The organism is Arthrobacter sp. R1-13 (assembly GCF_054161475.1).
In genome coordinates, this window is sequence record NZ_CP096420.1 from 451,690 (window position 1) to 562,469 (window position 110,780).

111 protein-coding genes (2 of these 111 only partly in view) are annotated in these 110,780 nt (G+C 62.2%); 60 read left to right on the forward strand and 51 right to left on the reverse strand.

Features of this window, described 5'->3' with window-relative positions:
• A protein-coding gene (locus M1D88_RS02205) for an MFS transporter (RefSeq protein WP_458114608.1) crosses the window boundary here: on the reverse strand, nt 1-563 show its 5' portion. Its footprint begins 1,018 nt before the window's first position; 563 of the gene's 1,581 nt are visible here — the first part of the coding sequence; the start codon lies at nt 561-563; the stop codon falls past the left edge of the window.
• Between the two features lie 598 nt (nt 564-1,161).
• On the opposite strand from M1D88_RS02205, the gene M1D88_RS02210 reads away from it, so the two are divergent.
• Complete coding sequence (locus M1D88_RS02210; protein ID WP_458112990.1) at nt 1,162-1,356, forward strand: hypothetical protein; 195 nt, start codon at nt 1,162-1,164, stop codon at nt 1,354-1,356.
• A 96-nt stretch (nt 1,357-1,452) separates the two neighbouring features.
• Entirely contained in the window at nt 1,453-1,713 is a 261-nt protein-coding gene (locus M1D88_RS02215; protein WP_458112991.1) for a hypothetical protein, read from the forward strand.
• A 140-nt stretch (nt 1,714-1,853) separates the two neighbouring features.
• Here the strand turns inward: M1D88_RS02215 and M1D88_RS02220 are convergent, their stop codons facing one another.
• Entirely contained in the window at nt 1,854-4,442 is a 2,589-nt protein-coding gene (locus tag M1D88_RS02220; protein WP_458112992.1) for an ATP-dependent DNA ligase, read from the reverse strand.
• A gap of 40 nt (nt 4,443-4,482) precedes the next feature.
• Between M1D88_RS02220 and ku the strand changes: the two genes are divergently transcribed.
• Nucleotides 4,483-5,538, forward strand: a complete 1,056-nt coding sequence (gene ku / locus M1D88_RS02225; protein WP_458112993.1) for a non-homologous end joining protein Ku — start codon at nt 4,483-4,485, stop codon at nt 5,536-5,538.
• A gap of 50 nt (nt 5,539-5,588) precedes the next feature.
• On the opposite strand, the gene M1D88_RS02230 is transcribed toward ku, so the two are convergent.
• From M1D88_RS02230 to M1D88_RS02260, 7 genes are all read right to left on the reverse strand, one after another.
• Nucleotides 5,589-5,855: a DUF7218 family protein gene (locus tag M1D88_RS02230; RefSeq protein WP_458112994.1), complete on the reverse strand. Its 267-nt coding sequence runs from the start codon at nt 5,853-5,855 to the stop codon at nt 5,589-5,591.
• 2 nt (nt 5,856-5,857) lie between these two features.
• Nucleotides 5,858-6,457, reverse strand: coding sequence for an SRPBCC family protein (locus tag M1D88_RS02235; protein ID WP_458112995.1), 600 nt, complete (start codon nt 6,455-6,457; stop codon nt 5,858-5,860).
• A 203-nt stretch (nt 6,458-6,660) separates the two neighbouring features.
• Nucleotides 6,661-6,939 carry an HPr family phosphocarrier protein gene (locus tag M1D88_RS02240; RefSeq protein ID WP_458112996.1) on the reverse strand — a complete coding sequence of 93 codons (279 nt, stop codon included), beginning with the start codon at nt 6,937-6,939 and terminating at the stop codon, nt 6,661-6,663.
• A 56-nt stretch (nt 6,940-6,995) separates the two neighbouring features.
• A complete protein-coding gene (locus M1D88_RS02245; RefSeq protein ID WP_458112997.1) occupies nt 6,996-9,071 on the reverse strand; it encodes a PTS fructose transporter subunit IIABC in 2,076 nt (691 codons plus the stop codon).
• Between the two features lies 1 nt (nt 9,072).
• On the reverse strand, nt 9,073-10,071 hold the full coding sequence (locus tag M1D88_RS02250) for a 1-phosphofructokinase family hexose kinase (RefSeq protein ID WP_458112998.1): 999 nt from the start codon (nt 10,069-10,071) through the stop codon (nt 9,073-9,075).
• On the reverse strand, nt 10,068-10,877 hold the full coding sequence (locus M1D88_RS02255) for a DeoR/GlpR family DNA-binding transcription regulator (protein WP_458112999.1): 810 nt from the start codon (nt 10,875-10,877) through the stop codon (nt 10,068-10,070). The genes M1D88_RS02250 and M1D88_RS02255 overlap by 4 nt, the downstream gene beginning before the upstream one ends.
• Before the next feature lie 259 nt (nt 10,878-11,136).
• On the reverse strand, nt 11,137-11,844 hold the full coding sequence (locus M1D88_RS02260) for a DUF4386 domain-containing protein (protein WP_458113000.1): 708 nt from the start codon (nt 11,842-11,844) through the stop codon (nt 11,137-11,139).
• A gap of 115 nt (nt 11,845-11,959) precedes the next feature.
• On the opposite strand from M1D88_RS02260, the gene M1D88_RS02265 reads away from it, so the two are divergent.
• Both M1D88_RS02265 and M1D88_RS02270 read left to right on the forward strand, forming a co-directional pair.
• Nucleotides 11,960-12,667, forward strand: a complete 708-nt coding sequence (locus M1D88_RS02265) for a TetR/AcrR family transcriptional regulator C-terminal domain-containing protein (protein WP_458113001.1) — start codon at nt 11,960-11,962, stop codon at nt 12,665-12,667.
• Between the two features lie 126 nt (nt 12,668-12,793).
• Nucleotides 12,794-13,723: a hypothetical protein gene (locus M1D88_RS02270; protein WP_458113002.1), complete on the forward strand. Its 930-nt coding sequence runs from the start codon at nt 12,794-12,796 to the stop codon at nt 13,721-13,723.
• A 78-nt stretch (nt 13,724-13,801) separates the two neighbouring features.
• On the opposite strand, the gene M1D88_RS02275 is transcribed toward M1D88_RS02270, so the two are convergent.
• Nucleotides 13,802-14,845, reverse strand: coding sequence for a LacI family DNA-binding transcriptional regulator (locus M1D88_RS02275; RefSeq protein WP_458113003.1), 1,044 nt, complete (start codon nt 14,843-14,845; stop codon nt 13,802-13,804).
• Between the two features lie 186 nt (nt 14,846-15,031).
• Here M1D88_RS02275 and M1D88_RS02280 point away from each other — a divergent pair, with 186 nt between their 5' ends.
• From M1D88_RS02280 to M1D88_RS02295, 4 genes are all read left to right on the forward strand, one after another.
• A complete protein-coding gene (locus M1D88_RS02280; protein WP_458113004.1) occupies nt 15,032-15,967 on the forward strand; it encodes a dihydrodipicolinate synthase family protein in 936 nt (311 codons plus the stop codon).
• Nucleotides 15,968-16,121: 154 nt separating this feature from the next.
• Nucleotides 16,122-17,417, forward strand: a complete 1,296-nt coding sequence (locus M1D88_RS02285; protein ID WP_458113005.1) for an Nramp family divalent metal transporter — start codon at nt 16,122-16,124, stop codon at nt 17,415-17,417.
• Between the two features lie 166 nt (nt 17,418-17,583).
• Entirely contained in the window at nt 17,584-18,090 is a 507-nt protein-coding gene (locus M1D88_RS02290; RefSeq protein ID WP_458113006.1) for a hypothetical protein, read from the forward strand.
• Between the two features lie 93 nt (nt 18,091-18,183).
• A complete protein-coding gene (locus tag M1D88_RS02295) occupies nt 18,184-19,416 on the forward strand; it encodes a pyridoxal phosphate-dependent aminotransferase (RefSeq protein WP_458113007.1) in 1,233 nt (410 codons plus the stop codon).
• 92 nt (nt 19,417-19,508) lie between these two features.
• Here M1D88_RS02295 and M1D88_RS02300 read toward each other — a convergent pair whose 3' ends face one another.
• On the reverse strand, nt 19,509-19,766 hold the full coding sequence (locus M1D88_RS02300; protein WP_458113008.1) for a DUF6458 family protein: 258 nt from the start codon (nt 19,764-19,766) through the stop codon (nt 19,509-19,511).
• A gap of 171 nt (nt 19,767-19,937) precedes the next feature.
• Between M1D88_RS02300 and M1D88_RS02305 the strand changes: the two genes are divergently transcribed.
• A complete protein-coding gene (locus M1D88_RS02305; RefSeq protein ID WP_458113009.1) occupies nt 19,938-20,555 on the forward strand; it encodes an alpha/beta hydrolase in 618 nt (205 codons plus the stop codon).
• A 22-nt stretch (nt 20,556-20,577) separates the two neighbouring features.
• Here the strand turns inward: M1D88_RS02305 and M1D88_RS02310 are convergent, their stop codons facing one another.
• Complete coding sequence (locus tag M1D88_RS02310; RefSeq protein ID WP_458113010.1) at nt 20,578-20,955, reverse strand: DUF7793 family protein; 378 nt, start codon at nt 20,953-20,955, stop codon at nt 20,578-20,580.
• A gap of 273 nt (nt 20,956-21,228) precedes the next feature.
• Here M1D88_RS02310 and M1D88_RS02315 point away from each other — a divergent pair, with 273 nt between their 5' ends.
• Both M1D88_RS02315 and M1D88_RS02320 read left to right on the forward strand, forming a co-directional pair.
• Nucleotides 21,229-21,975: an HAD family hydrolase gene (locus M1D88_RS02315; RefSeq protein WP_458113011.1), complete on the forward strand. Its 747-nt coding sequence runs from the start codon at nt 21,229-21,231 to the stop codon at nt 21,973-21,975.
• Between the two features lie 57 nt (nt 21,976-22,032).
• Nucleotides 22,033-24,390, forward strand: a complete 2,358-nt coding sequence (locus M1D88_RS02320; protein ID WP_458113012.1) for a glycoside hydrolase family 65 protein — start codon at nt 22,033-22,035, stop codon at nt 24,388-24,390.
• A 41-nt stretch (nt 24,391-24,431) separates the two neighbouring features.
• Here M1D88_RS02320 and M1D88_RS02325 read toward each other — a convergent pair whose 3' ends face one another.
• A complete protein-coding gene (locus tag M1D88_RS02325) occupies nt 24,432-25,748 on the reverse strand; it encodes an MFS transporter (RefSeq protein ID WP_458113013.1) in 1,317 nt (438 codons plus the stop codon).
• A 156-nt stretch (nt 25,749-25,904) separates the two neighbouring features.
• Here M1D88_RS02325 and M1D88_RS02330 point away from each other — a divergent pair, with 156 nt between their 5' ends.
• The 3 genes from M1D88_RS02330 (at nt 25,905) to M1D88_RS02340 (ending at nt 28,184) form a co-directional block, all read left to right on the forward strand.
• Nucleotides 25,905-26,459, forward strand: a complete 555-nt coding sequence (locus M1D88_RS02330; protein WP_458113014.1) for a hypothetical protein — start codon at nt 25,905-25,907, stop codon at nt 26,457-26,459.
• Between the two features lie 128 nt (nt 26,460-26,587).
• Complete coding sequence (locus M1D88_RS02335) at nt 26,588-27,445, forward strand: hypothetical protein (protein ID WP_458114609.1); 858 nt, start codon at nt 26,588-26,590, stop codon at nt 27,443-27,445.
• Nucleotides 27,435-28,184 (forward strand): LamB/YcsF family protein, encoded by a 750-nt coding sequence (locus M1D88_RS02340; protein WP_458113015.1) that lies wholly within the window; start codon nt 27,435-27,437, stop codon nt 28,182-28,184. The genes M1D88_RS02335 and M1D88_RS02340 overlap by 11 nt, the downstream gene beginning before the upstream one ends.
• Here M1D88_RS02340 and M1D88_RS02345 read toward each other — a convergent pair.
• Nucleotides 28,151-29,176 carry an SDR family oxidoreductase gene (locus tag M1D88_RS02345; RefSeq protein ID WP_458113016.1) on the reverse strand — a complete coding sequence of 342 codons (1,026 nt, stop codon included), beginning with the start codon at nt 29,174-29,176 and terminating at the stop codon, nt 28,151-28,153. The genes M1D88_RS02340 and M1D88_RS02345 overlap by 34 nt on opposite strands.
• 64 nt (nt 29,177-29,240) lie before the next feature.
• On the opposite strand from M1D88_RS02345, the gene M1D88_RS02350 reads away from it, so the two are divergent.
• A complete protein-coding gene (locus M1D88_RS02350) occupies nt 29,241-29,462 on the forward strand; it encodes a hypothetical protein (RefSeq protein WP_458113017.1) in 222 nt (73 codons plus the stop codon).
• A 20-nt stretch (nt 29,463-29,482) separates the two neighbouring features.
• Here the strand turns inward: M1D88_RS02350 and M1D88_RS02355 are convergent, their stop codons facing one another.
• Nucleotides 29,483-30,799, reverse strand: coding sequence for a DUF445 domain-containing protein (locus M1D88_RS02355; RefSeq protein ID WP_458113018.1), 1,317 nt, complete (start codon nt 30,797-30,799; stop codon nt 29,483-29,485).
• A 50-nt stretch (nt 30,800-30,849) separates the two neighbouring features.
• Here M1D88_RS02355 and M1D88_RS02360 point away from each other — a divergent pair, with 50 nt between their 5' ends.
• The 3 genes from M1D88_RS02360 to M1D88_RS02370 are packed head-to-tail and all read left to right on the forward strand — an operon-like array spanning nt 30,850 to nt 32,843.
• Nucleotides 30,850-31,725: a glycerophosphodiester phosphodiesterase gene (locus M1D88_RS02360; RefSeq protein ID WP_458113019.1), complete on the forward strand. Its 876-nt coding sequence runs from the start codon at nt 30,850-30,852 to the stop codon at nt 31,723-31,725.
• Nucleotides 31,726-31,743: 18 nt separating this feature from the next.
• On the forward strand, nt 31,744-32,535 hold the full coding sequence (locus tag M1D88_RS02365; RefSeq protein ID WP_458113020.1) for an AzlC family ABC transporter permease: 792 nt from the start codon (nt 31,744-31,746) through the stop codon (nt 32,533-32,535).
• The gene (locus M1D88_RS02370; RefSeq protein WP_458113021.1) at nt 32,532-32,843 is read left to right on the forward strand and encodes an AzlD domain-containing protein; all 312 of its coding nucleotides are present in this window, start codon (nt 32,532-32,534) and stop codon (nt 32,841-32,843) included. Before M1D88_RS02365 ends, M1D88_RS02370 begins: the two co-directional genes overlap by 4 nt.
• A 419-nt stretch (nt 32,844-33,262) precedes the next feature.
• Here M1D88_RS02370 and M1D88_RS02375 read toward each other — a convergent pair whose 3' ends face one another.
• A complete protein-coding gene (locus tag M1D88_RS02375) occupies nt 33,263-33,487 on the reverse strand; it encodes a hypothetical protein (RefSeq protein WP_458113022.1) in 225 nt (74 codons plus the stop codon).
• Nucleotides 33,488-33,733: 246 nt separating this feature from the next.
• Between M1D88_RS02375 and M1D88_RS02380 the strand changes: the two genes are divergently transcribed.
• The 3 genes from M1D88_RS02380 to M1D88_RS02390 all read left to right on the forward strand — a co-directional run bounded on the left by M1D88_RS02380 (nt 33,734) and on the right by M1D88_RS02390 (nt 35,662).
• Nucleotides 33,734-34,465, forward strand: a complete 732-nt coding sequence (locus tag M1D88_RS02380) for a GAF and ANTAR domain-containing protein (RefSeq protein WP_458113023.1) — start codon at nt 33,734-33,736, stop codon at nt 34,463-34,465.
• A 98-nt stretch (nt 34,466-34,563) separates the two neighbouring features.
• Nucleotides 34,564-35,322: a GAF and ANTAR domain-containing protein gene (locus M1D88_RS02385; RefSeq protein WP_458114610.1), complete on the forward strand. Its 759-nt coding sequence runs from the start codon at nt 34,564-34,566 to the stop codon at nt 35,320-35,322.
• Nucleotides 35,323-35,338: 16 nt separating this feature from the next.
• Complete coding sequence (locus M1D88_RS02390) at nt 35,339-35,662, forward strand: hypothetical protein (RefSeq protein WP_458113024.1); 324 nt, start codon at nt 35,339-35,341, stop codon at nt 35,660-35,662.
• Between the two features lie 69 nt (nt 35,663-35,731).
• Here the strand turns inward: M1D88_RS02390 and M1D88_RS02395 are convergent, their stop codons facing one another.
• Nucleotides 35,732-36,352: a TetR/AcrR family transcriptional regulator gene (locus M1D88_RS02395; protein WP_458113025.1), complete on the reverse strand. Its 621-nt coding sequence runs from the start codon at nt 36,350-36,352 to the stop codon at nt 35,732-35,734.
• Between the two features lie 69 nt (nt 36,353-36,421).
• Between M1D88_RS02395 and M1D88_RS02400 the strand changes: the two genes are divergently transcribed.
• Both M1D88_RS02400 and M1D88_RS02405 read left to right on the forward strand, forming a co-directional pair.
• Entirely contained in the window at nt 36,422-36,772 is a 351-nt protein-coding gene (locus tag M1D88_RS02400; RefSeq protein WP_458113026.1) for a thiamine-binding protein, read from the forward strand.
• Nucleotides 36,773-36,829: 57 nt separating this feature from the next.
• Entirely contained in the window at nt 36,830-37,507 is a 678-nt protein-coding gene (locus M1D88_RS02405; RefSeq protein WP_458113027.1) for an O-methyltransferase, read from the forward strand.
• 20 nt (nt 37,508-37,527) lie between these two features.
• On the opposite strand, the gene M1D88_RS02410 is transcribed toward M1D88_RS02405, so the two are convergent.
• The 5 genes from M1D88_RS02410 to M1D88_RS02430 all read right to left on the reverse strand — a co-directional run bounded on the left by M1D88_RS02410 (nt 37,528) and on the right by M1D88_RS02430 (nt 41,706).
• Complete coding sequence (locus M1D88_RS02410) at nt 37,528-38,379, reverse strand: universal stress protein (protein WP_458113028.1); 852 nt, start codon at nt 38,377-38,379, stop codon at nt 37,528-37,530.
• Between the two features lie 115 nt (nt 38,380-38,494).
• A complete protein-coding gene (locus M1D88_RS02415) occupies nt 38,495-39,646 on the reverse strand; it encodes a YihY/virulence factor BrkB family protein (protein WP_458113029.1) in 1,152 nt (383 codons plus the stop codon).
• Nucleotides 39,647-39,772: 126 nt separating this feature from the next.
• On the reverse strand, nt 39,773-40,369 hold the full coding sequence (locus tag M1D88_RS02420) for a DUF3618 domain-containing protein (RefSeq protein WP_458113030.1): 597 nt from the start codon (nt 40,367-40,369) through the stop codon (nt 39,773-39,775).
• An 18-nt stretch (nt 40,370-40,387) separates the two neighbouring features.
• Complete coding sequence (locus M1D88_RS02425) at nt 40,388-40,810, reverse strand: phage holin family protein (protein WP_458113031.1); 423 nt, start codon at nt 40,808-40,810, stop codon at nt 40,388-40,390.
• Complete coding sequence (locus M1D88_RS02430; RefSeq protein ID WP_458113032.1) at nt 40,807-41,706, reverse strand: hypothetical protein; 900 nt, start codon at nt 41,704-41,706, stop codon at nt 40,807-40,809. The genes M1D88_RS02425 and M1D88_RS02430 overlap by 4 nt, the downstream gene beginning before the upstream one ends.
• A 168-nt stretch (nt 41,707-41,874) precedes the next feature.
• Here M1D88_RS02430 and M1D88_RS02435 point away from each other — a divergent pair, with 168 nt between their 5' ends.
• Nucleotides 41,875-42,393 (forward strand): hypothetical protein, encoded by a 519-nt coding sequence (locus M1D88_RS02435; protein ID WP_458113033.1) that lies wholly within the window; start codon nt 41,875-41,877, stop codon nt 42,391-42,393.
• A gap of 72 nt (nt 42,394-42,465) precedes the next feature.
• On the opposite strand, the gene M1D88_RS02440 is transcribed toward M1D88_RS02435, so the two are convergent.
• The gene (locus M1D88_RS02440; protein ID WP_458113034.1) at nt 42,466-43,617 is read right to left on the reverse strand and encodes an NAD-dependent epimerase/dehydratase family protein; all 1,152 of its coding nucleotides are present in this window, start codon (nt 43,615-43,617) and stop codon (nt 42,466-42,468) included.
• Nucleotides 43,618-43,801: 184 nt separating this feature from the next.
• Between M1D88_RS02440 and M1D88_RS02445 the strand changes: the two genes are divergently transcribed.
• Entirely contained in the window at nt 43,802-44,719 is a 918-nt protein-coding gene (locus M1D88_RS02445) for a sigma-70 family RNA polymerase sigma factor (protein WP_458113035.1), read from the forward strand.
• Here the strand turns inward: M1D88_RS02445 and M1D88_RS02450 are convergent.
• Nucleotides 44,677-45,639, reverse strand: a complete 963-nt coding sequence (locus tag M1D88_RS02450; RefSeq protein WP_458113036.1) for a glycosyltransferase family 9 protein — start codon at nt 45,637-45,639, stop codon at nt 44,677-44,679. The genes M1D88_RS02445 and M1D88_RS02450 overlap by 43 nt on opposite strands.
• Before the next feature lie 73 nt (nt 45,640-45,712).
• Here M1D88_RS02450 and M1D88_RS02455 point away from each other — a divergent pair, with 73 nt between their 5' ends.
• Genes M1D88_RS02455 through M1D88_RS02485 form a run of 7 tightly spaced genes read left to right on the forward strand, consistent with a single transcriptional unit; the run spans nt 45,713 to nt 52,441 of the window.
• Nucleotides 45,713-46,255, forward strand: coding sequence for a D-glycero-alpha-D-manno-heptose-1,7-bisphosphate 7-phosphatase (locus tag M1D88_RS02455; RefSeq protein WP_458113037.1), 543 nt, complete (start codon nt 45,713-45,715; stop codon nt 46,253-46,255).
• On the forward strand, nt 46,252-47,328 hold the full coding sequence (locus M1D88_RS02460; protein WP_458113038.1) for a glycosyltransferase family 9 protein: 1,077 nt from the start codon (nt 46,252-46,254) through the stop codon (nt 47,326-47,328). Before M1D88_RS02455 ends, M1D88_RS02460 begins: the two co-directional genes overlap by 4 nt.
• Nucleotides 47,325-48,341, forward strand: a complete 1,017-nt coding sequence (locus M1D88_RS02465; protein WP_458113039.1) for a glycosyltransferase — start codon at nt 47,325-47,327, stop codon at nt 48,339-48,341. Before M1D88_RS02460 ends, M1D88_RS02465 begins: the two co-directional genes overlap by 4 nt.
• Nucleotides 48,338-49,597: a glycosyltransferase gene (locus M1D88_RS02470; RefSeq protein WP_458113040.1), complete on the forward strand. Its 1,260-nt coding sequence runs from the start codon at nt 48,338-48,340 to the stop codon at nt 49,595-49,597. The genes M1D88_RS02465 and M1D88_RS02470 overlap by 4 nt, the downstream gene beginning before the upstream one ends.
• A 56-nt stretch (nt 49,598-49,653) precedes the next feature.
• Nucleotides 49,654-50,316, forward strand: a complete 663-nt coding sequence (locus tag M1D88_RS02475; protein WP_458114611.1) for a D-sedoheptulose-7-phosphate isomerase — start codon at nt 49,654-49,656, stop codon at nt 50,314-50,316.
• Nucleotides 50,313-51,707, forward strand: coding sequence for a PfkB family carbohydrate kinase (locus M1D88_RS02480; protein WP_458113041.1), 1,395 nt, complete (start codon nt 50,313-50,315; stop codon nt 51,705-51,707). The genes M1D88_RS02475 and M1D88_RS02480 overlap by 4 nt, the downstream gene beginning before the upstream one ends.
• Before the next feature lie 32 nt (nt 51,708-51,739).
• Nucleotides 51,740-52,441 carry an SDR family oxidoreductase gene (locus tag M1D88_RS02485; RefSeq protein ID WP_458113042.1) on the forward strand — a complete coding sequence of 234 codons (702 nt, stop codon included), beginning with the start codon at nt 51,740-51,742 and terminating at the stop codon, nt 52,439-52,441.
• On the opposite strand, the gene M1D88_RS02490 is transcribed toward M1D88_RS02485, so the two are convergent.
• Nucleotides 52,407-53,552, reverse strand: a complete 1,146-nt coding sequence (locus M1D88_RS02490; protein WP_458113043.1) for a glycosyltransferase family 9 protein — start codon at nt 53,550-53,552, stop codon at nt 52,407-52,409. The genes M1D88_RS02485 and M1D88_RS02490 overlap by 35 nt on opposite strands.
• Nucleotides 53,553-53,804: 252 nt before the next feature.
• Here M1D88_RS02490 and M1D88_RS02495 point away from each other — a divergent pair, with 252 nt between their 5' ends.
• The 3 genes from M1D88_RS02495 to M1D88_RS02505 all read left to right on the forward strand — a co-directional run bounded on the left by M1D88_RS02495 (nt 53,805) and on the right by M1D88_RS02505 (nt 57,864).
• Nucleotides 53,805-55,331 (forward strand): aldehyde dehydrogenase family protein, encoded by a 1,527-nt coding sequence (locus M1D88_RS02495; RefSeq protein WP_458113044.1) that lies wholly within the window; start codon nt 53,805-53,807, stop codon nt 55,329-55,331.
• Nucleotides 55,328-56,872 carry a D-glycero-beta-D-manno-heptose 1-phosphate adenylyltransferase gene (gene rfaE2, locus M1D88_RS02500; protein ID WP_458113045.1) on the forward strand — a complete coding sequence of 515 codons (1,545 nt, stop codon included), beginning with the start codon at nt 55,328-55,330 and terminating at the stop codon, nt 56,870-56,872. Before M1D88_RS02495 ends, rfaE2 begins: the two co-directional genes overlap by 4 nt.
• A gap of 95 nt (nt 56,873-56,967) precedes the next feature.
• Nucleotides 56,968-57,864 carry a spermidine synthase gene (locus M1D88_RS02505; protein WP_458113046.1) on the forward strand — a complete coding sequence of 299 codons (897 nt, stop codon included), beginning with the start codon at nt 56,968-56,970 and terminating at the stop codon, nt 57,862-57,864.
• Here M1D88_RS02505 and M1D88_RS02510 read toward each other — a convergent pair.
• Nucleotides 57,861-58,769, reverse strand: coding sequence for a LysR family transcriptional regulator (locus M1D88_RS02510; RefSeq protein ID WP_458113047.1), 909 nt, complete (start codon nt 58,767-58,769; stop codon nt 57,861-57,863). The genes M1D88_RS02505 and M1D88_RS02510 overlap by 4 nt on opposite strands.
• A gap of 138 nt (nt 58,770-58,907) precedes the next feature.
• Between M1D88_RS02510 and M1D88_RS02515 the strand changes: the two genes are divergently transcribed.
• Nucleotides 58,908-59,648, forward strand: a complete 741-nt coding sequence (locus M1D88_RS02515; protein WP_458113048.1) for a 3-hydroxybutyrate dehydrogenase — start codon at nt 58,908-58,910, stop codon at nt 59,646-59,648.
• 54 nt (nt 59,649-59,702) lie between these two features.
• Here the strand turns inward: M1D88_RS02515 and M1D88_RS02520 are convergent, their stop codons facing one another.
• The 13 genes from M1D88_RS02520 to M1D88_RS02580 all read right to left on the reverse strand — a co-directional run bounded on the left by M1D88_RS02520 (nt 59,703) and on the right by M1D88_RS02580 (nt 73,219).
• A complete protein-coding gene (locus tag M1D88_RS02520; RefSeq protein WP_458113049.1) occupies nt 59,703-60,338 on the reverse strand; it encodes a LysE family translocator in 636 nt (211 codons plus the stop codon).
• A 771-nt stretch (nt 60,339-61,109) separates the two neighbouring features.
• Nucleotides 61,110-61,811 carry a GntR family transcriptional regulator gene (locus tag M1D88_RS02525; protein ID WP_458113050.1) on the reverse strand — a complete coding sequence of 234 codons (702 nt, stop codon included), beginning with the start codon at nt 61,809-61,811 and terminating at the stop codon, nt 61,110-61,112.
• Between the two features lie 117 nt (nt 61,812-61,928).
• Nucleotides 61,929-63,062 (reverse strand): FAD-dependent oxidoreductase, encoded by a 1,134-nt coding sequence (locus tag M1D88_RS02530; protein ID WP_458113051.1) that lies wholly within the window; start codon nt 63,060-63,062, stop codon nt 61,929-61,931.
• A gap of 16 nt (nt 63,063-63,078) precedes the next feature.
• Nucleotides 63,079-63,846 (reverse strand): amino acid ABC transporter ATP-binding protein, encoded by a 768-nt coding sequence (locus M1D88_RS02535; protein ID WP_458113052.1) that lies wholly within the window; start codon nt 63,844-63,846, stop codon nt 63,079-63,081.
• Complete coding sequence (locus M1D88_RS02540; RefSeq protein ID WP_458113053.1) at nt 63,843-64,775, reverse strand: amino acid ABC transporter permease; 933 nt, start codon at nt 64,773-64,775, stop codon at nt 63,843-63,845. The genes M1D88_RS02535 and M1D88_RS02540 overlap by 4 nt, the downstream gene beginning before the upstream one ends.
• 10 nt (nt 64,776-64,785) lie before the next feature.
• The gene (locus M1D88_RS02545; RefSeq protein WP_458113054.1) at nt 64,786-65,712 is read right to left on the reverse strand and encodes an ABC transporter substrate-binding protein; all 927 of its coding nucleotides are present in this window, start codon (nt 65,710-65,712) and stop codon (nt 64,786-64,788) included.
• Between the two features lie 181 nt (nt 65,713-65,893).
• On the reverse strand, nt 65,894-66,586 hold the full coding sequence (locus M1D88_RS02550) for a GntR family transcriptional regulator (protein ID WP_458113055.1): 693 nt from the start codon (nt 66,584-66,586) through the stop codon (nt 65,894-65,896).
• 43 nt (nt 66,587-66,629) lie between these two features.
• Entirely contained in the window at nt 66,630-68,084 is a 1,455-nt protein-coding gene (locus M1D88_RS02555; RefSeq protein WP_458113056.1) for an NAD-dependent succinate-semialdehyde dehydrogenase, read from the reverse strand.
• Nucleotides 68,085-68,113: 29 nt separating this feature from the next.
• Nucleotides 68,114-69,367 carry an aspartate aminotransferase family protein gene (locus M1D88_RS02560; protein WP_458113057.1) on the reverse strand — a complete coding sequence of 418 codons (1,254 nt, stop codon included), beginning with the start codon at nt 69,365-69,367 and terminating at the stop codon, nt 68,114-68,116.
• Nucleotides 69,368-69,423: 56 nt separating this feature from the next.
• Complete coding sequence (solA, locus tag M1D88_RS02565) at nt 69,424-70,578, reverse strand: N-methyl-L-tryptophan oxidase (protein ID WP_458113058.1); 1,155 nt, start codon at nt 70,576-70,578, stop codon at nt 69,424-69,426.
• A 2-nt stretch (nt 70,579-70,580) separates the two neighbouring features.
• Entirely contained in the window at nt 70,581-71,348 is a 768-nt protein-coding gene (locus M1D88_RS02570; RefSeq protein ID WP_309105699.1) for an amino acid ABC transporter ATP-binding protein, read from the reverse strand.
• Nucleotides 71,345-72,241, reverse strand: coding sequence for an amino acid ABC transporter permease (locus M1D88_RS02575; RefSeq protein WP_458113059.1), 897 nt, complete (start codon nt 72,239-72,241; stop codon nt 71,345-71,347). Before M1D88_RS02575 ends, M1D88_RS02570 begins: the two co-directional genes overlap by 4 nt.
• 48 nt (nt 72,242-72,289) lie before the next feature.
• A complete protein-coding gene (locus tag M1D88_RS02580; protein ID WP_458113060.1) occupies nt 72,290-73,219 on the reverse strand; it encodes an ABC transporter substrate-binding protein in 930 nt (309 codons plus the stop codon).
• A 414-nt stretch (nt 73,220-73,633) separates the two neighbouring features.
• Here M1D88_RS02580 and M1D88_RS02585 point away from each other — a divergent pair, with 414 nt between their 5' ends.
• From M1D88_RS02585 to M1D88_RS02605, 5 genes are read left to right on the forward strand one after another with little or no spacing between them, the layout of a single operon-like run.
• Nucleotides 73,634-74,308 carry a haloacid dehalogenase type II gene (locus tag M1D88_RS02585; protein ID WP_458113061.1) on the forward strand — a complete coding sequence of 225 codons (675 nt, stop codon included), beginning with the start codon at nt 73,634-73,636 and terminating at the stop codon, nt 74,306-74,308.
• 27 nt (nt 74,309-74,335) lie between these two features.
• The gene (locus M1D88_RS02590; protein WP_458113062.1) at nt 74,336-75,613 is read left to right on the forward strand and encodes an NAD(P)/FAD-dependent oxidoreductase; all 1,278 of its coding nucleotides are present in this window, start codon (nt 74,336-74,338) and stop codon (nt 75,611-75,613) included.
• A 34-nt stretch (nt 75,614-75,647) separates the two neighbouring features.
• Complete coding sequence (locus tag M1D88_RS02595) at nt 75,648-77,195, forward strand: aldehyde dehydrogenase family protein (protein WP_458113063.1); 1,548 nt, start codon at nt 75,648-75,650, stop codon at nt 77,193-77,195.
• On the forward strand, nt 77,192-78,274 hold the full coding sequence (locus tag M1D88_RS02600) for a tartrate dehydrogenase (protein WP_458113064.1): 1,083 nt from the start codon (nt 77,192-77,194) through the stop codon (nt 78,272-78,274). The genes M1D88_RS02595 and M1D88_RS02600 overlap by 4 nt, the downstream gene beginning before the upstream one ends.
• Nucleotides 78,271-79,281: a D-2-hydroxyacid dehydrogenase gene (locus M1D88_RS02605; RefSeq protein WP_458113065.1), complete on the forward strand. Its 1,011-nt coding sequence runs from the start codon at nt 78,271-78,273 to the stop codon at nt 79,279-79,281. The genes M1D88_RS02600 and M1D88_RS02605 overlap by 4 nt, the downstream gene beginning before the upstream one ends.
• A gap of 20 nt (nt 79,282-79,301) precedes the next feature.
• Here M1D88_RS02605 and M1D88_RS02610 read toward each other — a convergent pair whose 3' ends face one another.
• Nucleotides 79,302-81,458, reverse strand: coding sequence for an amylo-alpha-1,6-glucosidase (locus M1D88_RS02610; protein WP_458113066.1), 2,157 nt, complete (start codon nt 81,456-81,458; stop codon nt 79,302-79,304).
• A 439-nt stretch (nt 81,459-81,897) separates the two neighbouring features.
• On the opposite strand from M1D88_RS02610, the gene M1D88_RS02615 reads away from it, so the two are divergent.
• From M1D88_RS02615 to M1D88_RS02660, 10 genes are all read left to right on the forward strand, one after another.
• Nucleotides 81,898-82,242 (forward strand): hypothetical protein, encoded by a 345-nt coding sequence (locus tag M1D88_RS02615; RefSeq protein ID WP_458113067.1) that lies wholly within the window; start codon nt 81,898-81,900, stop codon nt 82,240-82,242.
• Nucleotides 82,242-82,487, forward strand: a complete 246-nt coding sequence (locus tag M1D88_RS02620) for a hypothetical protein (protein WP_458114612.1) — start codon at nt 82,242-82,244, stop codon at nt 82,485-82,487. The genes M1D88_RS02615 and M1D88_RS02620 overlap by 1 nt, the downstream gene beginning before the upstream one ends.
• 216 nt (nt 82,488-82,703) lie before the next feature.
• Complete coding sequence (locus M1D88_RS02625; RefSeq protein ID WP_458113068.1) at nt 82,704-82,916, forward strand: hypothetical protein; 213 nt, start codon at nt 82,704-82,706, stop codon at nt 82,914-82,916.
• A gap of 41 nt (nt 82,917-82,957) precedes the next feature.
• Entirely contained in the window at nt 82,958-83,326 is a 369-nt protein-coding gene (locus M1D88_RS02630) for a hypothetical protein (RefSeq protein WP_458113069.1), read from the forward strand.
• Nucleotides 83,327-83,375: 49 nt separating this feature from the next.
• Complete coding sequence (locus M1D88_RS02635) at nt 83,376-84,524, forward strand: zinc-dependent alcohol dehydrogenase (protein ID WP_458114613.1); 1,149 nt, start codon at nt 83,376-83,378, stop codon at nt 84,522-84,524.
• Between the two features lie 61 nt (nt 84,525-84,585).
• A complete protein-coding gene (locus M1D88_RS02640; RefSeq protein WP_458113070.1) occupies nt 84,586-85,161 on the forward strand; it encodes a hypothetical protein in 576 nt (191 codons plus the stop codon).
• Nucleotides 85,162-85,250: 89 nt separating this feature from the next.
• On the forward strand, nt 85,251-86,084 hold the full coding sequence (locus M1D88_RS02645) for an IclR family transcriptional regulator (RefSeq protein ID WP_458113071.1): 834 nt from the start codon (nt 85,251-85,253) through the stop codon (nt 86,082-86,084).
• A gap of 201 nt (nt 86,085-86,285) precedes the next feature.
• Nucleotides 86,286-88,004, forward strand: a complete 1,719-nt coding sequence (gene hutU / locus M1D88_RS02650; protein WP_458113072.1) for a urocanate hydratase — start codon at nt 86,286-86,288, stop codon at nt 88,002-88,004.
• Nucleotides 88,005-88,014: 10 nt separating this feature from the next.
• The gene (gene hutH, locus M1D88_RS02655; RefSeq protein ID WP_458113073.1) at nt 88,015-89,607 is read left to right on the forward strand and encodes a histidine ammonia-lyase; all 1,593 of its coding nucleotides are present in this window, start codon (nt 88,015-88,017) and stop codon (nt 89,605-89,607) included.
• 162 nt (nt 89,608-89,769) lie between these two features.
• Nucleotides 89,770-90,006, forward strand: coding sequence for a hypothetical protein (locus M1D88_RS02660; protein WP_309105683.1), 237 nt, complete (start codon nt 89,770-89,772; stop codon nt 90,004-90,006).
• A gap of 137 nt (nt 90,007-90,143) precedes the next feature.
• Here M1D88_RS02660 and M1D88_RS02665 read toward each other — a convergent pair whose 3' ends face one another.
• From M1D88_RS02665 to M1D88_RS02675, 3 genes are all read right to left on the reverse strand, one after another.
• Nucleotides 90,144-90,377, reverse strand: coding sequence for a hypothetical protein (locus tag M1D88_RS02665; RefSeq protein ID WP_309105682.1), 234 nt, complete (start codon nt 90,375-90,377; stop codon nt 90,144-90,146).
• A gap of 120 nt (nt 90,378-90,497) precedes the next feature.
• Nucleotides 90,498-91,523: a cation transporter gene (locus M1D88_RS02670; protein WP_458113074.1), complete on the reverse strand. Its 1,026-nt coding sequence runs from the start codon at nt 91,521-91,523 to the stop codon at nt 90,498-90,500.
• On the reverse strand, nt 91,520-92,005 hold the full coding sequence (locus tag M1D88_RS02675) for a transporter substrate-binding domain-containing protein (protein ID WP_458113075.1): 486 nt from the start codon (nt 92,003-92,005) through the stop codon (nt 91,520-91,522). Before M1D88_RS02675 ends, M1D88_RS02670 begins: the two co-directional genes overlap by 4 nt.
• Before the next feature lie 157 nt (nt 92,006-92,162).
• Between M1D88_RS02675 and M1D88_RS02680 the strand changes: the two genes are divergently transcribed.
• Together M1D88_RS02680 and M1D88_RS02685 are read left to right on the forward strand one after the other, a co-directional pair.
• The gene (locus tag M1D88_RS02680; protein ID WP_458113076.1) at nt 92,163-92,963 is read left to right on the forward strand and encodes a GDSL-type esterase/lipase family protein; all 801 of its coding nucleotides are present in this window, start codon (nt 92,163-92,165) and stop codon (nt 92,961-92,963) included.
• Between the two features lie 68 nt (nt 92,964-93,031).
• Entirely contained in the window at nt 93,032-94,336 is a 1,305-nt protein-coding gene (locus tag M1D88_RS02685) for a cation:proton antiporter (protein WP_458113077.1), read from the forward strand.
• Between the two features lie 26 nt (nt 94,337-94,362).
• On the opposite strand, the gene M1D88_RS02690 is transcribed toward M1D88_RS02685, so the two are convergent.
• The 3 genes from M1D88_RS02690 to M1D88_RS02700 are packed head-to-tail and all read right to left on the reverse strand — an operon-like array spanning nt 94,363 to nt 97,694.
• Entirely contained in the window at nt 94,363-95,331 is a 969-nt protein-coding gene (locus M1D88_RS02690) for a carbohydrate ABC transporter permease (RefSeq protein WP_458113078.1), read from the reverse strand.
• Nucleotides 95,328-96,314, reverse strand: coding sequence for a carbohydrate ABC transporter permease (locus tag M1D88_RS02695; RefSeq protein ID WP_458113079.1), 987 nt, complete (start codon nt 96,312-96,314; stop codon nt 95,328-95,330). Before M1D88_RS02695 ends, M1D88_RS02690 begins: the two co-directional genes overlap by 4 nt.
• Before the next feature lie 45 nt (nt 96,315-96,359).
• Complete coding sequence (locus M1D88_RS02700) at nt 96,360-97,694, reverse strand: ABC transporter substrate-binding protein (protein ID WP_458113080.1); 1,335 nt, start codon at nt 97,692-97,694, stop codon at nt 96,360-96,362.
• A 316-nt stretch (nt 97,695-98,010) separates the two neighbouring features.
• Between M1D88_RS02700 and M1D88_RS02705 the strand changes: the two genes are divergently transcribed.
• The gene (locus M1D88_RS02705) at nt 98,011-99,882 is read left to right on the forward strand and encodes a hypothetical protein (protein WP_458113081.1); all 1,872 of its coding nucleotides are present in this window, start codon (nt 98,011-98,013) and stop codon (nt 99,880-99,882) included.
• Between the two features lie 3 nt (nt 99,883-99,885).
• Here the strand turns inward: M1D88_RS02705 and hutG are convergent, their stop codons facing one another.
• A complete protein-coding gene (hutG, locus tag M1D88_RS02710; RefSeq protein ID WP_458113082.1) occupies nt 99,886-100,902 on the reverse strand; it encodes a formimidoylglutamase in 1,017 nt (338 codons plus the stop codon).
• Between the two features lie 175 nt (nt 100,903-101,077).
• Nucleotides 101,078-102,520 (reverse strand): NCS2 family permease, encoded by a 1,443-nt coding sequence (locus tag M1D88_RS02715; protein ID WP_458114614.1) that lies wholly within the window; start codon nt 102,518-102,520, stop codon nt 101,078-101,080.
• A 110-nt stretch (nt 102,521-102,630) separates the two neighbouring features.
• Between M1D88_RS02715 and M1D88_RS02720 the strand changes: the two genes are divergently transcribed.
• Entirely contained in the window at nt 102,631-103,302 is a 672-nt protein-coding gene (locus M1D88_RS02720; RefSeq protein ID WP_458113083.1) for a copper resistance protein CopC, read from the forward strand.
• 60 nt (nt 103,303-103,362) lie between these two features.
• Here the strand turns inward: M1D88_RS02720 and M1D88_RS02725 are convergent, their stop codons facing one another.
• The gene (locus M1D88_RS02725; protein WP_458114615.1) at nt 103,363-103,995 is read right to left on the reverse strand and encodes an FAD-dependent monooxygenase; all 633 of its coding nucleotides are present in this window, start codon (nt 103,993-103,995) and stop codon (nt 103,363-103,365) included.
• A gap of 437 nt (nt 103,996-104,432) precedes the next feature.
• Between M1D88_RS02725 and M1D88_RS02730 the strand changes: the two genes are divergently transcribed.
• From M1D88_RS02730 to M1D88_RS02745, 4 genes are all read left to right on the forward strand, one after another.
• Nucleotides 104,433-105,464 carry a universal stress protein gene (locus M1D88_RS02730; protein ID WP_458113084.1) on the forward strand — a complete coding sequence of 344 codons (1,032 nt, stop codon included), beginning with the start codon at nt 104,433-104,435 and terminating at the stop codon, nt 105,462-105,464.
• Nucleotides 105,465-105,561: 97 nt separating this feature from the next.
• Nucleotides 105,562-106,680, forward strand: coding sequence for a LolA family protein (locus tag M1D88_RS02735; protein WP_458113085.1), 1,119 nt, complete (start codon nt 105,562-105,564; stop codon nt 106,678-106,680).
• Nucleotides 106,677-107,669 carry an ABC transporter ATP-binding protein gene (locus tag M1D88_RS02740; RefSeq protein ID WP_458113086.1) on the forward strand — a complete coding sequence of 331 codons (993 nt, stop codon included), beginning with the start codon at nt 106,677-106,679 and terminating at the stop codon, nt 107,667-107,669. Before M1D88_RS02735 ends, M1D88_RS02740 begins: the two co-directional genes overlap by 4 nt.
• The gene (locus M1D88_RS02745; protein ID WP_458113087.1) at nt 107,659-108,546 is read left to right on the forward strand and encodes an ABC transporter permease; all 888 of its coding nucleotides are present in this window, start codon (nt 107,659-107,661) and stop codon (nt 108,544-108,546) included. Before M1D88_RS02740 ends, M1D88_RS02745 begins: the two co-directional genes overlap by 11 nt.
• A 43-nt stretch (nt 108,547-108,589) precedes the next feature.
• Here M1D88_RS02745 and M1D88_RS02750 read toward each other — a convergent pair whose 3' ends face one another.
• Nucleotides 108,590-109,975 carry a C40 family peptidase gene (locus M1D88_RS02750; RefSeq protein ID WP_458113088.1) on the reverse strand — a complete coding sequence of 462 codons (1,386 nt, stop codon included), beginning with the start codon at nt 109,973-109,975 and terminating at the stop codon, nt 108,590-108,592.
• 186 nt (nt 109,976-110,161) lie between these two features.
• Nucleotides 110,162-110,780, reverse strand: partial view of a cation diffusion facilitator family transporter gene (locus M1D88_RS02755; RefSeq protein ID WP_458113089.1) — the 3' portion only. It continues 302 nt past the right edge of the window; the window shows 619 of its 921 coding nt (coding positions 303-921); its start codon lies beyond the right edge, outside the window — the gene reads right to left on this strand; the stop codon is at nt 110,162-110,164.

Genomic DNA, 110,780 nt, shown 5'->3' on the forward strand with positions numbered 1-110,780 from the left:
CGCTTGTCGGGGGCATATTCGCTGACAAAGGTGGTGGCTCCGGCATATTCACCGCCGGTGGAGAAGCCCTGTACAAGCTTCAGCAGCACCAGGAGCGCTGCCGCCCAGATACCTATCTGCGCATAGCCGGGCAGGAGACCGACGGCGAAAGTACTCGCCGCCATCAGCATCAGGGTTGCTGCCAGCACCTTCTGGCGGCCAATCTTGTCGCCAAGCCATCCGAAGACAACTCCGCCAAGCGGGCGGGCGATGAAGGTTGCTGCAAAGGTTCCGAGAAGGAACAGCGTCTGCACTTCGGCGTCGGCCTCTGGCAGGAAGACAGGTCCCATCGTGGTGATCAGATAGCCGAACACTCCGACGTCGAACCATTCCATGGTGTTTCCAACGATGGTGCCGCCGAGTGCTTTTTTGAGCATGGGCTGGTTCACTACGTTGACGTCGGACTCCTTGAGTCGTCGACGCGGTATCAGCTTTTTCCTTACACCTGTTGGTGCGATGTTGTTGGTTCCGCTGGCGGTTGTAGCGCCTGCTGAAGAGTCGGTCATGCTTCGGTCATTGGGCATTTGGGCAACTCCCGTGGAGGTCATTTGCTTGCGACTTGTAGCTGCCCCGCTCCGGGCAGGCCTTCAATTTTACGCGATGTCTATGGCTTTTCCGATTCTGGTGCCGTAAGCTCATGTTTTTAAGCGTCCGTCAGACGCAAATATCAGACATATTTGTGGCCGGTCTTGCCGCATGCTGGTGCGGATTTTTCGTATTTGCGCGTTCGCCATCCAAAATTTTTGGGGATGACCGTCAAACACGGCCTCAATTGGCCATTTTTGGTGGGCCCAGCGGAACGTAAGGGCGACGAGAGCGTCCCGAACTAATCCCGGTTGCGGGGTTCACAAGTTGTCTGATTATTGTTTATGGTTGAGCCATGGGAACACTGATTTTTGAGTAGCCAGGCCGGTCGCCCTCCATCGAAGGTATCGATGGTCCGATCGCCACGTAACCACCAAAAAGTCTGCGCTTGAAGAGACCATTCCTTCGCGTTGTTCCCATTCTTGATGCTCTGTCATCGACGATTCTCCCTAGGGGCTTTTTCTGCCGTGGGGTATCCGGGTCCACGCGGTACCAAGGGGCTTCGGTCTGCCGAGGGCGCATGGAAGGAGACAAACCATGAGCAAGCAAAAGGATTCCGGCAAGGATCAGGACCGCTCCAAGGGCATCAAGTCCAAGCTGACAGAAGCCCAGAAGGAGATGCTGGCCAGTAAATCGCGGGGCGGAACAACATCCCAAAGCGTCGGCCACAACCACAAGCCCACCCACACGAGCGGAAAACAGGGGCCCGCCGAGAAGAAAGTCCGCTGGTAGGTATAGCAATCCTGGCAGCAAGAGCTACAGCATCTAAGCAGTTCCGGCACATCTGACGCTGGATGTGCATTTCATTTCATCGTGGAAGGAGGAGCAATGGCTGAACAGCAGGCTGAACAAGAAATCAAAGCCGACATCGCGGAGCACCTGGTGGCCTCTATGAATGAGATACCGCTTCCCGAGCGGACGCCACTCGGGCTGGCCAAGATCCCCGGCGAAGGACCGCAGTGGCCGGCAGGGAATGGCAAGCGCCGCCACGCCAAAGAGAGAGGCAACGGCCCTGGACGTATGGGTCAGGGGGCGGCCGTGACTGCGATCCATAGGACCAGCAGGCCCCAAATGCCTCACTCTTCCTAGAGCCGGCGGGACACGGAAATAACCTGAGGACACGCAAACGGTCTGCCGACACGCAAATATCGGTGTCGGCAGGCCGTTTGCGCATCCCGCGACCATTTGCGCGTCCCTAGCGCCCACCGCCTACACCACAGTCGCCAGCACTAGAAAGCCACCGCCTCTATCACCACGTCCTCGGGTTCCTTGTCCAGCCGCCAGCCACGCCATACCGGGTGCCGCAACTTACCGCTGCTGGTCCATTCGCCATAGGTCACTTCCCCCACCAGCCCGGGCGTGACCCAACGGGCGTCGGAGGCGTCGGCGGCCGGAATGTCGCTGAACGGGGAGGTTTTCCGTGAAATGGTCTCCAGCCGTTCCCGCAGTTCCTCCAGTTCTTGAGAGCTGAACCCGCTTCCGACCCGGCCCACGTACCGCAGCGAGGAGCCCTCAGGGATACCAAGGAGCAATGAACCGATCGAATTCCTGCGTGACCCGTTTCCCGGCCGCCAGCCACCCACCACTACTTCCTGGGTGCGCTCCACCTTAAGCTTGAGCCAGGATTTGCTCCGCTGGCCCGTGACATACCGGCTGTCCGATCTCTTGGCCATGACACCTTCCAGGCCCAGTTCCCGGGCGCTCTCCAAAATGTGTCTAACGTCGTCGTCAATGACATCGGAGAGGTACACCGGGCAGTCGGACGGCTGGTAGAACCGATCCAACCGCTCCCGCCGTTCATGCCACGGGCGGCGGCGGAGGTCTTCGCCCTCGTGAACCAGCAGATCGAAGAGCATCAGCCGCACCGGCGTCGCCTTTTGGGCCCTACGGACGTCGGCCGGCTTGGTGAGCTTCATGCGGGACTGCAGCAGCCCGAAGTCAGGTCTTCCTGAAGGTCCGACGGCGATGATCTCGCCGTCCGCCACGAAGTCACCTGGCGGCCAACATTCCCGGACAACGAGCTCCGGGTAGCTTGCGGTCATGTCATTGCCATTTCGGCTGATGAGTTTGATCCTGCTTTCCTCACCGATAACGAGTGCCCGTACCCCGTCCCATTTGAGCTCAAACCGCCAGTGGCTGTCAGTCACATCAGCGACAGCACCCGCTGTGGCCAGCATCGGGCTGAGACTGTCGACGTCGGGTGGGGGATCGGCCTTGGGTCCGGGGGCAGGACGATCGGCGGGCGCGGGATCGGTGCCCGGCTCAACGGCGTCGTCAGGGAAGGACCTGCGGGGGTGGTGCGACTTGCCGCCGGGGTCCATTAGGTGGATCAGCCACTGCCCCTGGTTGTCCTTGCCTTTTCCGGTGTTGATGAGGGCGAACTTCCGCGTGCCGCCCAAATTGCCGCCCTCTGACCCGGTGAGGGTGACAATGACCTCCTTGCCGGCGATCCATTTCTCGCATTCGTACGTGCCGCGATCCCAGATGGTGACAGAGCCGGCCCCGTACTGCCCTTTAGGTATGGTCCCCTCGAAGGTGGCGTAATCCATCGGATGGTCCTCGGTCTGGACCGCCAGATGATTTTTGTCGCTCGAGGTGGGCACGCCCTTCGGCAAGGCCCAGGAAACCAGCACACCGTCGCGCTCCAGGCGGAAATCGAAATGCAGCCGGCTGGCGTGGTGCTCCTGGATCACGAAGATCTCCTGTGGCGTTCCACCGTGGTCCGCGGAAGCCCGGTGCTGGTCGGCGGCAAAGGGCTCGGGGGTTTCGCCGGGATCCCTCATTGAGCGGTACTTTTCGAGCCGGGGATCGGCGGTCCCGCCGTCGCGTTCGCCCCGTTCGCCTTCGCCCCTTTCACCTTCGGCGATATCTGCGGAACTTTCGACGGCGGTGAAGGTTCCGTGAGAGCTGCTTACGTGCGGGTGGCCGGCTATATCGGAAATCGGAGCAAAGGGATCCTTGCCGTCCTTGACCCGCCGTACGACCTCCTCATAGTCAAGCTGGCGTAACGATGGTGAGGTGAGCTCCCGCCATGTCCGCGGCGCTGCGACAGTGGGGTGCAGCCGGCCTCGGAGGGAGTAGGGCACGATCGTGGTCTTGGCAGCGTTGTTTTGGCTCCAGTCCACCAGGACCTTACCGGTGCGCAGCGTCTTTTTCATGTCGCTGACGGCAAGCTCCGGATGGTCGGCTTCCAAAGCACGCGCCAGTTCCCTTGCAAACGCTGAGATTTGTTCGGAACTCTGAGTGCCGTCAAGTCCTGCATACAGGTGGATACCCTTACTGCCGCTGGTCACGGGTACCGGATCCAGTCCAACGTCCTTGAGGATCACGCGGGCGAGCTTGGCAACTTCGACACACTCAGCAAGGCCCGCACCTTCGCCGGGGTCCAGGTCCAGCACCATCCGGTCCGGCGGCAGGGGATCCCCGTGGGAGTCAATCCGCCACTGCGGCACGTGGATCTCCAAGGACGCTATTTGGGCCAGCCAGGTCAGGGTGGCGGGATCGTTGACCAACGGGTACTGGATGGTGCGCTCCTTGTGTGTAATGGAGGCACGGGGTATCCAGCCGGGAGCGGACTCCTCCAGGTTCTTCTGGAAAAACACCTCCCCGGGCTCCTCAGCCGTTCCTACTCCGTGGACCCACCGCTTCCGGGTGACCGGCCTGTTTTTCCCGGCAGGGATAAGGACGTGGGCCACCGCTGCATAGTAGGCCAGGACGTCCGCCTTGGTGGTGCCAGTCTCCGGGTACAGCACTTTGTCCAGGTTGGTGACCACCAATTCGCGCCCCCCGACGCGGACACGTTCCCTGCTACCGGCCATAGGGCTTCACCTCCGCCCCAGTCTGATGTTCACTTGATCCATGAGAGCCATCTGGAAAGGCGCCATCGCGTTTGGACTGGTGAACGTCCCGGTCAAGGTTTACAGCGCCACTGAGGACCATGACATCAGTCTGCACCAAGTTCACAATGCCGACGGCGGACGGATCCGCTACCAGCGTCGCTGTGAGGTGTGTAGCGAGGTCATTGACTATGCGGACATCGAAAAGGCCTACGAAGAGGGCGGCCGCACAGTGATTCTCACGCGCGACGAGATGAAAGCCATTCCGGCAGAAAACAGCCACGAGATTGAAGTGGTGGAGTTTGTGCCGTCCGAGCAGATGGACCCCATCATGTTCGAGAAGAGTTACTACCTGGAGCCTGACTCGAAGTCTCCAAAGGCGTACATGCTTCTGCGTAGGGCACTCGAGGACACAGACAGGGTTGCCATCGTCCAGTTTGCACTCCGTGATAAGACCCGCCTCGGTATACTGCGCATCCGGGACGATGTACTGATGCTCCAGTCCCTGCTGTGGCCGGATGAGGTGCGTGAAGCGAAGTTCCCGTCGCTGGATACCAGCATCAAGATTTCCTCCCAGGAAAGGGAAATGTCCGCCGCCCTTGTCGAGTCCATGGCAGGCGACTTTGAGCCGGAGCGCTTCACTGACGAGTACCAGGAGCAATTGCGCCAGCTCATTGAGGCCAAGCTTGAGCAGGGCGAATCGCTCGATACCGAGGAGACGTTTGGAGTCACTGCCGATGACGCGGGCAAGGGCGAAGTCATCGACCTGATGGAGGCTCTCAAGCGGAGCCTGGACAAGAAGCGCGGAGGCGGGGATGAGAAACCTGCCGCTGCCCCCAGCAAGTCCGCAACGGCAAAGTCCACAGCGAGTAAGTCGAGTGAGACAAAAGCGACGGCAACCAAGTCGACCGCCACCAGGTCCAGCGCCACGAAGTCGACTGCCACCAAGTCGACTGCTGCAAAGTCGACGGCGACCAAGTCCACTCCTGCGACCAAGTCCACCGCCAGGAAGGCGCCCGCCAAGAAGCAGGAAGCCGAAACCGCCACGGAAACCAAGAGCAGGCGAAAGGGCGCCTGAGAGCGGGATCCGCTGACGGCACTCCCGCTCGCGGCAGTTCATCGCCGCGATCAGGAGTTTCTGAGCGCTGAAATGAGCTCGCTTTTCTTCTTGCTTGAGTAGCCTGTCAGGCCGATCTCTTTGGCCTTGGCTTTCAGTTGCGCAACGGTCCAATCGTCGTAATCACCGGCCTTGCCCCCTTTTTTCCCCACGGAGGAGCGGCCCTTTTTGGCGGCCGCGTTGGAGATCCTGGCTGCCTTTTGCTTGGAGGCGCCGTCGTCCCGAAGCTTTTCGTAGAGCTTGGGGTCTTTGACGCTCGGATTCTTCTTCTCAGGCATGGCTATCTCGGATCTACTGGCTCGTCGTCGTCAATAATGGGATCAGTGCCCGCCGGACGCTCCGGAGAGGGAACCGCAGAGGGGATAACAGCCGGAGTGCTTGACGGAATGCCGGAAGCAGCTGTTTCAAAGGGCGGATCATCAACTTCCCCTTGCTCCACAGTGGACCGCCAAGCCCCAGTTTCTATGCCCCTTGACTCAATGAATTCCTTGAAGCGTTTGAGATCGGCGTTCACCTGGCGGCTGTCTACCCCAAGGGCAGAACCTGCCTTCTCGGCCAGGCCTTCGGGTTCCCAGTACACTTCCACGTTGACCCGGGTCCTTTGATCTTCCAAGGGTTCAAAAGTGACGGTGCCGGAATTGCGCGGCTTGTCCGTGCTGACCCAAGTAATACGCCGATCCGGCAGCTGCTCCGAGATTTTGGCATTGTATTCACGCTTCACACCGGCGATGTCGGTTCGGAAGCGAAGTGAGGTCTCATCGAGCTGCTCTACGGATTCGACACCGCTCATAAACTTCGGGAACGTTTCGAACTGGGTCCACTGGTTGTAGGCGGTGGTTACGGGTACTTCCACCTCGATGCTTTCATGCAAAGTTGCCATGGTGTTTTCCTCCCTAGGTTTTCCACGCTAGTTGGGCTCCCAGGCAAAAACAAGCAATTTTAGTAAGGAAGCTTATCGATTTAGGCTCCCATAATCGCAGCAAAAAACCGTGACCGACCCCCCGCTGCAGCCTTTCCTGGAGGGAAAAAGTCTGCTTTGCGGGGAGCCGGCCACGGTTTTAGAAGCTGGTTCTTCCGGTGCTGCTACTCGGCGTCGTGATCCGTTTCCAGGATCCGGACCAGCTGGTCCAGGGCAGCGTCTGCGCCGTCACCGTCAGCGCGCAGGACCACAACGTCCCCGTGGGATGCTCCCAGGCTCATGAGCGACAGGATGCTGGCTGCGTCCATGGCTTCGTCTACGGGCTCGCCTTCACGGGCGATAGTGATGTCGAGATCGAACTCCCCGGCTGCCTCGGCGAAGATAGCGGCGGGACGGGCGTGCAGGCCGACACGGCTGGCGACGGTTGCGGTACGTTCTGGCATTTCTGCTCCTTGCATTGCTGTACGCGGATTTCTGTTAGTGAAGGTTTTCAGACGGATCAGACAGTTACGGGAACCTTCTCCACCGTATCAACGGGTTCGCGGACGGCCCAGCGCTTGAGCGCCAGAACTGCGAAGGCGCTGACGACGGTTCCGGCAATGATCGCGACGACGAACATCGCCAGGTTGCCGATGGCGAAGAAAACGAAGATGCCGCCGTGAGGGGCCTGTGAGGTGACCCCTGTTGCCATGGTGAGTGCGCCTGTGACGGCACCACCGACCATGCTCGCAGGGATGACACGCAGGGGATCGGCCGCAGCGAAGGGGATGGCGCCTTCGGAGATGAAGGACGCGCCCAGCAGCCAGGCGGCCTTGCCGTTTTCGCGTTCGGCCAGGCTGAAGCGCTTCTTATCCAGCACGGTGGCCAGGGCCATCGCCAGGGGAGGGACCATGCCGGCAGCCATGACAGTTGCCATGATCTGCCAAGGAGCCTGGTTGGTGGCGCTTCCGGCGCTGAGTCCTGCAACTGCAAAGGCGTAGGCAACCTTGTTGACCGGTCCACCGAGGTCGAAGCACATCATGAGGCCCAGAATGATGCCCAAGATCACTGCGGACGCGCCGCTCATACCGGACAACCAGGCGTTCAAGGCATCCGTGAGGTTCTTGATGGGGCCGCCAAGAACGAGGAACATCAGTCCGGAGGCAACAATCGACGCGAGCAACGGAATGATGACAACCGGCATCAGTCCGCGCAGCCAGCGCGGCACCGCCCATGAACCGATGACGTGCGCGACGTAGCCAGCCAGGAGACCACCAACGATACCTCCGAGGAAGCCGGCACCCATGAACCCGGCTACCGCACCTGCAACGAAGCCGGGCGCGATACCGGGCCGGTCAGCGATGGCGTAGGCAATGTAACCAGCGAGCGCGGGAACCAGGAAGCCCATAGACAAGGCGCCGATCTTGAAAGCAACTGTCCCAAGGTAAAGGGCGAGGTTTCCGTCGGGAAGGTTGAAGAGTGTGCTGCTGGCCAGGATGTCATTGGCCTTCGTGCCCAGCGCGATGTCGAAACCGGCAAGCAGGAAGCCCAGAGCAATAAGCAGACCGCCACCGGCCACGAACGGGATCATGTAGCTGACACCCGTGAGGAGAGCCTTCTTCAGCTTTTGGCCGATGTGCTCGCCCTTTTCCATCTCGGCGTTTTGGGCCTGCTCCTCGGCACCAAAGTGCGGAACACGGCGTGCGTTGGGGTTGTCTGCCGCCGCGAGTGCCTCCTGGACCATCTTGCCCGGCTCGTCGATGCCGCGCTTGACGGGAGCGTTGATGACAGGCTTCCCGGCGAACCGCTCCTTGCCGCGCACGTCAACATCGACGGCGAAGATTACTGCGTCGGCGGCCGCGATGACTGCGGGGTCCAGCGGCTTGGCACCTGAAGAACCCTGCGTTTCCACCTGCAGGTCCACGCCGACTTCCTTGGCCGCAGCCACAAGGGAATCCGCGGCCATGTAGGTGTGGGCGATGCCGGTGGGGCACGCCGTCACAGCCACAAGGCGCTTAACGCCGTTCCCGGAGGCCGGGGCTTCTGCCGTGACAGGAGCAAACCCGGCGGATTCGCTGGTTGTTCCGGCAGTAGCGCCGGCAGCTGTGGCGCCGGTTGCTGTAGCGGCCGCGTGTGCTGCAGGCTTGTCGGCTACAGCTCCCTCAACCAGCTCGACGATTTCCGCTTCAGTGGATGCCGCGCGGAGTGCACCGGTGAAGTCCTTTTTGATGAGGGACCGGGCGAGCTTGGAAAGGAGCTTCAGGTGCTCCTGGTCCGCTCCGTCCGGTGCCGCAATGAAGAAGATGAGGTCGGCGGGGCCGTCCTTCGCGCCGAAGTCCACAGGCTGGGAGAGCCGGGCCATGGCCAGCGTGGGAACAACAACGGCACCGGAGCGGCAGTGCGGAATGGCGATGCCACCCGGCACACCGGTTGCTGTCTTCTGTTCGCGGGCAAAGGCGTCCGCAAAGAGTCCTTGAACCTCAGTGGCGCGTCCGGTCGCAGCAACTTTGCTGGCGAGGTGCCGGATCACATCCTCGGGCGAATTGCCCAGATCCTGGTCAAGAATGACCAATTCGGTGGTGATGAGCTGAGTCATGTCAGTCCTTCCGGAGGGCCGTGATGGTTACGGCATCGGGGGTGGTTTGGTGGACTGCCGGAACTGTGGAGCCCGGCAGGGAAGCGGCGGCGGCACCGTGTGCCACAGCCTGACGGAGGCAATCGGCCGGGGCCGCGCCTTGGCTGGAAGCGAGCAGATAACCTGCGAGCGAGGAATCGCCGGCGCCGACGGTACTGACGGCCTTGACCGGCGCATGAGTAGCCAGCCACGCGCCGTCGGGCGTTACAAGAACCGCGCCCTTGGAGCCCAAGGTGGCAAGAACAGCACCCACCCCGGAGCGGACGACGGCGGCAGCCGCGTTTGCTGCTGCCAGCGGATCCGCTTCAAGTTCCTCGGCAGAAACTACCGTCGTGAAGCCGGCGGCTGCGGCCAGTTCCGCAAGTTCCTCCGCATTGGGTTTGAGAAGGTCCGGCTTACCGGAGATGCCGCCGTTTTCATCCCCCGATATGGCAGCGCTCAGTGGTTCACCAGAGGAGTCGACGGCGATGCGGGGGGCATCATGACCGTTACTCATGGAACGGAGCCGCCGGGTAACGGTGGCATAGAAGTCGGCGGGGACCCCGGGTGGGAGTGAGCCAGCCAGAACGACCCAGCTGGCGCCGTGAGAGCGTTCCAGCAGCAGCCCGATCAGGGCCTCCTGCTGTTCGGCGTTCAGCGCAGGGCCGGGTTCGTTGATTTTGGTCGTCACACCGCCTGGTTCGGTCAGTGCCACGTTGGTCCTCAACGGCTCGCCGATGGCAAGCGCGGCAAAAGGAACACCGCCATCCCGCAGCCCTCCCAGCACGGGATCCCCATCGCCGCCTGGAAGTATGGCGATGGTTTCGAGTCCAGAAGAAACCAACGCACGGGAGACATTTACGCCTTTCCCGCCGGACTCCTGGCTTACTGAAACTGCTCGTTGGACTTCGCCGCGTTCCAAGGGTGATGGCAGCGCCACGGTGCGGTCCAGGCTGGGATTGGCTGTAAGGGTGACAATCATGCGATCACCACCTCTACGCCGGCTTCGGCCAGGGCCGCTGCCAGTTCCGGGCTGGGTTCACTGTTTGTAATCAAGGTATCCAGATCTTTCAACGAAGCGAACTGGACCAGGGTCTCTGCATCCAGCTTGGACGAATCGGCCAACACAACGATGCGGCGGGCCGATTGGACGAAGGCAGCCTTGGCGGCGGCTTCTTCAGGATCGGGAGTGCTCAGCCCGAAGGCTGCGTGTATTCCATTGGTGCCGATGAAGGCGATGTCGGGACGAATTCGTTGCGCCGCCTCCACTGTTGACTGGCCCACTGCGGCCTGGGTCAGTCCGCGGACGCGGCCTCCCAGGATCTGGAGGGCAATTCCGGGTTCTCCTGCAAGCTTTCCCGCGATGGGAATCGCGTTGGTGATAACCACCAGTTCGTTGCCGTCCGCCACGGCCGGGGCCGAAGACGGATCAGACATCCGAAGAGCGAGAAGATCCGCCAGCGCTTCCGTGGTGGAGCCGGCGTCCATCAGGATGCTTCCCGACGGGCCTTCCGGAACGAAGGCCAAAGCAGCCTCCGCGATCCTGAGTTTTTCCGGTTGCTTCTGCACCGTACGAACCAGGATGCTTTCCTCGGTGGTGCTGAATCGATCGGCGGCAACTGCTCCGCCGTGGACGCGACGCAGGCTTCCAACCGATTCAAGGGCCGCAAGGTCCCTGCGGACGGTTTCGGTGGTGATGCTGAACCGCTCCGCCAAATCAGTGACGCTGGCCCGGCCGCTCTCAGCGACAAGCCCTGCGATCAACTGCTGGCGCTCTTCAGCAAACACTTACCCTCCATTGCGTACAGGTCGATTACTGCGGGAAGCTGAAAGTGTGACTCCCCGGAAGATGGTTCCTTGGTGCCCGTGACAGGCATCACACTGATGTTGAATACCTTGACTTTATCTTTGATCGTGTTGGTTTGTCAATGAAAAAACCACACAAACAAAGATCAGCAAAAAAGGACCGCCCTCCTCTCGCTTGGCTTGCTCAGCGAAAGAAGGGCGGCCCTTTCTGTTGGGCAGAGGGTGCAATCGGGATGCTGGGTTATGCCTTCACTGCCGGAGCTGGTTGAGCATTGAGGCCAGCTTGGAGCGCCGGCTTGAAGCCCTTTGCGATGAGGTAGACGGCGAGGCAGATTTCCCAGGCAAATACCGGGATGGCCCCAACTCCTGCCCACACTGAAACTTGCTCATAGGCGCCGAACATCTGGGCGATGCCCGAGGTGAACACCAGCGGACCGCCGATCAGTCCGAGTACGGCGATGAATCTGGGCACGAGGGCGGACCGGTACAGCAGGTAAGCAAGAAGCGCCGTGTTGGTTCCGCAGATCAGGCTGGGCCCGATCAAAAATGCCCAGTTGTTGAAGGCGGCCAGGGCGCTCACGAGGGGGATGGTGTTGGTGCCCGCCAGGTCTGTCAGATCCTGCCTCAGGGTCACGATAGTAAGGAGGGGTATTGCGCCCACGGCTATGACACCCGCCTCAAGGGTCCGTAGCGCCACATAGCCGAGCGCAACCCCTTCGTTCTGGCGTTTGATCACGGGGTAGAGGGCCACTCCGGTTCCGACAATCGTGAGGGCCAGGACCACTTCAAGGAGTACGCCCAAAAACACCTGGCTGTCCTGGCCTCCGCCGTCAATGTAGGCCGGATTGCTGAGGACAGGCAGGTAGAGGACGCGTGCCGTAATTGAGCTGACGTGGGTGGCGAGGAAGAGGATGCCGGCAGCCAGGGCGATTCTTCGGGTTGAAATCATTTCGTCTCTCCTACGGTTAGAGGTGTACGGCGTACACCAGCGGTGAATATGACGATAGGTGTACGTTGTACACTTGTCAACAGACAGGCCGCACTTCTAACGAAAGGTGGTTCCCTTGGCTCAGTCTGGAAATTCTGAGCGCCGCGCGCCCCTGAGCAGGGAGCGGGTCCTGCATGCCGCCGTCGCCCTCGCTGATGAAGCGGGAGTTGAGTCTCTCAGCATGCGTAAGCTCTCCCAAAAGCTCGATGTTGTGCCGATGGCGCTCTACAAACATGTGGCGAACAAGGAAGAGCTCCTGGATGGCATGGTGGAGGTTATCGTCAGCGAGATCGATACCCGGGTCCGGGACGAGAACTGGAAGGACGCAGTACGGCTGCGGATCCTCTCCGCCCGGGAAGCCATGCTGCGCCACCGTTGGGCATCCCAGGTGGTTGAGTCCCGCACGCATGCGCCGCCGGTGGTGCTCGAGTATATGGATTCGTTGATCCGTCTCTTTCGGGCGGGGGGACTTTCGGCCGACCTTACCCACCACGTGATGCACGCTCTCGGGAGCAGGATGTGGGGATTTACCCAGGAGGTGTTTCCCACGCCGCCCCCGCCCGCGGATCCTGAAGAGCGGGCAGCTCTGTTCCACCACGTGGCAGCGCAGTATCCGTACATCATTGAAATTGCCACGGCGGGGTCTCACGAACAGGAAACGGCCGTTGGCACTGGATGCGACGACCAGTTCGAGTTCGAGTTTGCCCTGGACCTCCTCCTTGACGGCTTTGAGCGGCTCCATCAGCAGAACTGGACGAGCAGGGCCAAGCCGGGCATACGGTAGGGGGTAGGAGGCTGCTGAAATATCCGCGGGTTAGGTCCGGTCACTGGAAGGGGCGGGCTCTCGCGGAGGATAACCCCTTGTCCCGGACGCCAGGTGCCGTAGACTCGCGATTGCGAAGGATGGTCAATGCTCGTGTGGGGACGGACGGGAATGGTGCAACACTGGCTGAAGAAGCATGACTGTACTCTCCACACCACTGAAGTTATCGAGCGTCTGGGACTCCTCGTGCCATGCGTCGCGGAGGAAGAGGGTACGCCTGTTCAGCCGGCCGATTTGGCGGACTGGATCTCCGTCGAGTCCGAGGACGAACCCGAGATCGCCAACCACGGCTGGCTGGTGGAACTGGACGACGGGGTCGGTCTGCTCGTTCGCCCCGATCACGACGACCTGGCGGACCTGTTGGGAGAGCAGGTCGGCGTCCGCTCGGTTGTCCAGCTCGATCGGGAAGTGTTTGCTGTTGAAGCGCCCCGGTTGTGTGCCGATGGACTGCGCGCAGCCGTTATGCAGGCCGTCGCTGCTGCCAACAGGAGGGCCCGCGACCCGCATCTGGCTGATCAGCCGGGGAGCCCGGCCGGAGACGGCTTCGCCCCGCCCCTGCCAGCGGCCACGCCTCAGGCAACACAATCTGCACAGACGGTGGAACCTCCAGAAGACGACGACTTGTGCCGGCTGGTCTCCGATGACGCCGCCAGTGACGGCCGAAGAGTTCAAATATGGGTCAACCGGAACGGCATCCTCATCCTGCCCGCCGGCACCATCCCGCACGGTCCCTTGGACCACAGCGAGAACCCACACTTTCAGCGGGCCACCGTTTCGTCAGCTCGTGCCGTGGGCCTTGCAAAGCGTCATACAGGCAGATGGATCCCATACGCCTCCCTCAGCAAGCTCCGGCTGCGCCGGCCCGGGCTGGTACGACGCCGGTGGACAGCTACGGTCGTCGAGCAGAGTGGCGATTCTCTCCCCTTGAGCTGGCGCGGAACCCGTCCACACGCACTGTTGTTCTGGGGGTACGTCGTTGCCCGGGGCGGCCTCGGCCGGGTGGATGGGCTGCCTTAGAGGACGAACGGGATAAGTAGGCTGCGCTGGTCGTATACAGGATTTCACACGATGCGTCGCCGTCATCCACAGAGTGTCCTAGCTGGAGTGGCCACTTCCTGCAATGTGCCTGGGAGGTCCGCTCGATTCGCGCGGCATCAGGGTCGGCATCGACTTCCGTATGATCGGTTCTTTGCCGGGGTTGACGATGAGGTCGATAGCAGTGGTGGCGATCTGATCGAGAGGCACGCGCACTGAGGACAGCGGCGTTGAGAGCCTGGCCGAGAGAGGGGTGTCGTTGTAGCCAACCAGTGCCAGGTCCTGCCCCACCGTGATCTGGAAACGATGGGCAGCTGCAATGACTCCCAAGGCTATGTTGTCGTTGGCCGCGAAAATTGCAGTAGGTCGTTTGTCGACTTTCTTACCCAGCAGAGATTCCGCGGCTGAGAACCCGTTCTCAATCCCGTAGCCGGCTGCCAGCATCCACTGCTCACGGGGATCAATCCCTGCCTCCCCCAAGGCCCTCCGGGCGCCTGCCAGGCGTGCGATCGCACTGGATGTGAATGAGGGGCCGGTGATCACAGCTATGTCGCGATGCCCGAGGTCGATCAGGTGCCGAACGGCCAGATATCCGCCGACTTCGTCGTCGCCCACTGCTGAGGGGCTGACTCCATCGGTTCGCAGGACGAGGGCGTGCGCTACGCCACGCTCCCGCAGGAGGCGTGGAAGCTGGTCATCTAGCCGGGCGGTGGCGAGGATCAGTCCATCCACGTTCCGATCCAAAAGGGTTTCCGCTGCACGTCGTTCGTCTTCGGAGTCATCGCCACTGGTCGCCACCATGGCGAAATAGCCGCGGTCCGATGCTGCCCGCTCTATTTCCTCGAACATTAGCGCCATGACGGTATCGCTCAGGCGCGGGACCAGTACTCCCAAAGTCCGTGTCTCGCCGCGGCGCAAACTCGATGCGAATGAGTTCCGCCGATAGCCGAGCTCCTCTGCGACTTTTCGAACATGCGCTGCGGCGGCGGAGCGCGAGGCCGTGCCGCGTTCGTCAAGAGCCCGGCTTGCAGTGGAAAGACTCACGCCGCTGGCCGCTGCAACGTCCCTAAGGGTGACGTTTGTGCTTGGGGCGGATGGTTCCATGCGCATTCTCCTGTTTAAGACGGTCCTAGGAGACACTCTATTTCCTCTTTTCAAAAATCAGCCCTTGACAGTGACGCGGACCACGTCGCAAAATGAAAACGTTCCTGAAAACGTTCCCGCAAACGTTCTCATCCGCGTTGCACCCCTAGGGCGGGACTACGAATGACAAGACAGAGGTAGTTCAAAATGACCATCGATCTTCGCGGGTTGGTTCCCGCTCCAGTAACCCCTTTCACCCGTGACGGAAGCGTCGACGTCGATGCAATCCACCGGGTCGGCGCTTGGCTCGCCAGCGTTGATGGCGTCAAGGGCCTCGTCGTCCTTGGGCACGCTGGTGAGGGAACCTTCCTGACCCAGGACGAGCAGGCGCTCGTGATCTCCGCTTTCCGGGATGCCGTGAACGGCAGCGTGCCGATCATCGCCGGCATCACAGGCGAGGGCAACAAAGTCGCTGCCCTCGAGGCGAAGCGGGCAGTCGATGCCGGCGCAGCTGCTGGCTTGGTATACCCCTCGCACGGGTGGCTGCGCTTCGGATATCAGCAGGGTGCACCGCAGACCCGCTACACGGAAATTTACGAAACTTCCGGCCTTCCGCTGATCCTGTTCCAGTACCCCGATGCCACGAAGGCCACTTACGACCTCGAGACCCAGCTGGAGATTGCGGGTCAGGAAGGCGTTTTTGCTACCAAGAACGGTGTCAGAAACATGAAGCGCTGGGACACCGAGATCCCGGTCCTGCGGGCAACCTACCCGGACCTGCAGATTCTCACCTGCCACGACGAGTATCTGCTGCACACCATGTTTGACGTTGACGGCGCGCTGGTCGGGTATGGCGGACTCGCCCCCGAACCGCTGGTGGAGCTGATCGCTGCCGGCAAGGCAAAGGACTACGCTGCGGCGCGGGCCATCCATGACCGCCTGCTTCCGGTGACAAAAAATGTCTACCACCGCGGATCCCACATGGAAGGCACAGTGGCCCTCAAGGAAGGACTTGTGGCCCGCGGTATTCTCGAGCACGCAACCGTCCGACCGCCGCTGCTTCCCCTGGCTCCAGGTGCCAGTGACGAAATCGGCCTGGCCCTTCGGTCGGCCAATCTGGGCAACGTCACCGTTTCCGCCTGATCTTGGTCCCAACACCCCCAACGCGAGAAGGCACTTCACGGCAGTGCTGACGCCCAGCATTGCCGTGAAGTGCCATCTCGGCGAAGAACTTTTCGGTCTCCACCATCGGTCAACGACGACCCCCAGCAATGCCGCTGGAGAAGGAGGACTCGCAATGAGCGAGCAGAATAAGACCATCCACCCCCTGGATAAAAGAGGTCAGATGGTCACCCACGAGGACAACGCCGCTCCGGCCGTACCAGCCAAACGCCGGACGTTCCTTGGTTACCTTGCGCTTATGGGTCCGGCCTTTGTGGTGGGAGCCTGGCAGTTCGGACCCGGCAACCTCACTACCGCCGTCCAGGCCGGCAGCCGGTTCGACTACACCCTTGTCTGGGTCATTGCAGTATCCACCGTCCTCATGATCTTCTTCACGGACATGAGCGTCCGGCTGGGCATTGTTACACCGACGTCCCTGATCACCTCCATCAAGGAACACCTCGGTAAGTGGGTGGGCGTCCTGGCAGGATTTGGCGTCTTCGGAATCACGCTGATGTTTTCAGTCGGGAACGCCGTGGGATCGGGCTTGGGTCTGTCCCTGATCTTCGGCGGTTCTCCGGTCATGTGGACGGTTGTCTGCACTGCCGCCGTCGCGTTCGTCCTTGCCTTCAGGAATGTCTACGGAATCATTGAAAAGGCCTTGCTGGTTATCGTTGCCCTTATGGCGGTGGCGTTCGCTGCCAGCGCTGTTGTCGCGCAGCCCGACTGGTACAGGTCAATGGAAGGAATGGTTCCGCAGTTGCCGGCTGGAAGTGAAATCCTTATCGTGGCGCTGGTAGGCACCAACTTCTCCATCAATGCTGCGTTCTATACCTCCTACGGTGTCAAGGAACATCGCCGCACCCGGGCCGACTACCGCGACATCACCCTCGTCGATACGATCCCCGGCATCGTAGCCCCCGGCATCATGACGGCACTGGTCATCATCGTTGCCGCCTCGGTTTTGGGCAAGACGGGGGCAGAAGCGGGAACCATCAACGCCCTCGCCTCAGTTTTTGCGCCCCTGGCTGGCCCTGTGGGTTCCATGCTCTTCGCACTTGGCCTCTCAGGTGCAGCATTTTCCTCGATGATCGCCAATGCCACCGCCGGCGGCACCATGCTCTCCGACGCCCTCGGCCGGGGTGCCAAGGCAGGATCAACGACGGCGCGCGTCGTCACCGGAATCATCCTGGCGTTCGGCCTGGTCATCACGCTGTTGTTCCAGTCCTCGCCAGTAGGCCTGATTGTTATTGCCCAGTCACTGACCGTACTCATTGCACCCATGCTGGGCTTACTGCTCTTCATCATGAGCAACAAGCCCGAGCTGATGGGCAGTCTTCGGAACCGCTGGTGGCACAATCTCCTCGGCGCTATCGGCCTTATCGCTATCCTGGCCTCGTCCGTGAGGCTCATCACCACTCTGCTCAGCTAATAAGCACAAAAAGCAAAGGCAATGCCCCTGCAAAGCGGGGGCATTGCCTTTGCTCCGAACCTTGTTGTCGAGGGGCAAGTGAGCGCAGTCCCTTATCCGGCAACGATACGGCCACGAATTTTCTGCCTGGGGGATCAATCAAAGCCAATGCGCGAATACTGAAAAAATGACGCTCATTTCAGGGGAACCCGCCGGCCTTCGAAACCCTCGAACCCTTCGATTGTGGGCCACCCTGGCCACCGGGATCCTGGTGGTGATTGCTGCCTCCGGCTGCGTTATGTCGTCGGGGGACGGACCGCCGCCCTGTATGCCTCCCGCTTACTCAGTGGATCCGTCAAGTGCCAGCCGGGGTGAGACCGTGAGGGTGACCGCATCTGACGCTGACTGCGATCCCCGTTACGGTGAAAATGCCCTTATTTGGGTGGTGGTCACCGACGCTGCCGGGGTGGAGATCATCGACGAAACTGCCGACATGAACGACGCCGGCGGGTTCACCTACAGCTTTGAGATCCCGCTTCACGCGGCACCCGGAGAAGGCTTCGTCACAGCCACCCCGTATGCCGTCGACTGGTGCGATGACACTGGCAGGAACAATCGTGCGGGTGGAGTGGTGCCAGCTTTCCAGCTGGTCTCGTGCGCCACGCCAATGAAGCCACTGACCATCACTCCGTAGAAGCCCGTACAGAAGCCCAGTACGTTTCCGGAACGTTCAGGAAAAAGGTGTTGACTTTTCGAGGCATCTTCGCTTGCTGTGAAAAGATTAGCCATGCCTCCGATGCAACATTCCAGCAAACTCCAGAACGTTAACTACGAACTCCGGGGACCCATCCTCCAAGCGGCAAGGGAGATGGAGGCAGAGGGGCACCGGATCCTCAAAATGAATCTCGGAGACACCGCGCCGTTTGGGCTCGAAGCTCCGGAGTCCGTTGTGCTGGATATGATTCACCATCTCCGCGGAGCGCAGGGTTACAGCGATTCCAAAGGCATATTTTCGGCCCGCACAGCCATTTCCCAGTACTACCAGACGCGGGGATTGATGCAGATTGGTGTCGAGGACATCTTCATCGGCAACGGTGTCAGTGAGCTGATCTCCATGACCCTGCAGGCGTTTTTGGAAAATGGCGACGAAATCCTGATCCCCGCCCCTGATTACCCGCTCTGGACGGCGGCGGTGACACTGGCAGGGGGCAAGCCGGTGCACTACGTGTGCGATGAGAATGAAAACTGGTGGCCGGATATGGCTGAGGTTGAATCAAAGATCACCAGCCGCACCAAAGGCATGGTAATCATCAACCCGAACAACCCCACCGGAGCCGTTTACCCGAGGTACATTCTGGAACAGTTTGCTGCACTGGCCCGCAAGCACGATCTGGTGCTGTTCTCCGACGAGATCTACGAGAAGGTCCGGTACGAGGATGCCCAGCACATCCACACCGCTTCCGTGGCGGAAGACATCTGTTGCCTGACGTTCAGCGGACTCTCGAAGGCCTACCGGATGCCGGGATACCGGGCAGGGTGGGTTGCGATCACGGGTCCCCGTGCAGCCACCCTGGCTTACCGTGAAGGGCTGGAGCTGTTGGCGTCGCTGCGCCTGTGCGCGAACGTCCCTGCCCAGCACGCAATACAGACCTGCCTGGGCGGGTATCAGAGCATTGAGGCGCTGATCCGGCCCGGAGGCAGGTTGCGCGAACAAAGGGACCTCGCCTTTGAACTCCTTACCGCCATTCCCGGCGTGACCTGCATCCCTGCTGCCGGCGCCATGTATCTCTTTCCCCGGCTGGACCCGGAGCTGTATCCCTTCGAAAGCGACGAGCAGTTTGTCCTTGACCTGCTGCGGGAGCAAAAGATCCTCGTCTCGCACGGGACAGCCTTCAACTGGCCACGGCCTGATCATTTCCGCTTTGTGATCCTTCCGTCCGTAGAAGACATCAGGGAAGCAGTACGAAGGATTGCTGCTTTCCTCGCCGCGCACAGGAGTGTCGCCATAGGCGTGTCCTAGCGGAGTAGTGTCTTGGCGCAGTAGGGGCCTCGGCCGGTGAGGCCGCCCCTACGACTGCCGCTCGTGCCGGCTGCCGTCAGCCGTACCCTCTGTCAGATGTTGCCGTCCCGGCTTTCGTTCCTGGTGATCTGTTCTCCCGTGTTCGGGTCGACGACGGACCGGGTCTCGCTGACCCTGCGGCTGCGCCCGGGGGACGCCAGGATGAGGGACGCGACCAGGCCGATGACTCCGACAGCCATGAGAATGTAACCGATCAGGGTCATGTCGACGTTGGGGATGAGGCCGGGGGTTACTGCCCAGGCCAGGATCGCACCGAGGGCGATCAGGAAGATGGAGGAACCGATTCTCATGACGTTCTCCTTTTGTCCGGGGACAAGTCCATGGAGGACTTGGCGACAACAATGCTAAGCATGCTGTCTTGTTGTCAGGCTACATCCGGCCACCTGTTGATTCAACGTCCGCCTCTCCGGCGCGTCGCGACGGCCGCGATGGCACTCCACGGAAAAAGCTAGGCTGATCCGATGGAGACAGTCGTATGGTCCAAGCCCGAACATGAACGCGCTGGGACACCGCTGCTGGTCATGATGCACGGCTACGGCACCGACGAATCCCGCATGGTCAACCTGTTTCCCCACCTGCCCCAGGATTTCACGTGCGCCGCGCTCCGGGCTCCCACGGACATCGGGGACCATTATGGCTGGTTCCTGCTGGACTACTTCCTCACCAATGATTTTGCCGATGTCATTGCCGTCACCAACAAGGTGGGGGACTGGATCAACACCGTCAAGGGACAGCACACCAGTGTCAGCCTGCTGGGATATTCGCAAGGGATGGCTATGGCCAGTACGCTGTTGCGGCTTCGACCCCAGGAGTACCGGGCCGTCGTCGGGCTCTCCGGGTTTGTCCTGGACAACGAACTCCTGTCGATGAGTGAATCCTTTGACTCTCCGCCGCCCTTCTTTTGGGGCAGGGATAAAGCAGACCTGGTCATCAATGAGGAAGCGATTGCGTTTACTGACGAGTGGCTGCACCGGAACACACAGCTGACGGCGCGCACCTACCCTGGTATGGGACACGGGATGTGCAAGGCGGAGATGGTGGACGTCAGCGCTTTCCTTCGCCACTATGTGCTGCGCTGATCGCTCGGCCGCACAGGTGGTTTCAGGAGTCCGTGTTCTTGAGCCAGGTCATGGCATCGCTCCTGGAGGTGAAGAACCGGGTGGGGCACGGAGGGGTGTAGATTCCAAGGAAAAAGTTCGCCAGCACACGATCCACCGGGCTGGAGCCCAGTAAGGCGATCCGGTTGGCTGCGCAGGGAATGGAGAACACGGCACGGGCATCGCGGCTCACCGATTCAGTGGTGGCCATGTCCACGAGCATGGGATATTCAGAGCCGCCACTGATCTCGTTAACCATTGCCATCGCGGCCTCAGAGTCTCTGCGGTCAATACTGACCTTGGATTTCCACACGAGATGAATCACCCCGTCGGAACCCAGCGCCACGGTGCCCTTGCCGCCGTCGATAACGATAGGTTCCATGCCGTTCCCTCCCAGTGAGCATCTGGCCCCATGGTAGTGCCTGCGCGCGCTTCGGCGCGGAGGCGCCTCGCCGGGGGCCGAACCGGCCGTAATAAGCCGCCTTGATGTGCCGTCTACCCTCCTATCATTGTCTTAGCGTTTAGGAACTAAAAAAACCACTTGCAAGCGGAATTGCAAGCGCTTACACTCGACTTCGGCCATGCGGCGAAGACGCCTCTGCCAAAGGCGCACCCCAATGCACCATGCCTCACGTCTGAAAGGACAAGTATCCGCATGCCTAAACTTCACAGCAGCGCCCAAAATGCCCAGGTCAGCAGTTGGACCACGGCCTCAGCCATCCTCTTTGATCTCGACGGCGTCCTGACGCCCACCGCCGTGGTCCACGAGCGTGCATGGCAGGAACTGTTCGACGGTTACCTCGAGTCGGTGCCCAGCGCCGCGGGATACCGCGAAAGCGACTACTTCGACCACATCGACGGAAAACCACGGTTCGACGGCGTCCGGGACTTCCTCGCTTCCCGGAGCATCGTGCTTCCCGAAGGGCCCGCCGACGACGACCCCGCCAACGAAACTGTGCAGGGTCTCGGCAACCGCAAGAACCTGGTCTTCAACGAAATCGTGGCTGCGGGAGTGGAGCCCTATGAAGGTTCGGTGCGTTTCATTGAAGCAGCGCTTGCGCGCGGACTTAAGCTCGCCGTCGTCTCCTCCTCCCGGAATGCTCCCGCCGTGCTGGAAGCAGCGGGGCTTTCGCACCACTTCCCTGTGGTGGTAGACGGCGTTGTGGCTGCCACGGAAGGGTTGCCGGGCAAGCCGGATCCTGCCACGTACGACTACGCTGCACGGCTGCTGGGGCTGCCGAGTGAGGAGTGTGTTGTGGTGGAGGATGCGGTCTCCGGTGTGAAGGCCGGCAACTCCGGAAAGTTCCATTCCGTCATCGGCGTAGACAGGGGTGCCGGGCGGCAGATTTTGCTGGCCGCCGGGGCTACCTTTGTGGTTAACGACCTTATCGAACTGGTGTAGGCCGCCGCAGTTTCCCCGGATTAATCACGGTATTCACGCCAAAGGACCCCCAACACCATGGCACTCATCAGCTCCGACCGCTCCCGGTTCCCCAACGACCCTTGGCGGCTCGTCGAAACTGCCCACGAACCCGGTAACGCCGGAACCCTGGAAACGCTCTTCTGCCTCGGCAACGGACATCTCGGCATCCGTGGCGGACATTGGGCCGCCGCCGACACCGAACTCCCCGGGAGCTTCATCAACGGGTTCCACGAGATCTGGGACATCAAGCATGCCGAAAATGCCTTCGGCTTCGCTCGTACAGGCCAGCGGATCCTCTACATTCCGGACGTCAACAACTTCACAGTGATCATTGACGGCGAGACCCTGAGCCTGGCCGAATCGGCCGTGCAGGACTACCAGCGGAGCGTGGACTTCGGGACCGGTGTCTACGAGTGTCGGGTCACTTGGCTGTGCCGCTCCGGTGCTGTAGTCACAACGGTTGAGCGCAGGGCCGTGGGTTTTGAGTCCCGCGGCTGCATGGCTATCACTTTGGAGCTTTACGCAGACCAATACATTTCCGCCGACGTAACGTCCTCCGTGATCAACCGCCAGGATCAGCCCGTTGAGGACCAGTCCGAGCATGATCCCCGGCGTGCCGGCCGGCACGCCGGGCGCGTGCTGCTTCCGGCGCAGCTTGAGGGCGGCGACGGATCTTTGCGGTTGTCATGGCAGGCTGCGGAATCGCGCCAACGGATTGGGCTCGCCGTGGATCACGTGACGTCTCCCGTGCTCCAGCCCTTCGATACTCCCGTGGGCCCGGACGAGAGCCATGCCCGCTACGTTCTGGCTGTGGGACCTGACCGGCCGTTCCGGTTGGAAAAGTCTGTCAGCTATGCCGTGGCACGAGCCGTGGATCCCTCACTTGGTGACGCTTCAGCCCAGGACCCTGTCGAGCTCGCGGAGGCGGCGCTCTTGCCGGTGGCGGATATTTTCGCCCAGAGCCAGACGCATTATGCCGATTACTGGGCCACAACGGACATTGTGGTGGGTGCGCAACCTGAACTTCAGCAAGCCATCCGCTGGAGCCTCTTCCAGCTGGCCCAGGCAACTGCTTGTGCCGACGTGGCCGGCATTCCCGCCAAAGGCGTAAGCGGTTCGGGCTACGAAGGGCACTATTTCTGGGACCAGGAGATTTACCTCCTGCCTTACCTGACATATACCAACCCCGATGGCGCCCGCCAAGTCCTGGAATTCCGTCACGAAATGCTTCCCGATGCCAAAGTCAGGGCCAAGGAACTCAGCGTGGACGGTGCCCTGTTCCCCTGGCGGACCATCAATGGATTGGAGGCCAGCGCCTACTACGCTGCAGGAACCGCCCAGTTCCACATTGCCGCCGCCATTGCGTTTGCCACCAACAGATACCTTTGGGCCAGCGGGGATGAGGACTTCAAAGCGGGCATGGGGGCCGAGCTGCTCATCGAAACGGCACGCATGTGGGTATCCCTTGGCTTCTTTGGGAAGGACGGGCAGTTCCACATCCACGGTGTCACCGGTCCGGACGAGTACACGGCAGTTGTCAATGACAACCTCTATACGAACGTTATGGCGCGCTTCAACCTGCGCGCTGCTGCAGCACTGGACCACGCGGGGATTGACGACGCCGAGCGGCAGCTTTGGGCGGCTGCTGCGGACCGCATGCAGCTGCCGTTCGATGAGCGGCTCCAGGTTTACTCCCAGGACAACGACTTCATGACCCTGGAGGGCTGGGACTGGAGCACTCCCCGTTCCAAGTACCCGCTGCTGCTGCACTTCCATCCCTTGGTGATCTACCGGCACCAGGTGCTGAAGCAGGCGGACACGGTCCTGGCAATGTTCCTGCAGTGGGCGGACTTCAGCGCTGAGGAAAAGCGGCGCGCGTTCGATTTCTACGACCCCATCACCACGGGAGACTCCACACTGTCCGCCTGTGTCCAGGGAATCATGGCCGCAGAAGTGGGCTATGGAAAAGCCGCGCTGGAGCACTTCACCAATGCCCTGTTCATCGATCTGGATGATACCCACGGCAACACGATCGACGGTGTGCACATCGCCTCCACCGGCGGGGTCTGGAGTTCACTCGTGTGCGGGTTTGCCGGGATGCGTGACCAGGGAGCCTTGCCGTTCTTCGATCCCCGCTTGCCCAGTGAATGGGAGCGGCTTTCGTTCCATCTGAAGCTCCAGGGGAGGCTTCTGTATGTGGACCTTAGCCACGAAGGAATCGTCCTTTCCGTTCGTGAGGGTTCACCTTTAGACGTCAGTGTCCGGGGCGAAGTCCACACAGTGGGAACCGACCCGGTGCACCTGGCACTTGAGCCGGTTGAAGTGCCCGAGCCTACGGTCTTCCCCAGCGGACTTCCGACGGCGAGCATCCCGATCGTACGGGCGCGCGCCTAGCATCCAGCTTGGGGCGGAACCATCTTCACCTCGGAAGGCTTCTATTCGAGGAGGCTAGCGTCCCGAGCGTCCTGATGGGTCACAACTGCCCGCCTCCTGTCGAGGGGGTGGGCAAGTTCGTCTTCCGGCATCTTGGCCGCGATCAGCGCAACGACGGACATGACGGGGCAGACGGTTCCGGCCACCAGGAAGATCACCCAGATGGGCACCACTTCTGCTGCCGGGCCGGCGAGGGCCATGGACACGGGCATCAGGGCCAGCGATACGAAGAAGTCCAGGCTCGAGATCCTGCCGAGCAGGTGTGGTGGTACCCGCCGCTGCAGCAGGGTTCCCCAGATGACCATCCCCACGCCACCGGTCGCGCCGAACACGAACAGGACAGTTGCCACCGCCCAGAAGCTGTCCATGAACCCGACGGCGGCCAGCGGCAGTGCCCCGGCTCCCCAGGCGACCATCATCAGAGTGAGGTAGCGCCTGGGCAGTGGAAATGATGCTGTGGCCAGGGAGGCCACTGCGCCTCCTACCCCCATGATGGCCAGCAGGAAACCGAACATTTTTGAGTCCCCGCCGAGTTGGTCCTCCACCACGAACGGCAGCAGCACTTCGATGGGCCCGATCAGGAAAAGTACCGAAATACATGCCCACAGGAGGGTCCACAACAGCCAGGGTGTGCGGACTGTGTATCTCACGCCCTCGCGGAGGTCATGGAAGACCGACGTCTTGGCTCGCTCCGGGGTGGGCTGGCCGTCATGGCCGGGCGCTTCCAGTGCATGCTGCCCCAGGAAATTCAGAACGATAAATGCAGTCACGTGGCAGAGGGCAACTCCGGCGACGGCATGTGATGGAGAAAGTTCGGCAACGATAATTCCTGCCAGCGCCGGGCCTGCCGCCTGTTGCAGGATGGGCCGCATGGTGCCCTCCATGCCGTTAGCGGCCAAGAGATCTTCCGGCGGCAGGATCCTTGGCAGGATGGCCGAGTAGGCAGGAAAGAAGAAGGCCGCACCCACGCCCAACACAAACGCACCCGCCGCGAGATGCCACAGTTGCAGCCAGCCCATAAAGGACAAACCGGTGACCGCCGCTATGACGGCGAGATTGGTGCCCTCCACCGCAATGATGAGCAGCCGCTGTGGAAGACGATCCGCTGCAATGCCTCCGGCCAGGACGAATGCGACCAAACCAACTCCGGCGGCTGCAGCCACTAAGGAAAGCTCCAACGGCCCGCCACCGAGATGGATCACCTGGTACACCATGGCTACGGCCCACATTCCCGAGCCGAAGATCGAAACAGCCAGGGCTGCAATCAGTACGCGGTACTCCCGATGCGCAAACGGACGCAGGGCTCGAGGGGCAGGCATAGGGCAATTCTAGGCTGCTGCACCCCCTCGGGTTCCAGCAATTCGCGTTAGGCTCCCGGTATGGGGACACTTGGCACGGGGAAAAGCACCACTGGATCGTCCGTACCGGGACCGTTCCCGCAGGGGCCTCCTCGGCCGGGATCGTCACGGCGGGCCATGGCCTTTGTTGGGGCAAACCCTGGGCTCGCGTTACATCCCGTGGACGGCAACGGCGTGCATATCCCCGGAGAGCCGGCAACCTGTTTTGCCTCGTTTTGGATGGCTGACTGGTCGCGCTGGGGTGCTGGACAGGCCCTGCTGATCGCTACCACGCAAGGTTGGCGGAGCTATGGACCCAACGAATTCTTTGCAGCATCCATGGCCTCTGAATTCACCCGCTTCTTCCCGGAAGCCGCCAGATTTCCGCTTACTGAACTGACTCACACGCAGGACGAGTTCGACGTCGAACTTGACCTTGAACGCGGCTTCCGGGCGATCGGCGGCAGGTCCGAACTTGAAATCAGCGGCGTCCTTGACCGCCGGCAATTTGCAGCCCCCGACTTTCCGCTTGGCGGCGGAAGCGGGACGCTCAATAACGTATACCTGCCCTGCAGCTCCGGCCGGTTGAGCGAGTTGGGAATCCGGTGGCCCGGCGCCCCAGTCACGTATTCGGGACCGCGGGGACCGTCGTCGTCGGCCTACATGGCAGTGGCGGAATCATGGATGACCTAGTCCGCTGCTGGCGAGGACATTGCCGCGAGGAACATCCATGGTGGCCTAGGGTGGTGGTGGATGAAAGTTTTCCGCTCTGCGGGGTATATGACAACTGACAAGTGTTCCCGATCCCACATGAGGTGATGATGGCCATGCGACAAAACCCGGCAATGAAGATTGCGCAGAAGACAGCACGGAACGCGGTTTTCGATGCCAGCGGGAAGCCCAAACCCGGAGTCCACAGCATGCTTTTGCGTGCAGTTGAGGTCCAGCGGCCCCTTGTCCTGGCCAACATCCGGCGTCTCCAGCGGAAGTATCCGACCGCCACCGCAGCACAGCTGGCGGACAAACTTGAGCGTGACTACATTGCTGCCGTTACAGGGGGCGGCGCCTTGGTGGGCGGCTCTGCAGTGGTTCCAGGAGTTGGAACGGTGGCTGCATTGGGGCTATCGGCCCTGGCAACCGTTGGATTCCTGGAGGCAACGGCACTGTACGCAACCTCCCTCGCCGAACTCCATGGTGTACGGATGGTGGACCCGCAGAAGGCAAGCACCTTGGTTATGGCCATCATGCTGGGGGAGGAGGGCACGTCCTTGCTCGGCTCACTCGGCGGCCAGGCGACAGGAAAAGGCAGGGGGCCAACACAGGCTTGGGGTTCCGCTTTTGCCCGCGCCACCCCGTTTTCCGGCGGAACGGTGCGTGAGCGCATCCAGAAGGCCTTCCTCCACAACCTGTTGAAACGCCAAGGCACAGCCTTGTTGGGACGAGCCCTGCCGTTCGGTGTGGGCGCTGTAGTTGGCGGAGTGGGCAACCGCATGATGGGACGAGCCGTTGTAGCCAATGCGAAAAAGGCGTTTGGTCCTATGCCGGATACAATTCCGGGGGAGCTGAGGGCCGGCCCAACAGGTGGAGCAGCAACCGGAGACTTCACATCGGGAAACCCGGAACGGGGAAACATGATTCAGGGGAACCCTGTTCAGGAAGGCGAAACTCTTGGATCTTAACGCCGATTTAGGGCAATCATTTGGCCCATGGGCAGCCGGGAATGACACCGCGCTTATCCCTCTGCTGACCAGCGCCAACGTCGCCTGCGGGCTGCACGCCGGAGACCCCGTGACCATGCTGGACACATGCCGCGCCGCAGTCGAACTGGATGTCACCGTCGGTGCGCATCTGGGCTACCGCGACCTGCAAGGCTACGGACGTCGTTTCCTGGACGTGTCCTTTGATGAGCTTTTTGGTGATGTGCTTTACCAGCTTGGCGCCCTGGACGGAGTGGCCCATGCTGTCGGTGCGTCAGTGGACTACGTCAAGCTCCACGGCGCCCTCTTTGCCCGCACCCTGCACGACGCCGAGCAGGCCTCCGCTGTAATCGCTGCGATCCAAGCCTATGATCCCGGGCTTCCTGTGCTGGGCGTGCCGGACTCTGCCCTGCTGACGTTGGCCGCAGAAGGGGGTCAGCCCGTATTCCACGAGGCGTATATCGACCGGGTGTACCTTCCCGACGGCCGGCCCATGAGGCGGGACGAGGATGGAGCAGTACTCGTCGATGAGGAACAGATTGTAGAGCGGGCGGTCCGCCTTGCGCTGAAAGGCGAGGTGGAGGCAGCTGATGGAAGCTTGCTGCGCCTTCGTGCCGATTCGCTTTATCTCTCGGCGGACGTTCGGAACTCAACGAGGACAGCTTCCGCTGTGCGGGAGGCCTTGCTTCAAGTCGGCGTGGAGCTTGACGCCTTCGCCTGAACGTCCAGGTCCCGGGCAGCGGCTTGACGTTTCCTGAGGACCTTCCCTGCTCCTGCCAGCAGCGTGAGAGCCACAAGCCGACGTCGGGCTGTCCGGCTGCGACCATGCCACCCACCTTCCACTCTGGCTGTTCGCTTCACCGCTGACGGGCGGTAAAGGTTTCCCGACGAGGCGCCAGCAGCGTGTCTGCGGGACAGTTGTGTTCTGTCCACCTGCCTTGCCATCACGGCTTCCATCGTCCCCGGCGTCAGCTTGAACTGGAGCAGCATGAAGCGCCCGATTGTACCCACCACAGCCTCCCGGCGGGGTTTCCGTGCCAACTTTACAACGGTACGGGCCACCCTTTGCGGAGTGTGGACGGGTGGCAATGCCTTCACTCTGTGGCCCGTGTAATTTGCGGCCTGCTGGAAAATAGGGGTGTCGATCGCTGCGGGCAGGACGGTACAAACATGGACGTCGGGAAGTCTGTCCAGGATGAGTTCGGCACGCAGGCTAACGCCCAGGGCCCGGACGGCTGCCTTGGAGATGGAGTACGCCGCTGCGTAGGGCTGTGCGATGGCAGCGACGACCGAAGAGACGTTGATGAGGACTCCGGATCCCTGCATCCGGAAGTGAGGGAGCGCCGCCCGGGCCCCATGCACGTAGCCCATAACGTTCACTTCCAGCACTCGTTCGAAATCCCGGAGGGGGACGTCCTGGAAGCGTCCGAACGCAGCCACGGCGGCATTGTTGACCCAGACGTCGATCCGTCCGAACGCCTCTATGGCGCGGGCAGCCAACTTGTCCATGGCCGCAGCATCGGAGACGTCGGTTGGCACAGCCACTGCCTTGGCGCCAAGCTTCCGGCACTCTCCGGCCACAGAATCAAGCGCCTCCGAACGCCGTGCAGCGAGGACCAGGCGGGCCTTCTTCCGGGCAAAGGCGAGGGCTGTGGCGCGGCCAATTCCGCTGGATGCGCCTGTGATGACAACAACAGAATCTCTTGTCCGCATCTTGGTCTCCCAAGTTCATCAGAGCTCAAGCATTTGGCTAAAACTAAGCAAGCTTAGTTTCTAGATGCTACCCAGAAATGCCGCCGGGAACAACGACGTCGTACACCAGGTCCTGTCCCAGAACCCGGACCCCCTCGGTGGGTTGGTGCGGCACGCGTTTTCCGGAAGGCATGAGGTGGTTAACCCCGACGCCGTCGAGCAGGACGCAATGATCGGCGATCAGTCGCCGGTGGCACCTCCACCACAGGGTCTCGCTTTTGGGAAGCAGTTCCGTGCCCCACCGTGAACAGGAGCTCAGGCAAAGCATCAGCCGAAGATCAGGTGGGCCACAGTGAAGATCCCGCAGCCGGCCAACGCGCCCACCACTGTGCCGTTGATCCGGATGAACTGCAGGTCCTTGCCCACCTGCAGTTCGATCTTGCGTGAAGTCTCTTCCGCATCCCAGCGGGCTACGGTGTCTGTGATGACCGCGGCAATATCCGAGCGGTAAGTCTTCACAAGGTAGCCGGCAGCGTCACCGATCCACGCGTTCACCTTGCCCGCCAGCTCGTCGTCGTCCACCAGGCGGGAACCGAAGTCCCGAACGGCGGCCTTGAACTTGATGGTCAGTTCGCTGCGGGGATCGTCGACGGCGTCGAGCAGCGCCCGCTTCACCGTGCCCCACGTGCGGGAAGCAAGCTCGCGGACTTCGGGATCGCCGAGCACCTGGGCCTTGATCCCTTCTGCCCGGGCGATCATCACGGGATCATGCTGGAGGTCCTGCGCAAGGTCGTTGAGATAGGTATCGATCGACTTCCTTACCTGGTGCTGCTGATCCGTTTGCACTGCCCGGACGAACTTCAACACCTCCACATACACCTTGTCGCCCACCAGCCCGTCCACGAACTGCGGCACCCATTGCGGGGAGCGCTGTGAGACCAGCCTGGTCACCGTCTCATGGTTCTGCGCTACCCAATCCACGGTCCTGTCCACCAGAAGGTCCACGAGGGTATGGTGGTGGCCGTCGGCGAAAATCCGCTCGGCGAGCCGTCCTACGGGCGGTCCCCACGGCGGCGCCAGCAGGTGCTTCCGGACCATGCCTTCAATTACTGCCTGGACGTCGTCGTCATTCAGAACCTTGAACGCCCCGCGGATGACGGCGGCACCCTCCTTCGCGACTCGTTCGGCACCGCCCGGGCCAGCCAACCAGGAGCCCGCCTTCCTCGCGACATCCACGCTGGCAAGCTTCTCCTGCACCACCTGCTCGGACAGGAAGTTGGTCTCGACGAACTCACCGAGCGAGGCGCCGATCTGGTCCTTCCTCCGGGGAATGATAGCCGTGTGCGGGATCCTGATACCCATGGGGTACTTGAACAGGGCAGTTACCGCGAACCAGTCAGCAAGCGCACCCACCATTCCGCCCTCAGCAGCCGCGCGAACATACTGCAGCCACGGATATTCCTCCTGCAGGGCGAACGCAAAGACGAAGATAACGGCCATGGCAATGAGCATCGCCAATGCGAGCAGTTTCATCCTGCGGAGGGCAGCAGCCTTGATGGCGTCACCGGTTGCCGCCTCGGTTTCGGTGTTGGATACGCGTCCGGGAGCGGTCGGAACGGTGGTTGCCTCAGTATTCACCTGCATGTGCCCAGCCTAGCGCCGCATCTTTAACAGGTGTCGGATAACGTGGCAGCATGACAATCGACGAGTCCAGACCCGTTCGTCCCCTGGTCTATGCCCATCGCGGCTCGAGTGCCGCTTTCGCCGAGCACACCCGCGCGGCGTACCTGCGGGCTATTGCCGAAGGTGCCGACGGTGTGGAGTGCGACGTCCACCTCACAAAGGACCAGCACGTTGTCCTGCTGCACGACGCAAACCTGGACCGTACCTCCGACGGCACCGGGCCCGTGGCGGAACGGACCCTGGACGAGCTCAGGCTCTTGGATTTTTCCTCCTGGAAGGGCGCCAGAATTCCCACCGAGTACGGTGCCAGGTCAGAACAGTTCCTGACCCTGCCCGAGTTGTTGGATATCCTCCGCGCAGCGGCCAGGCCCATCGGCTTGGCCATTGAGCTCAAGCACCCGAGCCCTTATCAGCTGAAGCTCGAGGACCGGGTGCTTGAAGTGCTCAGGGCCGAGGGATGGGATTCGCGCTCTTCCGCGGTGGACAACGTTTCCGTATCCTTCATGAGCTTCAGCCCCGACTCCGTGAGACATCTGCGGAAATCCGTACCCGGTGACTACATTTGCCAATTGGTGGATGACATCAACGTTGAAGAGATCCGCGAAGAACTGGGACTTGGCCCGTTCACCGGCGGGGCAGTCGCCAACGTCATGAAGGCAGCCCAGCTCGAAGGGGAGAGAATTCTCGACGAGGGTGAAGTAGGCATGGCGGGTCCGGGGATCGATTACGTCCGTCAGCACGCCAGGGCAGTGCAGCGCTGGCTTGAATCGGGCCGCCGTTTCAGGGTGTGGACGGTGGACTCAGAAAATGATGTGGCGCTTTGCCAAGGGCTGGGGATTCACGAAATCACCACCAACCGGCCTGCGCAGGTTTTGGCACAGCTTTAGGAAACGGATATTTAGAGCATGACCCTCCTTAAGTCCCCGGCTGTGCGCGTGGGCATTTCCATCAGCATCGCCACAGGCCTTTACGGCATCTCTTTTGGTGCACTGTCCGTGTCTTCCGGCCTGGACTTTTTCCAGACCATGGCACTCAGCTTGCTCTTGTTCAGCGGCGGCTCGCAGTTCGCGTTCATCGGTGTTGTTGCAGGCGGTGGGACCGGGATTGCCGCCATGAGTGCCGCCACCCTGTTGGGTATGCGAAACGGCATCTATGGGATGCAGCTCAACGCCTTGCTTCGGCCAAGCGGATGGCGGAAGTACGTAGCAGCGCACATCACCATTGATGAATCCACAGCGACCAGTACCGGCCAGACCGATCCTGCTGAGCAGCAGCGTGGATTTTGGACGGCGGGGATTGGCATCTATGTCCTCTGGAACATCTTTACAGCGGTAGGAGCCCTCGCCGGAAGCGCCCTTGGCGACCCGAAGCAATGGGGCCTCGACGGCGCAGCCGTGGCCGCCTTCCTGGGTCTGCTGTGGCCACGGCTCAAAGGCCGGGAGCCGGTTGCCATCGCTGCTGTTTGCGCTCTCGCCACCGTGCTCGCGGTTCCTCTGGTGCCGTCAGGGGTGCCGATTCTGATCGCGGCGGTGGTCGCATCAGCGATTGGCTGGTTCAGCCATGGTCGCAGCGACGAGGGCATGGAGCCGGACGTGGATCCCTATGCCGAACGCCATCATCACCACCTTCACAGTCACCCCCGGCATGAAGCCACGGCACCAGGGCAGAAGACTGCTCCTGAGGAAGGTGCGCGATGAGCCTCTGGATCTGGCTTCTGGTCTCCTGCCTCCTGGGGTATTTATGGAAGCTAACTGGCTACTTTGTTCCGGCCAGCCTGCTCAGGAACCCGCGTATGTCGAGGATCGCCGGCACAATGACCATCGGACTTCTGGCGTCCCTGACCATCGTCAACACGGTGGCAGCAGGTCAATCAGTGACCCTCGACGCCCGAGTCGGAGCGCTCGCCGCCGCAGCAATAGCGCTCTGCCTCAGGGCGCCGTTTCTCGTAGTGGTCCTGGCCGGTGCTGCGGCTGCAGCAGGGCTAAGGCTCCTGGGCTGGAATTAACTCGAGCCTTCAACGGGCCATTTGGGGCCGTTCCCGCCTCCGATGAAGGGCTTGATGAAGGCGCGGGGGAGAATGCCGCTCTTTTCTACGGCCCTAAGGCCCTATCCGGCGAAACTTGAAATATGCCAGTATTCGAGAATGACTGAAGAAAACGTCCCGGCTGAAGCGCGGGACGATGACGATACGCGCGCGCAGCCACGGCCTTCTCCGCCCATGACGGGATCCGAATCCAACCGTGACTTACAGGATGTGTCCCGCCGTCGACGGGACTCCGAAGAGAAGCTGCAGCAGCACTTGAAGGAAGCGCAGGATAAACCTGCCGGGGCACAAGACGGACCTTCCGAATGACAGGATGGCCCATCGCGCCCCTGAGTTCAGGTGACCACAATTTTGACGGTCACGGCTCAGTGAGTCTTGTTTCAGGCGGCACCATAGGCGTCAGGAAACTTCCGATCCTTCCGGCGTTCCAGCTCTTCGGAAGCGAGCTCGTACCAGACTTGGGCGCCGAACTCAGGTTCGGGTGTGTCAAGGTTCCGGTACAGGGCGTCCACCAATTGCTCGAGTTCCCTCACCGTAGCTTCGGAGAGGACAACCCCGGGATCCCGGGAGTCATTGATGTAGTGGATCAGCTGGGGGCGGTTCATGATGTCGCCGCCGTGAGCCGTAGCGAAGAGGTTGGGGCGCTGAGTCGCCGGGCTGCCAAACGTGGAAATTCCAGGCGGAAGCAGTCGGGCTGGAGATCGCGTTGCAGTTGCACGGACATTACTAGCTCCAATACCGAGGATCTGGGGCTGACTGCGTAACCCACAAAAAGTCTATTGAAATGTGGCGCGACCCACAACAGCATGTTTCTTTTTCTGAGTTTGGATCCATTCCATAAGGGGGTTGAAGTGGATCAGATTTTTTTCCAGCGCCTGCAGGACCTCGTCCTGGACAGCAACGACGTCGGCGCTTTCCTGCAGGAGATGTCCGTGCTTTCTGCGGCATCCATTACCGAAGCAGCAGGATTTCCCGTCAGCTGTGCAGTAGCCCTTACCCGTATGCGTAAGTCCGTGACGGTGGCCGGCAGCTGCCCGGAGGCACGTCAACTGGACGAGATCCAGCAGGCCTTCGGGGACGGCCCGTGCCTCCAGGCTGTGCGGGAGTCCACTGTCGTGGTGGTACGTGATACCAGGACAGACACACGGTGGGGCCGCTACAACCAGCTGGTCGCTGATCGCGGCCAGCTGAGTATCCTCGGGGTCCCGTTGGCGCTCGAGCACGGGGCCACTGCCTCTTTGAGTTTCTTCGCCCCGGAAGCGGATGCCTTTACTGAGGAGATCATCCGCCAGTGCCAGACCTATGCCTGCCAAGGGGGGAAAGCGCTCAGGCTGGCCGTCAGGATAGGTGCCTCGCAGGAGCTCAGGGATGATGTCCTGGCCGCCATGAAGTCCCGGACCAGCATCAATCTGGCGTCCGGTATCGTCATGGGCCAAAGCCGGTGCACACAAGCCGAGGCAATATCAATCCTGACCAGGGTTTCCAATAACCGGAACGTCAAGCTCCGGGTTGTTGCCGAGGAGATCCTGCGGAACTACGACACCTCACTGTCAGGCGATAACAGCACGCACTTTGACTTCTGACGGGCTGCCGCAGGCTTACGGCAGCCCTGCAAACAAGGCGCAGTCATCCGGCGCTCCGGCTTCGGTACGGGGATATGCTGGAAGTGGGCTTGGGAGAGATGGAAGGTGGCGGGGTTGGTGCAATCGAGGCAGTCATGGTGGTAGGTCTTCCACTTGCCGACGAGCTTGCCGCCGTTTTCGCGAGGGCAAATGATCTTCTCCTTACCGAGGAGACGGTTTCCCGTGCCCTCGAACTCATTACTGCCGCAGCCCAGGCTGCAATACCTGGCGCAGTGGGTGCCGGTGTCACCCTGGTGGACGCCGCCGGACGGAAGCGGACCGCCGCGGCCTCTGATCCTTTGGTGGAGGCAGCCGATAACGCGCAGTACATTGTGGAAGAGGGTCCCTGTCTTCAGGCATGGGCCACCGGGAAGCCGGTGCTGGTTGAGAATGTCCGCACGGATACGCGATGGCCGGACTGGCTGGAAGCCGCTGCTGAGCTTGGGCTGGCGTCCGTAGTCAGTACGCCTCTGCTTGCGGGTGATTCGGTCCTTGGCGCTGTGAAGGTTTACGCCCGTGAGGCGAGCACCTTCGACGCGTCAAGCGTGGAGCTGATGGAACTTTTTGCCGCACAGGCCTCCATCTTCATCATCAACGTCCAGGCCCGGGAAAGCGCTCAGAGCCTCAGCGAGATGCTGCAGGATGCCTTGGCGGGGCGCGAAATGATTGCGGCGGCCAGAGGGGTCCTTATGGCGAGGTATGGGATGGATGAGGCCTCTGCCATGCAGCAGCTGCTGACAGAATCGCGGCGGGACCGGAAACCATTGCGCGAGATTTCAGCGGAACTGGTTTCTTCCACCCGCATAGCCGGCAGGTGATCGGGGGGGGTGCGCTTTGGCCCTGGGCAAAGACGAGGATGAGCAAAGGCTTCGGTTCGAAGAGACGCTGAGGGACGCGGACCTTCGGATTGAAGAGCTTTGGCTGAGGTATTTCAGCATTGGAGGGGTTGCAGGCCAGTTTGAAGTCGAGGCCTACATCCATGGAGCCATAGCCTTGCCGCCGCTTCAGCGTGACATCTTGAGCCATGCACTGAACGAACGCCTGGACGAGCTTGATTCCCGGGGTGGGCGCGCATCCTACAGCAGGGAATCAGAGGACGCCGGACGCGCCCACGACGACGGCGAACGTACGGAAAATGAGCCGGGGGACTCGGAGTAGACCGGGACCCGCGTAGACCGGGACCTCAATAAACTACCTGCGAGCATCGCCGGGCACCAGGGCTGCCAGTCAGGCCAGCTGCAGACCCGGCAGCGGGGATTGGGCAGGCAGAGGGCGCCGGGGACGCTCGGTGCGTATGGCGTCCTCGATCAGCGCAACGGGGCGGCGCCAGGCGTCAGAGCCGGGCTCCATGGTGTCCACTACCCCGATCAGCATGGCCAGCAGCCTGAAGAGGTCCGTAAGTGAAATGTCCTCGCGAAGTGTTCCTTGGCCCTGCCCCCGGCCCAGCAGGACACCCACAGACTCGATGAGCCCGCCGGTGATGCCGGTGAGCAGCTGCCTCCGCCCGGCAACAGCGCCGAGCAGATTGGCGTCCTCGCTGGCTGCGGTCATAAGGGCGTCTATGACGCTGAAGAGGCCTGCAGCGGCATCTTGTCCGGAGAGGGCCTCGTCGATGACGGGATCGACATGAAGCCGGAGCTGTCGGTTGAGAGCGGCCAACACCAGCTGTTCCTTGTCGGCGAAGTTCCGGAAAAGTGTTGCGGGTCCAACCCCGGCCGTTTCTGCAATGGTCTGAAGAGGAACGTCAGGACCATGCTCACGGAAACACTGCCTCGCGGCACTGATGATCTTATCTACATTGCGTGCAGCATCAGCACGGAGGGGCTTACGCTCTACTGCCACGTTCATTTTTCAAGGTTATGGGTTACTGATTGGTAGGCACTCTATATGACGCAGGGGGCATGAAACACTGGACGCATGTTGCTTGCATTCTCCGTCGCCCCTTCGGGCACGCCCGCCGGAGGAAACCCCGCTTCCTCTGCTGCTTCCTCTACTAACGCTGCTGACGGTTCCGTTCACGACGCCGTCGCCGCCGCCGTGAAAATCGTCCGGGAATCGGGACTTCCCCATCGGACGGACTCCATGTTCACCACCATTGAGGGTGAGTGGGACGAGGTTTTCGCTGTTGTGAAGGAAGCTACCGAAGCCGTGGGCCGTTTCGGCAGCAGGGTGTCCCTTGTCATCAAAGCGGATATCAGGCCAGGTTACTCCGGAGAATTGTCCGGCAAAGTTGAGCGCCTGGAAAAGGCCATCAGCGAAAGCCGATAAATCCCGTCTTCCGCGTGCATGCTTCCGCGCGTGCCTACAAACTGCCAGACTGGGCGGATGATCGAGCACAAGGCCGAGTCAAACTGGACCGCAGTGGAAGACTTCCTGACCGACGTCGTCGTCCATCCTGATCCTGGGCTTCAGCGGGCGGTGGTGTCCGCGGCCGCAGCGGGCATGCCCAGGATTGAGGTGGCACCCAACGCAGGGAAGCTGCTGAAGTTGCTCGTGCAGCTGTCCGGTTCCCGCAATGTGCTGGAGATCGGCACCCTGGCCGGTTTCAGCACCATCTGGATGGCCCAGGGACTGCCCGACGACGGCCGGCTGGTGACGTGCGAATACCTCCAACGGCATGCCGAAGTTGCCCGGGCAAACGTGGACGCTGCAGGCGTGGGACACAAAGTGGAGATCCGGGTAGGCGCCGCGCTGGAGACTCTGCCCCTGCTGGAGGCTGAATCGCGGGGACCCTTTGATTTTGTCTTCATCGATGCAGACAAGGAAAACGATCCGCACTACCTTGACTGGGCAATCCGCCTTGGCCGGCCAGGAACCACCATCGTCATGGATAACGTGGTATGGGAAGGCGCTGTGCTGGAGCCCGAACTGGACAACGTCAACGCCCCCGGCATCCTTGATGCGCTGCACATCATGGGGGAGAACCCCCGGCTGGATGCGACTGTGATCCAAACCGTGGGCTCCAAGGGCTGGGACGGCTTCGCCCTTGCCGTGGTGAGGTAATCAGCTGACCCGGTAATCCCTTATCGCGAGATCATCACATTGCACAGTGCCCGCGGGAGGAGGGCTGAAACGGTGCGCCCGGGTCCACCCTCCCGGCGGTGGGCTCCCAGGACCAGCAGATCCGCGTTGGCTGACGCGGCGGCAAGCTCCCGGGAGATGGGGTGGCCTTGCCGAAGGATGCCGGAAACAGCCACATCTTCCGCCAATTCGCGGGCGGCTTCAACCGCATGGTCCACCAGCGCTTGCCCATGGAGCGGCGAGTGCCGGCCGTGAGGTTCGTGGTGGTGTCCGTTTTCTACGTCGACGTGGACCAGCTCCAGCGAGGTTTTCAATGCGCGCGCCATTCTGAGTGCGTCCACGATCACGGCTTCGCTGTTGGGTGCAGTGCTGAGCGCTGCCAGCACCGGCTCGCCTCCCCGGTGGGGATACCGCACAACCAGAAGGGGGCACGGCGAGTGCCCGGCGAGGTCCAGGCAGACTGAACCTGCCAGCTGGCCAACGATGCCGCCTATGCCCCGGTGCCCCACCACGAGCAGGCGGGCGTCCTTGGTGGCGTCCCTGAGTACCTGACCCGGGAGGCCTGCCTCGAAAACGCCTTCAACCTCCAATTCGCCCGATACCTCGTGCGCCAGGTCCACACCCTCCTGCAACGTAGCTTCAGCGGCATGGCGCAGCCCGCTGCCAGATACACCCTTGACGGGTCCGAGGGATTTGGTGAACACAGGCCACACCCAGGCGTGGATTATCCGCAGTTTCAGGTTCTGGTCAGCTGCATGTTCAGCTGCCCACCTGACAGCAAGCTGGGACTGTTCGGACCCGTCGAAACCCACCGCAAGGATGCGGTTCTCGTTCCATTCTGCGGCTCCCGGCATTGCGGCCTCCCTGGATTGCATCGGCGCGAAGGTGGAACCAAGTAAACGCCAAGAGCCGCAGGATTACTAGGGCAGAGGCCCATGCCTGATGATTTTTAGCGACTGGCACTGGCGACTAGCGGCCGCGGGGCCGGCCGTTGCCTTCCGCGCCGTTGTTTTTGCCTTCCTGCTGGCCGGCGTGCTGTTCGCGCAGTTCCCGTCCCTGGCGGATGTCTTCTTCTTCCTTTTCCTGCATTTTGTCGCTCTTTTTGGTGTCCCGGGGCGGCAGCTGGATGGTCTCCTCGGCCTCAATGCCCGCCTGGAGCTGCCGTCCGCGTTCCATCTCGGCGTCGAACTCTGCCCCAAAGAGGAGCGACATGTTCAGGATCCAGAGCCACAGCAGCAGTATGATGACGCCGCCGAGGGCGCCATAGGTCTTGTTGTAGTTGGCGAAGTTGGCGACATAGAAGGCGAAGCCGAGAGTAGCCAGGAACGACACCACGAGGGCAATGAACGAGCCCATGCTCATCCAGCGGAACTTGGGCTGCTTCACGTTGGGGGTGGCGTAGTACAGGATGGCAATGGCCACCACCACCAGGAGCACGATGACTGGCCACTTCAGGATGTTCCAGGTGGTCAGGAAGGCTCCGCCCAATCCAATGGCGCTTCCTACGGCCTCGGCAACAGGACCGCTGAGAACCAGCATGGCCGCGATCACCGCCACGAGAAGCACGGTCACGACGGTGACACCCAGCATTGTGCCGCGAAGTTTGACGACGCCGCGGCCTTCGTCGATCTCATAGATCCGGTTCATTGCCCTGCCGAAGGCTCCCACATATCCGGATGCAGACCAGAGGGCGGTCAGGACGCCGATGATCAGCGTGAAACCAGCAGCGGGGGAGTTGACCAGCTCCTCCACCGGTTGCCGGATGAAGTCGACCGTGCCGCCGGGCGCAATACCCTGCACAATATCCAGCAGGCCGGAAGTTGTCCTTTCCGCCTGGCCAAAAACACCTAGCAACGACACCAGCGCCAGCAGAGCAGGGAAAAGCGACAGCACACCAAAGTAGGTCAGGGCCGCAGCCAGGTCTTGGCATTGGTCCCTTGTGAACTCCCGGAGCGTCTTCCGTGCAATGTACTTCCAGGAAGGCTTGGTGACGTCGTCGGGACTGTCCGGTTTGCGCGGATCATCGGGGGCCGGGGCTGTTCGGGCCTTCGCTGTGCTGTTGTCAGCTGACTCGGTGCCTGCGTTTGAGCTGTTCTTCGCAGAGAAGTTGTTTCTGGCCATGGGAACGATCCTCAAATCTGCCGGATTTCCTTGTGGGGCGTTTTCGCTAGGAGTGAGGGGAAGAGTAAACGGCCAGGCCGGCCGGCCCGCGAATGCGGGCCGCCGGCCTGGCCGAACGCGGCATGCTCAGGCCTTCTGTACGTTGTCCTTGGCGTCTGTTGTTTTGTACTTGACGTCCTCCACTGCCATCTGGCCCTCGCCTTTGACGTGTTCGGTGGCCTCTGCCGCAGTAGTCTTGACGTTTTCCATGGCCTCCTGGGCAGGTTCCTTCAGTCCTTGGGCCATGTCCCTGGCTGTTTCCGTCAATTGCGTGGTCAGGGGTTCGGCGGCTGTCTTGACTTGCTGGGCCGCCTCACGTTCCTTCTCACTTGCCGGGATCAGTGAAGAGAGGAGCATTCCGGCGCCGAACGCGATCAGCCCGGCAGCGAGCGGATTACCCTGGGCTTTTGCCTTAACCTGCTGGGGTGCGTCACTGATGGCGGCACCGGCGTCACTAAGGGCGGAGCCGCCGCCTTGCTGGGCTGAATGCATACGGTCAGCGGTGTTCTCGGCTGCTCCCATGACTTTCTCCTTAACTCCAAAAACGGCTTCCCTTACCTTGTCGGTCTGGCGGTGGACGATATTGGACGGTGTGACTTTGTCTGCCACGGCATCGACATTGGTGCCTAGCCGCGTGCGGGTTGCTTCTATGTCGGCGCGGATTGCGTCCGGGTTTTCGGTCATCGTGTGTCCTTGCTCGATCTAGGTATTTGGTTTCAGGGTGGGTGGAATCTCCTGGAGCGTTTCCGCTGTCTGCGGCATGCCCTTGATCGCCTTGAGTTCCTTGCGGCCCATGGACGCGAGGATGGCTGCGATGATGGCCCAGATTACGGCGACGACGACGGCGGACCAGCCGTGCCCGATCAGGTTGCCCAGTCCCCACCAGAGAGCCACGGAGAGGAACAGCAGGACGAAATGTCCGGCTACGCCGGCGCCGGCCAAAAGACCTGCACCTTTCCCGGCCCGGGTTCCTGACTGCTTGATCTCAGCCTTGGCCAACTCAACTTCCTGGCGCATCAGGGTGGAAATATCCCTGGTGACATCGCCCAGCAGATCGCCCAGTGAGGAGTTGTCCGCTTTCATGTGCGCCTCAGAGGGAGGAGGCTCCGGTACCTGGCTGCTCATCGACGCCCACCATCAAACGGATCGTCGCGGTATGGATCGTCAGTTGTGCCTCCCGATAAGGGGCTCTCACCAACGCGGTCGCCTGCCAGCGGGTCATCGGCCCACTGACCGCTCGTGGTTCCTGCGCCTTCCACGGGATTCGGCGGATACGTTTGGCCTCCAGTCCCTGTTGCGGCGCCTGCCGTGCTCGTTGTGGGAGCCGGATATTGGACCGGCGGTGGTGGAACTGCCATCCCTCCGGGCATTGGCTCAGCCATTCCGGTACTGCGACCGGTGCTGGTGCCCATTCCGGAATCAGCTGAACCGGCGGTCAAGCCCTTGGTCAAGCGGCCAGCCAGGACGCCTGCTCCGGCCGCGAGCAGGAGGAAGGTTCCCGGACGTTGGCGGGCAAAGGACTTTACTTCATCCAGCAGCGAGCCCGGATCCCTTGCTTCAAGCCAGGAAGCAACTGAGGAGGAGCGTTCTGCTGCCTGTCGGACCAGATCCGATGCAACACCCTGTTCATCAGGAGCCGAGGCCATGGAGTGCAGTTGGCTGGAAATGGAGCGCAGCCCGTCAGCTACTTTCTGCTGTTGGGTTCCTGCCTGGTCTGTCAGGTCGGACTTCGCTTGGTACAGCAGGTCCTTGGCGTTCGTCTTGACCTCTGTTGCAACATTTGATGCCTCAGTCTTTGCCGTTTCCGCCACATTCCTGGCAGAGTCGCTGGCCTGCCTGCCGACTTCCCCGGCCTCAGTCTTCATGGCGTCCTTTTTGGATGACCCGGTCTCCTCACCGGACTGCATCCCTGCGGAAGTGGTTGTTCCTGCTGGGTAAGCGGGGTCGTACGGGTCGGTCGATCGCGCATCGGCCGGAGCGGTGCCGTAGCTTCCGTCCTGCGGCCATTGGTTCTCTGTCATCTTCGCTCTCTTTCTCAAAAGGTCGGCTGCTGATCAAGAACCAGCATTACTGGCACTAAATAGTAAGCATGATTACTATCGAATAGTAAGTACCCTTTCTAAGATCTTTCAAGCGGACGGGTTGGGTACTGCTGAACAGTAAGGACGGCAATGAAAAATCGCCGGATCTTGCGCGAATTTGAAAGGGTTGAATATCCCATGGATGCAATGGCCTGGGTGTGGATCGTGATAGGAATCATCGTTGTGGCGGCGCTCGTTCTGGGACTGATGGCTGCCCGGAAGCGCAAAGAGGAACTACACCACAAGCACGTAGCCGAACAGCGTCAACAGGCGGACGAGATGCGCCGCAAGGCAGAAAATATCGAACTCGACGCCCGCGAGCGTGAGGCCAATGCCATCAAGGCCCGCGCAGATGCCGAACAGGCTCAGGTTGATGCCGAGAGGATGCGCCAGGAAGCTGAGAAACGTCAAAAGGAGGCTGAGTCGCTCCGCGATGAGTCGGCCGAACGGCGGCAGCGTGCTGATTCACTGGATCCCAACGTTGACTCAAAGAGCCGGCGGGATCAGGCCCCCGGCCGTGATCAGAGCCATGTTGAACATGGTGTTCCTGACCGGGGCCCTGCTGACCGCGATGCCGCTGACCGTGAAGCCAAAGACAGCGGCAGGCAGGACGACGGCGGCCGTTAGGGCACTGAAACAGGCCCCTCAGTAATGCCTGGCGGCTTGGCAGCCAGGCATTACTTGCGCTTAGGCCTGTTGCTACTGTCCGCCGGGCGTACGGAGCACCTGGCGACGTAAAGCCTCGCTTCGCAAGGCTCCACTGCGGACCGCCACCCTGCGCATCGCCTGCCTCCGAAGCCCAGCCGGTCCCGGTAGCGGCCGCGGGTGCATGGCGGGCGATGCTGCTACCCCCTGCCCCGAGCCGAGCCCTGCCAGTACTTCCCTGATGGCATCCAGTGAGGATACCTGGGGTGTCCAGCCGAGAACTTCCTTGGCCCGGGTGGTGTCCATGATGGGAGCCCCTTCCGCCATGTCCACCCAGCCGGCGTCGGTTCGTTGTAAATGGAGCCTCCAGCTGAGATCCGCTGCAGCGTGGACCATGCGTACAGGGATAGGCAACCAGCGCTTTGCGTGGAACAGCGCAGCCAACCCCTGTGGCGTCACCACGGGTTCGGCGGCAATATTGAAGGCGCCCTCCGCTCCGCGGTCAAGAACCCGCCAGTAGGCGTCAGCAACGTCGTCGGCGTGTGCGGCCTGGAAAACAAACTGTGGGGGAACGGGAAGGATGGGCGTCCTGGGTTTGCCCAGCAGGAGTTTCGGGATCAGCGGGCCGAGGAAGTACCTTCCGATCTCGGATCCCGCATCACGCTGGAAAGTCAGACCCGGCCTTAGCCTGGCCACGACAACGGCGGGGTTCTCTGCCATGAAGCTGTCCAGCAGGGCCTCCTGCTCCGCCTTGTGCCTGCTGTAGTGCGAGCCGGGGATGCCGCCAACCGGCCAGCTCTCGTCTACCCTGGATTCCTTGCTGGCCGCCCGGCTGTATGCGCCGATTGAGGAAGCGCACACGATTTGCTTTACGCCGGCATCCCTGGCTGCCCTGAGCATGTTTGCCGTGCCAGTCACGTTGGTGCGGTAGAGCCGGTCCAGATCGTGGTTTGGTTGAACCTGCCATGCGAGATGCACCACTGCATCTGCACCTTTGAGGGCCGCACTGAGCCGGTGTCCGTCTTCTTCTGCCCCAACATCCAGGGCGTGCCACAAAACGCCGTTAAATGGTGGCTTGGAGGAGTCGGGAACGCGTCTGCTCACTCCGACCAGTTCCAGATCAGGCCTGTCCGAACGCTCCTTTTGAAGCCTGCGCAGCACGGCCGTTCCAACATTGCCGCTGCCTCCTACGATAACGACGCGCATCTCGGATGGTCCTTCCGTTCAACTGGTGGCCAGGCTCCAGAAGTGCCAATGGCACCGTTCCCAGGTTCAGACAAGTTCTTCGAATAACGCTACCGGGCATTGTTTAATAAGCAACCTTATGGTTCGCTACTGATAAGTCTTGCCACGGGCTTTTCGAACGCTCCAGCACGAAGGAACGAACGACATGCGGGAAACCCAGCCTTCCCTGCCGTTGCTCCCGGCAACCGGACGAAGCACCCGGCCGGCACAAAACCGGCCTGTACATGCCCGGCCTGCGCACACCCAGCAACGGCACAATCAGCCGGCGCACAATCAGCCGGGGCACAACCAGCCGCGACAGAACCAGCCGCGACAGAACCAGCAAGGCCAGATTCAACTCACGTTCCAGAATCACCTGGTTCTCACCTACCTGGACCTTGCGGAGTCCCTCGCCGCAAGGTTTGTCTCCAGGGGGCGCGAGCGGGCGGACCTGAATCAGGTTGCCTACCTGGGCTTGGTGAAGGCCGCGCGGGGCTTCGATGAGAGCCGGGGCGGGAGTTTCCCCGCTTATGCGACCCCCACCATCACTGGTGAACTCAAACGATACTTGCGGGACCGGTGCTGGGTGGTCCGGCCACCGCGTCACATCCAGGACCTTCGCACGGAGATCCTGCGGACCGAGCCGCTGCTGTCGCAGAGGTTGCGAAGGACGCCCACGGACGCCGAAATCGCCCGGGAACTGGGTGCCGACGTCGCCTCTGTCCGGGAAGCGTTGGCTGCCTCAGCCAGCTTGCGTCCGGACTCCCTGGATGCAGTAGATGTGCACGGTGATGCACCGCCTCCCGTTGAGATGCTTGTTTCTCCGGATGCCTCCCCTGAGCGGCTCGAGGAACTTCTGAGCCTCAGCGAAGCCATCCAGGAACTCAGCGAAGCGGACCGGCAGCTGCTGTACCGGCGCTATTTCCTGGAAGAGTCACAAAGTGAACTGGGCCAGAGAGTGGGGATGACCCAAATGCAGGTCTCGCGACGGCTCTCGAAGATTCTGGTCCAGCTTCAGCAACGGCTGCTCGACGGCGACGTTCACAGCAGGCCCAGGCCGCGGACGGCCTCCAGCACCTCCTGACTGGTCACGCCCAGAATTGCGGGGTCAGGATCAGCGGCAAAGGTGTCTCCACGTCTTGCCTCTGCCTTGGTCAGCACTACATGCGGGCCCGGCGGGGGGCCCCAGATCTCGGGTGGCGCGGGGCCGAACAGCACCACTGACGGCCTGCCGTAAGCGGAGGCCAGGTGTGCTGCCCCGGTGTCGGCCGAGATGACCAGCCGGGCGTCGGCCACGGTTGCAGCGAACTGGCTCAGTGTCAGTTGCCCAGCTACCACCGCAGTAGCGGCGAGGCCAGCCCTGCGGCAGACCATCAACGCCCGCTCGCGTTCGGCTGAGCTTCCTGTAAAAAGGATGCTGTGCCCTGAGGCCGCCAGCTTCCAGGCCACGGAAGCGAACCTGTCGACAGGCCAGAGCCGGCTGCCGTAGGCCGCGCCTACATGAATTACGGTGGCACCGGGCGTATCTGTATGCACTGCCGGACGGTTGAGGCGAAAGTCCAGGGGGTCAGCCTCGATGCCATGCCACTGCAGCAGCCGCGTCCACCGCTCCCGCTCATGGAGATCAGGTTGCCACCGCGGCCCGGCCCTGCGCTCGGAGACGTGGGAAATGGTGTGGCGGGCCCTGAGTTCTTCTATACGCTCTTGGCTTTCCGGGCCGCTTCCGTGCAGGTTGACTGCTACGTCCACGGTGCCGGGCTCGACCGCAATCGGCTCGTCCAGCCCATGGGTCGGCAGAAGTTCAAAACCACCGACGAGCTGGAGTGCCTCGGTCAGCCAGCCCTGGGCAGCATAGCGAAGACGGTGGTCAGGGAAGGCGCGGCGCAACGCGTGCAACGCCGGCACCGCAACCAGCAGGTCTCCGAGTTTGAGGGCCCTCAACACCAGCAGTTCAGGCTTGTCTTGCTGCACCGAATGACCGTTCAATCCGTGTCCTTTCCCCAAGCTTGGAGTCTAGCTCCAAGAGAAGTACTGCCCGACTTGTTTAGCAAGGACTGTAACGGGGAACGGACTGGATATGGGAAGTGACAACTCATTACCGCTTCGGGCTGTCCTGTTCGACCGGGACGGCACGCTGGTACAGGACGTGCCCTACAACGGGAACCCGGACCTGGTGGAACCCATGGGCCATGCCGCCCTTGTTTTGCGGGAGCTGCGCGCACTGGGCCTGGCCACCGGCGTCATCAGTAACCAATCCGGAATTTCCCGTGGTCTCTTGACCCAAAGCCAGGTCAGCAGCGTCAATTCGCGCATCGAGGAGCTGCTGGGGCCCTTCGATGTCTGGGAGATCTGTCCGCATGCGCCCGAGGACGGCTGTGGCTGCAGGAAGCCGGCCCCCGGAATGCTCATTGCCGCCTGCCGCCGCCTGGGAATCTCACCCGGGGAGGCGGCTTACATAGGCGACATCGGCTCTGATCTGGATGCCGCGGTAGCCGCTGGTGTCAGGGGTGTCCTTGTCCCGACCCCGGCGACCCGTACCGAAGAGGTGGAAGCCGCCGTCGGGAACGTTGCCGCCGACCTTAGCGCTGCAATCCGGATGCTCCTGGACGGTCCGCCGTGAGCCGCGTCCTGGTGGCCCGCCTCGACAGCGTTGGCGACGTCCTGCTCGCGGGTCCTGCCGTTCGGGCAGTTGCCCATGGCCGGCGCTCGGGCGCCGGACGGGCCAACGACGTTGTCATGCTGTGCGGGCCCCAGGGCGAAGCGGCGGCGTCCATTCTTCCCGACGTCACCGAGGTCTTCAGCTGGGCGTGCCCTTGGATCGCCAATCCTGCCCCACCTGTGAGCGCACGGCACCTGGACACCCTTACCGACTTCATCCGGCACTCAAGGATTACAGAAGCCGTCATCCTCACGTCCTTTCATCAATCTCCGCTGCCGCTGGCACTGCTGCTGCGCCTGGCCGGAGTCACCCGCATCACCGGCGCCTCAACGGACTATCCCGGCTCTCTCCTGGATGTCAGGCTTCGGCCGGGCGAAGATTTTCCCGAGGATCAACCTGAGGCCGAGCGTGCCCTTGGCATCGCACGCGCCGCCGGATTCGAACTACCCCCGGGCGACGACGGCAAGCTCAAAGTGGTTCCCGTCCCCGACGTCACGGACCTTGTGGGGGAGGAGCCGTACATCGTGGTGCATCCGGGGGCAACAGCGCCTGCACGCGCCTGGCCGCCGCTGCATCATGCTGCTGCCGTGGAACTGCTCGAAGGTGCAGGCCACAGGGTGGTGGTGACCGGCGCTCAGGGTGAAAGGGCGCTGACGGCAACTGTCGCAGGGCCGTCCGGGATCGACCTCGGCGGCCGCACCGACCTGCGGACCCTGTCCGGTGTCCTAGCCCGGGCCAAGGCCGTAGTGACCGGAAACACCGGACCGGCGCACCTTGCCGCGGCTGTGGGAACACCGGTGGTTTGCCTCTTTTCCCCCGTGGTTCCCGCCGTCCGCTGGGCCCCCTACGGAGTTCCGCTGGAGCTGCTGGGTGACCAAAACGCCGCCTGCAGGCTCAGCAGGGCAAGGGAATGTCCGGTACCAGGGCATCCCTGCCTCAGCTCGGTAGCGCCTGAGCAGGTGGCGGATGCTGTGGAACGGCTGATCAGCGGAGTGTCTTCCCTCAGTACCCGGCGAAAGGTCTGGCATCCATGAGAATCCTGATGTGGCATGTTCACGGCTCCTGGACGGACGCGTTCGTCCGCGGACGCCACGAGTACCTCCTGCCGGCCCTTCCCGAAGGAGGTCCATGGGGGCTGGGCCGCGCAGGCAGGAACTGGCCTGCCTCGGTGGCTGAAGTCACGTTGGCCACGTTGGACGCGGACAGCATTGACGCCGTCGTGCTCCAACGGCCTGAAGAGATTGACGAAGTCCAGCGTGTTCTGGGCCGCAGGCCCGGCACGGAGCTTCCGGCTGTGTATGTGGAACACAACACACCGAAGGGTGACGTGCCATGGACAAGCCACCCGCTCTCTAGTCAGAACAACATTCCAATCGTCCATGTAACCCATTTCAACGACCTCTTCTGGGACAGCGGGGCGGCCCCCACTGTGGTGATTGAGCACGGCATCCCGGATCCGGGCTACCTCTACACAGGGGAGACCCCGGATCTGGGCGTCGTGGTCAATGAACCGGTGCGCCGTGGAAGGGTGACAGGCACTGACCTGTTGGCACGATTTGCGTCGGTCGCCCCCCTTCAGGTGTTCGGCATGGGCGGAGACGGGCTGCCGGCTGAAACGGGAATCTATCCGTCGCGGTTGAAGCTTCGCGGGGACTTGCCGACGCCCTCCCTCCACCGTGAACTGGCCCGCTGCCGCGTCTACCTGCATCCGATGCGCTGGACATCTCTGGGACTGTCACTGCTGGAGGCGATGCATCTCGGCATGCCCGTGCTTGTCTTGGCCACGACGGAGGCAGCCCGCGCGGTTCCTCCTGGGGCCGGCGTCGCTTCAACCGAGGTTGAGGAGCTCCGGCGCTGGGCGCACAGGCTGATCCTTGATCCCGAGGAAGCACAGCGGATGGGAGCGGCGGCGCGGGAGGCGGCCCTGGCGAACTACAGCCTGGATGCCTTCCTCGCTGCCTGGGACGAGTTGCTGGACAGCCTTCCGTGCCGGCGTTTCCGGAGGGGACAAGTACTTGTTCCGGCGCAAGAGAGGAAAATGCAATGAGAATATCCATGGTGTCAGAGCACGCGAGTCCTCTGGCCGCGCTGGGCGGAGTGGACGCGGGCGGGCAGAACGTCCACGTCGCAGCTCTCTCAACTGCTCTTTCCCGCCGCGGCCATCACGTCACTGTTTACACGCGCCGCGACGCCGCCGATCTGCCGGCCAGGGTCAGGATTATGCCTCGCCTCGAAGTGGTCCATGTTGATGCGGGTCCGGCGAAGCACGTTCCCAAGGATGAATTGCTCCCCTTTATGGGCAAGCTGGCCGACGGGATTGCACAGGACTGGGGAAGCCGGCGTCCCGACGTGGTCCATGGGCATTTCTGGATGTCCGGACTGGCTTCGCTGGATGCAGCCAGAAGGGGAGACGCAGGCCTGCACGTGCCCGTGGTTCAAACCTTCCATGCCCTGGGAACAGTCAAACGACGCCACCAGGGCGCCCAGGACACCAGCCCTGCAGAGCGCGAGTGGCTGGAACCGTACGTGGGCCGGGCCGCTGACAGGATCATCGCCACGTGCTCGGACGAAGTTTTCGAGCTGAAGGCCATGGGCATCAACACCGGGAAAATCTCAATTGCTCCCTGCGGCGTGGACCTGGAGCTGTTTTCCGCCACAGGCGACTCCGAAACGCGGCCCCGTACCTACCGCATCCTCTCCGTAGGGCGCCTGGTTCCGCGTAAGGGGGTGGATCTGGTGATTCAGGCCTTGCCGCTCCTTCGCGCCGCTGGATTCGACGACGTCGAACTGCTGATTGTGGGCGGCGAGGGTGACGCAGCCGTCACCGGTGCCGATCCGGAAGGCAGCCGGCTCATGGCCGTTGCCCAGGAGCTTGGAGTGGCGAATCAGGTGAGCCTCCGCGGGCAACTGCCCAGGGAGGTTATGCCGGGAATCCTGCGCAGCGCCGACGCCGTGGTCTGCACACCCTGGTATGAGCCGTTTGGAATTGTGCCGCTGGAAGCCATGGCCTGCGGTGTTCCTGTTGTGGCTGCTGCTGTAGGCGGGCTGAGGGACACAGTGGTGGACCGCAAGACAGGACTGCACGTGCCACCGAAGGATCCGGAAGCCATTGCGGCTGCGGTGGCGGAACTGCTCGGGGCCCCGGGGCTGCGCTCCGACCTTGGCAAGGCCGGGGAGAAGCGTGCCAGGTCCCGCTATTCCTGGGACAGGGTGGCAGCGGAATCGGAGAAGGCCTATCAACAGGCAATGGCAGGAAACGCCGCATCCCGTCAGCTGGAGCATGTGAAAGGAGCAGCGCTGTGACTACTGAATGGAAGGTCAAGGAGGGTGCCGTTCCGGCATTGCTTCCGTTCCCACCCTTGGCAACCGTGCCCTTGGTGGATAGCAACGGCAATCAGTCACTGGCGGCTGTGCAGGCTCACCTGCAGAATGTCCTCCCGGCCTTGGAATCCCTGCGCGGCCAGGCCGATCGGCTCGCTTCCTGGGGGCAGGAGCTGGCGCAGCGGCTGCTGCGCGGCCAGCGGCTTCTCGCCGCCGGCAACGGCGGTTCGGCTGCCGAGGCCCAGCACCTGACGGCCGAGCTGGTAGGAAGGTTCGACGGCGAGAGGGTGCCGTTTTCGGCCATCAGCCTGCATGCGGAGACGTCGGCCGTGACAGCCATTGCCAATGATTACGGGTTTGAGGAGCTCTTCGCCCGCCAGGTCAGGGCCCATGGCAGGTCAGGGGATGTGCTGATCCTGCTCTCGACGAGCGGCAAAAGCCCCAACCTCCTGAGGGCTGCTGAAACCGCCGCCGCCCTGAACATCAGCACATGGGCCTTGACAGGACCTGGCCCCAATCCCCTTTCAGAAGCCTGCGATGAAGCGGTGGTTGTTGACGCCATTTCAGCCAATGCGCAGGAGGGGCATTTGATTGCACTGCACGCAATCTGCCGGGCGTTTGACGCTGAAGTATCGAGGCGGGCAGCGGGCTTTACGGCCGGCTCTCCTGCGCACTTTCGGTCCGGGGAGGTCCGGCCGTGAGGATAGTGGTGGTGGGGGATGTGCTGCTGGACGTTGATCTCGCCGGCCACGCCACGCGTCTGTGCCCGGACGCCCCAGTTCCCGTAGTGGACGTTGGGTCTGTCCAGCGCCGGGCCGGGGGTGCAGGGCTCGTGGCGAAGATGCTGGCCGCTGACGGGCATCACGTCACCCTGGTGACTGTCCTGTCCGACGACGAATCCGCCTCGCATCTGGAACGTGCCCTGGACGGAGTCACCGTCATCGCCGGACCGTCGGGAGCGCCGACGCCTGTCAAGACCAGGGTGCGGGCCGACGGCCACCCCGTTGTCCGCTTTGACGAGGGCTGCGAGCCCCCACCGGTGCCTGCGGTCACCCAACCGATGCTGCACGCTCTCGAACAGGCCAAGGCGATTGTGGTGGCGGACTACGGCAGGGGACTGACGGCCGCGCCGGAGCTTCGGATGGTCCTGGAGTCCCTGGCTTCGCAGATCCCCATCGTCTGGGACCCGCATCCGGCAGGGACCCAGCCTGTCCACGGCGTCCAGGCCGTGACCCCCAACCTGAGTGAAGCCCGTGGTTTCTCGGCACGGCCAGGGGAGCTCACGGGCAGTGAGCCCAAGGGTGGTGAACGAAGCGAAGACCCCGGGTACATTGCGGCGGCACTCTTGCGGAACTGGCACAGTAAAGCGGTGCTGGTGACGATGGGGGCGCGCGGAGCCGTGCTCGTGCGGGAGGACGGCAGGCCTGCCTTGACCATTCCCGCGCCCGCAACCTCAGTGTCAGACCCCTGCGGTGCCGGCGACCGCTTGGCCGCCAGCCTCGTTGTGCACCTGCTGGCCGGCCACAATGTGGATGATTCCGCTGTCCTGGCCGTCCGGGAGGCAGCAGCGTTCCTCGGAGCAGGCGGCGTTGCCACTCTGGCGGGGGAACGCCAACCCGTGAAGCTGCACGGCAGCGGTACCGATGCCCTGGCCCTTGCCCGCAATGTGCACGAGGCGGGCGGGACTGTGGTTGCTACAGGGGGCTGCTTCGACCTGCTGCATGCTGGTCATACACGGGCGCTCGCCGCTGCACGGAAGTTGGGGGATTGCCTGATTGTGTGCCTGAACTCGGATGAATCAGTACGCCGCATCAAGGGCGAGCACCGGCCCATCATCAGCCAGGAGGACCGAACAGAGATGCTCCTTGCCCTCGAATATGTGGACGCCGTGATGGTGTTCGATGAGGACACGCCCATGCTATGCCTGGACAAGCTGCGGCCGGATCTATGGGTCAAGGGCGGAGACTATGACGTCACGGAATTGCCGGAAGCAGCGCTCGTTGAAAGCTGGGGCGGGCGGTGCACCACCGTTCCTTACCACCCTGCCAGATCGACGTCGAACCTTGCGGAAGCGCTCTTGAAAGTTGGCTGAGCGCCCCACTTTTCACCAACGGAAGGAAAACCATGACTGCAGAATCAATGCGCCCCGGCCGCGTACTGGTGACGGGGGGAGCCTCCGGACTCGGTGCCGCCGTCGTCGACGCCGTCCTGAAAGCCGGCGGGACCCCCGTGGTGTTGGACCGCGACATCAGCAACGTCTCGGCCGTAAAGGCTTACGAAGTGGACGTCTCTGACCGGAGGGCAGTCGAGGAGGCGGTGCGGCAGGCGGCGGAGACCCTTGATGGACTTGATGCCGTGGTCACCGCTGCCGGGATTGACCGCTGCGGAAAACTGGAGGACGTGGCCGCGGAGGATTGGGAGAAGGTCATCGGGGTCAATCTATTGGGTACGGTCTCTGTTGTCCGCGCAGCCCTGCCGTACCTGAAGGCGTCCCGAGGCAGGGCGGTGACCGTCGCGTCCACCCTGGGAAAGCGGGCGCTGCCTGAGGCCTCGGCCTACTGCGCCTCAAAGTTCGGAGTGGTGGGCTTCAGCCACGCTCTGGCAGCCGAGACGGGCGGCGAGATAGGCGTCACCACCATGATCCCAGGCGGAATGAAAACCAGATTCTTCGATGACCGTCCGGAACAGTACAAACCCCAGGACGACTCCCGCTTGAATGATCCGGCCAACGTGGCACAGGCCATTCTTTTTGTGCTGTCACAGCCTCAAGGATGTGAAATCCGGGAGATGCTCATCTGCCACGAAGACGAGGGCTCCTGGCCGTAAGGCCCCGAACGTCCTCATAGACTGCGGTGACCGCAACCTCCTCCACCAGGGAGTCGTTATGGCTGCAGCGGGGGGCCGTCCAGCCGACCTGGGTCACATCAATCCCGCAACTTGGACATTTCGTGGTCCAGGAGGCATGCACGCGGTGGAGGCTCCGGCCCAGAGCGCCGGCGTTGATAACGTTTCCTGCCCAGTAAATGCCGACAGTGGGAGCGCCTAACGCCTGAGCCAGGTGCCGGGGCCCGCTATCATTGGCCACCATCACGGTGCATCTGGCCAGCAGTGCTGCCAGTCCGGACACATCAAGCTCGCCTGCTACTGACCTGACCATCCCGGGGGAGGAGACGGCGGCGAGTTCCCTGATCCGTTCAGCGAGTGGTTGCTCACTCGAATCGCCCACGATCAGCACCTGGCATCCATCAGCCGCGCAGGCCGCGGCCAGTTCCGCGAACCGTTCGGCAGGCCAACGCCGCCGAGGATCCGTAGCGCCGGGGTGGATCACAACCAGCGCCTGGGCCTCGTTGTTCACCAGGGCCTCATCCACGCTGGCGGACGGGGCCAGTCTCGCCTCAAGGTCAACGGGAGGGGCTCCTGCAAAGCCCGCCACCTCCAACGCGCGGAGCGGCTCATTCTGGTAATAGAGGTAGGGGACTGTGCGCTCCAGGCTTGCCGCGTCCACTGTCCGCGTGCCCACCGTGTGGCGGGCTCCCAGCCGCAGCAGGAACGGATTGGAGTAGCGTCCTCCTCCGTGGAGCTGCACGGCGAGGTCAAACTCTTCTGCACGCATCTCAGCAAAAAAGCGTTCCAACCCTTCCGGGTCCTCTTCGCCCGGACGGACCCCTTCTGCATAGGGCAGGATGCGCACACTATCGATGGGCCCGACAGTCGCCTCGACCACCTGCTGATGGATTGGCGTTCCAAGCAGGGTGACTTCCGCCCCGGGATAGGCAGTTTTGAGCGCGGCGATGGCGGGAACGGCGAACAGCAGATCCCCGAGCCCGCCTCCGCGGAGCACAGCAATCCTCGAGATTCCCTCGAACTTTTCCAGGACGGGGCCAACTCCGGTTCCAACAATGCCCGCTCCACCAAAATCTGCCGTCAGCTGCTCCACTCTGCTCTCCTTATGCTGCTGATCGTCTCTTTGGAGGGCTTGGCCGCCGCTCCCCGTGGAGCCACCATACGGCCCTTCAGCGGCCTCTGGCTACTGGCAAAGTACCCTCCCGTTCCGCTCCAAAATGAGTCTCTGTTTCGGTGTCTAAAGGGCATGATGAAGGGGTACGGAAACGGGATAAGAACGTCTTGCAGACCCACTGCTTCCCACCCCTTACCCGGGGCTGGTCAGCGCCTGCCGAGGAGGAACGCCATGTCCACAGTTGTCCAGCGAGCCCGTACCGCCGCCGTGGAAGGAATCACCATTTACGATCCCCGGACCGGAGATCTGCTGGGTACCTTACAGGAGGCGGCTCCGTTGGATATCCGGCGAGCGGTGAATGCTGCCCGCGACGCCCAGGAAGAGTGGGGTGCCACGTCTCCCTCTGACCGCGGAAGGTATCTGAGGGAAGCCGCGCTCGCCTTGGACTCGGCGGCGGCCAAGCTGGCTGATTTGAACGCCCGGGAGACCGGCAGGCCGGTGGAAGAAGCTTTGGCCGGAATCGCGGCAGGTGTATCAACACTGGAGCAGTATGCGGAGCTTGGGCCTGTCCATCGCGGACACAGTCTGAGGGGTAATCTCCTGGCGTCTGACTACACCGTCGCCGAACCCCGTGGCGTTGCTGCTCTTTTGACTCCCTGGAATGATCCGGTGGCTGTCGCCTGCGGCCTTATCGGGGCGGCCCTGGTGACCGGGAACACCGTAATCCATAAGCCCAGCGAACGGTGCCCGCACCTCGGCCGCCTGCTTGGCGAGGTTCTGGCTCCGGTATTTCCGCCGGATGTCCTCATAACCCTCACCGGGGGCCCGGAGATCGGGACGCTTCTCACAGAGCAGGCGGGAGTGGCAGTGGTGGCGCACGTAGGTTCCAGCGAAGCAGGGGCGCAGATCGCCCGCACTTCGCTGCAGAACGCCGCGCACGTGATCAGGGAAAACGGCGGCAACGATCCCCTGCTGGTGGATGACGACGTCGATCCCGTCTGGGCGGCCAGGCAAGCTGCCATCGGCGCGTTCAGCAACAGCGGGCAGATCTGCACCTCAGTAGAGCGGATCTACGTTCACCGCTCCATAGCGGAGGCATTCTGCACAGCCCTGGAAGCGGAAGCGCGCCAACGGAATGAGGCCGGTGCGTTGGCTCCGCTTGTGGATCTCCGCATGCGGGAGGCCGTTCACCAGCAGGTGGAGGCTGCCGTGGAGCAGGGAGCCCGCGCGGTCGAAGGCGGCGAGGTTCCGGAGGGCCCGGGTGCTTTTTACCCGGCCACCGTCCTCGTGGACTGCACCGGAAGCATGGACATTATGACAAAAGAGACGTTCGGGCCGGTGGCACCAGTGCAGGTGGTGGACAGCTTCGACGAGGGCCTTGCCCTGGCTGCGAGCGGGCGCTATGGCTTGGCCGCCACGCTACTGACGGGAAGGATCGCCCACGCCCAGCGCGCCATCGCCGGGCTGCCGGTCGGCACGGTCAAGATCAACGAGGTCTTTGGCGGGGCGCCCGGCGGCTCTGCCCAACCGCGTGGCGAGAGCGGCGATGGCTTCGGGTACGGGCCGGAGCTGCTGGATGAATTCACCCGCGTCAAGGTGGTCCATATTGCTGCCGCCCCTGAAACTGCCCCTTCCCCGGAAGCTGATTCTTCTGTTGGAGCTGACTCCGCTCCCCACGTTGCCGCTCCGGCGAGCATTGCGCTTGTTCGCACAGAAGGCGCCGCCGTAGTAGACGGCAGCGTGGACGGTCAGCCATGACGGAACTCTCCGAGCAGCGGGGACTCGCGGAATGGCTGCCCGGCAGGCTCGCCGCTACCTCTCCCGCCATTACTGTGATGGGCGACGTCATGCTTGATGGCTGGTGGAGCGGCGCCATCAACCGTTTGTGCCGTGAAGCCCCGGCACCGGTGGTGGAAATCAACCGGAGGGACTTTGCACCCGGTGGCGCCGCCAATACCGCCATGAACCTGGCTGCCTTGGGGGCCCGGGTCAGGATCGCGGGAATCATCGGCCGGGACGAGGCAGGCCGGGAACTCAAGCGGCAGCTGCAGGACGCAGGTGTGGACGTCAGGAATCTGGTGGACCACGCGGACATGGTGACCACTACCAAGACCCGCGTCAGCAGCGGCGGGCAGGTCCTGCTCCGTTTCGATGATGCCGCCCGGGCCATTCCGCTAGAGGCGTTGAATACGCTGGCGGACGCAGTGGCCGATTCCGTTAGGGGCCAGGATGCCGTTGTTCTGTGCGATTACAGTTCCGGCGCGCTTGAAGGTCCGGTCCGGAGCGCCCTCCTGGATGTGCTCTCCGGCCGGCAGACTGGACTTCTCACGGTGGTGGACGCGCATGATCCCCGCCCGTGGGCCCACCTTCAACCGGACCTTGTGACTCCCAATGCGCAGGAGGCAGCACGGCTGCTGGATCTTCGTTTGTCCGACGACGACGACCGTCCCTCCGTCATCGAGAGCAACCGGGACCGCCTGATTGAAGCAACGGGGGCAAAGGCCGTGGTGGTCACTCTGGACCGGGACGGCACGTTGCTGCTGCCCGCGGCCGGCACCACCCACCGCACCTGGGCGCGGCCAGCTACCGAAAAGCAGGCTTCGGGGGCCGGGGACACCTTCGTGGCTGCCCTGACGTTGGCTCGGACCGCCTCCCTGCCCCTCACCACCAGCCTTGACCTCGCCCAAGCTGCCGCCGACGTCGTGGTTCACCATGCCGGCACCTCGGTCTGCGGCACAGCGGAGCTTAGCCGGTACCTCGAAAGCTTCGCGGATACTGCCCTCAGCGCTGAGGAGCTGGTGCGCCATGTCCAAGGTCACCGCAGCGAAGGCCGCAGGATCGTCCTGACGAACGGATGCTTCGACGTGCTGCACCGCGGCCACACAAGGTACCTAAACCAGGCTAAGCAATTGGGTGACATCCTGGTGGTTGCGCTCAACAGCGACGATTCCGTGCGGAAGCTCAAAGGTCCCGGCCGGCCGATCAACACGGTGGCTGACCGGGCAGCCGTCATCGCCGCGCTGAGCTGCGTGGACTACGTGACAGTCTTCGACACCCCTACCCCCATCCCGTTGATCGAGATGGTCCAGCCCGAGATCTACGCCAAAGGCGGTGACTACACTCCGGAAATGCTCGCCGAAACCCCGGCTGTTGAACGTTATGGCGGCAAAGTTACCATCCTGGACTACGTCGCCGAGTTGTCCACCACCGCTGTCGTGGAGCGAATCAGGAAGGGCGATAGCGCTGCTCTTGGAGACAGTGCCGTTGACGGTGCCGTTAGTGGCGGTGCTGTGACCTAGCGTTCCTGCATCAGCGCTTAGGGTTAAGGCATGAGTAAAGCAGTGGCCGGCTGATGGGGCGGAAGGGCAGAGCCGGTAAAACCGCCGGAAGTGCGATGGCCGGAAAGTCAGTGCCGGGAGTGGTTGAAATACCCAAGGGAACCCGTCCGGCAGGACCTGCGGAAGGTGTCTATTACATCGATACCGGTGACTGCCAGCTCATCGCTGACCAGGACAACTCAACGGGTTGGCTCCTGCGGATCAACGGTGTGATGAGCTCCCACATCGACCTGGCCGACCCGCTGCTTCTCGAATTCGAATACATGCGCTGGATGTCCGCTTTGGTTGAATCACGTTGGCCGGCGGAGTCCAAGCCAAAGCTGCGGCTTCTGCACCTTGGCGGTGGCGCGTGCTCCCTGGCCCGATACTTCCATGCCTCGTATCCTGAGGCGCGCCAAGTGGTGGTGGAACTGGACGGCAAGCTGGCTGAATACGTCCGCGGCTGGTTCGATCTGCCGAAAGCCCCCATGCTTCGCCTGCGAGTAGGGGAAGCCCGCGAGGTCACGGAAACCCTCACCGCGCAAACGAGGGACGTCATCATCCGGGATGTCTTCGCCGGGGCATTCACGCCGCGGCCGCTGACCACCAGGGAATTCAACCAGCACGCCCGCCGGGTCCTCGCGCCGGGAGGAATCTACATTGTGAACTCCGGAGATGCGCCTGACCTGAAAAACGCGAGGGAGGACGCCGCCACCATTGCGGCTACCTTCGAGCACACCATGATTATTGCGGACCCGGCCATGCTGAAGGGCCGCCGCTACGGCAACATGGTGATGGCCGGGAGCGACCAGCCGTTCGACGACGATCCCCAACTGACCCGCCGGCTCCTCGGCGGCGGCGTTCCTGCCCACATCTGGGACGACGCCAAGGTGCGTGCTTTTGCCGCTGGAGCACCGATCCGCCACGATCCTGTCGAGCTGCAGGATCCGATGGAAACCGTGGCCGTCCCCTAGGTAATCCCCTGGGCCATACCCAGCAGTGCCTTGCGGTGCGCCACCGTCTGCTCGCGCAAGGCATGGACGACGGCGGCGACGGCGGGCCGGCGCATGGAATCCGGCCGCAGGACCATCCAGTAGGGGAGTCGCTCGGCAAACTTCCCAGGCATCAGCCGCACCAGATCCTCATGAAGGTCCCCCATGAAGCACGGCAGGAAACCGATGCCGGCTCCGGCCCGGGTGGCCTCCACATGGACGAAGACATTCGTGGAGCTGAGTCCATCCTTCATCTCGGGAACCAGTCTGCGCGGAGCATCCAGGTCATCCACCTGCAGCATGGAGTCCACAAAGTAGACCAGGGGATGTACGGCCAGTTCCGCCACTGTGGCCGGGGTTCCGTTGGCGGCGAGATATCTCCTCGAGGCATACATTCCGAGCACATATTCACCCAAACGGAACGCTTCTGCACGGTGGACCTGCGGTTCTCCGACCACAACCTCAATGTCCAGGCCCGAGCGCTGCTGCAGTGCCCGCCTGGTCACGGTGACGATTTCCACACTCAGCCCGGGGTGGTTTTTGCGCAGCCGCGCCACTGCCGGGGCGGCGATATAGGCGCTGAAGCCATCGGTAGCGGTCATGCGGACCACGCCGGTAATCGGGTCAGGTGCCCTGCCAGACGGCCCCAGCGTATCGACGGCCGCCTCCACCTGCTCGGCAACGGCGACAGCCTGGGCGCCCAGTTCGGTCAATTCCCAGCCCCCCGCTGCGCGCGCCAGCACCCGGCCTCCGAGAGTCTTTTCCAATGCCGCTATCCTGCGTGAAACGGTGGTGTGGTTCAGCCCGAGAGCCTGGGCCGCCGTCGTGAATTTTGCCGAGCGGGACACCGCGAGCAGCACCAGCAGGTCGTCAGGATTAATGTCCATATCTGCAATTCTGCACACGAGCGGTGCTTCATTGCCCATTGAACCGCGACATTTGGAAAGTAATACTCAGGAATGCACAAACCTGCCTGGTGGGAGGGGGTGGAGTTAAGGATTGATTGACCCATAGAGAAGGAAAACATGCTGAACGGCAGGAAAGCGCTGGTCACGGGCGGCGCGAGCGGAATCGGAGCGGCGTGCGTGCGGGCCCTTGCGGAGGCAGGGGCAAAAGTAGTCGTCGCCGACGTCGACCAGGCCGGCGCCACCACTTTGGCAGACGAAGTGGGCGGCACAGCCTGGGCAGTTGACCTGCTTGACGTGGGATCGTTGGAGTCACTGAGCCTGGACTGCGACATTCTTGTCAATAACGCCGGAATCCAGCGAATCAACCCCCTGCACGAGTTTGACCCCGCTGATTTCCGTCACCTCCTGGCCCTCATGCTGGAAGCACCGTTCCTCCTCATCCGTGCAGCGCTGCCGTACATGTACGCCAACGGCTTTGGGCGCATCATCAATGTCTCCTCGGTCCACGGGATCCGCGCGTCTCCCTTCAAGGGAGCCTATGTCGCCGCCAAACACGGGCTCGAGGGGCTGAGCAAGGTGGCGGCCCTTGAAGGAGGGAAGTACGGGGTCACGTCCAACTGCATCAACCCGGGCTACGTCCGCACGCCGCTGGTGGAATCGCAGATAGCAGATCAAGCCAAGGCCCACGGTATTCGGGAGTCCGAAGTCCTGGCCAAGGTCATGTTGACCGAGAGCGCAGTGAAGCGCCTCGTTGAACCTGAGGAGGTAGCTTCACTGGTTGCCTGGCTGGCCTCCGAGCAGGCCGGGATGGTGACCGGTGCCAGCTACACGATGGATGGCGGCTGGTCAGCCCGGTAGTCCTCGGGAGGGTTGAATCGTGGGGAGGACGATAGCGGTGGGGTCGGCCGGGAACTATGTTTTAGTGCCAGTCAGGGCAAGGGTTCCGCCCAAGCCGATCATCATCACACCGCCGGTAGTTCCCACAGCCGCAACCCTGCGGGGGGAGCGCGCAAACCATTGCCGCGCAGTCCCCGCGGTAAGGGCCCAGGCGCTGTCGGACACCACGGCTATCAGCAGGAACACCAAGCCCAGCGTGGCAAGCTGCCACGGGATCGCGCCCGCGGAGTAGTCCACGAACTGCGGCAGAACGGCCACGAAAAACATCAATGACTTTGGATTGGTGGCCCCCACAAGGGTGCCTTCCCTGAGGATCCGTCCCGTGGAGGATCCGCGGACCGGCTCCGCCGTCGTCGTTCCCTGTCCACGATGCCTGATGGCGCGGATGCCCAAGTAGACCAAATACGCTGCGCCAGCGAACTTGATCGCAGTGAACAGCACTACCGACTGGGTCAGGACGACGCCGAGGCCCACGGCCACCGCTGCCACCTGGACAAGTTCTCCGAGGGTATTGCCCAGGACACTCAGCAACCCCCCTTTGCGTCCAAGGGCCAGGGAGCGGCCCACGACAAACAGGACACTCGGGCCGGGAATGGCAATGAGCACAAAGGCAGCAAGTGAGAAAGCAACGAGGTTACTCAAGGGGACCATGTTTGATGGTAGTCCTCGGCCTTGGCTTTGGTCAGCACCTGTAGGTTCTCACCCGCTGGTTCTCAGTGCGGACCGCGGGACTCGGCGTCAGCCAGCCGCTTTTCGCCGGTCCCGACCGAGGAGAATAAGTTCCCTGGCAACAGCTTCCAGGCGATCGGCGCGGGTAGCAGGCATTCTCTTCGGGCGTTTCAGTCCGGGCTCACAGTGGTGAGGCACTGCGGGGACGCGGGAGAGGGCTGGTTGCTCAGGCCCGGGCTCGGAGGCAGGTCCGGAAGGACAGAGAGGGTCATGGAAGATCAGCTCGGGTCCAATTGGAGAGAGAGCTCCGGCCAACAATGCCTCAGCCAAGGAACATCCCCAGATCAACATGCACGGCGAAGAGCAGGGAGCTCAGGGCAACGATCCCGGTACAGACCTGCAACAGGGAGCTGCCACTGAATGCCTTCCGCCGCCTTGCGTGTGGAGCTGAGCGCGGAGAGCGTAAAACTGCGCATGAGCTGGTCAGGAGTGCGGCGGCGATGAGTACCGCCAGGCTCAACATGACGCCCACGAAGATACACCAACGTTTAGTAACATTCTCGTCCACCTTTCCGTTTCCACCCTTGTACATTGGACGAAATGTCCTCAGCGAGTCTATCGTCAACTGTTGACAATTACTAGAGGGAAAACAGATTTACTCGATTCTCGATGCCGCGCAGCACGGACCGGACGGCAGCAGCTCTGATGCCGCCCGGGTTTCCTTGAACGAGGTGGTCTCCGGAGTGTTTGGAGCTAGGCCCGAGGCGTTTTTAGGGCCTTCTCTTCCCTCTGTGCGGTGAGATCGTCAACGGCCGATTGCATGTGCCGCTTGATGGCCTTGAGGAGCCCTGCTTTGTTGCCCGCCGCAAGGAGATCCAGCAGGTTCTGGTGTTCCTCCACCAGGGCGTCTACGCGGGGATAGGCCACTTCCAGGTTGAGGATGCACATTCTCGATTCCGCTGCCAGGGTCTGGTAAATCCGGATCAGCCGCGAGTTGCCTGTGCCGGACACGAAGGCGGTGTGGAATTGCATGTCCAGCCGGGCAATTGCCTGCCAGTCTGATACAGCAACCTGCTTTGCCATGTCTTCGATGATGCCCGTCAGGATCTGGCAGGTGTCCTTTATCCGTTCCGCGCCGGCGGCCAGCAATGCCTCAGCAGCCGTTGTTTCCACAGCTTCGCGTACCGCATAGATTTCCTTGATGTCGTCGTTGGAGAGCTCCAGGACGAACACCCCCCGGTTGCGATGGCTGACGAGGAGCCCCTCCTGGGACAGCCGCTGCAGTGCCTCACGGACCGGGCCCCTGGAGGAATGCAACTGGCCTGCCAGGACAGATTCATTGATCTGCTCACCTGGGCGGAAGATTCCCTGGACAATCTGTTCCCGCAACTGATCAGCGATCAGCTGCGCGGTGGGTCTTCCTTCCAGTGCAAACAGTCCCTCAGGTGCCGCCATTGCTATCCCCTCACTTCATTCTTGGGCTATTACCTTCATAGACAGTATTGGACTCGGAGCCCTACACGCAGCATCAGGCGCGAGGCTTGGCAGAATCACTTTTCTGAAGCGCTCCTGTCATGTCCCCCTGAACCGTTGGGGTCTCACGAACTCGAGGCCCTCAAAGGTCCGCTTGCCCAACGCCTCGTTTGCTGCGATCTGGCCGTAGCCGGTAGCCATTTTGAAGCCCGCTCCGGAGAACCCGGTGGCGCAGTAGATTCTGCTCTCTTGGTTCAGCGGGCCGAGCAGGGGATTCCCGTCGGCTGTATAGAGGTCCGGAAAGGCGTCGGAGCGGACGATGTTGGGGAAGAGGCCAGGGAAGAACTCCGTGACGGTTTCGGTGGTCTCTGTGATTTCTGCCTGGGTCAGTTCTCTGGGTACTGCGTCAGCGACCGGGGTTGCTCCGCCGCGGCCATCGAGGGTCGCCTTGACGGTTGCACCATCGACGCTTGGAGCCCCGTACATGGACTGGTCACCGGAGATTCTGATGAAGATGGGGAACCGTTCCGGGGAAAATTCCACTGGATCCCGGGCGACGAACCAGGTCAGGAAAATCCGTTTGGGCTGAGTGGCCTTTTGCAGGTAGTCCGGCATGAGCTTCCCGGACCACCCGCCGGAGGAGATGATGACGTTCTCGAAAGTCCAGGACTTCCCGCCTGAGGTGATGATGACGCCGTCGGCCGTGTCGGTGATGCTGTCGATGGGCGTGTTGGTGTGGATCGTTGCGCCGTTCGCATTGGCTGCGGCGATGGCGGCAGTGACTGCCCGGTCCGTGCGCAAGGCACCGCCATAAGGGTCGTGGACGGCGACGTCATCAGCGCGGAGGTTGTGCTGCGGGTAGCGTTCGGCCATCTCCTCGCGGCTGAGGATTCCGTGCTCAGCCCGGTTGATCCTGGTGGTTTCCAGCAGCTTGGGGATGTAGGGGCCGTCCGTGGTGCCGATGGAGAGTCCGCCGCACCTTGTAAGGATGTTCTGGCCGGTCTCCGCCTCAAGTTCGGCCCAGAGATCGCGTGACCGCTGCAGGATGGGGTAGTAGTCCGGCACCCCGCGGTAGAGCATGCGGAAGAGCCTGGTGTCGCCGCCAACGGCACTGCGGGCATGGGCGGGTACTTGGGCTTCGAAGCCGACGACGGAATCGGACAGGCGCGAGGCCTGCCAGAGCGCCATGGAACCGATGCTGCCCAGGCCGATGACGGCGAGTTGTCCGTCCACTAGAGCACCTTGTCCATTAGAGCACCTTGTCCAGAAAGGCCTGGGTGCGGGCTTCCTTGGGGTCGGCGAGAACTTCACGGGCGTCGCCGCGTTCCACAACAAAACCGTCGTCCATGAAGATCAGCGAATCGGCCACTTCGCGGGCGAAGCCCATTTCGTGGGTGACCACCACCATGGTCATGCCCTTCTTCGCGAGCTCCTTCATGACGGCGAGCACCTCGCCCACTTTTTCGGGATCCAGTGCGCTGGTGGGCTCATCAAACAAGATGATGCTGGGTTCCATTGCAAGCGACCTGGCCATCGCTACCCGTTGCTGCTGGCCGCCGGAGAGCTGCGCGGGAAAGTAATCTCCAAACCCGCTCAGTCCGACACTTGTGAGCAGTTGATGGGCCTGCTTGGCGGCTTCCTGCCTGTCGCCGCGCTTCACCAGGACCGGCCCGGACATGATGTTTTCCTGGGCGGTCATGTTCGGGAACAGGTTGAACTGCTGGAAGACCATGCCCACCCTGGTGCGCTGCTCAGCCAGCTTCTTGCGGCTCACGGCGTGGTAGGCGTGTGCCGTCTCGAAATACCCGAAGTCCTCGCCATTGACCTTCAGGACGCCGGAATCCACCGTCTCCAGGCCGTTGATGCAGCGTAGCAGCGTCGATTTACCGGAACCACTGGGTCCGATGATGCAGCAGATCTCGCCACTGGCTATTTCCAGGTCGATGTCGTTCAAGACTGTCTTGGCGCCGAAGGACTTCCGGATTCCCCGGCCAAGAATCGTTCCGTCGTCGCTCATCGGGCAATACCTTCCTGGTCAGTGAGCACAACGGGTTTGGCCTTCCGGGGAAGCCTCGAGGTTGCCCGGGAGTATTTCTGTTCGAGCTTGGACTGCGGGTAGCTCAGCAGAAGCGTCATCACGAGGTACCAGAGGCTGGCGACAATCAGCAGCGGAATGGTCTCGTAGGTGCGGGCGTAGATGAGCTGAGCGCTTTGAAGCAGTTCCGCGACGCCCAGGACACTGACGAGCGAGGTTTCCTTGAACATCCCGATGACCTGGTTTCCGGTGGCCGGGATGATCGAGGGCATAGCTTGGGGAATGATGACCTTGCGCATCTTCATGGAGCCGCTCATGCCCAGAGAATCTGCTGCTTCAATTTGGCCCTTGCCGACGGCGGAGAACCCGCCACGGATGATCTCGGCCATGTACGCGGCCTCATTCAGGGTCAGGCCCACCAGCGCCGCCGTGATGGGCGCCATAAGCGTATTCATATCGATTGCTGTACTGATGTCGGTAAACGGAATTCCGATCGACAGGTTCGGGTAGAGCGCAGCAACGTTGAACCAGAAAATCAGCTGCACCAGGACAGGCGTACCGCGGAAAATGGTGATGTAAACGCCCGCCGTGGCTGCAATCGGTTTGATGCTGGAGGACCTCATGATCGCCAGCGCCAGCCCGAGGAGGGTTCCGAGGGCCATGCTGGCCACTGTCAGGAAGATGGTGAGCATGAGCCCGCGGATGATTGTTTCATGGGTAAAGTACCGGGCCACCACACCCCACTTGAAGTTGGGGTTGGTTGATACGGAGATCAGGATGCCCAGCCCTACGAGGGTGGACAGCACCCATGCGATGTACTCGAAGGTACTTCGACGCCTTAGCCGGGGTTTGAGGGCCGGGTCCATGGCACCCGTGAATGTCTCATTTGATTGACGAACTATTTTCAACACGAGCGTCCCTCTAGTTGAGCTTGGCTTCGGTTATGGCGCCTTCTTCAAGGCCCCAGTTGGCGAGTGACTTCTTGTATTCGGGGCTGTCAAGAACGGACTGAACAGCGGCTTGCAAGGCGGGCGTCAATGGCGAGTTCTTTTTCAGAGCAACGGCAACCACATGATCCGAACGGGTGTCCACCTGTGGAGTGAGAACAGTGAAAGTATTCGGCTGCTGCTCGTCTGCCCAGACGAGTGAAACGGTGTCGTACAAGATGCCGTCAACGCGCTTGGAGGCCAGCTGCGTCAGGGCCTCCTGGATGTTGGGAAGCGTTGTTCCATTGATGGCAGGCTTGCCCTTCTCCTCGCAGGTCCACTTCGAGACGTTCGGCAGGTGCTTCAGCTGGGCGTTTGAGCCCTTGGTGACAGCAATGTTCCGGCCGCACATATCGTCGTTGCTGATGTTGAGGGGATTACCGTGGGCAACTGCGACAGAAAGTCCTCCGTTGAAGTAGTCGATCATGTCCAGGACTTTCAGGCGCTCCTCCGAGGGGGACATTGTGGTGGCGGTGAAGTCATAGCGGCCGCCGTCGATACCGGGAATGATCGTGTCGAACGCGGTGTTCTCGAACTTCAGCTTCAGTCCAAGCTTCTTGGCAATCAGGCGCGCCATATCCGGGTTCAGCCCGATAGGGGTGGTGTTGTCATCAGCCAGGAATGTCGTCGGCGGGTAGTGCAGATCCATTGCCACCGTCACCTCTCCCTCGTCCTTGAAGGACTGCGGCAGGAGCTTGACGGCGGCCTCGTCAGGCTGGACCCCTTCTGAGATATCGGCGGTGTTCGAGGTCTTGGAGCCGTTACCACCGGGGTCGTTGCTGGCGCTCGGGCCGCATGCGCTGAGTACCATCAAGGCTGTCGCTGCTGCAGCTAAAGCCCTGACTTTGTTTCTGGGTTTCATGCTTACCTCCTTTGCACGTCCCCCTGCCGCTCTGTAGTTACAATGCAACCACCCAAATAGCACATCGTCGACAGTTCACATGATCTTTCTTTGCGGGATCTCCTTGGGGGTGGCCAGTAAGCAAAGAGAAGGCCAGATCCGGTGGATCTGGCCTTCTCGCGGATGGAATTGTGCCGGAGGCTTAGACGGTGCTTTCCTGATCTTCTGCGGACGACGTGAGATCCTCAACGGCCTTTTGCATGTGCCGTGCGATGGCATCGTGGAGGGCTTCCCTATCGCCGGCCGCCAGGAGATCCAGAAGGTTCTGGTGTTCCTGGACCAGAACGTCGATCCTGGGGTAGGCGACGGCGAGATTGAGGATACACATCCTCGACTCCGCTGCGAGGGTCTCGTAAATGCGGATGAGGCGGGTGTTGCCTGCGCCGGACACGAAGGCGGTGTGGAACTGCATATCCAGCCGCGCAATTGCCTGCCAGTCCGATACCGCTACCTGCTTGGCCATGTCTTCGATGACTGATGTCAAGACCTGGCAGGTGTCGTCCACCTGGTCCTGGCCCGCATCCAGCAGTGCGTCCGCAGCGGTTGTTTCCACAGCCTCGCGCACCGCGTAGATCTCCCTGATGTCGTCAATGGCAAGCTCCAGGACGAACACTCCCCGGTTCCTGCGGCTGACCAAGATCCCCTCCTGACACAGCCGCTGCAACGCCTCACGGACTGGTCCCCGTGACGTGTTGAGCTGGCTTGCAAGGACAGATTCATTGATCTGTTCTCCCGGACGGAACATCCCCTGGACAATTTGTTCGCGCAGTTGGTCTGCGATCAGCTGCGCTGTGGGTCTTCCCTCCAGTGCAAACAGTGCTCCTGGTGCCGCCATTGACATCCCCCTCGTCTCACTTTTCGGCATTACTGCATAATTTCTAGATTGCTATTGCGGTGTATTTGTATTCAAGGAATTCCTCGATGCCGATCTTTCCGCCTTCGCGTCCGAGTCCGGATTGCTTGATGCCGCCGAAGGGGGCGATCGGGTTGGAGACGAGGCCGGTGTTGATGCCGACCATTCCGACTTCGAGTTCGGCGGAGAACCGCAGGGCCTTGGCGGTGCTTTCGGTGAACACATAGCCCACCAGGCCCCATTCGGTGTCGTTGGCCACGCGCAGCACCTCGTCTTCGCTATCGAAGGTGGTGATCGCGGCTACGGGCCCGAAGATCTCAGTGTTCATCAGGTCCGCGTCCAGGCTCACCTCGGTCAGGACGGTGGGGGTGTAGAAGTAGCCGGGACCTTCGGGACGGTTCCCGCCGGTGAGGACGCTGGCGCCCTTGGCCACGGCGTCGGCGACGAGGCTTTCGACCTTGTCCAGGCCCTTCTGCTCGATCAGGGGGCCGACGTCGGTTCCGGCCAGGGCGCCGTTGCCGACCTGCAGTTCGGACATTTTCTTGGCGAACTTCTCGCTGAATTCGGTGACCACTGAGCGGTGCACGAAGAAGCGGTTCGCTGCGGTGCACGCTTCACCCATGTTCCGCATCTTGGCCTTCATGGCCCCGTCGACGGCCTTCTCGATGTCGGCGTCGGCCAGGACGATGAACGGGGCGTTGCCGCCCAGTTCCATCGACGAGCGCATCACGTTCTCCGCCGCCTGCTTCAGCAGGATCTTCCCCACCCCGGTGGAGCCGGTGAAGCTGATCTTGCGGGCGATGCCGCTGGCGGTCCAGTTCTCCACCACGGGGGCGGCGCTGGCGGTGGTCACGACGTTCAGCACACCGTCCGGCAGGCCCGCCTGGCGGAAAATGTCCACCAGGGCAAGGGAAGTCAGCGGGGTCAGTTCGGCAGGTTTGAACACCATGGTGCAGCCGGCCGCGACCGCGGGGGCGATCTTGCGCGCCCCCATGGCCAGCGGGAAGTTCCACGGGGTCACCAGCACCGAGGGACCCACGGGTTCCTTGGTGATCATAATCCGGGTGTTGCCGTCCACCGAGGTGGTGTTGTCCCCGCCGATCCGGACAGCCTCTTCCGAGAACCAGCGGAGCATCTCGGCCCCGTACACCACCTCACCCTTCGCCTCGGCCAGCGGCTTGCCCATCTCAGCGGTCATGATCGCAGCCAACCGGTCGGTGTTGGCAATGACCAGCTCAAAGGCACGGCGCAGGATGTCCGCCCGTTCCCGCGGCGTGGACTTGCCCCACGCTGCCTGGGCGCGGCCCGCTGCCTGGATGGCCAGGGCAGCATCTTCGGGACCACCATCGGCGACGTGGGCAATGACTTCATTTGTGGCCGGATTCTCAACAGGGAACGTCGCCCCGCTGCTGGCCTTCTGCCAGGCGCCATCTATGAACAGGTCGGTGTAGAGGGTACTGGAATCAAATGAAGTGCTCATGTCACGCTTTCAATGATGGAAGGGAAGGATTAGGAGGTGGCCGTCTTCAGCGCCTGCGTGAACCTGGTCAGGCCGGCCTGGATCTCGTCGCTGGTGACGTTCAGCGCCGGGATGATGCGGACCACGTTGCCGTGGGGTCCGCAGGTGAGGAGGAGAAGCTCTTCCTTGATGGCTGCCTGCTGGACGGCCAGTGCTGTAGCAGCGTCAGGCGTGTTGTCTGCAGCGGTGAATTCGACACCTTGCATGAGGCCGCGGCCGCGGACATTGCCGATTCCGGTGAATTCTGTCTTGAGCAGGTCAAGTCCTGCGCGCAGTTCGTCGCCCCGGAGCAAGGCATTCTGGACGAGGTTCTCGCGCTCGATGACGCCGAGGGTTGCGACACCGGCAGCGGCGGCGACGGCGTTTCCGCCGTAGGTGCCGCCCTGTGAACCTGCCCAGGCTTTGCCCATCAGCTCGGTGGAGGCTGCGATGGCCGAGATGGGGAAGCCGCTGGCGAGTCCCTTCGCCGTGATGACCACGTCAGGGGTGATGCCTGCCCAATCGTGGCCCCAGAACTTTCCGGTGCGTCCGACGCCGGCCTGGACCTCGTCCAGGATGAGTACGATGCCATGGCGGTCAGCGCGCTCCCGCAGTCCCTGCAGGAAGGCGGGGGGAGTGGGGATGTACCCGCCGTCGCCAAGGACCGGTTCGATGATGAAACCTGCAGTGTCTGCAGGGCTGCTGATGCTTAGGAGCAGGTGGTCCAGTTCCTTCAGCGCGAAGTTGACGGCGGTTTCCTCATCCCAGCCGTACCGGTAGGAGTGCGGGAAGGGTGAGATGTGCACTCCACCCATGAGGGGGGAGAAGCCTGAGCGGAATTTCGTGCCGGCAGTGGTGAGCGACGCGGCTCCCACTGTGCGGCCGTGGAAGCCGCCGTGGAAGGAGATGATGTTGGGGCGCCCGGTGGCCATGCGTGCCAGGCGTACTGAAGCTTCCACTGCCTCGGAGCCGGACGTTGCGTAGAAAACGCTGTCCAGCCCCGAGGGCAGGAACTCTCCCAGTTTCTCGGTGAGCTCAAGCAAGGGCTTGTGCATCACAGTGGTGTACTGGGCATGGACAATCTTGCCCACCTGCTCGCGTGCTGCCGCTACGACGTCGGGGTGGCAGTGACCCGTGCTGGTGACACCGATTCCAGTGGTGAAATCGAGGTACTTTTTGCCGTCGGTCGCGTGGATCCAGCTGCCAAGGGCATGGTCTACGACGACCGGGGTAGCTTGCTTGAGGAGGGGACTGAGAGTTGCCATGGCTTCATACTTTCGTAGGGGTTGTAGATTGTCAACAATTAGCGGAGTGATCCGCGTCAAACACTTGTTGGACGACTAGAGCTCGTCTTGAAGCGTTCAGGCCTGACGAAAGCCAGGCCATCAAAGGTCCGCTTGCCCAAGGCTTCGTTTGCGGCGATCTCTCCGTAACCCGTAGCCATTTTGAAGCCCCCGCCGGAAAATCCTGTGGCGAGGTAGATTTTGCTCTGCTCATTCAGGTGCCCGAGCAGGGGATTGCCGTCTTTGGTGTAGAGATCAGGGAAGGCATCGGAGCGGACGATGTTGGGGAACAGCCCGGGGAAGAACTCCGTGACCGTCTCCATGGTTTCCGAGATCTCCGCGGCTGTTAGTTCCCTGACGACGGAATCTGGTCCGGACGCCTGTTCCGATCTGCCATCCAGGGTCGCTTTCACGGTAACGCCGTCAACAGCCGGCGCCCCGTACATGGAGCGGTCCCCGGAGATCCGGATGAAGATCGGGAACTTTTCCGGCGAGAAATCTGCTGCGTCCCGGGCAACGAACCAGGAAAGATAATTCCGGCGTGTTTCGCTTGCTGCCTTGAGGTAGTCGGGCATCAGGCGCTGGGACCAGCCGCCGGAGGAGACGATGACGTTCTCGAAGGTCCAGGACTTCCCGCCTGAGGTGATGACGACGCCGTCGGCGGTTTCGGTGATGCTGTCGATCGGGGTGTTGCTGTGGACTGTCGCGCCGTTGGCCTGGGCCGCAGCAACTGCCGCCGTGACCGCACGGTCGGTGCGCAGGGCGCCGCCGTTGGGGTCGTAGACGGCGATGTCGTCCGGGCGGAGGTTGTGCTGGGGGTAGCGTTCGGCCATTTCTTCGCGGCTGAGGATCTGGTGCTCGGCGCCGTTCGCCCTGGTGGTTGCGAGCAGGCTTGGGATGTAGGGCCCATCTTTGGTACCGATGGAGAGTCCACCGCAGCGGGTCAGAATGCTCTGGCCCGTTTCGGCTTCGAGCTCCGCCCAGAGGCTGCGGGAGCGCTTGAGGATGGGGTAGAAGTCAGGGACTCCGCGGTAGAGCATGCGGAAGAGCCTGGTGTCGCCGCCCACGGCGCTGCGGCCGTGGGCGGGAGCATGGGCTTCGAATCCCGTGACGGAGTCGGACAGCCGGGAGGCCTGCCAGAGCGCCATGGAACCGATGCTGCCCAGGCCGATGACGGCGAGTTTTCCATCCACGGTTAGAGCACCTGCTGCAGGAACGCCTGGGTGCGGGGTTCCTGGGGGTTGGAGAGGACTTCGCGGGCGTCGCCGCGTTCGACGACGTAGCCGTCGTCCATGAAGATCAGCGAGTCGGCCACTTCGCGGGCGAAGCCCATCTCATGGGTGACCACCACCATGGTCATGCCCTTCTTCGCGAGGTCCTTCATAACGGCCAGGACTTCGCCGACCTTTTCCGGGTCCAGTGCGGAGGTGGGTTCGTCAAAGAGCATGATCTCCGGATCCATCGCAAGGGACCGGGCGATCGCGACGCGCTGCTGCTGCCCGCCGGAGAGCTGGGCCGGGTAGTAGTCCCCGAACCCGGCCAGACCCACACTGGCAAGCAGTTCCTGGGCCCGCTTGGCCGCCTGTTTCTTATCTGCGCCCTTGACCAGGACAGGTCCGGACATGACGTTTTCCAGGGCGGTCATGTTCGGAAACAGGTTGAACGACTGGAACACCATCCCCACCCTGGTGCGCTGCTCGGCGAGCTTCTTGGGGCTATGTGCGTGGTAGGCGTGCGCGGTCTCGTAGTAGCCGAAGTCCTCGCCGTTGACTTTCAGCACACCCGAGTCGACGGTCTCCAGGCCGTTGATGCAGCGCAGGATGGTGGACTTCCCCGAGCCGCTGGGGCCGATGATGCAGCAGATCTCTCCGCTGGCGATGTCCAGGTTGATGTCTTTCAGGACGGTTTTGGGTCCGAAAGACTTCCGGATTTTCTGGGCAAGTATCGTGCCGTCTTTGCTCATCGGAGGGTACCTTCCGGTTCTGTCAGCACAACCTTCTTCGCCTTCCGGGGAAGCCGGGAGGTTGCGCGGGAGTATTTCTGCTCAAGCTTGGACTGCGGGTAGCTCAGCAGAAGCGTCATCACGAGGTACCAGAGGCTGGCCACGAGCAGCAGCGGGATGGTCTCGTAGGTGCGGGCGTAGATGAGCTGGGCGCTTTGGAGCAGTTCCGCGACGCCGAGCACACTGACGAGGGAGGTTCCCTTGAACATGCCGATCACCTGGTTACCGGTGGCCGGGATGATCGAGGGCATCGCCTGCGGGATGATGACCTTGCGCATCCTGGTACCGGCGCTCATCCCGAGCGAGTCTGCGGCCTCGATCTGGCCCTTGCCCACCGAGGAGAACCCGCCACGGATGATCTCGGCCATGTAGGCGGCCTCGTTCAGGGTCAGGCCCACCAGGGCTGCGGTGATGGGTGCCATCAGGGCGTTCGTGTCGATCGCGGTGCCGATGTTCGTGAACGGGATCCCGATCGTCAGGTTCGGGTACAGCGCGGAGATGTTGAACCAGAAGATCAGCTGCACCAGGACCGGTGTGCCGCGGAAAAGCGTGATGTAGATATTTGCGGCGATGGAAATCGGCTTCACATGGGATGAGCGCATGATCGCCAGGCCCAGCCCCAGCAGCGTTCCCAGGGCCATGCTGGCAAGGGTGAGGAAGATGGTGAGCATCAGCCCACGGAGGATGGATTCATGCGTGAAGTACTGGGCGACCACGCCCCACTTGAAGTTGGGGTTGGTCAGGACCGAGACAAGGATCCCGACGCCAGCGAGAATGCTGAGGACCCATCCCGCGTACTCGCCGGGAGTCCGAAGCCGAATCCGTGGCTTGAGCGCTGCTTCAATGCTACTCATCGTCGCTTCCTTTCCTTTATTAGTAGCTGTGACCATGGAGGCCTCCCGCTAGTTCAGCTTGGCATCGGTGATGGCCCCGGACTCGAGACCCCAGTTCTCGAGGGACTCCTTGTACTCGGGAGTTTCAAGGACGGACTGCATGGCCTTCTGCAGGGCCGGGGTCAGTGCAGAGTTCTTCTTAACGCCAATGGCAGTCACGTCACTGTTGCCGACGTTAACCCGGCCGATGATGGTGAATGAGCCCGGCTGCTGCTTCTCGGCCCATCCGAGCGAGGTGGTGTCGTAGAGGACGCCGTCGATCCGCTTGGAGTGCAGCTGGGTCAGGGCCTCCTGAACGTTGGGCAGCGTCACAGCGTTGATCGCCGGCTGTCCCTTGGAGGTGCAGGTCTGCTCGTTGAGGGCAGGGAGGCGCTTGAGCTGGCCGGTGGAGCCCTGGGTGACGGCGATGTTCTTGCCGCACAGGGTCTCGACGGTTAGCTTCAGCGGGTTCCCGGCAGCTGCGGCCACTGACGTGCCGGCCTTGAAGTAGTCGATCATGTCGAGGACCTTGAGCCGCTCTTCGGTCTTGGACATGGTGGTAGCGGTGAAATCGAAGCGGCCACCGTCGAGGCCTGGGACGATCGTGTCGAACTTCGTGTCCACGAACTTCAGCCTCAGATCAAGCTTCTTCGCAAGGAGCCGGGCGACGTCCGGGTTGAGGCCGATCGGGGTGGTGTTATCCTCAGCGAGGAAGGTGGTGGGCGGGTAGTGCAGGTCCATTGCGACCGTGAGCTCGCCCTTGTCCTTGTAGGACTGTGGCAACAAGGCAACCGCCGCGGCGTCCGGCTGGATGCCCTCCGAGACGTCAGTCGTGTTTGAGGTCTTTGACTTTGTGTCTTCAGAGGCCGGGGTGCCGGTGGCAGTGCCGCCACAGGCGCTTAGGGCGAATACGACGGCGAGCCCTGCGGCTGCGGTCTGAACTTTGTTGATGGTCTTCATGGTGCTTCCCTTCGAATGGTTCAGCTGAAAGTGATCTGCTGAAATGGGGGCATTCTTTTCCAGGACTTTCCGTGTCGGGATCCCTTGCTGCAGGATCTCCCGGGCGGTGCTGGTGGTTCTTGCTACATGCGGTTGTGATCAGGATCTCGTTCCGCATCTAAAGCAATGCAACAGTCAGAATCGCTGATTGTCAACAATTGACGATAAAAAAATTCAGTATTTCTCTCGTCTCGTGCTACTTGCGAAAGGATCTCAAAAAGAACTGTTGACAATCTACAATTGCGGATCTAGAGTCGAGAACAGCCGGCAAAGAAGCCCTGACGAACCCCAGGAACACGCTGGTGCAGACTTACAGGAAGGCGGCAGGCCATACATCCGGGCCTCCCGTTCAAGACTCAATGAAACGGACGAATCATGGCAGACACCAACTCCCGGCCGAAGTACATCTCTTTTGATATCTACGGCACGCTGATCAACTTCGACATTGACCCCACCACCCGTCGCCTGCTTGATGGCCGCATCTCTGAAGAGCAGTGGCCTACCTTCAAGAAGCAGTTCCGCGGTTACCGGTTCGACGAGGTCTGCGGCGATTACAAGCCCTACGAGGCTATCCTTCAGGATTCCTTTGACCGGGTATGCAAGCGCTGGGGCATCGGACCGACCGAAGGCGCCGGCGCAGCGTTCGCTGACGCTGTACGCGGCTGGGTTGCCCACGAAGACGTGCCAGCTCCGCTGAAGCTCATGGGCGACAACTACAAGCTGGTGGCTCTGTCCAACGCGGACACCAGCTTCCTTGACATCAGCATTCCCAAGCTCGGCGCTGAGTTCCACGCTGTGTTTACCGCTGAGCAGGCCCAGGCCTACAAGCCGCGGTACCAGGCCTTCGAGTACATGCTCGATACCCTGAACGCCAAGCCGGAGGACTTCCTGCACATCTCCTCGCACACCCGCTACGACATGCACCCGATGCACGACATGGGCTTCCGTAACCTCTGGATGCTGGACCGTGGCTATGACCCCATTGGCCCGGGCTATGACCTGAACACTGCCAAGTCCCTGGACGAGATCAACAAACACCTCGGTCTCTAAACCGGCTTCGAGGCGAAAGGTCAAACCGTGAAACTCATTCCTTACTGGCTGGATACAGCCGAAGCATCCGGAGACTACCGGCAGACACCGGTACCGGAGAATGTCGACGTCGCCATCATCGGTGCCGGATTTACCGGGCTGTCAGCGGCTCTGGAATTTGCCAAGCAAGGCGCGAGCGTTGCCGTTTTCGAACGCCACACCGTGGGGTGGGGCGCTTCGGGACGCAACGGGGGAATGGCGACTACCGGGTTGGCCATCAGCTTCAGCACGGCGGTCAAGCGCTACGGCGCCACGCGTGCCGTGGAGATGTTCCAGGAATACAACGACGCCATCGACACCATCGAAAAACTGGTGCATGACAATGGCATCGACTGCGACTACAACCGCTTTGGAAAGCTCTCGCTGGCCTTCCATAAGTCCCACTACGAGGGTTTCCTGAAGTCGCAGGAAAAGCTGGCCAAACTGGCCGACCACCATGTCACCGTGATCCCCAAGTCCGAGATCCACAGTGAAATCGGAACGGACTTCTACCAGGGCGCGATGGTTGATCCGCTCGGGGCTGGCCTCCACGTGGGCAAGTTCGTGCATGGTCTAGCCGGAGTGGCTGTTGCAGCCGGAGCCGATATTTGCGAGAACGCTGCGGTGACCGAGCTGAAGAAGGTCTCCGGTACTGTGCATGACGTGCACACCACCCGGGGCATTACCCGCGCGAAGCAGGTGCTGGTGGCCACCAGCGGCTACACGGGCAACGTCACGCCGTGGCTGCAGCGCAGGGTTATCCCGGTGGGAAGCTTCATCATTGTCACTGACCCGCTGCCCGAAGACGTGGTCAACCGTATCCTGCCCAACCGTCGCCAGGCATCGGACAGCAAGATGCTGACCTACTACTTCCGCATCACCCCGGACAACAGGCTGCTGTTCGGTGGCCGTGCCCGGTTTGCTCTGTCCAGCCCGGATTCGGACGTCAAGAGCGCCGAGATCCTCCGCAAGGCCATGCTCGAACTCTTCCCGTACCTCTCCAACGCCAAGGTGGACTACATCTGGGGCGGACTGGTGGACCTCTCCATGGACCAGATGGTGCATGCAGGCCAGCACGATGGGCTCTTCTACTCACTCTGCTACAGCGGACACGGTGTGCAGATGGCAGCGCACATGGGTAAGCGGATGGCCCATTACATGGCCGGCGACAAGTCCGCGAACGTGTGGGAAGACTTGAAGAATCCTCCCGTCCCTGGACACTTCGGCCCGCCATGGTTCCTGCCCTTAATCGGCGCAGCAGCAAAAATAATCGACCGAGTCAAGTAGACGTTTCTCACCTCCAGGCAAGATAAGGGTCCCCATGTCATCACCAACTGTCGCTGAAGCGCGCCCAAAAACTACAGAGGAATCTGCCTACAGGCGTGCACGATTTGCCAACCTGCCAGGGGGAGCTTTTTTCGAAGGTCAGTGGCAGACCTCCGAGTTGACCCTGGAGGTGCGGGATCCTGAAGACGGTGTCCTGCTCGGCCGGGTGTGCACCTCCACGTCACAGGACGTGGAGCGTGCCACCTTGCACATCCACCGCCACCTTCAGGCGGACGAGTGGCCGCTCCGTTTGCGCCGGGAGGCGCTGGAGCGGGCGGTGGTGTTGTTGGGGCAGCAGGCTGAGCGGTTCGCCAACATCATTGCCGCTGAGAGCAGCAAGACGATCACCGAGGCGGAGCGTGAGGTGCGGCGTTGCGCGGAGACCTTGCGGCTTTCCGCCGCTGCTTCTGAGGAGCTCGCGGGGGAGACCCTGGGTTTTGAGGACAGTATGGCCGGGGCTGGCAAGATCGGCTGGTACAACCGGAAGCCGGTGGGGATTGTCGCGGCGATCACGCCGTTCAATGATCCGCTGAACCTCGTGGCGCACAAGCTGGGCCCGGCCATCATCGGCGGCAACGGGGTCCTGCTGAAGCCCTCGACCCGCACCCCGCTGGTGGGGCTGGCTTTTGTCCAGCTGCTGCTGGAGGCGGGTGTCCCGTCGGGACGGATCGCCGCGATCGTCACCGGCCCCGGCGTGTCCGAGGCTGTTGTCACTGACCCGCTGGTGGACCTGATTTCCTTCACCGGCGGCCCCGCGACCGCGGAACGGATCGCCGCGGCGGCCGGAGCGAAAAAGATCCTCTCCGAACTTGGCGGGAACAACGCCACGATCGTGTGCGCGGACGCTGACGCGCAGGCCGCGGCGAAGGCCATCGTGGCCGGCGCGTTCGGAGTGGCCGGGCAGAACTGCCTGTCCGTGCAGCGCGTTTACGTCCACACTTCCTTGTTCGATCAGGTCCTGGAGCTGGTCACGGCCGGGACGAGGGAGCTGCGCACGGGGCCGAAGCTTGACCGGGCCACCGACGTTGGCCCGCTGATCTCCGAAGCCGAAGCCCGGCGGGTAGAGGAATGGGTGGACGAAGCCACGGCCGCCGGCGCAACCGTCCACACCGGCGGGATCCGCCGGAACGCCTACTACGAACCGACCGTCCTGACCGATGTCCCCTCCGACGCCCGGGTCATCCGGGACGAGGTCTTCGGCCCGGTGGTCAGCATCCTGCCGTTCATCGAGGTCCCGGACGCCGTGTTCGAAGCGAACAACACCGAGTTCGGCCTCCAGGCCGGGGTCTTCACCCGGTCCATCGACCTGGCCCTGGCCATCGCCGAAAAGCTCCACGTCGGCGCCGTGGTCATCAACGAGACCAGCGACGTCCGGATCGACTCCATGCCCTTTGGCGGGTTCAAAAAATCAGGGGTAGGCCGTGAAGGGGTCCGCCACGCGGTCCGCGAAATGACAGAACCCAAAAACACCATCATCAACCTCGGCGAGTCACAGGCCCGCTGGCAGGTCCTCGGCGGCCTGACAGAAAGGACCACCCCATGACCAACGAAACCAGCAGCCACAGCATCGCGGTGATCGCCGGGGACGGTATCGGCAAAGAAGTTGTTCCCGCGGCCATCACCTGCCTGGAGCGGATCGCCTCGATCCACGGGCTGGACCTGGCGTTCACGTATTTTGACTGGGGGTCTGACTACTACGGCCGGCACGGGCGGATGATGCCCGTTGACGGGCTGGACCAGCTCGCCAAGCATGAGGCGATCTTCCTCGGCGCTGTCGGCTCACCCGAGGTCCCGGACACCGAATCGCTGTGGGGTCTGCTGATCCCGATCCGCCGGGAATTCCAGCAATACATCAACCTCCGCCCGGTCAAAACGCTCGACGGCGTGAAGTCACCACTCGCCGCGGCCAACCCGGTCGATATCCTGATCGTCCGGGAAAACAACGAGGGTGAATACTCAGAAGTCGGCGGCAGGATGTACCGTGGCCTGCCGCACGAAAGCGCCGTGCAGGAAACCATCTTCACCCGCCTGGGCGTCTCCCGCGCTGCCCGCTACGCCGCCACCCTCGCCGCTACCCGCACGGGCAGGCTGACGTCCGCGACCAAAAGCAACGGTATCGTGCACACCATGCCGTTCTGGGACGAAGTCGTCGCCGAAACCGTGGCCCAGTACCCGGGCGTGACTGTTACCCACGAACTTGTGGACGCCCTCGCCGCGCACCTGGTCCTGAAGCCCTGGACCCTTGACGTTATCGTCGCGTCCAACCTCTTCGGAGACATCCTCTCTGACCTGGGCAGCTCCGTGACCGGTTCCATCGGACTGGCACCGAGCGCGAACCTGAACCCCGAAGGGGACTTTCCCTCCCTCTTCGAACCCGTCCACGGCTCCGCCCCGGACATTGCCGGGAAGAACCTCGCCAACCCGGTAGGGCAGATCTGGTCAGGGGCAATGATGCTCGAACACCTCGGCCACCCCGACGCCGCAGCGCACCTTCAGGCAGCGTTCGAATCAGCGCTCCGCCACGGGCACGGCACCCGCGATATCGGCGGCACTTCAACCACCACCGAATTCACCCAAGCCATCCTGACCGCCATCGACGCCCTCATCCCGGTAACAGCATGACAACCGGCCAGAGCCCGACGACGGGTCCCGCCGGCGCAGGGCCCAGGCGGCCGGTCGTCGCGGCCCTCTACCGCGAGGCCCTCCCGGCACGCATCGCCGAAGTCCAGGAACTCGCAGAGGTCCGCCTCACCAAAGCCGATGGCCTCGCCGAAGCCATGGACGGCGCGGACGTGCTCTACCAGTGGCACTCCTTCTCACCCGCGCTGAAGGAGAACTGGGCCGCCGCGTCCACGCTGGAATGGATCCACGTCTCCGCCGCCGGCGTCAGCCAGCTCCTCTTCGACGAACTCGTCCACAGCAACGTCGTCTACACCAACTCCCGCGGAGTGCTCAGCCGGGCCATCGCCGAGTTCGCCCTGGGCTTCGTCCTGGACATGGCCAAGGACTCCCACGGGTCCTACCGTCTCCAGCAGGAACAGCGCTGGCAGCACCGGATCACCCGCAAAATCCAGGGCCAAACCGCCCTCGTGGTCGGCACAGGATCCATCGGCCGCGAAATCGCCCGCCTCTTCCGCGCCGTCGGCATGGAAGTCAGCGGAGCCGGAAGAACAACCCGGCCAGGAGACGCGGACTTCGACGTCATCCACTCCTCCCGGGACCTGGCCCGCGTCGCAGGAGACTACGACTACCTCGTCCTCGCCGCGCCGCTGACCGCCGACACCACCGGCCTCGCAGGCGCCGACGTGCTCGCAGCGATGAAACCCTCAGCCCGGCTCATCAACGTAGGCCGCGGCCAGCTCGTGGACACCGCAGCCCTGACCCACGCGCTGGCCACCGGCTCGATCGCCGGCGCCGCCCTGGACGTTGTGGACCCCGAACCGCTCCCCGCCGGACATCCGCTCTGGAGCATGGAGAACGTCATCATCACCCCGCACATGAGCGGCGACACCGAAGACTACCTCGATGACCTCGGCCAGCTCTTCGTGGACAACCTCAAACGCTATTGCAACAACGAACCACTGGAAAACATCGTGGACAAACAACTCGGATTCGTCCCCGCACCCTGACCGGTGCCTCATACAGGCAGCTAAGCATTTCGGCGTAGGCGCTCCTGCTCCACAAGTTCGGCCAGCCACGGCCGGTGCCCTTGGTGGAACAACATCCCTTCCGGCAGGTTCTGGATTTTCGGCACAGAATTGGCGATGTCGATGGTGATGCGGCCACCCGCCAGGGGAGCATTGGTGATGTGAAGGTGCCCGTAGGATTCCGGAATTACAGGATCCAGCCAGACTCCGCCGCGGGAAACGTGGGCGTCATAACGCATCAGGCTCGTCACCAGTTGGATTGGTGTTGTAGCTGCCCAGGCTTGGGGCGAGCATGCTGTCGGGTAGGGCACAGGTTCCGCGAACTGCTCCCGACTGAAGCCGCAAAACAGCTCCGGTAAGCGGCCGTCGGAATAGTCGGCCGCTTCCAGCAGGGCCGTGGACATTCGCTGTGCCTCCGCCACAAAGCCATACCGCAGCAGGCCCGCCTGGATGATGGCGTTGTCGTGTGGCCAGACTGAACCGTTGTGGTAGCTCGCAGGGTTGTAGGCACCCATGTCGCTCGCCAGTGTTCGGACGCCCCAGCCGCTGAACATTTCCGGGGACATTAGCCGCTCCACCACGAGCGGCGCCTTGTCCTCGTCCACGATGCCGTGCCACAGGCAGTGGCCCATGTTGGAGGCGCAGGCGTCGACCTGCCGCTTCTTGCCGTCGAGGGCTACAGCGTAATACCCCCGGTCAGGCATCCAGAATTGCTCGTTGAACCGCTTCTTGAACTCTGCAGCCTTATCGGCGAGTTCGGCCGCGAAGGTTTCGTCACCGGCGTCGTACGCCAGCCAGGAACGGGCCATGTACGCGTCGTAGACGTAGGCCTGCACCTCACAGAGGGCGATTGGCCCCTCGGCCATCTTGCCGTTTGCAAAGTTGATGCCGTCCCAGGAATCCTTCCAGCCCTGGTTGATCAGCCCCTGGGGGTTGAGGCGGTCGTACTCGACAAATCCGTCGCCGTCCTTGTCCCCATGGTCAGCGATCCACTCGAGCGCACGGTCTGCGTGAGGCAGCAGGGCGGCGATGGTATCGGGAGCAAACCCCCACCTGCTGACCGCTCCGAGCACAATGACGAACAGCGGCGTCGCGTCCACACTGCCGTAGTAGACGGACTTGCCTCCCAGGGACAAGCCGCTGGATACATCAAGCCGCACCTCGTGAAGGATCTTTCCCGGCTCCTCCTCGCTCATGGGATCCACCACGCTGCCTTGCCGGTCTGCCAGCGTCTGAAGCGTCCCCAGGGCCAGGGAAGGATCCACGGCCATCGCCATAATTGAGGCCCAGAGGGAGTCGCGGCCAAACAGCGTCATGAACCACGGTGCCCCGGCTGCCACCACCACGCGTTCGGGATGGTTCGGGTCCTCGATGCGCAAGGCACCCAGATCGTCATAGCTGCGCCGCAGCGTCCGCTCGATGGAGCGGTTTCCCATGTGCAGTTCGGGGATCTTCTCAACCCACTCGCGCCGCCTCAGGTCCCGGGGCGACAGCCCTTCCGCGTCAGTATGAACGAACGACGGCGGCGGAGGACTTGTTGCGTCGCTGCTGGGCACCACCGTGAGGACTGTGCTCCACTGCCCGTGCGGTGCCACGGTCACCCGGTAGGCCAAACCTTCCGGTGTGACCTCGGCTCCAGGAGCCTGCACCAGAATGCCCTTCCGGATGTCCTGCCAGACAGAGCGGATGGACAGCGTGTCTCCCTTAACCTCCCGGGTTTCTTTCCAGCGTCGTTGGATTCGCGCCTCTTTCACCTCAAAAAGGTCGGCAAAGTCTGCCTCAACCTCAACCCTGATCAGGCATTCCGCGGGTTCCACCGAATAGTTGCGGACTGTGACCTGCTCCTGGATGCCGGCGCCCACTTCTCGCAGCCGCTCCACGATGAGCGGGCTGTCGGCATACCCGTCCGCGCGGGGAATCCGGCCGGCGAGCAGGGCCCGGTATGGCTCCTTTGTCTCCGCCGCGAGGGGTTCAATTGCCTGGCCGTTTACCGTGAGGCGCCAGCCGGACAGGATCCGGGTATCGAGGTAGAAAGCGCCGTGCGGATGTTCTGGAAAAATGTCCCCGTTTGGCAGCGAGATACAGAAGGAAGATCCTTCTACCAAAGTGACCGTGGCCCCCAGAGGACCTGCCGCCGTGTCAGCATTCCATCCAGCCATCCTAGGCTCCTTCAACAGACTGGCACCAGCGAACGTTCGCCCCCGACCTGCCGGGGATCCTGCTGCTGAACCTGCTTGACGCATTCTTCAATCGACGCTACTCCCGCTTGCCCTCTGATGCCAGACCCCGACTGGCTGCTGCAAGGGAGTGCTCCAGTGGGGCGTTGAGATGGCTGCGCCAGTGATTCTGTGCCTGATGACGGGTTATCCGAATCCACCTGATCGTCAGAGGGGAGGGGCTGCAAAAAATAACTACCCTTATGACCTATCGTAGATTGTTGACAATTGCTAGGATGGAACCAAGCAGTTGCTCGGCTGGAGACCCCAGCTCGGGTGCGAAGAGCGAGTCCTGCGTCTTGTCACAGCCGGTTATCCTCCGGGTGGCGCACCCCTTTACCGCCAGCTCTCCCCAACTTCCCCCAGTACATGAGGTAATCCAATGTCAATTCATTCCTCCCTCTCAAAGACCAAACGTGTCAGGCGAGGCCTGGTACGGACACCCCCTCCCAAGCCAATAAAAGGTGAGGTTCTGCCGGTTCTGGAAGTCAGCAAGCTTGATGAAGCCCGACTTTCCAGTGCTGCAGTAAGAAAAGATCAGCCCCACGGCTTTTCTGTTGGTAACCGAGTGCTGTTTGAAGCAGATGGCTTCAAGGGCGCCGGCGTAATCGACGATGTCATGCATGACGGCTCGATTGTGTGGATCTGGCCCGACGACGGCATGGGTCGCAAAATGTTGTGCGTGGCTGATGCCGTAGTGATCACCTGCGAGGAGCCGGTCTTGTGATGCATTCAATCGGCCCCATGAAACAGCATGTTTCCCATCGAGTGAGCAACCGTGTTGAGGTGCTTGTCGGCGACGCAGAACAGCTGCATAACCTTCTCTCAGACGCGGAAGCTGCCCTTCTGCCGAGTGCCGTCATTGCAGGCACCGCAGGTGTACTGGTCACGCGCCACGGCCCTAACCGTTACACGGTTGCCCTTTGTGACTCTGTTCCTTTTGGTGAGACCCGCGAACTCGACGCAGGTTAACTCGTCAGTTCGCCTTGCCCGAGCATGCCCGGCCGGGAGCACCTCCCGCTCCTGAACGCTACTGCGCTGAACTCCCGAGGTAATTTCCCTTGTCACGAAGAGCCAAAGCGAGTAGATTGTTCAACAATATCTGTTGTTGAACAATAGTTAGTGGTTAGCAAGCTCACCCCCTCGATTGCCCTGTCCGCAAAGCTTAGAAACGCATAAGGACCCCTCATGAAGAAGCGAGAATTAGTCTCCATAGCCACGGACCGCTTGGCGGTTTCTGCAATGAAGTTTCAGCACCCGAAAATGAGTGGGGGAAACGGCGAACGGCACACCGCATTCGGATGGCCTGCGGGGCCGGCGGCGGATTTCATCGTCGGACTGTTCCCCGAGGATTCTGAGGAAATCAATGCGGCAGAAGACATCCGCAGGCTCTCATGGTGAGAGTAATCTGGGGGTAAGTGTCTGCAAGGTCTGGAAGGCCTATGAATATCGTAGCTCTGGCTCGACTGCACGGGATCTTCAACGTGCTCAACGGTTTGTGGCCACTCCTGCACATGCACAGTTTTGAAGCTGTCTTCGGTCCGAAGACGGACAAATGGCTCGTCCGTACTGTCGCAGGCCTGCTTCTGGTAAACGGCCTGGTGCAACTCCGGACTCATCCCGCAGGGCAAGGGGTCGAAGCGGCACGGTTTATTGGCCTGGGAACAGCAGCGACACTTGCGTCAATCGATCTTGCCTACGCCCCTCGCGGCCATATCAGCCGGATGTACCTTGTGGACGCAGCTGTGGAGCTTGCCTGGATCGTCATGTGGAGCCGCCGGAAGACCGCAAAAGTAGCTGACACTAAATAGTAAGCATGATTACTATTGGAGGACTGCAAGCAACTTCAAGGCGGCAATGATGCGAGCGATGGTGTATCGCGGTCCTTATAAGGTACGCGTGGAGGAAAAGGACCTTCCACGGATTGAGCATCCCAATGATGCGATAGTCCGTGTGTCACTGGGGGCCATTTGCGGTTCTGATCTGCACCTGTACCACGGGATGATGCCCGACACCCGGGTGGGAATGACCTTTGGGCACGAGTTCGTTGGAGTTGTCCACGAGATTGGGCCGTCGGTGCAGCACCTTAAAGCAGGCGACAAGGTGATGGTTCCCTTCAACGTCTACTGTGGCTCCTGCTACTTCTGCTCTCGGGGTCTCTACTCCAACTGCCACAACGTCAATCCCAACGCCACCGCGGTCGGCGGTATTTACGGCTACTCCCACACCTGTGGAGGGTACGACGGCGGCCAGGCGGAGTTTGTGCGCGTCCCCTTCGCCGACGTCGGGCCTTCCATCATTCCCGAGTGGATGGAGGAAGAAGATGCCGTCCTGCTGACTGACGCACTCGCCACCGGATACTTCGGCGCCCAGCTTGGCGACATCAGCGAAGGCGACACCGTCGTGGTATTCGGTGCAGGCCCGGTTGGCCTCTTTGCCGCCAAATCATCCTGGCTGATGGGCGCCGGGCGCGTCATCGTGATTGACCATCTCGAGTACCGGCTGGAAAAGGCCCGGACCTTCGCGCATGCCGAGACGTACAACTTTGTGGAGTACGACGACCTTGTGGTGCACCTGAAGAAGATCACAGAATACCTGGGGGCGGACGTCGCCATCGACGCAGTGGGTGCAGAAGCGGACGGAAACTTTACGCAGCACGTCACCTCCACCAAATTCAAGCTTCAGGGTGGCTCGCCGGTGGCGCTGAACTGGGCCATCGACTCGGTGCGCAAGGGCGGGACTGTGTCGGTAATGGGGGCCTACGGGCCGATGTTCAGCGCAGTCAAATTCGGAGACGCCGTAAACAAGGGCCTGACGCTCAGGATGAATCAGTGCCCGGTGAAGCGACAGTGGCCACGCCTGTTCGAGCACGTCCGCAACGGCTACCTCAAGCCAAGCGATATTGTGACCCACCGAATTCCGCTGGAGCATATCGCCGAGGGCTACCACATTTTTTCCGCCAAGCTCGATAACTGCATCAAGCCACTGATAATTCCGGGCGCCAGTTGAGAATGGAACTTTTGGATCGGGTGCTGGACTGATGTGCAAACCACGCTGAAAGGAGGACTTCATGCCGTACCTGGCAGCGAAGCCCGGTCAGGGAAAGTCGAGCGAGGAACTGCGGGCCACTATCCCGGGCTGGGGAGTGGACTTGGATCCCCTGGACCGTCCCGCTGTTCCAAGGGAGCGGATGGACCTGGTTAGCGGTGCTCACTGGGATTTTCCGGACCGCCAAGAGGAGAAGCAGCCGCGTGAACGGTCGATCGAGCACAAGATCCTTCCGCCGGTCTTCGGTACTTCCTGTCCGCCGAAAGGACTCTCCGGAGCCGTTCGCAAATACGCGTACCGGTACAGTGAGGGAAGGGCGGCGCACTGGCTGCTCCTGCTGGCGGGTGACCGGATTGATGCCTGGGAAAACCATCTGCGGTCATTCATTTCAACGAGGCCGGACAACCCGGTAACCGAGACAGGTGTGCTGAGTGAGTTCAGGCGCCACGGCTTATCCTCCAGATTCGGGAAGAAGCGTGCTGACCTGAGCCACCAGTGGATCGATCCTTTGATAGTCGCGGGTCCCTGGATGGTCACCGGCGGCGGGTTAGTGATTGCACTCCGTTACCTGAACAGGTTCCGGCAGCGCAGAAGGTGACTGGAGGTTCGCTGATCCGCCTTGGCCGCAGGTTCGCCGTAGGGCATCCTTGAGTACGGGATACCGGACACTCAGGAGCGAAGAGAACTATGCAAGCCAGCAGCGCCACCACCCCAGCAAGCCCCAGAACCTCCCAACACAAGGCTGCGTCCAAAGTCCCCGCCGCTGAAAACACGCTCCGGATCCTCAAGCTGCTGGCCTCCAAGCGTGGGCCGATGGCGGCGTCGAACATTGCCACCGCACTGGGCTTGCCGCGCTCCAGCGTCTATCACCTGCTGGGCGTGATGGAGGCCAACGGATTCGTCCTGCACCTGCACGAAGAGCAGCGCTACGGCCTGGGTATCAGCGCCTTCGAGCTGAGCTCGGCCTATTCACGGCAGGAACCCCTCTCACGCCTGGGCCGTCCCATGCTGGCCTCCCTCGTTGACATCCTGGGGGAGAGCGCCCACCTGGCAGTGCTCCACGGCAGGGACGTGCTGTACATCGTGGAGGAACGCGCTAAGAACAGGCCTTCCCTAGTGACGGACGTCGGCGTCCGCCTGCCCAGTCACCTCACCGCCAGCGGCCGCGCCATCCTTGCTGCCTTGCCGAAGTCGCAGGTCCGTGCGCTGTACCCCAACGCTGCCGCCTTCACCGCGCGCCACGAAGTGGAGGGCGCCATCATGAAGTATTCCGCTTTGTCCTCGCATCTGGACCAGGTCCGGCAACGAGGCTACGCCACCGAACATGGTGAAGTGACGCCCGGTTTCGGTTCCATCGCTGCTGCCGTGACCGATCATGTCGGGTGGCCGACGGCGGCAGTCGCCGTGACGTTCCTGGAGGACAAACTGCCGGCCGATCAATGGCCCGAGCTCGCATGGCGGATCCAAAAGGTAGCCGACGATCTCTCGATCCGTATCCATGGCCGCCCGCAACCCAACTAGCCCGCCACCCAAACAGGTAGCAGTCGGTGTTGTTTTGGCCACTCAAGACAGCATCAACTGCTAACTGACTTGCGTACGGGCACGCGTCTGAGATACCGGACACCACCCTTGCGGAACCCCTGTCAACGCTCTTGTGGACAGGCTTTAGTAGATACAGGAGAACTTATCCGTTGAACCAACCTGACATCTGAAGGAGCCACCATGGCAACCGCCGATTTCACTACCGGTGCCCGCCCGGTCAAAGCTGCCCGCGGCACCGTGTTGACTGCTAAGTCCTGGCAGACTGAAGCTCCGTTGCGGATGCTGATGAACAATCTGGATCCCGAGGTGGCCGAGCGGCCGGATGAGCTGGTGGTCTACGGCGGCACGGGCCGGGCCGTCCGGTCCTGGGCAGCATTCGACGCGATCACCCGGACGTTGGAGACCATGGAGGCGGATGAGACGCTGCTGGTTCAGTCGGGTAAGCCTGTTGGTGTGTTCCGTACGAATGAGTGGGCGCCGCGGGTGCTGCTGGCGAATTCGAACCTGGTGGGGGATTGGGCGAACTGGCCCGAGTTCCGCCGGCTGGAGGCCGAGGGTCTGATGATGTACGGGCAGATGACGGCGGGTTCGTGGATTTATATTGGCACGCAGGGCATTCTGCAGGGCACGTTTGAGACGTTCGCTGCGATCGCCCGGAAGCTGACCGGGGACGAGGACGGCACGCTCGCGGGCACGTTGACGTTGACCGGGGGGTGCGGCGGAATGGGCGGGGCCCAGCCTCTGGCGGTGACGCTGAATGAGGGCGCGTGCCTGATAGTGGACGTCGACGAGACCCGCCTCCGCCGCCGCGCCGGCAAACGGTACCTGGACGAGGTGGAAACGGACCTGGACGCCGCGATCGCCAAAGTCCTGGCGGCCAAGGAGGAGCGGCGGGGCTGGTCGGTGGGGTATGTGGGGAACGCCGCGGAGGTGTTCCCGGAGATCCTCCGACGCCACAACGCGGGCGAACTGACGGTGGACATTGTCACGGACCAGACCTCCGCGCATGATCCGCTGTCCTACCTCCCGGAGGGCATCTCCGTGGCGGAGTGGCACCGTGAGGCCGGGGCGGACCCGGAGGGGTTCACGAAGAAGGCCCAGGCCTCGATGGCCAGGCATGTGCAGGCTATGGTGGAGTTCCAGGACGCCGGGGCGGAGGTCTTTGATTACGGCAACTCGATCCGGGATGAGGCCCGCAAGGGCGGCTACGCCAGGGCGTTCGAGTTCCCCGGCTTCGTTCCGGCGTATATCCGGCCGCTGTTCTGCGAGGGCCTGGGCCCGTTCCGCTGGGTGGCGCTCTCCGGCGATCCCGAGGACATCCGGGTCACCGATGAGGCCATCAAGGAACTCTTTCCGGAGAACAAGCACCTGCACCGCTGGATCGACGCCGCGCAGGAACGGGTCGAGTTCGAAGGCCTCCCGGCGCGGATCTGCTGGCTCGGTTACGGGGACCGGGCCAAGGCAGGCCTGCTGTTCAACCAGCTCGTCAGGGACGGCAAGGTCAAGGCCCCCATCGTGATCGGCCGTGACCACCTGGATTCGGGTTCGGTGGCTTCCCCGTACCGGGAGACCGAGGCGATGGCTGACGGTTCGGACGCGATTGCTGACTGGCCCATGCTCAACGCGCTGCTCAACACCGCCTCCGGCGCGACCTGGGTCTCGCTGCACCACGGCGGTGGCGTGGGGATCGGCCGCTCCATCCACGCCGGGCAGGTCTCCGTGGCGGACGGCACCGACCTCGCAGCCCAAAAGCTCGAACGGCTCCTCACCAACGACCCCGGCATGGGCGTCATCCGCCACGCCGACGCCGGCTACGACCGCGCCCTCGACGTCGCCAAAGAACGCGGCGTCCGCATCCCGATGCAGGAGTCCTCGGACTCTGCAGAAGCAAAGAAGTAGGAACACCACCATGACAACGATTACCCATGAACCGCTGACCGTTACCCTCGGCTCCAGCGGCGTCACTCCGGAAGATGTCCTCGCCGTCGCACGCAACAACGCGAAGGTGACAATTTCAGAGGAAGCCCTGGCTGCAGTGGCTAAAGTCCGCGCCCATATTGATGGCCTGGCCCACAGTGACGTCCCGGCCTACGGCATCTCCACCGGCTTTGGTGCCCTCGCCAACCGGCACATACCCAATGAGCTGCGCACGCAACTGCAGAAGTCGCTGATCCGCAGCCACGCAGCCGGCATGGGTCCGGCAGTGGAGCGCGAAGTGGTGCGCGGCATCATGTTCCTGCGTGCGAAGACGCTTGCTTCCGGCCGTACCGGCGTCCGCCCCGTGGTCCTGCAGACCATGGTGGACGTACTGAACGCCGGCATCACGCCGGTGGTCCGTGAATTCGGTTCGCTGGGCTGCTCCGGCGACCTTGCTCCGCTTTCGCACTGTGCCCTGGTGCTCATGGGCGAAGGGGAAGCGGCAGGACCCGACGGCGTGACGTACGGCGGGCGCGGCGAAAGCCCGGTTGCCGAACTGCTCGCCGCGCACGGCATCGCCCCCGTGACCCTCGCCGAAAAAGAGGGACTGGCGTTAGTCAATGGCACCGAGGGAATGCTCGGAATGCTTCTGATGGCTATCGCGGACATCCGGCAACTGCTGACGACGGCGGATATCACCGCGGCGCTCAGCGTGGAGGCACTACTGGGAACGGACCAGGTGTTCCTGCCCGAGCTCCACGCCGCACTCCGGCCGCATCCGGGGCAGGCGGCCAGTGCGGAGAACATGCTTCGGGTTCTCTCAAACTCACCGATTGTGGCCTCTCACCGCATCAACGACACCAAGGTCCAGGACGCATACTCACTGCGCTGCGCCCCGCAGGTGGCCGGTGCCGTCCGCGACACCGTTGATCATGCGGCCCTGGTGGCCTCGCGTGAACTGGCGGCTGCCATTGATAACCCCGTGGTCCTACCGGACGGACGCGTCAGCTCCAACGGGAACTTCCATGGGGCACCGGTCGGCTACGTGCTGGACTTCCTTGCCATCGCCGTCGCGGACCTCGGTTCCATTGCCGAACGCCGCACGGACCGGATGCTGGACCCCGCACGCTCCCATGGATTGCCCGCCTTCCTCGCGAGCGATCCCGGCGTCGATTCCGGAATGATGATCGCCCAGTACACTCAGGCGGGGCTCGTCTCCGACAACAAGCGGCTGGCTGTACCGGCGTCGGTGGATTCCATCCCGAGCTCTGCCATGCAGGAGGACCACGTGTCCATGGGTTGGCATGCGGCACGAAAGCTTCGCCGGGCCGTGGAGAACCTGCGCCGCGTGCTGGCAATCGAGTTGGTTACCTCAGCCCGCGCCCTCGACATCCGCACGCAGGACTCCGGCGGGGAACTTACCCCGGGACCCGCGGGCTCCGCGGTTATCGCCGCGTTGCGCGCCGTGGTCGATGGCCCCGGCACCGACAGGTTCCTCTCGCCGGAACTGGAAGCGGCTGACCGGCTGGTGGCCTCAGGAGCGGTTCGCGAGGCCGCCGAATCCGCCGTCGGAAATCTTGCCTGAAGCCGAAGGTGATTCAAAGAAGCTGCAGAACCACCGGCGCCACCGAAACAAGAGGCGACACGGTCAACGGGGGCCCGGAATCTGTAGTAAAAATGAAGGTGTAACAAAAGGCCGCACCAAAGATGTTGTGGCAGCGAACATCCACAAAGGGGTAGAAGTTCAATGAAAGCACGCGGGACAGTTCTGTCCAGGCGCATCGCGCACGCCGGCACGGTTTCCGACTGGGGAACACTGAAGCCGGGGGAGCGGGTGGAAATTCTCAAGCACGCACATGTCGTCGCCTCAGGCGAAGTGGAGGAAGTCTCGCTCAGCGGCCAAGTCTTGTGGCTGGTGCCAACGGGGCCCTCGGAGACTCAGTTGTTTATGAAGTCCGACGGCGTCAGGGTGCGCCGGAGCTAAACACCGAATAACCAGGCGCTCAAGCAGGCGCTCAGAAAATCCCCGCCTTCTCAGCAGTTCCCCCATGAGGGGGTGCTGAGAGGGCGGGGATTTTCCGTTTAAGGTCAGAGTCTTGGTTGAAACTGCCGGGCCCGGAATCAGGCGAGGTCCTCGTACGTTTCGCCGAAGGGCACTGTGTCATCCAAGGCAACGGTGAAGGCGCCGGGCTCGTGGCGGGTTACCCGGATGCCGCAGGTGCCGTCCTGGCTGGCTGCGATGATGAGGGTCTTGACGGCGTTTTCGATTCCGACGTGGATTTCGTCCGCGGCTGCGAAGTTGAGGCTGATTGACCGTGGCGGGATGGCCAGGGGATCGATGGCTGCAGAGCTCATGGTGTCGGCTTTCTTGTTGGGGCGTGCCCTTAAGGGACTAGGCAATTTTAGACCCTGCGCCTATCGGAGGTAAGACGTCTGGCATATCTGCTGCCCTTATGGCCCTCTCACCAGCTTCCCCTACGCCCTTTCCCCACCAGGTGTTGGGACACCCGGAAGGAACTCGGGAGGCAAGGCGGACACCGGAACCAGCACCATGTCCTGGATTTTCCAATCCAGTTCAACACAGGCAAGGCGGGCGCCTTCGAGCTGGTTCAAGGATGGCATTCTGCCGCCCACAGGGACTACGAACGATTCCACGTGAAATACATGACCCTCATCGCGGATCCTGGATCTGGCATCCGTGGTCCAGTCCAAGCTTTTGAGATAGTCGTCCAGCCGTTTCGCAACAGGGTGCGGTGCCGTATCGTCGTAGGTCCGGGCTCGCCTGTCCATCAGTGCGGAGACTGCGGCCTTGGTGTTCCTGACGCCGTCGTGCAGGATGCTGGCGGAAATGCCCAGGGCGGCAACGGCATCAGCCCACCACCAGCCGACTCCGATCCCGGCTACGCCTACTGCGGCAGCCAATGCGGTCATCCAGTCCGCCTTGTTCATGTCTGCGTCTGCATACAGGACTTTGTCGTGCAGCTTCTCCGCGAGCTTCATCTTGATGCGGCCCAAGTAGACGGGAGGCAAGGCCGTGAGGACCATGGCCACGATCATCACCCAGCCCAGCCAGATGGTTTGTCCAAAGAAGTCGAAACCGCCAATGGTGGGATGCTCTACCGTCACGAGCCCAACAGCGGAATCCACCATCAGATAGGCGCCCATCACAGTAAGAGCCACGGCTGCCACTACATGCGCGATCCCAATGGCACGATGGAATCCATACGGGTGCTCCTCGCTGGGCCGTTTCCGGATGGCCCGTGCAGCGATCAGGAATGAGACCGGGGGCAATATGGACAGCATGTCCTCCACCCACGCTGCCTTCATCGCCTGGGAGTTTCCGAGAACGAGGTAAACCAGGAGCGTTGAGGCCGTGAGGAAAGCAATGGTGATCCACTCGATCCGGATGGCCTTGCGGAGGGCCACCTGCTGTTCATCCGGAAGTTCGGTGTTGCCGAATTTCACAGCGTCCCGTGGCTGCTCCTGTTGGCTCCTTTTCATGGGGACTGCTCCGCTTCGGCCAGGAACTTATCCAGCTCCAGCAGGAAGGCATTCTCGCCCTTACGGACAAGCATGACGTACTTGTGAGTCTCCCCGCGTTCGTCCTTGGATTCCGTGTATGGCATGGTGAGCCCGGCGTGCTTCTCCCAGGGCGTATGGGCATCCAAGCCGCCGATCACGACGTCCAACTCCCCGTGTTTCAGGACGTTGGCGAGTACCTGCTCACTTCCCGCCGACCATTCGATTGAGGCGCCGAGTCTCCCGGCGAATTGACGGATGAGCTCGGGTTCACTTCCTTCAGGTTCCCTTGTTGGTTGCACGGATACCCAGTCGCCATTGTCCGTGACGCCAACCCTGAGTGTTCCGCCGGTGACGCGTTCCAGGGTCCCCTCGGGGTCTGCAGGCATGGTCTGGACGCAGGCCGGCAGGAGGAGCAGGGTGCACAGAAGCACCAATACCCTCGCGACCGCCCATAACGTCATCCCGCGAATCCCCTAATACTCGGCTGTTCCCTTACTAGACAGCATACTTACTGTTTTTTTCTTCAACCATCGACACGGTTGGGCCAGTTCGCGTACCGTCACTGGTGTAGCTCGGATTGAAGACGGGCGGGCAGTGCCGACGCTTCGAGGCGGTTCCATGCGCAACCTCACGAAAATACTGGTGGTTCTGCTATTGGTGCTGTTGGCCGTCGGAATCCAGCCGCCCCAGGCTTCTTTTCCCCGGAGCATGGCCGCGTTGGGGGATTCGATCACGCGTGCCCACTCAGCCTGCTGCCACCCCGGGGACCAGCCGGAACTGTCCTGGTCTACCGGCTCGAGTGCTGCGGAAGGTATTTACAGCCACTACAGGCGTCTGCTCGAGCTGCAACCCGGGCTCTCCCGGAACAACAATGCTGTCAGCGGATCCACGGCAGCTGACCTCCCGGCCCAAGCCAATGCTGCGGCATCCCAAGGCGCCGACTACGTCACCATACTGATAGGAGCGAATGATCTTTGTGCTTCGTCCCCCTCCAGCATGACGTCGGTCGAAGAGTTCGAAGGGCACGTTATGAGCGCTCTCGCCACGCTTGACGAGAGGCTGCCGCGATCCCGCATATTCCTCAGCAGCGTCCCGGACCTCTATCAATTGTGGGCGGTGCTGCACGGAAACCCCTCGGCCAGCGGGAAGTGGGCGGGCTCGAACATTTGCCAGTCAATGCTGAGCCCGTCCAATACTGAAGCAGACCGGCAAATGGTGGTGCAACGTCAGCAGGCGTTCAACTTGGTCCTCGCGACTTCATGCTCCCGGTTTCGGAACTGCAGGTGGGACGGCGGAGCTGTTTACGGCTACAGATTCGCGGCTGAGGATGTGAGCACCCTTGACTACTTCCACCCGGGGCTTCGCGGCCAGGAGGCTCTGGCCGAGCTGACCTGGAAGGCTTCATACTGGGGTTCCTGAGCAACCGCGGGATTCGCGAATGCCCGGATTGGAGCGGGCCGGGCGTTGGGCAGGAGGGGAAGTGGAGGGTGTTTGAGGTTCCAAGCATCATTTTTGTAGCAGCGGGAATAGCCGTTTTTGTCGCTGCCATTGCTCCGAAGCTGCTGCATAAGGCCCCGTTCTCCATGCCTATGGTGTTTCTTGGTTCGGGACTCCTGGCGTTCAGCATCATCCCGGAGTTGCCCGATCCTGACCCTATGGCCCACGGCGAATTGGTGACGCACCTGACTGAAGTCTGCGTCATCATCTCGCTCATGGGGGCCGGGCTTGCGCTGGACAGGCCGTTCGGCAGGTTGAGATGGGCCACCACCTGGCGCATGCTGGGGATCGCCATGCCCCTGTCCATCCTAGGGTTGACGCTGTTAGGTCTCTGGCTCCTGGGCCTCAGCCTGGCGGCCGCCGTCTTGATTGCGGCAACCCTGGCCCCTACGGATCCTGTGCTGGCTTCGGAAGTTCAGGTGGGGGAGCCTGCGGACCAAGAGGAGGATGCCGATAAGGAGGATGAGGTCCGGTTTGGGCTGACGTCAGAAGCCGGGCTCAACGACGGCCTTGCCTTTCCCTTCGTGTACTTGGCCATCGCCCTCAGCGTCGTGGGCACGTCACCGGACGCCTGGTTGCCCCAGTGGTTTGGCGTGGATGTACTGTGGCGCATCGGCGTCGGCCTGGTCTTGGGATTTGCTGCAGGGAAAGTCTTCGCCCGCATCTTCTTTTCCGCCCGCCATGAAAGTGTGCGGCTGTCGAATCATTCAGAGGGATTCGTTGCGTTGGCGGCAACGTTCCTCGCCTACGGTGTGACCGAGATGGTGGAAGGCTACGGGTTTATCGCTGTGTTTGTTTGCGCTGTGACTATCAGGGCAGCTGAACACACACATGGCTACCACCGGATTTTGCACACTTACGTTGAACAGCTGGAGCGGTTGCTGACGGTGGTCATCCTTGTCCTGTTGGGCGGCGCCATCGCCCGGGGTCTCCTCGCGGGAATCGGGTGGGCTGAGGTTGCCATGGCCGCGATGTTCCTGTTGCTGGTGCGCCCTCTCGCGGGCTGGATCGGCCTCTTGGGGGGAACAACCGGCCCCCGGGAACGCATCGCCATTTCCTTCTTCGGGATCCGTGGTATCGGCTCCCTCTACTACCTCGCCTACGCCCTTGGTAAAGGCGAATTCGGCGGTCAAGCCAGCCAGCTCTGGGCCCTTGTTGGCCTGGTGGTGGCGGCGTCGGTGGTCCTTCATGGAGCCACCACAGCACCGGTGATGAACTGGCTTGACCGCCTTCGCGTGGAGAAGGCAGTGGAGAAGTTTGGCGACGAGGGCGAAGCGCCCCGCACTGCTGTCTAAGCAGCTGCCGTCGAACGGGACTGGCCCTACTTGAGGCTGCCCATGGCCACGCCGGAGCGCCAGTAGCGCTGCATTGCAATCATCAGGATCACCATGGGAATGGTGGCCACGAGGGAACCGGTGATCACGAGGCCGGTCAGGTCCACAGTGGAGTCGGTTCCGCGCTGCAGCCATGAGTAGAGACCAAGCATGACTGGCCACTTGTCCGCTCCGCGCAGGAACACCATCGGGCCGAAGAAGGCGTTCCAGGAGCCTACGAAGTGCAGGAGGAAGATGGTGGCGCCCGCGGTGGTCATGAGCCGGAACGCGATCTGGAAGAAGATCCGGTATTCACCTGCGCCGTCAATCCTTGCGGCCTCCAGTAACTCACCGGGCACCGCCCCCTCGGCATAAATCTTGGCAAGATATACCGCAAACGGGCTGAAGAACGCCGGGATGATCATGGCCCAGATGGTGTCGTACATGCCCAACTGCACAAAGAGCAGGTAGGACGGAATGGTCAGCAGGGCCCCTGGAATCAGAAACGAGCCGATGATAAAGCCCATGGTGGTGCCCTTGCCCCGGAAGGAGTACATGGCCAGCCCATACCCCGCCGCCAGGGAGACCAGGGTATGGCCGATGGAACCCGCAAAGGCATAGAGGGTGGAGTTCCACATCCAGACTCCGAAGATGCCGTCCTGGTAAGTGAAAAGGGAGGACAGGTTGTCGAACAGGCTGAAGTTGGCGAACCACAGGGCGTCCGTGGTGTAGAGGTCTTCCTTGGTTTTGGTTGATGAAACTATCAACCACCAGGCGGGACCTATGGAATACAGGGCGAACAACACCAGACCGATGATGACCACCATCCTGGAACCGCCACGCTTACCACTCAGTTCGGATGAGTCATCAGCCTCCCGGATTTTCTTCGGACGGGGGCGACGGCGGGACTTGAGGACGGACTTCTGCACCTCTTCTTCGGTTCGAGGTGAGTCGGCAGTGACGGAAGCGAGGGTCATGAGTCGACCTTTTTTGTCAGTCGGTAAATGATCACCGAAGCTACCCCCACCACGGCGGCGAGGATGATGGACTGGGCTGCGGCATAGTTAAGGTTTCCCACCTGGAATGCCTGGTTGAAGATGACCATGCTGGGCGTGAAGTCCTTGGTGATGGTCTCCGGCGAGATGGACCGGAACAGCGTCGGTTCAGCAAAGATCTGCAGGGTTCCGATGATGGACAGGAGCCCCGTCAACACCAGGGACGCCTGGACATAGGGGACCTTGATGGACATCGCGATTCGGAACTCCGAGGCACCATCCACTCTGGCGGCGTCAAAGATTTCCCGGGGGACAGCCTGCAGTGCGCCGTAGAGGATCAGCATGTTGAAACCTATGGCACCCCACAACGCGAGGTTTCCGATGGACACCCAGATCATGCTGCCGCTGAAGAAGTCGACGTCAAGCCCGAAGAATCCGAGGAAGGGCTTCAACGGCCCCACGACGGGGCTGTAGAGATAGATCCAGATCATGGTGGCCACGATCCCCGGAATCATGTAGGGGACCAGCAGGATCAGCCGGAACCTGTTGGCAACACGGCGTTGAACGGCGTCGATGAGAAGGGCCAGCACCAAACTGACCACTTGGATCACCGGGACGATCACCATGGCGTAGATGCTCACCCGCAGCATGGACTCCCAAAAAACCACATCCACGAGCCCGCGGGCAAAGTTGTCGAACCCGACAAAGCTGACGGTCGCCGCCCCGAAGCCCAAGCCGCTGGTCTTGGAGGCGTACATGCTCTGCGCCAGACCAACCACCACCGGCAGGATGGTGAAAACTGCGAAACCAACAACGAATGGCCAAGTGAACGATGCCCCTTTGATCCGTTGGATGCTGCGCCACGACCAGCGGGGAGACGCGGAGCTTCCTTGTGTCCGTGCCGGCCTGGAGGGCTCCTGCTTTTTGCCGTCTAGGGTATTACGGACTTCTAAACTGGAAGACATCCGCGTCTCCTCTCTGTAGCGGATCCCCGAAGAGAACCGGGGTGGTTACTTGCTGACCTCGTACTTGATGCCCTTGCTGTCAAGGTCCTTGGTGATGAAGGTCTGGACGTTGGCCATGGCCTCCTTCAGGGTGATCTGCTTGGCCATGGCCTTGCCCCATTGGTCCTGCATCTCGGGGAACCAGGCGTCGTAGTTCGGGCCGCGCTCGAACTTGCCGACGGCGGCATTTTGCGCCTTGGCGATTACCTTGCCGACCTCGGCGGCCGGCTGGGCACCGAAGATCTTGTCCGGGACAACGTCCTTCGTGTAGGTGGAAACGTCAGCCAGGTGAGCGGGAACTCCAATTGCCCCGGTCTTCTTGTTTCTGCCGGCTTCAATGGCTTCCTTGGAGCTGGCTACCCAATGGACGTATTCGATGGCAGCGGCGGGGTTTTCGCAGCCGACCGGAACGAAGCCGGGATCTGCCATGCCGGAGCTCAGAAATTCCTTGGCGTCCTTGAACTGAGGAACGTCGACTGCTTCCCACTGGCCCAGGGAGGCTTTGAAGTTCGTCTGGTATCCGGCCATGGACCACCATGCGAGAGGAACCGTGGCAAGCTGGCCACTGTCAAAATAGGAGTACAGCGCGGGCCTGTCCTGGTAGGTTTGGTGGGCTACCAGGTCGTTGTCCACCATCTGCTGGATGATGTCCACGGCCTTCATGGTGGCGTCGTCCTGGAGGTTGACTTTCCACTTGTCCCCATCGATTTCGAACCAGCTGGCACCGGCCTGCTGGGACATCTGCAGGAGTGTCGAGGGGTCTTCTCCGGCGAGGTTCATCACCGTGACGCCGTGCTTCTTCAGCTCCTTACCCGTGGTGACAAACTCTTCCCACGTTTTCGGAACGGCCAGCCCGTACTTCTCATAAACAGCCTTGTTGGCCATCATGAACGTTGCCGAGGGTCCCGCCGGGAAGCCGAAGAACTTACCCTCGACCTGTGCGGCCGCCTGCGCGCCCTTGCTGTAAACGTCCTTGATTGGCTCTACGTACTCGGTGACGTCCTGGGCCCAGCCGTTGACAAGCGTGGTGGCCATGGGTCCGATGCCCGGCAAGTAGCAGGGGATGTCCTTCTTCGACTCCATGACGTTCCTGAAGTTCGTCTGGGTGGCCTTGAGGCTGGCCTGAAGTACGTAGTTGACCTTGATCTTGTCCTGGCTGGCGTTATATGCGGCCACCACGTTCGGCGTGGACTCGGCGTCCCACCCCCAGACATCGATTGTTACCGGACCCGCGTCTGCTGCCGGGGCTGTCGGGGCAGTGGCGCTGCCGCAACCGCTGACAAGACCGATTGCGGCGATTGCCGCAGCTACTGAAAGCACCTTCTTGTGTGCTGTTCTCATCTGTTCACTTCCTTGGGATGCAGGTCTTACTTACGCTAAAGGGATGGAAAAAGCTGAGGACAAGGAAATTTCCCAGATCCTGTCAAGCAGGAACCTCAACCTCGAGGACCGCTCCCAAAAGCTTTGAGGAAATCGTTATCCTGTGGCCTGATGATGTCATGTGTCGGGGCCCACATTCAAGACGTGGCCAAAAGTTTCCTTTTTTGCCCGCATGATTCTGCGTGCGGCTCCCGGTTCGCCGCACTGGCATTTTTCCTCAAAGGAATCTTCCCACGCTCCGTTGAGGGCCCAGCCACCTTCGGATAGGGTCAAAACCATGAGCCTCCCGGACCTGAATCACACCACGTCCCTGCAGAACCGTTTGGCCCCGGAAGCCCGGACGTTCGCCGTTGGCAACTGGACCGCTGAGCTCGTGGGGGACGAACTGGCTAACATCACGTATGCCGGCCGTCCGGTACTTCGGGCCATCAAGGGAGTGATCCGGGACCACCAATGGCGCACACTTCAGCCCGCAGTCCGGGACGTGGCGTTTTTGGAGGACGACGACGGCGTCACCGTCAGGTTCCATGTGGACTATGCCGGCGGGGAGGCCCGCTATGAGTCGATGCTCAAGGTGCGCTTAACCCCGCTCACAGTGGATGTGGAGTTCAACGGCAGGGCCAAGACGGCTTTCCGGCGAAACAGGATCGGGCTTGTTGTGCTGCACCCCGCAAGCGAATCGGGGCGGGAAGTCACTGCCGTTACTCCGGCAGGCAATGTCACCACCAGGCGCTTTCCCGAGGACATTAGCCCGGAGCTGATTTTCACCGACATCGCCTCCCTCGAGTGGGCGGACGCCGGAACGGCCTTTGACCTCTCCTTTGCCGGCGACGTTTTCGAAACAGAGGATCAACGGAACTGGACCGATGCCTCCTTCAAGACCTACAGCACGCCGTCGGCAGACCCTATCCCCGTTGACGTTGAAGAAGGCGATGTTGTCCGTCAATCGGTAAGCCTGGAAGCTGCCAGCATCGAATCTCCGGACGTGACAGCTGTGTCTCTGGAGCCTGCCCTGTCGGTATTCTCGGTGGGCCCAGCAGCTGGCACCGTCCCTCCCCTCGGCGTTTCCGTTGATCCGACAGGCACCCAGGGGGAGGTGGCCGCGGCCCACACCGAACCGGTGCCGGCTCTCAAAGGCCTGGACGCCGTCGTCGTCGAACTTTACGGGCCTCCTGAGGTCCGGGCGGCACGCCTCCAGGTCGCCGCCTCCGAGGCTGCCGTTCACGGCGCCGCGCTGGATGTGCGGATCGTGGCTGAGGATCTGGAAGGGCTGCCCGAGCTGTTTGCAGAAGCGGAAAAGCTGAGGCCCGTCCGGCGGCTGGGGATCTTCAGCCCGGCCACACACTGCACCGACCCTGCTTTGCTCCCCGACTTCAAGAGGACTCTTGAGGCCACGGGTTTCAGCGGCGAAATACTCGCCGGAACGCGTTCCCATTTCACCGAGCTGAACAAGCGGGCCAAGGACGCGGCGGCGTTCCGCGATGCCGATGCCTTGACGTACAGCCCCACACCGCAGGCGCACAGCACCGAGATTGCGCACATCGTCGAAACTATCCCCATTCAGCGGCTCACGGCCTTGAACGCCCTGCGCATCGGGGGAGGGAAGCCCGTTCACGTCGGACCCATCACCCTGAAGCCCCGGCTTCATGCACCAGGCCAGACGCCCGATTCCGATGAGCTGCAGGACCACGTCTTCACAGCGGCGTGGACCCTCGCCAGCATCAGCAGCCTGACCCTGGAGGGAGTGGCATCTATTACCTATTTCGAAGCCGGGCCTCCAAGGGGAATCCGTACGGATGATGGCAGGCTAACGCCCTCCGGCGAGCTTCTGAGGCAGCTGGCAGGGTTGAAGGGCGAGGCCCTGCATTCGGTCGGGACGGACTCTCCTGAGGACAGCCCGGTGACTCTCTATCCCGTCTCTGGCCCCGCCGGCTTACGGTTGTTCGCAGGGAATCTGGGGCCGCGCATCGAGACGGTGCAGGTATCCTTCGCGGACGGGGCACCTGGCCGTTCCGGCACTGCTGCTTCCGCCCGGCTCACGGTAATCGGCGAGGCAACAGGCTCTGGCGAACGAATCGAACCGGACCACGACGGCGTACTCACCTTCGAGCTGGCGCCGTGGTCCACTGCAGTCGTCGAATTCCCCTGAGTCTTAGTTCGACAGCAGGGTGTGGATGAGCCGTGCCGCCACCCTCGCGGTCCGCTGATCGATGTCCACAGCCGGATTCAGCTCAGCCACATCAAGGTGGAAAAGCTTGCCGCTGGCAGCCACTTGCCGGCAGACGGCACTGATGACGGGTAACGGAACCCCGTAGGCCGCGGGCGCGCTGACACCCGGAGCCACAGCGGCAGGGAGAACGTCCAGGTCGATGGTGAGATACACGATGTCCACATCATCCAGGAATTCCGCTACGAAGTTCCGCGTCCGCTCCACCGAGCAGTCTTCATCCAGCAGGTACTTCACTCCCAACCGCCTTGCGGTGTTGAACAGTGCCCCGGTGTTGTTCGGCTCGGAGATCCCGACGACGGCGTAGTTGAGTTCGCGCCCAGCGGCGGCTTCAGCCTTGGCCATCTGGAGGAACGGGGTGCCCGAGGTCGGTTCCGGATGGTCCCTGAGGTCGAAGTGGGCGTCCAGGTTGAGGACTCCCAACCGCTGGCCCTGGCGTACCGCCGCCGAATGCGCAACGCCAAGGTAACTGGCGAACGCTGTTTCGTGGCCGCCGCCCAGCAGCACCGTGAGATGTCCGGCGTCGAGGATTGCAGACACTGCCAGTCCTGCGCGGGCCTGCCCCGCCTCCAACCGCATGCCGGCCACCGCGACGTCGCCGGCGTCGAAGACCTGGCGGTTCAGGTGGAAGGCGAGTGAACCTAAGGAACCCCGGAGGGCGGCCGGAGCGGCAGCCGCTCCGACGCGACCATTGTTCCGCCGGACACCTTCATCACTGCTGAAACCCAGCAACACTGCCGGACGGCTGTCCGGAACGGCCGGAAAAGTCGCTGGGAGGGCGTCATCAGCGGCTGTGGCCGTTCCGCCGGCAGCCGCAGCAGGCGGGATCCCCGGGTACGGCCTGACAACCTGCCACCAGCGGCGGTGTTCCTCTTCTTCGCCATCGAAACGGCCCGTCCAGAGCTGCGGCGGCACGTCCACAACGAGTGCAGTGAAATCCATAGTCCAAGCTCACACCGGCGCTAGCGCCAAAACCAGCCGTGCCGCCGTCGCCCTGTCCGGAATACCGGAAAATGCCGGTGTAAATCCGGCGAGAATACACTTCACGGCAGTGTTCACGGCTCGGATTGCCGTGAAGTGCACTCTCGGAGGAGGGGTGAGGGGCTCTAGTGGTTTGCTAGTGAATCCCAAGGGCCTGTTCGATGGGGCCGATCGCGAAGAAGAGCAGGAAAGCCGCTGCCACAGCCCACATCAGGGGGTGGACATCCCGGCTGCGGCCCTGGAAAGTGCGGATGAGGACAAATGCAATGAACCCTGCACCGAGGCCGTTCGCGATCGAGTAGGTGAACGGCATGAGTGTGAAGGTCAGGAAGGCGGGAATGGCGATTCCCCAGTCCTGCCAGTCGATCCTGCCCACCTGTGACACCATCATGAAACCCACCACCACCAGGGCAGGGGCTACGGCTTCGAACGGAACAAGGTTGATCAGTGGTGTGAAGAACATGGCGACGAGGAACAGCAGGCCTGTAACGATCGAGGCAAGGCCGGTACGGGCGCCCTCGCCGATTCCTGCGCCGGATTCCACGTAGATCTGGTTGGAGGAGACGGACGCGCCGCCACCGGCAATGGCACCTACGGCGTCGACCATCAGCACGCGGTCCACATCCGGGATGTTGCCTTTCTCGTCCACAGTGCCGGCCTCGTTGGCCAGGCCCACCATGGTGCCCATGGCATCAAAGAAAATGCTCAGCAGGATCACGAAGGCCAGCAGGCTTGCGGCCACGAAGCCCAGGTGGTCAAAGGCTCCGAGCGGGTTTGCCTTGCCGATCAGTGACAGGTCAGGTGCCGCCCATTCCGTAAAGGTGGGAGCCACCAAGGACCAGCCCTGCGGGTTGACGTTTTTGCCGTCGAAACTCGGGCCGATGTGCAGGGTGAATTCGAGGATCACGGCGAGCACGGTGGAACTGATGATGCCGATGAGGATTGCACCCTTGACCTTCCGGACCACAAGCGCGATGGTCAGGATCAGGCCGAAAACGAACACCAGAGTGGGCCAGCCCAGGAGCTTTCCATCGAAGCCCAGTCCCACCGGCACAGTGGTGCCCGCGACGTCCGGGATCCGCCTCACGAACCCTGCGTTTACCAAACCGATCAGGGCGATAAACAAGCCAATGCCCACGACGATGGCGGTCTTCAAGCCGTCGGGCACGGCCTTGAAGACAGCCGTGCGGAACCCTGTCAGTACCAGGATGAGCATGGTGATGCCCGAGATGACCACGAGGCCCATCACGTCAGGCCAGGTGAGGCCTGGGTTGGTGGACACAGTGACCGCGACGAAAGCATTGACCCCGAGTCCGGTGGCCATCGCAAAGGGATGTTTGGCCCACGCTCCCATGAGGATGGTCAGGATGCCGGCCACGAAAGCCGTGACAGCGGCCACCGCAGGGAAGCCCAGAGTGGCGCCGCTGGAATCAGCTCCGGAGAGAATCAGCGGGTTGAGCACCACGATGTAGCTCATGGCGAAGAATGTGGCGAAGCCGCCACGAATCTCGCGGGACACGTTGGAGCCCCGTTCCGAGATCATAAAGTACCGGTCCAGGGCCGAGCCCTGCTTGAGCATGAGACCACCGCGCGTTGAAGTCATGCATTGAATCTTATTAGGGCGCCCCGGGGCCGACGCACAAAATCGCCTAGTCTGTAAGGAAGCCAACACACAGGAGCTGTCCCGTCATGCGTTTCACCCGCCAGCCGCTGGGAATTTTCCTCGGCCTTTGTTTTCTTGCCGCCACCATGCTGTTCGGGGCTTTACCGGCATCAGCCCATGACGTGGCCGAGTCCAGCAGCCCGGCGCAAGGTGCCACAGTCCCGACACCGCCCGAGCAGGTTTCCATCACGTTCAACAACAATCCGTTGGCCCTCGGCTCGCAGATCCGGGTTAATGACGCAGCCGGAACGGATTGGGCTGACGGCGACGTAGAGATCGTGGACAACGTGGCGTCTCAGAAGCTCAAAGAGGGTGCCCCGGCCGGGCAGTTCACGGTGATCTGGCGGGTGGTCAGCTCAGATTCGCATCCCATCGAGGGAAGTTTCACTTTCACTGCTACTTCCGGCGCTGCTACCCCGGGCGCAACGGCTCCCGGAGCAGGTTCGACGCCGGCAGTTACGTCACCGCCCGGGACCCAGGGAGCCGTCCCTACCATTGGGACCGCCCAGCCAGGCGTTACTCCACCGGCAGAATTCGAGGCAGATTCTTCGGAGCCGTTTCCTTGGAGCCTGGTGATTTTCGCCGCGGTTGCACTGGGCATCCTGGTGGCTCTCGCTGTTCTGGCCAAGCGGCGGCTCGCTCCCTCTGACGAGGAGGAGCTGGAGCAGGGTGACCAGTTGCCGTCCTCGCGGCCCTAAGGGCGCGCGCCAGGGGCCTGGCTCACGCCACGGCCCTGACTTACGTGAGCGATAACACTTCTAGGCCGGAGAAGGCAAGGCGGCAAAGCTGCCGGTAAGGATGGACGGAACCCGGTCCGGGTGAACCTTGGCAGCGATGGCCTGGCCTACTACTTTGGCCTGCCTGAGGACTTCCTTCGGGGTGGGAGCCAACAACTCGCCCACGCCCACCAGATAGATCCCTACCGCCCGCATGGCCGCGGCAAAATTCTGGCCAACGGTCATTCCCAACTCGGACAACATCCGGCGGAGCTGGCTTTGCCCGCACCGGGTGAGCACAATGTGGTCTGCAAAGAGCACACCGTCCGCGGTGTGGATGGCCCATTGATGAACTGAACCGTCGGAGCCCCCGGGTGCAATCCTGTCCAGCTGCACGGCGAAGGTCTGATTGCGGATATCGAGGTGATGGCTGGCTGCGTAGTTACGCAGATGCCGGAGGATCTCGTTTCTTTCCTGCCTGCTCCCGGCATCTCCGGCGTCGCAGCGCGGGAGGGAAGCGGTCAGGGGTGAGGGGGAGCCACCCGCGGCGTCAAGTCCTTCGACAATGATGGATGCCACCCCGTGGCGGCGAAGTTCACTGGCAACGGCCAGTCCGGAGAGACCCGTGCCGATGATCACCGTGGTGGTCTTCTCGGCCCCGTCGTATATAGGCATGCTTGACACTACCGGGATCCTCCTTGATGGTTCGAAATGCGGAGCGGTGCTGTTCCGCACGCGCTCCGTTACCCCCAAAGTGCGGCCGCCTGACTGAATTGGAATCATGTTCTGAAACACGCATCCGCTTCAACAACGCCTCGAAGACTACAGAACTTTTCCCGCTCTGGAAAGGGTTCACCCAAGATTGGCTGTTCTTCCATTCGGTGTGTCCACCAGGAGGACGGGGGAGGTCCGGCCCCATTGTTTCGGCCGGATTTCCTGCCTGCAAACCCTCCGTTACGGGCTCTTGCCAAGTGTCTGGGAAACGAGAATAGTGAGTTTCAGGAACGGCTTTTCCGGGTAGCTGCAGGTCCTCGCCTTAAGTGTCATCCTAGGGTTGAATCTTCTGGCAGAATAGCCGGAACATCAGGCAGTATCGCGAGGAGGCGGACCACATGGCCCGACAACAGATGCACCCCGAACCGGAGGGGGATGACGAGGTCGTCGCCCCGCAGGGAATTGTCGTGGGTGTTGATGGATCCGAGCATAGCCAGTGCGCCCTGGTGTGGGCTGCACGCGAAGCAGAACGTCGCCGTCGTCCTTTGCATATTGTGACGGCATATTCAGTACCGATCTTCGCAGCTTCAGGGCTGGACGGCGGATACGCGACCGTGGACGATTCCGTCATTCGGGAAGGCGCAGAGGCCATTCTGAAGCAGGCTGTGGACAAGGTGTCCTCCTACGACATCGATGTGGACGCTTCAGTTGAGAACGGCGATGCTTCCGGTGTCCTCCTGGAAATGTCGGAGACGGCTGAGCTTCTGGTGTTCGGTACCCGCGGGCGCGGCGGCTTTGTCGGGCGGCTCCTGGGATCAGTCAGCAGTGCGCTGCCCGCTCACGCCAAATGCCCCACGGTGACAGTGCCGCTTGTCTGCGCCGGACGCCTGGGCGAAACCACCACAGACAAACGCGTCCGCGCTGAGCAGGAGAAATCCGGCAGCCAGCCGGTGGAGAACGTTGTTGTCGTGGGAGTCGACGGCTCCGAGCAGGCACGCGTGGCTGTTCTGGAAGCAGCTGCCCAGGCTGAACGGATGGGAGCCAGGCTACGGGCCGTGTGCGCCGTGCCGCAATACAGCGGCTCCCTGGCGTGGGTGCCTGCGCCGATGGACCGTGAAGCCCTGTTCGCTGACATCCGGGTCCAGCTGGATGCAGGTGCGGCCTGGCTGCAAAGTCACTATCCCAACCTGACCATTGAGACTCAGCTGGTGGATGGAACTCCGGTTGATGTATTGGTGGAGGCGAGCAGACACGTGGAGCTCGTTGTAGTGGGAACCCGGGGCAGGGGCGGCTTTGCCGGGATGCTCCTCGGCTCCACCTCCGACGGTGTCCTGCATCATGCAAAGGGACCAGTTTTGGTGGTTCCGGACAAGGAAGACCCGCGGCTGGCGGACCGGCCCAACTTCGGCCCGATGCTCGGCGCCGCCTGAAAACAGCTGCCTGAAACAACCGGGATTAACCCCGGGCGTGCCTGACCTTCGGGGCGTAATCTTGAACCATGAGTTGCGACCTTGGATCGGGACTGAAATGAACCGCCGTTGGCTGCGGTGGATGCCGGCTGTGGTGGTTCCTGCCGTCATCGCGGCCGGTGTTGCGGTGGGTTCTCTCCCGGCAAGTGCGGTGGATCCACTCCCGGCCAAGAGTCCTGCGCAGGTTTTGGCGCTTGTGGCCGAGCACAAGGTGCAGGCTCTCTCCGGGACAGTCGAGCAGACTTCCAACCTTGGCTTGCCTGAGGTTCCCCAGACTGGCCCCTCAGCTTCGGCGGAGACGTCCTGGCTTGAGCTCCTTTCCGGGCCGCACACCGCACGGGTCTATAAAGACGGTCCCGCCAAAATGAGGATCCAAATCCTTGACCGGATGGCCGAGCGGGATCTTGTGCGGAACGGACGGGAGTTGTGGTGGTACAGCTCGAAGGACCAGTCGGCGGTTCACGTAACGCTGCCGGATCCGGCCGCAGCCCCGGCAGGGCAAGAGCCCGCGGAGAAGGTTGAGCCTGGTTTCCCGGACTCCTCCACCATGCCTACCCCCGCGGAGCTGACCGATAAGCTGCTGGCCAAGCTCGATCCCAGTACGGACATCTCGGTTGGAACCGATGTCCAGGTGGCCGGCCGTTCTGCGTACAACCTGGTGCTGACCCCCCGCTCCCAGCAGACGTTGGTGGGCTCTGTGTCCATAGCCGTGGACGGCGAGAACGGATTGCCCTTGTCGTTTCAGGTGGCGGCCCGCGGACAGGCCGAGCCGGCTTTCGCGCTTGCTTACAGCAGCCTGACCCTGGGTGCCCCTGATCCGGCGCTCTTTGAGTTCACGCCGCCTCCGGGCACCACTGTGAAGGAAGTTCAGCCACCTCCGCGTCCCCTCGGAGTTCATCCCGAACTGGACGGCCACACCGGCGGGTCCGACGTCGGACGTCCCCAGGTGACCGGCAGCGGATGGGAGACAGTCGTCGGATTCCGAGTGGGAGAGGATGCCCTTGCCGCCGAAGGCCTCCTAACGAGGGAGCCGCTGCTGCAGCAGGCCATGGTCGCTGTTCCTGGCGGAAAGGTCCTGTCGACATCCCTACTGAACGTGCTGCTCACCGACGATGGCCGGATCTTTGTCGGTGCAGTTCCGGTGGAGATGCTGCAGGCTGCAGCCACGCCAAGGTGACGGGTGCCGGTTCGGCTGATGGCCTTGCCATCGAGGCCAAGGGGCTGAGCAAACGGTTCGGCCACCAGCTGGCAGTGAACAACATCGATCTCGCCGTGCCCAAGGGGTCCGTATTCGGATTCCTCGGGCCGAACGGTTCTGGAAAGACCACCACCATTCGCATAATGCTTGGTCTCGCCGCTGCCTCCGAGGGGACTATCAGCGTGTTGGGCCAGGAGATGCCGCGGCAACTGCAGGACGTGCTGCCCCGCGTTGGTGCCTTGGTTGAGGGGCCCGCTTTCTACCCTTTTCTGTCAGGCGCAGCTAATTTGCACCGCTTCGATGCGGCCGATCCCCATTCTGTCCGGGCAACCCGGGCAGCGCGTGTGCAGACGGCACTCGAACGGGTAGGGCTGACCCATGCAGCGGGAAAGAAAGTCCGGGCCTATTCCCTGGGGATGAAGCAGCGCCTCGGCATCGCCAACGCGCTGTTGTCTCCTCGTGAACTGCTGGTGCTGGACGAGCCGACCAACGGCCTGGATCCCCAAGGCACCAGGGAGGTGAGGCACCTGGTTCGTTCCCTGGCTGCCGATGGCGCCACCGTGTTCGTCTCCAGCCACCTCCTCGCCGAAGTGGAACAGATCTGCACGCATGCCGCGGTGATGAGCGCCGGCAGCCTGGTGGCGCAGGGGACCTTGGCTTCCCTGCGTCAGTCCGGCGGCCGAACTCTTCGTTTGTTAACGCCCGACGCCGGAACGGCCTCTGCCGTGCTCCTGCGGTTGGGCATCACCCCGGTTACAGACGGCTCAGCGAGGGCAACAGGGGTGCTGACGGCGGCACTTCCGGACCTGGACGGCATGGCGGCTTCCGACGGCGGGGTGGCTCCCGAGGACATTGTGGCGGCCTTGGTCGACGCCGGAGTGCGGGTCAGGGGTTTCGCTGTGGAGCAGGGAAGCCTGGAAGACCGTTTTGTGGCGCTGACGGGGGAGGGGTTCGACATTGCCCAATGACAGCCTGACCGGTGGAGTGACCGGTGAGCACGGCAGCGCTGCACCGGAAAGTGCGAGCCGCCCGTCGGCGTCGTCCCTCCTGGCATCAGAATTGTCGGTCCTCTTCCGGCGTCGCCGGACGTGGGCCATGCTGGTGGCGCTCGCGGCTATCCCGATTCTGATCGCCGTCGCCGTGCGGCTTTCCTCGTCCGTGCCGCCGGGGCGAGGCCCGGCATTCCTGGACAGGATTACGCAGAACGGCCTTTTTGTCGGCGTTACTGGAATGCTGGTGTCCATCCCGCTCTTCCTGCCCCTCACCGTGGGCGTGGTGGCGGGCGATACCGTAGCAGGCGAGGCTGGGCTGGGCACGTTGCGCTACCTGCTGCTGGCTCCGGCGGGACGGGTCAAGCTCCTGCTTGTTAAGTACGCCGGCGCAGTGGTTTTCTGCATCGTCGCACCCCTGGTGGTTGCCCTCACCGGTGCGGCAATCGGTGCGGCTCTGTTCCCGGTAGGACGGGTGACTCTGCTATCCGGAGACACCATAGCTCCGGCCGAAGCTGTGGTCAGGCTGATCCTGATTGCTGCCTACATCGCCGTGTCATTGTTGGGCCTGTCTGCCATTGGCCTATTCATGTCCACCCTTACCGACGTCCCGGTCGGGGCAATGGCGGCCACCGTGGTGCTGTCCGTGGTGTCCCAGGTGCTGGACGCCTTGCCCCAGCTTGAGTGGCTGCATCCGTGGCTGTTCAGCCACTATTGGCTGGGGTTTTCTGAACTGCTTCGCCAGCCCATCGGATGGGACTCCTTCGCCAGCAATGCCTGGCTGCAGGCCGGCTATGTGGCCGTCTTCGGCGCCCTCGCGTACAGCCGGTTCGTGACGAAAGACATCCTGTCCTAGCCAGGCGCGTCAGCTAGGACGACGCGGCAGCGCCAGAGGTGCCTCAGTATCGGGCAGCGTAGGGGTAGAGCTGCATTCCCGCCATCCAGCTCAGTGGCGTGACCTCTATCCCGGCCTGCGGGTTTAAGGCCTGCACCACCTGCCCGTTGCCCAGGTAGATCGCAACGTGACTGAAGTCTGACGGCGATCCCCACACCAGCAGGTCGCCCGGCTGTGCCTGCGCGAGAGGAACACGGCCGGGTGCCTGGGCAAACTGTTGGGCTGCTGTGCGGGGCAGATACTTTCCAGCGGCAGCGAAGGCATTCTGCACAAACCCTGAACAATCGAAACCCAAGGGCCCCGTGCCGCCGTATTCGTAGAAGTACGGTGCGCCGACCTTACCCAGGGCCGCGGAGATCGCAGCCTGGTTTCCGCCTGCTCCTGGTGACGGTGCCGGTGCTGGCCCAGGGGCAGGTGCAGGAGGAGGCGCAGGGGCCGGCTCCGGAGGGGCAGGCGGCGGGTTTCCAGGGGCCGGGACGGGTGCAGGTCCGGGGTTCAGCGCCGGGGGAGCGGCCGGGGGAGGAGGCGCCTGCCCTGTTGGGGATCCTGCGGCTTGCTGTTGGCTGGCGGCAGTGACGGCAGCCAGTTGTTCCTGCTGGCGTTGCCGCTCCATCGCCTCAACCCGGGCGGACTCGAGCGCTTCAGTGGTGTTCTTCAAAGAGGCGAGCTGGCTGACCAGTACGGTGCGCTGAGCCTTGGTGTCGGTGATGCTCTTCAACAGCGCAGCATTGGCTTGGTCGGCCTCCGACTTGCGGTCCTCGGCTGTTTTGGCCGCCTCTTCCGCCGCCTGGTTCGCGTCCTCTGCGGCTGCAGTCAAAGACTCCGCTGCTGCCGCAGCTGTTTCGGCGGACTCGAAGGCGCGGCTGCGATTCGCTGAGATTGCCTCGAGGGTGGCAGCTTGTTGCAAGCTCTCGCCGCTTCCCGAGAGCACGGTGCTCAGGGCAGGGTTGAGCCCGCCATTTCGGTAAAGGTCGGCGGCGATCTGGCCAACCTGCTTGCGGGTGTTCTCCTGTTCGGTCCCGGCGGCCTTGGCTTTGGCAAAGGCAAGGCTTGCGGTTTCCTGGCGGGATCGGAGCTCTACCAGCGCGTCACCGTAGGCGTTGTTCGCGCGCATCGAGGCCGCAGCCGTCACATTTTGCTCGACAGCGGTCGCTGCAAGGATTCCGTCGATTTTGGCGACCTCATCCGCCGTCGCGCTTTCACTGGCTTTGGCAGCTGCGATGTCTTCGGGTGACGGGATTTCAGGCGCAGCCGGAAAGCGTGTCGTGAAGACCTGTCCAGCCACTGCCTGGCTCGTCGGAGTGGCCGCTGCGGGCAGAGTGCCGGAAAAGAGGAGCGCGATGGCGCTGCACAGCACGGCGGATCTTCGGGCGGAACCGGTCCAAGCCATGGGCAAACCTCGTTGTGTCGGGCTGTAGCTGACGAGGTGGAGGTTCTGCGCGCAGAAAGTCCCTCGGCGAATCGTGCAACAAACCCGAGGTTACGTTCTCTCAAACCACTTTGGCAACAAGAGTCTCATCGTTAACATAAACACCAGAGGGCTCCGGAGGCTGGTAGCGGCCCCGGCGTGTCGGTCTCAGGCGTGCTGGTGGGACTCGTGTTCGGCATGGCTTGCAGGCTCCAACTGGAACGTGCAGTGCTCTGTATCGAAGTGGGAGCCGAGGCAGGTGGTGAGTTTGTCCAGGACCTGATCCGCTCCTCTTGCGCTAAGCAATTCGTCCTCCACCACCACATGGGCGGAGAACACGGGCACGCCGGATGTGATGGTCCAGATGTGGATGTCATGGACAGCCACCACCCCCGAGACGGAAAGGATGTGCTCCCGAATCATCTGAACCTCAACACCCTTTGGGCTTGCTTCGAGCAGGACATCCACCACGTCCCGCAGCAGATGCCAGGCGCGAGGCAGGATCATGATCGCGATGATGATTGAGGCAACGGTGTCCGCCGCCTGAAGCCCGGTCAACATGATGATGAGGGCCGCTGCGATGACGGCGAACGAACCCAGCAGGTCCCCCAGCACTTCAAGGTAGGCACCGCGGACATTCAGGCTTTCCTTCTGAGCGCTGCGCAGGATGAGGAGCGAGATCAGATTTGCGGCCGCGCCCACAATTGCCGCGTACAGCATGACGTCAGTCTGGACTTCAGGTTCGGAGCCCCACCGACGGATCGCTTCGATGAAAATCACCACGGAG

What these genes read in the sequence shown, in the direction of transcription:
- M1D88_RS02545 (WP_458113054.1), bottom strand. Translation starts at nt 65,712, where the DNA reads ATGAAACCCAGAAACAAAGTCAGGGCTTTAGCTGCAGCAGCGACAGCC.
- M1D88_RS02375 (WP_458113022.1), bottom strand. Translation starts at nt 33,487, where the DNA reads ATGAACCGCCCCCAGCTGATCCACTACATCAATGACTCCCGGGATCCC.
- M1D88_RS02630 (WP_458113069.1), top strand. Translation starts at nt 82,958, where the DNA reads ATGAATATCGTAGCTCTGGCTCGACTGCACGGGATCTTCAACGTGCTC.
- M1D88_RS02485 (WP_458113042.1), top strand. Translation starts at nt 51,740, where the DNA reads ATGACTGCAGAATCAATGCGCCCCGGCCGCGTACTGGTGACGGGGGGA.
- M1D88_RS02495 (WP_458113044.1), top strand. Translation starts at nt 53,805, where the DNA reads ATGTCCACAGTTGTCCAGCGAGCCCGTACCGCCGCCGTGGAAGGAATC.
- M1D88_RS02400 (WP_458113026.1), top strand. Translation starts at nt 36,422, where the DNA reads ATGTTGCTTGCATTCTCCGTCGCCCCTTCGGGCACGCCCGCCGGAGGA.
- M1D88_RS02520 (WP_458113049.1), bottom strand. Translation starts at nt 60,338, where the DNA reads ATGGTCCCCTTGAGTAACCTCGTTGCTTTCTCACTTGCTGCCTTTGTG.
- M1D88_RS02455 (WP_458113037.1), top strand. Translation starts at nt 45,713, where the DNA reads ATGGGAAGTGACAACTCATTACCGCTTCGGGCTGTCCTGTTCGACCGG.
- M1D88_RS02210 (WP_458112990.1), top strand. Translation starts at nt 1,162, where the DNA reads ATGAGCAAGCAAAAGGATTCCGGCAAGGATCAGGACCGCTCCAAGGGC.
- M1D88_RS02280 (WP_458113004.1), top strand. Translation starts at nt 15,032, where the DNA reads ATGACCATCGATCTTCGCGGGTTGGTTCCCGCTCCAGTAACCCCTTTC.
- M1D88_RS02315 (WP_458113011.1), top strand. Translation starts at nt 21,229, where the DNA reads ATGCCTAAACTTCACAGCAGCGCCCAAAATGCCCAGGTCAGCAGTTGG.
- M1D88_RS02535 (WP_458113052.1), bottom strand. Translation starts at nt 63,846, where the DNA reads ATGAGCGACGACGGAACGATTCTTGGCCGGGGAATCCGGAAGTCCTTC.
- M1D88_RS02690 (WP_458113078.1), bottom strand. Translation starts at nt 95,331, where the DNA reads ATGACCCTCGCTTCCGTCACTGCCGACTCACCTCGAACCGAAGAAGAG.
- M1D88_RS02345 (WP_458113016.1), bottom strand. Translation starts at nt 29,176, where the DNA reads ATGCGGACAAGAGATTCTGTTGTTGTCATCACAGGCGCATCCAGCGGA.
- rfaE2 (WP_458113045.1), top strand. Translation starts at nt 55,328, where the DNA reads ATGACGGAACTCTCCGAGCAGCGGGGACTCGCGGAATGGCTGCCCGGC.
- M1D88_RS02660 (WP_309105683.1), top strand. Translation starts at nt 89,770, where the DNA reads ATGAAAGCACGCGGGACAGTTCTGTCCAGGCGCATCGCGCACGCCGGC.
- M1D88_RS02365 (WP_458113020.1), top strand. Translation starts at nt 31,744, where the DNA reads ATGACCCTCCTTAAGTCCCCGGCTGTGCGCGTGGGCATTTCCATCAGC.
- M1D88_RS02620 (WP_458114612.1), top strand. Translation starts at nt 82,242, where the DNA reads ATGCATTCAATCGGCCCCATGAAACAGCATGTTTCCCATCGAGTGAGC.
- M1D88_RS02285 (WP_458113005.1), top strand. Translation starts at nt 16,122, where the DNA reads ATGAGCGAGCAGAATAAGACCATCCACCCCCTGGATAAAAGAGGTCAG.
- ku (WP_458112993.1), top strand. Translation starts at nt 4,483, where the DNA reads ATGAGAGCCATCTGGAAAGGCGCCATCGCGTTTGGACTGGTGAACGTC.
- M1D88_RS02705 (WP_458113081.1), top strand. Translation starts at nt 98,011, where the DNA reads ATGAGCCTCCCGGACCTGAATCACACCACGTCCCTGCAGAACCGTTTG.
- M1D88_RS02610 (WP_458113066.1), bottom strand. Translation starts at nt 81,458, where the DNA reads ATGGCTGGATGGAATGCTGACACGGCGGCAGGTCCTCTGGGGGCCACG.
- M1D88_RS02750 (WP_458113088.1), bottom strand. Translation starts at nt 109,975, where the DNA reads ATGGCTTGGACCGGTTCCGCCCGAAGATCCGCCGTGCTGTGCAGCGCC.
- M1D88_RS02550 (WP_458113055.1), bottom strand. Translation starts at nt 66,586, where the DNA reads ATGGCGGCACCAGGAGCACTGTTTGCACTGGAGGGAAGACCCACAGCG.
- M1D88_RS02680 (WP_458113076.1), top strand. Translation starts at nt 92,163, where the DNA reads ATGCGCAACCTCACGAAAATACTGGTGGTTCTGCTATTGGTGCTGTTG.
- M1D88_RS02510 (WP_458113047.1), bottom strand. Translation starts at nt 58,769, where the DNA reads ATGGACATTAATCCTGACGACCTGCTGGTGCTGCTCGCGGTGTCCCGC.
- M1D88_RS02670 (WP_458113074.1), bottom strand. Translation starts at nt 91,523, where the DNA reads ATGAAAAGGAGCCAACAGGAGCAGCCACGGGACGCTGTGAAATTCGGC.
- M1D88_RS02605 (WP_458113065.1), top strand. Translation starts at nt 78,271, where the DNA reads ATGACAACCGGCCAGAGCCCGACGACGGGTCCCGCCGGCGCAGGGCCC.
- M1D88_RS02425 (WP_458113031.1), bottom strand. Translation starts at nt 40,810, where the DNA reads ATGAGCAGCCAGGTACCGGAGCCTCCTCCCTCTGAGGCGCACATGAAA.
- M1D88_RS02575 (WP_458113059.1), bottom strand. Translation starts at nt 72,241, where the DNA reads ATGAGTAGCATTGAAGCAGCGCTCAAGCCACGGATTCGGCTTCGGACT.
- M1D88_RS02725 (WP_458114615.1), bottom strand. Translation starts at nt 103,995, where the DNA reads ATGCCTATATACGACGGGGCCGAGAAGACCACCACGGTGATCATCGGC.
- M1D88_RS02570 (WP_309105699.1), bottom strand. Translation starts at nt 71,348, where the DNA reads ATGAGCAAAGACGGCACGATACTTGCCCAGAAAATCCGGAAGTCTTTC.
- M1D88_RS02675 (WP_458113075.1), bottom strand. Translation starts at nt 92,005, where the DNA reads ATGACGTTATGGGCGGTCGCGAGGGTATTGGTGCTTCTGTGCACCCTG.
- M1D88_RS02700 (WP_458113080.1), bottom strand. Translation starts at nt 97,694, where the DNA reads ATGAGAACAGCACACAAGAAGGTGCTTTCAGTAGCTGCGGCAATCGCC.
- hutU (WP_458113072.1), top strand. Translation starts at nt 86,286, where the DNA reads ATGGCAACCGCCGATTTCACTACCGGTGCCCGCCCGGTCAAAGCTGCC.
- M1D88_RS02585 (WP_458113061.1), top strand. Translation starts at nt 73,634, where the DNA reads ATGGCAGACACCAACTCCCGGCCGAAGTACATCTCTTTTGATATCTAC.
- M1D88_RS02335 (WP_458114609.1), top strand. Translation starts at nt 26,588, where the DNA reads ATGGCCATGCGACAAAACCCGGCAATGAAGATTGCGCAGAAGACAGCA.
- M1D88_RS02640 (WP_458113070.1), top strand. Translation starts at nt 84,586, where the DNA reads ATGCCGTACCTGGCAGCGAAGCCCGGTCAGGGAAAGTCGAGCGAGGAA.
- M1D88_RS02230 (WP_458112994.1), bottom strand. Translation starts at nt 5,855, where the DNA reads ATGCCTGAGAAGAAGAATCCGAGCGTCAAAGACCCCAAGCTCTACGAA.
- M1D88_RS02420 (WP_458113030.1), bottom strand. Translation starts at nt 40,369, where the DNA reads ATGACCGAAAACCCGGACGCAATCCGCGCCGACATAGAAGCAACCCGC.
- M1D88_RS02415 (WP_458113029.1), bottom strand. Translation starts at nt 39,646, where the DNA reads ATGGCCAGAAACAACTTCTCTGCGAAGAACAGCTCAAACGCAGGCACC.
- M1D88_RS02405 (WP_458113027.1), top strand. Translation starts at nt 36,830, where the DNA reads ATGATCGAGCACAAGGCCGAGTCAAACTGGACCGCAGTGGAAGACTTC.
- M1D88_RS02220 (WP_458112992.1), bottom strand. Translation starts at nt 4,442, where the DNA reads ATGGCCGGTAGCAGGGAACGTGTCCGCGTCGGGGGGCGCGAATTGGTG.
- M1D88_RS02580 (WP_458113060.1), bottom strand. Translation starts at nt 73,219, where the DNA reads ATGAAGACCATCAACAAAGTTCAGACCGCAGCCGCAGGGCTCGCCGTC.
- hutH (WP_458113073.1), top strand. Translation starts at nt 88,015, where the DNA reads ATGACAACGATTACCCATGAACCGCTGACCGTTACCCTCGGCTCCAGC.
- M1D88_RS02555 (WP_458113056.1), bottom strand. Translation starts at nt 68,084, where the DNA reads ATGAGCACTTCATTTGATTCCAGTACCCTCTACACCGACCTGTTCATA.
- M1D88_RS02310 (WP_458113010.1), bottom strand. Translation starts at nt 20,955, where the DNA reads ATGGAACCTATCGTTATCGACGGCGGCAAGGGCACCGTGGCGCTGGGT.
- M1D88_RS02440 (WP_458113034.1), bottom strand. Translation starts at nt 43,617, where the DNA reads ATGCGCGTCGTTATCGTAGGAGGCAGCGGCAATGTTGGAACGGCCGTG.
- M1D88_RS02645 (WP_458113071.1), top strand. Translation starts at nt 85,251, where the DNA reads ATGCAAGCCAGCAGCGCCACCACCCCAGCAAGCCCCAGAACCTCCCAA.
- M1D88_RS02355 (WP_458113018.1), bottom strand. Translation starts at nt 30,799, where the DNA reads ATGCAGGTGAATACTGAGGCAACCACCGTTCCGACCGCTCCCGGACGC.
- M1D88_RS02470 (WP_458113040.1), top strand. Translation starts at nt 48,338, where the DNA reads ATGAGAATATCCATGGTGTCAGAGCACGCGAGTCCTCTGGCCGCGCTG.
- M1D88_RS02290 (WP_458113006.1), top strand. Translation starts at nt 17,584, where the DNA reads ATGACGCTCATTTCAGGGGAACCCGCCGGCCTTCGAAACCCTCGAACC.
- M1D88_RS02430 (WP_458113032.1), bottom strand. Translation starts at nt 41,706, where the DNA reads ATGACAGAGAACCAATGGCCGCAGGACGGAAGCTACGGCACCGCTCCG.
- M1D88_RS02350 (WP_458113017.1), top strand. Translation starts at nt 29,241, where the DNA reads ATGCTACCCAGAAATGCCGCCGGGAACAACGACGTCGTACACCAGGTC.
- M1D88_RS02445 (WP_458113035.1), top strand. Translation starts at nt 43,802, where the DNA reads ATGCGGGAAACCCAGCCTTCCCTGCCGTTGCTCCCGGCAACCGGACGA.
- M1D88_RS02410 (WP_458113028.1), bottom strand. Translation starts at nt 38,379, where the DNA reads ATGCCGGGAGCCGCAGAATGGAACGAGAACCGCATCCTTGCGGTGGGT.
- M1D88_RS02665 (WP_309105682.1), bottom strand. Translation starts at nt 90,377, where the DNA reads ATGAGCTCTGCAGCCATCGATCCCCTGGCCATCCCGCCACGGTCAATC.
- M1D88_RS02515 (WP_458113048.1), top strand. Translation starts at nt 58,908, where the DNA reads ATGCTGAACGGCAGGAAAGCGCTGGTCACGGGCGGCGCGAGCGGAATC.
- M1D88_RS02330 (WP_458113014.1), top strand. Translation starts at nt 25,905, where the DNA reads ATGGCCTTTGTTGGGGCAAACCCTGGGCTCGCGTTACATCCCGTGGAC.
- M1D88_RS02600 (WP_458113064.1), top strand. Translation starts at nt 77,192, where the DNA reads ATGACCAACGAAACCAGCAGCCACAGCATCGCGGTGATCGCCGGGGAC.
- M1D88_RS02735 (WP_458113085.1), top strand. Translation starts at nt 105,562, where the DNA reads ATGAACCGCCGTTGGCTGCGGTGGATGCCGGCTGTGGTGGTTCCTGCC.
- M1D88_RS02465 (WP_458113039.1), top strand. Translation starts at nt 47,325, where the DNA reads ATGAGAATCCTGATGTGGCATGTTCACGGCTCCTGGACGGACGCGTTC.
- M1D88_RS02370 (WP_458113021.1), top strand. Translation starts at nt 32,532, where the DNA reads ATGAGCCTCTGGATCTGGCTTCTGGTCTCCTGCCTCCTGGGGTATTTA.
- M1D88_RS02720 (WP_458113083.1), top strand. Translation starts at nt 102,631, where the DNA reads ATGCGTTTCACCCGCCAGCCGCTGGGAATTTTCCTCGGCCTTTGTTTT.
- M1D88_RS02295 (WP_458113007.1), top strand. Translation starts at nt 18,184, where the DNA reads ATGCCTCCGATGCAACATTCCAGCAAACTCCAGAACGTTAACTACGAA.
- M1D88_RS02270 (WP_458113002.1), top strand. Translation starts at nt 12,794, where the DNA reads ATGCTCGTGTGGGGACGGACGGGAATGGTGCAACACTGGCTGAAGAAG.
- M1D88_RS02625 (WP_458113068.1), top strand. Translation starts at nt 82,704, where the DNA reads ATGAAGAAGCGAGAATTAGTCTCCATAGCCACGGACCGCTTGGCGGTT.
- M1D88_RS02250 (WP_458112998.1), bottom strand. Translation starts at nt 10,071, where the DNA reads ATGATTGTCACCCTTACAGCCAATCCCAGCCTGGACCGCACCGTGGCG.
- M1D88_RS02215 (WP_458112991.1), top strand. Translation starts at nt 1,453, where the DNA reads ATGGCTGAACAGCAGGCTGAACAAGAAATCAAAGCCGACATCGCGGAG.
- M1D88_RS02305 (WP_458113009.1), top strand. Translation starts at nt 19,938, where the DNA reads ATGGAGACAGTCGTATGGTCCAAGCCCGAACATGAACGCGCTGGGACA.
- M1D88_RS02695 (WP_458113079.1), bottom strand. Translation starts at nt 96,314, where the DNA reads ATGTCTTCCAGTTTAGAAGTCCGTAATACCCTAGACGGCAAAAAGCAG.
- M1D88_RS02320 (WP_458113012.1), top strand. Translation starts at nt 22,033, where the DNA reads ATGGCACTCATCAGCTCCGACCGCTCCCGGTTCCCCAACGACCCTTGG.
- M1D88_RS02260 (WP_458113000.1), bottom strand. Translation starts at nt 11,844, where the DNA reads ATGATTTCAACCCGAAGAATCGCCCTGGCTGCCGGCATCCTCTTCCTC.
- M1D88_RS02505 (WP_458113046.1), top strand. Translation starts at nt 56,968, where the DNA reads ATGGCCGGAAAGTCAGTGCCGGGAGTGGTTGAAATACCCAAGGGAACC.
- M1D88_RS02325 (WP_458113013.1), bottom strand. Translation starts at nt 25,748, where the DNA reads ATGCCTGCCCCTCGAGCCCTGCGTCCGTTTGCGCATCGGGAGTACCGC.
- M1D88_RS02235 (WP_458112995.1), bottom strand. Translation starts at nt 6,457, where the DNA reads ATGGCAACTTTGCATGAAAGCATCGAGGTGGAAGTACCCGTAACCACC.
- M1D88_RS02730 (WP_458113084.1), top strand. Translation starts at nt 104,433, where the DNA reads ATGGCCCGACAACAGATGCACCCCGAACCGGAGGGGGATGACGAGGTC.
- M1D88_RS02245 (WP_458112997.1), bottom strand. Translation starts at nt 9,071, where the DNA reads ATGACTCAGCTCATCACCACCGAATTGGTCATTCTTGACCAGGATCTG.
- M1D88_RS02240 (WP_458112996.1), bottom strand. Translation starts at nt 6,939, where the DNA reads ATGCCAGAACGTACCGCAACCGTCGCCAGCCGTGTCGGCCTGCACGCC.
- M1D88_RS02715 (WP_458114614.1), bottom strand. Translation starts at nt 102,520, where the DNA reads ATGCTCAAGCAGGGCTCGGCCCTGGACCGGTACTTTATGATCTCGGAA.
- M1D88_RS02395 (WP_458113025.1), bottom strand. Translation starts at nt 36,352, where the DNA reads ATGAACGTGGCAGTAGAGCGTAAGCCCCTCCGTGCTGATGCTGCACGC.
- M1D88_RS02635 (WP_458114613.1), top strand. Translation starts at nt 83,376, where the DNA reads ATGCGAGCGATGGTGTATCGCGGTCCTTATAAGGTACGCGTGGAGGAA.
- M1D88_RS02615 (WP_458113067.1), top strand. Translation starts at nt 81,898, where the DNA reads ATGTCAATTCATTCCTCCCTCTCAAAGACCAAACGTGTCAGGCGAGGC.
- M1D88_RS02360 (WP_458113019.1), top strand. Translation starts at nt 30,850, where the DNA reads ATGACAATCGACGAGTCCAGACCCGTTCGTCCCCTGGTCTATGCCCAT.
- hutG (WP_458113082.1), bottom strand. Translation starts at nt 100,902, where the DNA reads ATGGATTTCACTGCACTCGTTGTGGACGTGCCGCCGCAGCTCTGGACG.
- M1D88_RS02275 (WP_458113003.1), bottom strand. Translation starts at nt 14,845, where the DNA reads ATGGAACCATCCGCCCCAAGCACAAACGTCACCCTTAGGGACGTTGCA.
- M1D88_RS02525 (WP_458113050.1), bottom strand. Translation starts at nt 61,811, where the DNA reads ATGGCGGCACCTGAGGGACTGTTTGCACTGGAAGGAAGACCCACCGCG.
- M1D88_RS02595 (WP_458113063.1), top strand. Translation starts at nt 75,648, where the DNA reads ATGTCATCACCAACTGTCGCTGAAGCGCGCCCAAAAACTACAGAGGAA.
- M1D88_RS02385 (WP_458114610.1), top strand. Translation starts at nt 34,564, where the DNA reads ATGGAAGGTGGCGGGGTTGGTGCAATCGAGGCAGTCATGGTGGTAGGT.
- M1D88_RS02560 (WP_458113057.1), bottom strand. Translation starts at nt 69,367, where the DNA reads ATGGCAACTCTCAGTCCCCTCCTCAAGCAAGCTACCCCGGTCGTCGTA.
- M1D88_RS02300 (WP_458113008.1), bottom strand. Translation starts at nt 19,766, where the DNA reads ATGAGAATCGGTTCCTCCATCTTCCTGATCGCCCTCGGTGCGATCCTG.